This is a genomic window from Acinetobacter nosocomialis (assembly GCF_041021905.1).
Classification (GTDB): Bacteria; Pseudomonadota; Gammaproteobacteria; order Pseudomonadales; family Moraxellaceae; genus Acinetobacter; species Acinetobacter nosocomialis.
The window spans coordinates 57,672-173,014 of the sequence record NZ_CP157432.1 but is presented as its reverse complement, the minus strand read 5'-3'; the positions used below and the strand labels follow the sequence as shown (position 1 = coordinate 173,014).

The 115,343-nt window shown below is 38.9% G+C and carries 103 protein-coding genes, 2 tRNA genes and 3 pseudogenes (2 of these 108 cut by a window edge); 23 read left to right on the top strand and 85 right to left on the bottom strand.

Going from position 1 to position 115,343, the window contains the following annotated elements; translation table 11 throughout:
• On the top strand, window positions 1-420 hold the 3' portion of the coding sequence (gene znuB / locus ABLC00_RS00805; protein WP_006581277.1) for a zinc ABC transporter permease subunit ZnuB. It extends 390 nt beyond the left edge of the window; 420 of the gene's 810 nt are visible here — the last part of the coding sequence; its start codon lies off the left edge, out of view; the stop codon is at window positions 418-420.
• Window position 421: 1 nt separating this feature from the next.
• Here znuB and ABLC00_RS00800 read toward each other — a convergent pair whose 3' ends face one another.
• Window positions 422-1,048: a LysE family transporter gene (locus ABLC00_RS00800; protein WP_033846984.1), complete on the bottom strand. Its 627-nt coding sequence runs from the start codon at window positions 1,046-1,048 to the stop codon at window positions 422-424.
• Between the two features lie 158 nt (window positions 1,049-1,206).
• Here ABLC00_RS00800 and ABLC00_RS00795 point away from each other — a divergent pair, with 158 nt between their 5' ends.
• Window positions 1,207-2,127, top strand: a complete 921-nt coding sequence (locus tag ABLC00_RS00795; protein WP_006582305.1) for a Dyp-type peroxidase — start codon at window positions 1,207-1,209, stop codon at window positions 2,125-2,127.
• 45 nt (window positions 2,128-2,172) lie between these two features.
• Here the strand turns inward: ABLC00_RS00795 and ABLC00_RS00790 are convergent, their stop codons facing one another.
• Complete coding sequence (locus ABLC00_RS00790) at window positions 2,173-3,870, bottom strand: NAD-dependent malic enzyme (RefSeq protein ID WP_348941215.1); 1,698 nt, start codon at window positions 3,868-3,870, stop codon at window positions 2,173-2,175.
• Between the two features lie 495 nt (window positions 3,871-4,365).
• Between ABLC00_RS00790 and argS the strand changes: the two genes are divergently transcribed.
• Both argS and ABLC00_RS00780 read left to right on the top strand, forming a co-directional pair.
• Entirely contained in the window at window positions 4,366-6,156 is a 1,791-nt protein-coding gene (gene argS / locus ABLC00_RS00785; protein WP_002054250.1) for an arginine--tRNA ligase, read from the top strand.
• 151 nt (window positions 6,157-6,307) lie between these two features.
• Complete coding sequence (locus ABLC00_RS00780; RefSeq protein ID WP_004711056.1) at window positions 6,308-6,931, top strand: SPOR domain-containing protein; 624 nt, start codon at window positions 6,308-6,310, stop codon at window positions 6,929-6,931.
• A gap of 43 nt (window positions 6,932-6,974) precedes the next feature.
• On the opposite strand, the gene ABLC00_RS00775 is transcribed toward ABLC00_RS00780, so the two are convergent.
• From ABLC00_RS00775 to ABLC00_RS00750, 6 genes are all read right to left on the bottom strand, one after another.
• Window positions 6,975-7,643 carry a glutathione S-transferase family protein gene (locus ABLC00_RS00775; protein WP_033846982.1) on the bottom strand — a complete coding sequence of 223 codons (669 nt, stop codon included), beginning with the start codon at window positions 7,641-7,643 and terminating at the stop codon, window positions 6,975-6,977.
• A 113-nt stretch (window positions 7,644-7,756) separates the two neighbouring features.
• Window positions 7,757-8,164 carry an OsmC family protein gene (locus tag ABLC00_RS00770; protein ID WP_004711059.1) on the bottom strand — a complete coding sequence of 136 codons (408 nt, stop codon included), beginning with the start codon at window positions 8,162-8,164 and terminating at the stop codon, window positions 7,757-7,759.
• The gene (locus ABLC00_RS00765; RefSeq protein ID WP_006581272.1) at window positions 8,161-9,108 is read right to left on the bottom strand and encodes a pirin family protein; all 948 of its coding nucleotides are present in this window, start codon (window positions 9,106-9,108) and stop codon (window positions 8,161-8,163) included. The genes ABLC00_RS00770 and ABLC00_RS00765 overlap by 4 nt, the downstream gene beginning before the upstream one ends.
• Window positions 9,109-9,272: 164 nt before the next feature.
• Window positions 9,273-9,578: a DUF3861 domain-containing protein gene (locus ABLC00_RS00760; RefSeq protein WP_033846981.1), complete on the bottom strand. Its 306-nt coding sequence runs from the start codon at window positions 9,576-9,578 to the stop codon at window positions 9,273-9,275.
• A gap of 21 nt (window positions 9,579-9,599) precedes the next feature.
• Window positions 9,600-9,989, bottom strand: a complete 390-nt coding sequence (locus ABLC00_RS00755) for a Fur family transcriptional regulator (protein WP_004883923.1) — start codon at window positions 9,987-9,989, stop codon at window positions 9,600-9,602.
• Between the two features lie 13 nt (window positions 9,990-10,002).
• Window positions 10,003-10,530 (bottom strand): PadR family transcriptional regulator, encoded by a 528-nt coding sequence (locus ABLC00_RS00750; RefSeq protein ID WP_001249775.1) that lies wholly within the window; start codon window positions 10,528-10,530, stop codon window positions 10,003-10,005.
• Between the two features lie 272 nt (window positions 10,531-10,802).
• Between ABLC00_RS00750 and ABLC00_RS00745 the strand changes: the two genes are divergently transcribed.
• On the top strand, window positions 10,803-11,300 hold the full coding sequence (locus ABLC00_RS00745) for a GNAT family N-acetyltransferase (protein ID WP_000549856.1): 498 nt from the start codon (window positions 10,803-10,805) through the stop codon (window positions 11,298-11,300).
• 55 nt (window positions 11,301-11,355) lie between these two features.
• On the opposite strand, the gene guaA is transcribed toward ABLC00_RS00745, so the two are convergent.
• Window positions 11,356-12,924 (bottom strand): glutamine-hydrolyzing GMP synthase, encoded by a 1,569-nt coding sequence (gene guaA, locus ABLC00_RS00740; protein ID WP_002054280.1) that lies wholly within the window; start codon window positions 12,922-12,924, stop codon window positions 11,356-11,358.
• A 387-nt stretch (window positions 12,925-13,311) separates the two neighbouring features.
• Between guaA and ABLC00_RS00735 the strand changes: the two genes are divergently transcribed.
• Complete coding sequence (locus tag ABLC00_RS00735) at window positions 13,312-14,529, top strand: DUF445 domain-containing protein (protein ID WP_170318172.1); 1,218 nt, start codon at window positions 13,312-13,314, stop codon at window positions 14,527-14,529.
• Between the two features lie 58 nt (window positions 14,530-14,587).
• Here ABLC00_RS00735 and ABLC00_RS00730 read toward each other — a convergent pair whose 3' ends face one another.
• The gene (locus ABLC00_RS00730; protein ID WP_004711072.1) at window positions 14,588-15,025 is read right to left on the bottom strand and encodes a DoxX family protein; all 438 of its coding nucleotides are present in this window, start codon (window positions 15,023-15,025) and stop codon (window positions 14,588-14,590) included.
• A 194-nt stretch (window positions 15,026-15,219) separates the two neighbouring features.
• Here ABLC00_RS00730 and ABLC00_RS00725 point away from each other — a divergent pair, with 194 nt between their 5' ends.
• Window positions 15,220-15,861 carry a DedA family protein gene (locus ABLC00_RS00725; protein ID WP_033846979.1) on the top strand — a complete coding sequence of 214 codons (642 nt, stop codon included), beginning with the start codon at window positions 15,220-15,222 and terminating at the stop codon, window positions 15,859-15,861.
• A gap of 8 nt (window positions 15,862-15,869) precedes the next feature.
• Here ABLC00_RS00725 and ABLC00_RS00720 read toward each other — a convergent pair whose 3' ends face one another.
• The 5 genes from ABLC00_RS00720 to ABLC00_RS00700 form a co-directional block, all read right to left on the bottom strand.
• Window positions 15,870-16,460, bottom strand: coding sequence for a LysE family translocator (locus tag ABLC00_RS00720; RefSeq protein ID WP_004883927.1), 591 nt, complete (start codon window positions 16,458-16,460; stop codon window positions 15,870-15,872).
• A gap of 214 nt (window positions 16,461-16,674) precedes the next feature.
• Window positions 16,675-17,061, bottom strand: coding sequence for a hypothetical protein (locus tag ABLC00_RS00715; RefSeq protein WP_033846978.1), 387 nt, complete (start codon window positions 17,059-17,061; stop codon window positions 16,675-16,677).
• A gap of 10 nt (window positions 17,062-17,071) precedes the next feature.
• Window positions 17,072-17,914 (bottom strand): ParA family protein, encoded by an 843-nt coding sequence (locus ABLC00_RS00710; RefSeq protein WP_002054248.1) that lies wholly within the window; start codon window positions 17,912-17,914, stop codon window positions 17,072-17,074.
• 76 nt (window positions 17,915-17,990) lie between these two features.
• On the bottom strand, window positions 17,991-18,383 hold the full coding sequence (locus tag ABLC00_RS00705) for a SirB2 family protein (RefSeq protein ID WP_033846976.1): 393 nt from the start codon (window positions 18,381-18,383) through the stop codon (window positions 17,991-17,993).
• A gap of 11 nt (window positions 18,384-18,394) precedes the next feature.
• Window positions 18,395-18,703 carry a BolA family transcriptional regulator gene (locus tag ABLC00_RS00700; protein WP_000051228.1) on the bottom strand — a complete coding sequence of 103 codons (309 nt, stop codon included), beginning with the start codon at window positions 18,701-18,703 and terminating at the stop codon, window positions 18,395-18,397.
• A gap of 230 nt (window positions 18,704-18,933) precedes the next feature.
• Between ABLC00_RS00700 and ABLC00_RS00695 the strand changes: the two genes are divergently transcribed.
• Together ABLC00_RS00695 and ABLC00_RS00690 are read left to right on the top strand one after the other, a co-directional pair.
• A tRNA-Gly gene (locus tag ABLC00_RS00695) sits at window positions 18,934-19,009 on the top strand.
• A gap of 45 nt (window positions 19,010-19,054) precedes the next feature.
• A tRNA-Gly gene (locus tag ABLC00_RS00690) sits at window positions 19,055-19,130 on the top strand.
• Window positions 19,131-19,300: 170 nt separating this feature from the next.
• Here ABLC00_RS00690 and ABLC00_RS00685 read toward each other — a convergent pair.
• From ABLC00_RS00685 to abaR, 9 genes are all read right to left on the bottom strand, one after another.
• On the bottom strand, window positions 19,301-20,062 hold the full coding sequence (locus ABLC00_RS00685; RefSeq protein ID WP_033846975.1) for a 4'-phosphopantetheinyl transferase superfamily protein: 762 nt from the start codon (window positions 20,060-20,062) through the stop codon (window positions 19,301-19,303).
• Window positions 20,055-21,920 carry an alpha/beta fold hydrolase gene (locus ABLC00_RS00680; RefSeq protein WP_033846974.1) on the bottom strand — a complete coding sequence of 622 codons (1,866 nt, stop codon included), beginning with the start codon at window positions 21,918-21,920 and terminating at the stop codon, window positions 20,055-20,057. Before ABLC00_RS00680 ends, ABLC00_RS00685 begins: the two co-directional genes overlap by 8 nt.
• Before the next feature lie 52 nt (window positions 21,921-21,972).
• On the bottom strand, window positions 21,973-23,244 hold the full coding sequence (locus ABLC00_RS00675; RefSeq protein ID WP_033846973.1) for a hypothetical protein: 1,272 nt from the start codon (window positions 23,242-23,244) through the stop codon (window positions 21,973-21,975).
• Window positions 23,241-26,966: an outer membrane lipoprotein-sorting protein gene (locus ABLC00_RS00670; protein WP_044423418.1), complete on the bottom strand. Its 3,726-nt coding sequence runs from the start codon at window positions 26,964-26,966 to the stop codon at window positions 23,241-23,243. Before ABLC00_RS00670 ends, ABLC00_RS00675 begins: the two co-directional genes overlap by 4 nt.
• A 24-nt stretch (window positions 26,967-26,990) precedes the next feature.
• Window positions 26,991-30,950 (bottom strand): amino acid adenylation domain-containing protein, encoded by a 3,960-nt coding sequence (locus ABLC00_RS00665; RefSeq protein WP_348941217.1) that lies wholly within the window; start codon window positions 30,948-30,950, stop codon window positions 26,991-26,993.
• A complete protein-coding gene (locus ABLC00_RS00660; protein WP_002054205.1) occupies window positions 30,947-31,207 on the bottom strand; it encodes an acyl carrier protein in 261 nt (86 codons plus the stop codon). The genes ABLC00_RS00665 and ABLC00_RS00660 overlap by 4 nt, the downstream gene beginning before the upstream one ends.
• Window positions 31,204-32,979 (bottom strand): acyl-CoA dehydrogenase, encoded by a 1,776-nt coding sequence (locus tag ABLC00_RS00655; RefSeq protein ID WP_080775629.1) that lies wholly within the window; start codon window positions 32,977-32,979, stop codon window positions 31,204-31,206. Before ABLC00_RS00655 ends, ABLC00_RS00660 begins: the two co-directional genes overlap by 4 nt.
• 50 nt (window positions 32,980-33,029) lie before the next feature.
• A complete protein-coding gene (locus tag ABLC00_RS00650) occupies window positions 33,030-34,919 on the bottom strand; it encodes a fatty acyl-AMP ligase (RefSeq protein ID WP_042076770.1) in 1,890 nt (629 codons plus the stop codon).
• A 683-nt stretch (window positions 34,920-35,602) separates the two neighbouring features.
• Window positions 35,603-36,319, bottom strand: a complete 717-nt coding sequence (abaR, locus tag ABLC00_RS00645) for a LuxR family transcriptional regulator AbaR (protein ID WP_004711094.1) — start codon at window positions 36,317-36,319, stop codon at window positions 35,603-35,605.
• Window positions 36,320-37,137: 818 nt separating this feature from the next.
• On the opposite strand from abaR, the gene ABLC00_RS00640 reads away from it, so the two are divergent.
• Both ABLC00_RS00640 and abaI read left to right on the top strand, forming a co-directional pair.
• Window positions 37,138-37,554, top strand: a complete 417-nt coding sequence (locus tag ABLC00_RS00640) for a DUF4902 domain-containing protein (RefSeq protein WP_006581257.1) — start codon at window positions 37,138-37,140, stop codon at window positions 37,552-37,554.
• A gap of 63 nt (window positions 37,555-37,617) precedes the next feature.
• Window positions 37,618-38,184, top strand: a complete 567-nt coding sequence (abaI, locus tag ABLC00_RS00635) for an acyl-homoserine-lactone synthase AbaI (protein ID WP_080775625.1) — start codon at window positions 37,618-37,620, stop codon at window positions 38,182-38,184.
• Window positions 38,185-38,278: 94 nt separating this feature from the next.
• Here the strand turns inward: abaI and ABLC00_RS00630 are convergent, their stop codons facing one another.
• From ABLC00_RS00630 to ABLC00_RS00600, 7 genes are all read right to left on the bottom strand, one after another.
• Window positions 38,279-39,631 carry an MFS transporter gene (locus ABLC00_RS00630; protein ID WP_033846967.1) on the bottom strand — a complete coding sequence of 451 codons (1,353 nt, stop codon included), beginning with the start codon at window positions 39,629-39,631 and terminating at the stop codon, window positions 38,279-38,281.
• Window positions 39,632-39,750: 119 nt separating this feature from the next.
• Window positions 39,751-40,776: an enoyl-CoA hydratase/isomerase family protein gene (locus tag ABLC00_RS00625; RefSeq protein WP_033846966.1), complete on the bottom strand. Its 1,026-nt coding sequence runs from the start codon at window positions 40,774-40,776 to the stop codon at window positions 39,751-39,753.
• 12 nt (window positions 40,777-40,788) lie between these two features.
• Window positions 40,789-41,562: an enoyl-CoA hydratase gene (locus tag ABLC00_RS00620; RefSeq protein ID WP_022574362.1), complete on the bottom strand. Its 774-nt coding sequence runs from the start codon at window positions 41,560-41,562 to the stop codon at window positions 40,789-40,791.
• Window positions 41,563-41,583: 21 nt separating this feature from the next.
• Complete coding sequence (locus ABLC00_RS00615) at window positions 41,584-42,711, bottom strand: acyl-CoA dehydrogenase family protein (protein WP_031952106.1); 1,128 nt, start codon at window positions 42,709-42,711, stop codon at window positions 41,584-41,586.
• An 11-nt stretch (window positions 42,712-42,722) separates the two neighbouring features.
• Window positions 42,723-44,372 (bottom strand): AMP-binding protein, encoded by a 1,650-nt coding sequence (locus ABLC00_RS00610; protein ID WP_033846964.1) that lies wholly within the window; start codon window positions 44,370-44,372, stop codon window positions 42,723-42,725.
• Window positions 44,373-44,453: 81 nt separating this feature from the next.
• Complete coding sequence (gene mmsB, locus ABLC00_RS00605) at window positions 44,454-45,344, bottom strand: 3-hydroxyisobutyrate dehydrogenase (RefSeq protein WP_033846963.1); 891 nt, start codon at window positions 45,342-45,344, stop codon at window positions 44,454-44,456.
• Window positions 45,345-45,355: 11 nt separating this feature from the next.
• Complete coding sequence (locus ABLC00_RS00600) at window positions 45,356-46,873, bottom strand: CoA-acylating methylmalonate-semialdehyde dehydrogenase (protein WP_004883966.1); 1,518 nt, start codon at window positions 46,871-46,873, stop codon at window positions 45,356-45,358.
• A 165-nt stretch (window positions 46,874-47,038) separates the two neighbouring features.
• Here ABLC00_RS00600 and ABLC00_RS00595 point away from each other — a divergent pair, with 165 nt between their 5' ends.
• Complete coding sequence (locus ABLC00_RS00595) at window positions 47,039-47,920, top strand: LysR family transcriptional regulator (RefSeq protein WP_002050510.1); 882 nt, start codon at window positions 47,039-47,041, stop codon at window positions 47,918-47,920.
• A gap of 60 nt (window positions 47,921-47,980) precedes the next feature.
• Here ABLC00_RS00595 and ABLC00_RS00590 read toward each other — a convergent pair whose 3' ends face one another.
• From ABLC00_RS00590 to ABLC00_RS00570, 5 genes are all read right to left on the bottom strand, one after another.
• A complete protein-coding gene (locus ABLC00_RS00590; RefSeq protein ID WP_085946335.1) occupies window positions 47,981-49,405 on the bottom strand; it encodes an amino acid permease in 1,425 nt (474 codons plus the stop codon).
• A gap of 376 nt (window positions 49,406-49,781) precedes the next feature.
• Window positions 49,782-51,221 carry an amino acid permease gene (locus ABLC00_RS00585; protein ID WP_006582343.1) on the bottom strand — a complete coding sequence of 480 codons (1,440 nt, stop codon included), beginning with the start codon at window positions 51,219-51,221 and terminating at the stop codon, window positions 49,782-49,784.
• 162 nt (window positions 51,222-51,383) lie between these two features.
• Window positions 51,384-51,743, bottom strand: coding sequence for a RidA family protein (locus ABLC00_RS00580; protein WP_000071347.1), 360 nt, complete (start codon window positions 51,741-51,743; stop codon window positions 51,384-51,386).
• Between the two features lie 10 nt (window positions 51,744-51,753).
• A complete protein-coding gene (gene alr / locus ABLC00_RS00575; RefSeq protein ID WP_033846962.1) occupies window positions 51,754-52,857 on the bottom strand; it encodes an alanine racemase in 1,104 nt (367 codons plus the stop codon).
• A 21-nt stretch (window positions 52,858-52,878) separates the two neighbouring features.
• Window positions 52,879-54,144, bottom strand: a complete 1,266-nt coding sequence (locus ABLC00_RS00570; RefSeq protein ID WP_033846961.1) for a D-amino acid dehydrogenase — start codon at window positions 54,142-54,144, stop codon at window positions 52,879-52,881.
• A 136-nt stretch (window positions 54,145-54,280) separates the two neighbouring features.
• On the opposite strand from ABLC00_RS00570, the gene ABLC00_RS00565 reads away from it, so the two are divergent.
• Window positions 54,281-54,748, top strand: coding sequence for an Lrp/AsnC ligand binding domain-containing protein (locus ABLC00_RS00565; protein ID WP_001247568.1), 468 nt, complete (start codon window positions 54,281-54,283; stop codon window positions 54,746-54,748).
• Between the two features lie 40 nt (window positions 54,749-54,788).
• Here the strand turns inward: ABLC00_RS00565 and ABLC00_RS00560 are convergent, their stop codons facing one another.
• On the bottom strand, window positions 54,789-55,934 hold the full coding sequence (locus tag ABLC00_RS00560; RefSeq protein WP_033846960.1) for a DUF1624 domain-containing protein: 1,146 nt from the start codon (window positions 55,932-55,934) through the stop codon (window positions 54,789-54,791).
• Window positions 55,935-56,008: 74 nt separating this feature from the next.
• Between ABLC00_RS00560 and ABLC00_RS00555 the strand changes: the two genes are divergently transcribed.
• Window positions 56,009-58,099, top strand: a complete 2,091-nt coding sequence (locus tag ABLC00_RS00555) for a TonB-dependent siderophore receptor (protein WP_033846959.1) — start codon at window positions 56,009-56,011, stop codon at window positions 58,097-58,099.
• A 46-nt stretch (window positions 58,100-58,145) separates the two neighbouring features.
• Here ABLC00_RS00555 and ABLC00_RS00550 read toward each other — a convergent pair whose 3' ends face one another.
• The 7 genes from ABLC00_RS00550 to ABLC00_RS00520 all read right to left on the bottom strand — a co-directional run bounded on the left by ABLC00_RS00550 (window position 58,146) and on the right by ABLC00_RS00520 (window position 63,573).
• Window positions 58,146-58,526, bottom strand: coding sequence for a nuclear transport factor 2 family protein (locus ABLC00_RS00550; RefSeq protein ID WP_002050553.1), 381 nt, complete (start codon window positions 58,524-58,526; stop codon window positions 58,146-58,148).
• Window positions 58,527-58,550: 24 nt separating this feature from the next.
• Window positions 58,551-58,931 (bottom strand): ribonuclease E inhibitor RraB, encoded by a 381-nt coding sequence (locus ABLC00_RS00545; protein WP_002050544.1) that lies wholly within the window; start codon window positions 58,929-58,931, stop codon window positions 58,551-58,553.
• Window positions 58,932-59,042: 111 nt separating this feature from the next.
• A complete protein-coding gene (locus ABLC00_RS00540; RefSeq protein ID WP_002050564.1) occupies window positions 59,043-59,708 on the bottom strand; it encodes an RluA family pseudouridine synthase in 666 nt (221 codons plus the stop codon).
• 110 nt (window positions 59,709-59,818) lie between these two features.
• Window positions 59,819-60,520, bottom strand: a complete 702-nt coding sequence (locus ABLC00_RS00535) for a DUF1003 domain-containing protein (protein ID WP_033846958.1) — start codon at window positions 60,518-60,520, stop codon at window positions 59,819-59,821.
• 80 nt (window positions 60,521-60,600) lie between these two features.
• On the bottom strand, window positions 60,601-61,104 hold the full coding sequence (locus ABLC00_RS00530) for a DUF2867 domain-containing protein (protein ID WP_033846957.1): 504 nt from the start codon (window positions 61,102-61,104) through the stop codon (window positions 60,601-60,603).
• 487 nt (window positions 61,105-61,591) lie between these two features.
• Window positions 61,592-62,791, bottom strand: coding sequence for an MFS transporter (locus tag ABLC00_RS00525; RefSeq protein ID WP_033846956.1), 1,200 nt, complete (start codon window positions 62,789-62,791; stop codon window positions 61,592-61,594).
• 197 nt (window positions 62,792-62,988) lie between these two features.
• Complete coding sequence (locus ABLC00_RS00520; RefSeq protein WP_033846955.1) at window positions 62,989-63,573, bottom strand: TetR/AcrR family transcriptional regulator; 585 nt, start codon at window positions 63,571-63,573, stop codon at window positions 62,989-62,991.
• Between the two features lie 243 nt (window positions 63,574-63,816).
• Between ABLC00_RS00520 and ABLC00_RS00515 the strand changes: the two are divergent.
• Window positions 63,817-64,517, top strand: a pseudogene (locus tag ABLC00_RS00515) (SDR family NAD(P)-dependent oxidoreductase).
• An 85-nt stretch (window positions 64,518-64,602) separates the two neighbouring features.
• Here the strand turns inward: ABLC00_RS00515 and ABLC00_RS00510 are convergent.
• From ABLC00_RS00510 to ABLC00_RS00490, 5 genes and pseudogenes are all read right to left on the bottom strand, one after another.
• Window positions 64,603-65,061 (bottom strand): hypothetical protein, encoded by a 459-nt coding sequence (locus ABLC00_RS00510; RefSeq protein ID WP_348941246.1) that lies wholly within the window; start codon window positions 65,059-65,061, stop codon window positions 64,603-64,605.
• A 23-nt stretch (window positions 65,062-65,084) separates the two neighbouring features.
• Window positions 65,085-65,399 carry a hypothetical protein gene (locus ABLC00_RS00505; RefSeq protein ID WP_080775632.1) on the bottom strand — a complete coding sequence of 105 codons (315 nt, stop codon included), beginning with the start codon at window positions 65,397-65,399 and terminating at the stop codon, window positions 65,085-65,087.
• Window positions 65,400-65,454: 55 nt separating this feature from the next.
• Window positions 65,455-65,865 carry a hypothetical protein gene (locus tag ABLC00_RS00500; RefSeq protein WP_025467856.1) on the bottom strand — a complete coding sequence of 137 codons (411 nt, stop codon included), beginning with the start codon at window positions 65,863-65,865 and terminating at the stop codon, window positions 65,455-65,457.
• Between the two features lie 8 nt (window positions 65,866-65,873).
• Window positions 65,874-66,077: pseudogene (locus ABLC00_RS00495) on the bottom strand (hypothetical protein); the annotation flags it as partial.
• Between the two features lie 50 nt (window positions 66,078-66,127).
• Window positions 66,128-66,571 carry a hypothetical protein gene (locus ABLC00_RS00490; RefSeq protein WP_033846951.1) on the bottom strand — a complete coding sequence of 148 codons (444 nt, stop codon included), beginning with the start codon at window positions 66,569-66,571 and terminating at the stop codon, window positions 66,128-66,130.
• 42 nt (window positions 66,572-66,613) lie between these two features.
• Between ABLC00_RS00490 and ABLC00_RS00485 the strand changes: the two are divergent.
• Window positions 66,614-66,975, top strand: a pseudogene (locus ABLC00_RS00485) (short-chain dehydrogenase); the annotation flags it as partial.
• A gap of 20 nt (window positions 66,976-66,995) precedes the next feature.
• Here the strand turns inward: ABLC00_RS00485 and ABLC00_RS00480 are convergent.
• The 4 genes from ABLC00_RS00480 to ABLC00_RS00465 all read right to left on the bottom strand — a co-directional run bounded on the left by ABLC00_RS00480 (window position 66,996) and on the right by ABLC00_RS00465 (window position 73,477).
• The gene (locus ABLC00_RS00480) at window positions 66,996-67,883 is read right to left on the bottom strand and encodes a hypothetical protein (protein ID WP_033846950.1); all 888 of its coding nucleotides are present in this window, start codon (window positions 67,881-67,883) and stop codon (window positions 66,996-66,998) included.
• Window positions 67,884-67,908: 25 nt separating this feature from the next.
• On the bottom strand, window positions 67,909-69,003 hold the full coding sequence (locus ABLC00_RS00475; protein ID WP_033846949.1) for a DUF2515 family protein: 1,095 nt from the start codon (window positions 69,001-69,003) through the stop codon (window positions 67,909-67,911).
• 2 nt (window positions 69,004-69,005) lie between these two features.
• Window positions 69,006-71,813 carry a type VI secretion system Vgr family protein gene (locus ABLC00_RS00470; protein WP_033846948.1) on the bottom strand — a complete coding sequence of 936 codons (2,808 nt, stop codon included), beginning with the start codon at window positions 71,811-71,813 and terminating at the stop codon, window positions 69,006-69,008.
• A gap of 434 nt (window positions 71,814-72,247) precedes the next feature.
• Window positions 72,248-73,477, bottom strand: a complete 1,230-nt coding sequence (locus ABLC00_RS00465) for a beta-ketoacyl synthase N-terminal-like domain-containing protein (RefSeq protein WP_033847026.1) — start codon at window positions 73,475-73,477, stop codon at window positions 72,248-72,250.
• 681 nt (window positions 73,478-74,158) lie between these two features.
• Here ABLC00_RS00465 and ABLC00_RS00460 point away from each other — a divergent pair.
• A complete protein-coding gene (locus ABLC00_RS00460; RefSeq protein WP_033847025.1) occupies window positions 74,159-74,443 on the top strand; it encodes a hypothetical protein in 285 nt (94 codons plus the stop codon).
• Between the two features lie 365 nt (window positions 74,444-74,808).
• On the opposite strand, the gene ABLC00_RS00455 is transcribed toward ABLC00_RS00460, so the two are convergent.
• From ABLC00_RS00455 to ABLC00_RS00420, 8 genes are all read right to left on the bottom strand, one after another.
• On the bottom strand, window positions 74,809-75,318 hold the full coding sequence (locus tag ABLC00_RS00455; protein WP_033847024.1) for a GNAT family N-acetyltransferase: 510 nt from the start codon (window positions 75,316-75,318) through the stop codon (window positions 74,809-74,811).
• A 404-nt stretch (window positions 75,319-75,722) separates the two neighbouring features.
• Window positions 75,723-76,298: a DUF4126 domain-containing protein gene (locus ABLC00_RS00450; RefSeq protein WP_044423396.1), complete on the bottom strand. Its 576-nt coding sequence runs from the start codon at window positions 76,296-76,298 to the stop codon at window positions 75,723-75,725.
• A gap of 124 nt (window positions 76,299-76,422) precedes the next feature.
• Entirely contained in the window at window positions 76,423-76,557 is a 135-nt protein-coding gene (locus ABLC00_RS00445; RefSeq protein ID WP_001983336.1) for a zinc ribbon-containing protein, read from the bottom strand.
• A 336-nt stretch (window positions 76,558-76,893) separates the two neighbouring features.
• Window positions 76,894-77,718: a hypothetical protein gene (locus ABLC00_RS00440; RefSeq protein ID WP_044423468.1), complete on the bottom strand. Its 825-nt coding sequence runs from the start codon at window positions 77,716-77,718 to the stop codon at window positions 76,894-76,896.
• 80 nt (window positions 77,719-77,798) lie between these two features.
• Window positions 77,799-80,405, bottom strand: coding sequence for a Fe/S-dependent 2-methylisocitrate dehydratase AcnD (gene acnD, locus ABLC00_RS00435; protein ID WP_033847022.1), 2,607 nt, complete (start codon window positions 80,403-80,405; stop codon window positions 77,799-77,801).
• Entirely contained in the window at window positions 80,405-81,562 is a 1,158-nt protein-coding gene (gene prpC, locus ABLC00_RS00430; RefSeq protein ID WP_033847021.1) for a 2-methylcitrate synthase, read from the bottom strand. The genes acnD and prpC overlap by 1 nt, the downstream gene beginning before the upstream one ends.
• A 269-nt stretch (window positions 81,563-81,831) precedes the next feature.
• Window positions 81,832-82,716 (bottom strand): methylisocitrate lyase, encoded by an 885-nt coding sequence (gene prpB / locus ABLC00_RS00425; RefSeq protein ID WP_001118922.1) that lies wholly within the window; start codon window positions 82,714-82,716, stop codon window positions 81,832-81,834.
• Entirely contained in the window at window positions 82,709-83,419 is a 711-nt protein-coding gene (locus ABLC00_RS00420) for a GntR family transcriptional regulator (RefSeq protein ID WP_001153627.1), read from the bottom strand. The genes prpB and ABLC00_RS00420 overlap by 8 nt, the downstream gene beginning before the upstream one ends.
• A 45-nt stretch (window positions 83,420-83,464) precedes the next feature.
• On the opposite strand from ABLC00_RS00420, the gene ABLC00_RS00415 reads away from it, so the two are divergent.
• Together ABLC00_RS00415 and ABLC00_RS00410 are read left to right on the top strand one after the other, a co-directional pair.
• Window positions 83,465-83,599: a hypothetical protein gene (locus ABLC00_RS00415; protein ID WP_080775626.1), complete on the top strand. Its 135-nt coding sequence runs from the start codon at window positions 83,465-83,467 to the stop codon at window positions 83,597-83,599.
• 335 nt (window positions 83,600-83,934) lie between these two features.
• Window positions 83,935-85,149, top strand: coding sequence for an amino acid aminotransferase (locus tag ABLC00_RS00410; RefSeq protein WP_000486244.1), 1,215 nt, complete (start codon window positions 83,935-83,937; stop codon window positions 85,147-85,149).
• 49 nt (window positions 85,150-85,198) lie between these two features.
• On the opposite strand, the gene dld is transcribed toward ABLC00_RS00410, so the two are convergent.
• The 4 genes from dld to lldP form a co-directional block, all read right to left on the bottom strand.
• The gene (dld, locus tag ABLC00_RS00405) at window positions 85,199-86,905 is read right to left on the bottom strand and encodes a D-lactate dehydrogenase (RefSeq protein ID WP_033847020.1); all 1,707 of its coding nucleotides are present in this window, start codon (window positions 86,903-86,905) and stop codon (window positions 85,199-85,201) included.
• 292 nt (window positions 86,906-87,197) lie between these two features.
• Entirely contained in the window at window positions 87,198-88,343 is a 1,146-nt protein-coding gene (gene lldD, locus ABLC00_RS00400) for an FMN-dependent L-lactate dehydrogenase LldD (RefSeq protein WP_033847019.1), read from the bottom strand.
• Complete coding sequence (lldR, locus tag ABLC00_RS00395; RefSeq protein ID WP_233759360.1) at window positions 88,340-89,074, bottom strand: transcriptional regulator LldR; 735 nt, start codon at window positions 89,072-89,074, stop codon at window positions 88,340-88,342. Before lldR ends, lldD begins: the two co-directional genes overlap by 4 nt.
• Before the next feature lie 37 nt (window positions 89,075-89,111).
• On the bottom strand, window positions 89,112-90,779 hold the full coding sequence (lldP, locus tag ABLC00_RS00390; RefSeq protein ID WP_170318170.1) for an L-lactate permease: 1,668 nt from the start codon (window positions 90,777-90,779) through the stop codon (window positions 89,112-89,114).
• A 373-nt stretch (window positions 90,780-91,152) separates the two neighbouring features.
• On the opposite strand from lldP, the gene ABLC00_RS00385 reads away from it, so the two are divergent.
• Window positions 91,153-92,523: a phosphomannomutase/phosphoglucomutase gene (locus ABLC00_RS00385; RefSeq protein ID WP_033847017.1), complete on the top strand. Its 1,371-nt coding sequence runs from the start codon at window positions 91,153-91,155 to the stop codon at window positions 92,521-92,523.
• Between the two features lie 27 nt (window positions 92,524-92,550).
• Here the strand turns inward: ABLC00_RS00385 and ABLC00_RS00380 are convergent, their stop codons facing one another.
• The 20 genes from ABLC00_RS00380 to tviB all read right to left on the bottom strand — a co-directional run bounded on the left by ABLC00_RS00380 (window position 92,551) and on the right by tviB (window position 113,045).
• Window positions 92,551-94,392: an LTA synthase family protein gene (locus ABLC00_RS00380; RefSeq protein WP_033847016.1), complete on the bottom strand. Its 1,842-nt coding sequence runs from the start codon at window positions 94,390-94,392 to the stop codon at window positions 92,551-92,553.
• Between the two features lie 137 nt (window positions 94,393-94,529).
• A complete protein-coding gene (galE, locus tag ABLC00_RS00375) occupies window positions 94,530-95,549 on the bottom strand; it encodes a UDP-glucose 4-epimerase GalE (protein ID WP_033847015.1) in 1,020 nt (339 codons plus the stop codon).
• Window positions 95,542-97,212 carry a glucose-6-phosphate isomerase gene (gene pgi / locus ABLC00_RS00370; RefSeq protein WP_044423378.1) on the bottom strand — a complete coding sequence of 557 codons (1,671 nt, stop codon included), beginning with the start codon at window positions 97,210-97,212 and terminating at the stop codon, window positions 95,542-95,544. Before pgi ends, galE begins: the two co-directional genes overlap by 8 nt.
• Entirely contained in the window at window positions 97,209-98,471 is a 1,263-nt protein-coding gene (locus ABLC00_RS00365; protein WP_044423377.1) for a nucleotide sugar dehydrogenase, read from the bottom strand. The genes pgi and ABLC00_RS00365 overlap by 4 nt, the downstream gene beginning before the upstream one ends.
• Window positions 98,472-98,586: 115 nt before the next feature.
• Window positions 98,587-99,462 carry a UTP--glucose-1-phosphate uridylyltransferase GalU gene (gene galU / locus ABLC00_RS00360; protein ID WP_031952053.1) on the bottom strand — a complete coding sequence of 292 codons (876 nt, stop codon included), beginning with the start codon at window positions 99,460-99,462 and terminating at the stop codon, window positions 98,587-98,589.
• Between the two features lie 24 nt (window positions 99,463-99,486).
• On the bottom strand, window positions 99,487-100,107 hold the full coding sequence (locus ABLC00_RS00355) for a sugar transferase (protein WP_004735659.1): 621 nt from the start codon (window positions 100,105-100,107) through the stop codon (window positions 99,487-99,489).
• A 12-nt stretch (window positions 100,108-100,119) separates the two neighbouring features.
• Entirely contained in the window at window positions 100,120-100,947 is an 828-nt protein-coding gene (locus tag ABLC00_RS00350) for a glycosyltransferase (RefSeq protein ID WP_044423373.1), read from the bottom strand.
• A gap of 6 nt (window positions 100,948-100,953) precedes the next feature.
• Window positions 100,954-101,988, bottom strand: coding sequence for a glycosyltransferase family 4 protein (locus ABLC00_RS00345; RefSeq protein WP_044423372.1), 1,035 nt, complete (start codon window positions 101,986-101,988; stop codon window positions 100,954-100,956).
• A gap of 3 nt (window positions 101,989-101,991) precedes the next feature.
• On the bottom strand, window positions 101,992-102,933 hold the full coding sequence (locus ABLC00_RS00340; protein WP_044423370.1) for a glycosyltransferase family 2 protein: 942 nt from the start codon (window positions 102,931-102,933) through the stop codon (window positions 101,992-101,994).
• 38 nt (window positions 102,934-102,971) lie between these two features.
• Window positions 102,972-104,108 carry an O-antigen ligase family protein gene (locus ABLC00_RS00335; RefSeq protein ID WP_348941202.1) on the bottom strand — a complete coding sequence of 379 codons (1,137 nt, stop codon included), beginning with the start codon at window positions 104,106-104,108 and terminating at the stop codon, window positions 102,972-102,974.
• A gap of 26 nt (window positions 104,109-104,134) precedes the next feature.
• A complete protein-coding gene (locus ABLC00_RS00330) occupies window positions 104,135-105,229 on the bottom strand; it encodes a glycosyltransferase (protein WP_044423367.1) in 1,095 nt (364 codons plus the stop codon).
• Window positions 105,229-106,071 (bottom strand): glycosyltransferase, encoded by an 843-nt coding sequence (locus ABLC00_RS00325; protein WP_044423366.1) that lies wholly within the window; start codon window positions 106,069-106,071, stop codon window positions 105,229-105,231. Before ABLC00_RS00325 ends, ABLC00_RS00330 begins: the two co-directional genes overlap by 1 nt.
• Window positions 106,068-107,327: an O-antigen translocase gene (locus ABLC00_RS00320; protein ID WP_044423365.1), complete on the bottom strand. Its 1,260-nt coding sequence runs from the start codon at window positions 107,325-107,327 to the stop codon at window positions 106,068-106,070. Before ABLC00_RS00320 ends, ABLC00_RS00325 begins: the two co-directional genes overlap by 4 nt.
• A 1-nt stretch (window position 107,328) precedes the next feature.
• Complete coding sequence (locus tag ABLC00_RS00315) at window positions 107,329-108,444, bottom strand: DegT/DnrJ/EryC1/StrS aminotransferase family protein (protein ID WP_044423466.1); 1,116 nt, start codon at window positions 108,442-108,444, stop codon at window positions 107,329-107,331.
• Window positions 108,445-108,454: 10 nt separating this feature from the next.
• Window positions 108,455-108,862, bottom strand: a complete 408-nt coding sequence (locus ABLC00_RS00310; protein ID WP_044423364.1) for a MaoC family dehydratase — start codon at window positions 108,860-108,862, stop codon at window positions 108,455-108,457.
• Window positions 108,863-108,864: 2 nt separating this feature from the next.
• On the bottom strand, window positions 108,865-109,407 hold the full coding sequence (locus tag ABLC00_RS00305; protein WP_044423363.1) for a GNAT family N-acetyltransferase: 543 nt from the start codon (window positions 109,405-109,407) through the stop codon (window positions 108,865-108,867).
• Window positions 109,407-109,805, bottom strand: coding sequence for an FdtA/QdtA family cupin domain-containing protein (locus ABLC00_RS00300; RefSeq protein WP_348941205.1), 399 nt, complete (start codon window positions 109,803-109,805; stop codon window positions 109,407-109,409). The genes ABLC00_RS00305 and ABLC00_RS00300 overlap by 1 nt, the downstream gene beginning before the upstream one ends.
• A gap of 2 nt (window positions 109,806-109,807) precedes the next feature.
• A complete protein-coding gene (gene rfbA / locus ABLC00_RS00295; protein ID WP_044423361.1) occupies window positions 109,808-110,680 on the bottom strand; it encodes a glucose-1-phosphate thymidylyltransferase RfbA in 873 nt (290 codons plus the stop codon).
• A complete protein-coding gene (gene rfbB, locus ABLC00_RS00290; protein ID WP_044423360.1) occupies window positions 110,680-111,738 on the bottom strand; it encodes a dTDP-glucose 4,6-dehydratase in 1,059 nt (352 codons plus the stop codon). The genes rfbA and rfbB overlap by 1 nt, the downstream gene beginning before the upstream one ends.
• Before the next feature lie 29 nt (window positions 111,739-111,767).
• Complete coding sequence (gene tviB, locus ABLC00_RS00285) at window positions 111,768-113,045, bottom strand: Vi polysaccharide biosynthesis UDP-N-acetylglucosamine C-6 dehydrogenase TviB (RefSeq protein ID WP_044423359.1); 1,278 nt, start codon at window positions 113,043-113,045, stop codon at window positions 111,768-111,770.
• Between the two features lie 162 nt (window positions 113,046-113,207).
• On the opposite strand from tviB, the gene ABLC00_RS00280 reads away from it, so the two are divergent.
• The 3 genes in view from ABLC00_RS00280 to ABLC00_RS00270 are tightly spaced (at most 21 nt apart) and all read left to right on the top strand, a layout consistent with a single transcriptional unit that may run on beyond the window.
• Window positions 113,208-114,350: a polysaccharide biosynthesis/export family protein gene (locus tag ABLC00_RS00280; protein WP_170318169.1), complete on the top strand. Its 1,143-nt coding sequence runs from the start codon at window positions 113,208-113,210 to the stop codon at window positions 114,348-114,350.
• Window position 114,351: 1 nt separating this feature from the next.
• Window positions 114,352-114,780, top strand: a complete 429-nt coding sequence (locus ABLC00_RS00275) for a low molecular weight protein-tyrosine-phosphatase (protein WP_044423358.1) — start codon at window positions 114,352-114,354, stop codon at window positions 114,778-114,780.
• Window positions 114,781-114,801: 21 nt separating this feature from the next.
• Window positions 114,802-115,343, top strand: the start of a protein-coding gene (locus ABLC00_RS00270; RefSeq protein ID WP_044423357.1) for a polysaccharide biosynthesis tyrosine autokinase. Its footprint extends 1,654 nt past the window's final position; only the first 542 of its 2,196 coding nucleotides appear in the window; its start codon is at window positions 114,802-114,804; the stop codon falls past the right edge of the window.

Sequence of the window (115,343 nt, the reverse complement as noted above, 5' to 3'; positions counted from 1 at the left end):
GTTTTCACATTAATTATTGCTATATCACTGGCAATTCTTTATCGCTTTTGGCAACCTCAAATTCAAATTGCAATTGATCCGGACATTGCGATTAGTGAAGGTGTGAATGCGAAATGGCAGCGTCTTATCTTCATGTTACTGCTAGCCTTATTTACAGTATTAGCTTTACGTGCAGTTGGTTCACTTTTAATGGGAGCACTACTGGTTATTCCAGCATTGAGCGCCCGATTACTCGCTCACTCACCAAAGCAAATGGTTATTTGGGCTTTTGTTTTAGCTCAACTCGGTGTCAGTGTTGGCCTATGGTCAAGCGCAGCACTTAATATCTCGACTGGCCTCAGTATTGTTTTATGTATGGCTTTGAGTTTTGCTCTTATTTTTATGGTTCAAAAAATCAAAAATCAAACTCAAGCGGCCTAAATCAGGCTGCTTGATGGACCGTACTTAACAATAATGCTGCGCAACTAAACATGACAGCAAAACCACGGTTCAAATATTTTTGTTGCTTAGGAGAACGTAGTAATCTTAAAACTTTTGAAGCCAGCCCTGTATAACCAGCCATTACAATCAAATCAATCGTAACCATAGTGACTGCCATAATTAGATATTGTATCCATTGAGGTTTGTTTAAATCTAAGAACTGAGGCAAAACTGCCAATAAAAATACAATCGCTTTAGGGTTACTGATATTGACCACAAATCCATTTAACAGCAGAGCAGAAACAGTTTTATCCTTTTTTTCGTGTTGAATTTCTATGTCTTTTACTGGTGCAGTCCACTGCAAATAAGCTAAATACAGCAAATAAGCTACCCCAAACCACTTAACAGCCTGAAAAGCTAATGGGGTCGTCGCAAATAAAACACCTACACCTGCCGCCACAATCATGATTTGAATTAACAAGGCGATTTGCAAGCCAATTGCATTCCAGTAGCCATGTCTAAAGCCATAATTTAAGCCGCTCGACATAGAAGCAATAGCCCCTGCTCCCGGAGAAATACTAATGACCCAACAGGCCAACATATAAGCAAACCAAACTTGCAAAGACATAGCGAAAATAGACAATAAAAGTGGAATTATACCGTTTTATAAAACTATCGCGGCGATAATTCAAACAATAAAATCAATAAATAGACTACTAACAGCTCTTCGCATCAGGCACAATAATTAAAGCTCATACTAAATTATAATTGAGGAGAGATCTTCTAATGACTGCTCAATCTGTCATTTTGCCATTACCATCTGATCATGCCCGTTTTATTGTTCTTCGTTTAAAAGATCTAACAATTGCTGAATTAAAAGAACAACTCGAAGCTTTATTCGAAACACGTGACCGTCTCATTACTCAGCATTCAGACGCGCAAATTAAAACAGCAGTCGCTTTTGGTCCAGAACTTTGGAAACAGCTTTACAGTCAATCTCCTGCTGGCTTTAAACAACTTGAACCAGAAAATGGTGCATTCAACATGCCCGTCGTACCAGCTGATGTGCTTATCCACATTGCCAGTATGCGTTCTGATATTTGTTTTGCTTTAAGCCAAGCATTTTTTGAAGGTATTAAAGATAAAGTTGAGGTTCTGGATGAGCGTGTTTGTTTCCGTTACTTCGATGGTCGCGATATTACTGGCTTTATAGATGGCACTGAAAATCCTCAATTTCCAGACGACCGCGCAGAAACCGCTCTCCTCCCAGAAAGTGCTGGAGTATTTGCAGATGGTAGTTTCATCTTTGCGCAGCGCTATGCACACGACTTGGAAAAATGGAAAAAACTTAAAGTCGACGCACAAGAAAATGTCATGGGCCGTACCAAGCTTGAATCTATTGAATTAGATGATGATGTTAAACCGGAAAATGCCCATGTCGCTCGTACTGTCGTTGAAGATGATGAAGGCGAAGAAATGGAAATTTTACGTCACAGCTTACCTTACGGTGACGGTCGAGGTGATCAAGGCTTATTCTTCATTGCCTACACCAAAGACCTAAACATTATTGATGCCATGTTAAAGCGTATGTTTGGTACAAGTGGCGATGGCATTCATGACCGCTTACTGCACTTCGTGACACCACTAGACGGCGCATATTACTTTGCACCAAGTGAAGAGTTGCTAGAAGAAATTTTAGAGGCTTAAAAGATAAAAAGAGGAGCTTAAGCTCCTCTTTTTATATTCTCATTCTTAGAAAGGAATACGTTTATATTTACGGTATTCTGGTTTCCAGAACGATTGATCAATCTTCTGCTTAAGCAAATCATCACTAATGGTCACAGCCACACCATCTGCCATTGCAGCTTTTGCCACTTCAAATGCAATCACTTTAGACACTTGTTGAATTTCACCTAAAGGTGGCAATAAATCCGCTTGTGGATCTTTCAACAACGGTGAACAGTCTGCTAAAGCACTACTTGATGCCATAAGCATGTTTTCTGTAACACGTTTAGCACCTGATGCTACTACACCTAAACCAATACCAGGGAAAATGTATGAGTTATTGCACTGCGAAATATTGTAAAGCTTGCCGTGATGATTTACAGGTGCAAATGGGCTACCCGTTGCAATTAATGCTTTACCTTCAGTCCACTCCACAATATCAGCTGGTACAGCTTCCACACGTGAAGTCGGGTTAGATAACGGCATCACAATTGGTCGTTCACAATTGGCAGCCATGGTCTTAATAATTTCTTCGGTGAATAAACCTGGCTGACCAGAAACACCGATTAACACTGTAGGCTTGGCATTTTTAACAAAATCAAGTAACGAAATTACTTCTTCAATGTTGCCCCACTGATCTACTACTTCAGCTTTTTGAGCTAATTTACGTTGGAACTCTAATAAGTTCGGCTGGTTTTCAGTGATTAAACCAAAACGATCTACCATGTAAACACGAGCACGTGCTTCAGCATCGGTTAGACCTTCTGAAACCATTTGCGCAACGATTTGCTCTGCAATACCACAACCCGCTGAACCCGCACCTAAGAAAGCAATTTTCTGATCTTTTAATTGTTTACCTGCTGCACGGCTTGCAGCAATCAAACTACCAACAGAAACCGCTGCTGTTCCTTGAATATCATCATTGAAACAACAAATTTTATCGCGATATTTTTCTAATAATGGCATCGCATTTTTTTGTGCGAAATCTTCAAACTGGATGAGTGCTTTTGGCCAACGACGTTTTACAGCTTCAATCACCATATCTACAAATTCATAATACTCATCACCACTAATACGTGGTTGACGCCATCCCATGTAGATCGGGTCATTTAATAATTGAGGGTTATTCGTCCCTACATCGATTGTGATTGGCAATGTGTATGCAGGGCTAATACCACCACATGCGGTATAAAGCGAAAGTTTTCCAATTGGAATACCCATACCGCCAATGCCTTGGTCACCAAGACCTAAAATACGTTCACCATCCGTAATTACGATGACTTTAACGTTGTTTTTATTAACATTCTGCAAAATATCATCAATCACATCGCGATCTGGATATGAAATAAAAACACCACGATGACGGCGATAGATATCAGAGAAACGTTGACATGCCTCACCTACGGTTGGTGTGTAAATAATTGGCATCATCTCTTCAAGATGATTTTCAATTAAATGGTAGAACAGAGTTTCGTTGGTATCTTGGATATTACGTAAATAGATGTGCTTATTAATATCATCATTGAAAGCGCAATATTGCTGATAAGAGCGTTGGCTTTGCTCTTCGATAGTTTCAATAATATGTGGAAGTAACCCATGTAAGTTAAAGTTACTTCTTTCTTCTTGAGTGAAAGCGGACCCTTTATTCAAAAGGGGTAACTCTAAAAGTGTATAGCCTGCATAAGGGATATAAAGGGGATGTTTACTTGGGTGACCTGATATCATTGCCTATCTCATTTTCCAGCTTAGAACTCCGAAAAGTACAGTTCAGCACTCTCTAAAGCTCGTTGTATGCGTAAGCTTAAGACTATTTAATACAAAATAGGTATTTTAAACCGTGATATTGAAATTGAATACTATTTAGAAAAAACATACAACAAAATTAATATTAAAAATTAATTACTTACATTTTTCATCTTTTTTAAAATTATTCTTAATTAACTCTATATCTGACTTAAAATCTTATATTTTCTTACTAGCTTACATTTTCATAAAAAATACCAAGTGTTTTACTACCTTATAATTTAAAAAATATTGCCTACAAAGCCTGTATTTACGTATTTTCAGAATTGAATCACATTCATTTTTTAATATTTACAAAAAAAATAGTTATACGGAACTTCAAGAAAGAAATTAAATGAAAGCGTTAAATGCACTCCCCTAACTCATAGGAAATTTGCTATATTTGACGTTTTTCTGCGACATCTATTTTCGATTGATATGAATACGGCAATACAAGCAGCTCTCGACCATGCAGTGCAAACCCTTCAGCAAGAAGGTGTGCTTCCTTCGGATTGGAATAATTCAAGCAATTTAACGCGCACCAAAGACCGAAGCCATGGCGACTTTGCTTCTAATATTGCCATGATTGGCTCTAAAGCTGCTGGTATGAAACCACGCGATTTAGCTGAGAAAATTCTAGCAGCATTACCAGAAGTTGCAGACATCAGCAAAGCTGAAATCGCAGGTCCTGGTTTTATCAATTTCTTTTTAAATGCAGACCAACGTTTTGCGATTCTTGACCAAATTCAAGCTCAAAAAGAAAGCTTTGGTCGTAGCCAATCAAATGCAGCTAAAAAGATTCAAGTTGAATTTGTTTCAGCAAACCCGACATCTAGCCTACACGTAGGTCACGGTCGCGGTGCTGCTTATGGTATGACTGTTGCAAACTTACTTGAAGCAACAGGTGCTAAAGTTGATCGCGAATATTATGTAAATGATGCTGGCCGTCAAATGGATATTTTGGCGACTTCTACCTATTTACGTTATTTAGAATTATTGGGTCAAAATCTTGTATTCCCAAAAAATGCTTATCAAGGCGACTATGTTAAAGAGATCGCCCAAAGCATTATCGACAAAGATAACAATGCATATGTTCGTGATGTAGCAGACGTCTATAAAGATGTACCAGAAGATGTGCAATATGCTGAAGAGCTAGATAGCGAAGGCAACAAAGTCGTATTATCTGGCGACAAAGAAAAACACATTGATGGTCTTATTGCCAACTCACAACAATTATTAGGTGAAGGCTACCGTGTTTTCCATCAAGCAGCTCTTCATGCCATTTTAGATGACATTAAAGATGACCTTGCTGACTTCGGTGTAACCTTTAACCAATGGTTTAGCGAAGCGTCTCTTAGCGCAAAAATTGACGAAGCGTTGGAAACACTTGATCAACGTGGCTTCTTATATGAAAAAGATGGCAACATCTGGTTTAAATCGACTGAATTTGGCGATGAAAAAGACCGTGTTGTTAAACGTCGTAATGGTCAAACGACTTACTTTGCATCTGACATTGCATATCACTTAAATAAACTACAACGTGGTTATACTGACCTTGTTGATATTTGGGGTTCTGACCACCACGGTTATATCTCTCGCGTAAAAGCTGCGATTGATGCAATGGGTTATGACTCGAAAAAATTAACTGTTCTTTTAGTTCAGTTCGTAAGTTTATGGCGCGGTGGTGAGATGGTTCAAATGTCATCTCGTTCGGGTCAGTTCGTGACTTTACGCGACTTACGTAAAGAAGTTGGTAACGATGCTGCACGTTTTTATTATGTAATGCGTAAGAGCGAACAACACATTGACTTTGACCTTGACCTTGCTGTGTCACAAAGTAAAGATAATGCGGTGTATTATATTCAATATGCTCATGCACGTATTTGCCGCATGTTAGAAAAAGCAACAAGCACTGGCTTACAATTTGAAGTAAGTGCAGCTCGTTCACATGCTGCGCGCTTGTCACTTGATGCAGAAACTGAAATTCTTGCTAAACTAGCTGCATATCCAGACGTTGTATTACGTGCTGCTAATGCGTATGAACCACATCAAGTAGGTAACTACTTAAAAGAATTAGCTGCGCTATTCCACGGTTGGTACAATGAGCATAAAGTTCTAAGTGATGATGCTGAACTTACACAAGCACGCTTATTACTTTCAATCAACGTACAACAAGTACTGCGCAATGGCTTAGAATTACTCGGTGTTTCTGCACCTGAAGCCATGTAAGTTCATGTTGGGGTATTTGGCAAAGTCATATACCCCTTCGTGTTGCAAGAAATAACGCTTTGTAAGGTCTTCACCTATACAAAGCGATGTTTTAAAGTAAACGAGAACTAAACTCGAAATAAAACAAACAAAAGACAGAGGAATAATCCACGTGTTTGGCAAAACGCAACGCGGTGTATCTGAAAGACCTAATAAGCCTAAAAAGCCTTTAATTCCTAAATGGTTAGGGACACTTGTCGCTATTTTAGCGGTCTTATGTATCGCAGTAGTGCTCATGCTTTGGAAACCGTGGCAACCTGTTTCTTCAAAAAACCAGATTACTTCTGACCACTACAAAGAAGAAGAAACCAATAAAGATTACCGTTTTTACGATTTATTACCTCAACAGCAAGTTACCCCTATTCCGGAACAGGCTATTCCAGAAAGTAAAAACCAAGGTACTGCTATGATTGTTGAGGCACCTAGTACTGCTCAACCTGCTGCATCAGAATCTGTTGCTAATACTGATGACAATACTGACTCTACAGCTGCTGCACCTCAACAACCAAATTATATTTTACAAGTTCGTAGCTATGCTGACCCAGATCAAGCAGATGCTCGACGTGCAGAGATCATTTTAAATGGCTTATCAGCTGATGTAATTAAAAGCTCTGAAAATGGAAAGACTTGGTACCGTGTTATTTCTGGCCCATACGATACCCAAGAAGCTGCTCTTGCTGCTCAGCAAACCTTACAGCATAGCGGCATTGACTCTATCGTAATTAAACGCAAATAAAGATTAAGTAATAAAAAAGGAACAAGTATTTGTTCCTTTTCTTTTATATATCAGCACAATTTCTTTCGTTTGACCCCAAACCTTTCTGTCTTGCTTTTTGAAATGCTGGTCTTTGCTGAATCCGATGCAAAAATGCCTGAATATGCGGATATTTGCCTTGAAGACGGGACTGTAGAGCCTCTAATGGAAAGCTCATTTGAATATCGGCAAATGAAAAATCCCCTGCAAAATACTCATGCTCAGACAAGTAGTTTTCTAAAAAACTAATATGATCTTTCATACGTGGACGAACAAAATTTGCTTTAACCCCTTCTATAATTTTCTTTGCTACAGGTTGAATTAACCAAGGTACATGTTTATTCACGTTATTCATCACTAGAGTCATGACCAATAAGGGCATAAGTGACCCTTCGGCATAGTGCATCCAGTAAATATACTGCTGCAAATCCTGAGCTTGCTTAGGTTTAAACTGCTGATTTTGATCATAACGTTGCTGCAAATACTCTAAAATAACAGCTGATTCTGCAATAACTTGCTCATCGTCTGTCAAAATTGGCGCCTTGCCGAGCGGGTGGATACATTTCAAAGTTTCTGGTGCTGAATAGTTGGGAAGACGTTGATAATAATGAATATCATAATCTAAGCCTAACTCTTCTAAAGCCCATAAAATCCGAAACGATCGCGAACATTCCAGGTGGTGTACACTAATCATGATACTGCCTACTTTTATTTTTCTTTTTTACATAAAAAACAGCATGTGAACATGCTGTTTTATTCCATTTGTGGGATGGATATAAAATCATCCACCGCAACAAAATAGCATTTTTATGCTGTAACAAGCACAGTATGAATGTCTAAACTACGTAACAAAGTTTTAGTTACTGGCGTTTTACTACATACCGTTAAGATTTTTTGTTGAAGCTCTTCGTTCGGCAACTCTTTAAAAACAATACGACGCTCGATATGTTCTTCATGCTCACGATTGGTATGAAAATCAATTTCAACCGAAAACTCACCAAAGTCATAATCTTTATGCTTTGCATACATTCTTAAAGTAATGAGTGTACAAGCTGCCAGACTTCCAGTCAGCAAATCATAAGGTGCTGGACCTTGATCATGACCTTCTAACTTTTCTGGCTCATCACAAAAGTATTGATGGCGGCCACTGGTAATCTCACCCTTCCACTGTTCAGCAAGTGGCTTTGCTTTACTGCTCGCGATTACTGCTGTCATTTTGATGCTCTCATTTGATCTGGAAGAACTGGGGCTTCTAAACGTGCGCCAACATAATCGGGAATTTCGCCAAAACGTACATCATGATTAATCCACTGCTCACGCGCTTCTTTTAAATCATCCATAGTACGTGCTACAAAGTTCCACCATAATAAGATTGGAGTTTCAAAAGGTTCACCACCAATTAATAACACACGGTTCCCTTTCTTTACTTCAATCTCAATTTCACTTAAACCCGTATCTAATACCACCATATTGTCAGCAGTAAGTTCATGCCCATTCACATGAGCAACTCCATCTAATGCCATAAAACCATATTCAAACTCAGGATTTAATGGAATACGTGTTTTAGTATCACGAGTAGCAATTAAATCAACACCTATTAATGGTGTATGCACCACGACTGGAGAAGTCGTCTCTAAATATTTACCCACAAGTACAGTAAATTCTAGACCATCTTTTTCAACAACAGGCAACTCAGGATAATGTTCAAATTTCGGATCCATATTGCGCTTATGATCAGGTAAAGCAATCCAGAGCTGCGCAGCATGCATTTGGGTTTCAGTATCAGGTGCAACTTCTGTATGAGAGATACCATGACCGGCTGTCATTAAATTAACTTGTTTAGGACGAATTAATTGTTTTGAACCTAAGCTATCGGTATGCATCATGGTGCCTTCAATCATCCACGTGAAGGTTTGCAAACCAATATGCGGGTGCGGACCCACATCTAAACCATTACCTGCAGGAAATGTTACCGGGCCTGCATGATCCAGAAAACACCACGCCCCAATCATTCGCTTTTGTCGGCTAGGTAAAGCCCGCTTAATCACCGTCCCCTGTCCAATTTCAGCAGAGCGAATTGGAAATTCCTGAATGAATTGATTGGCAAATTTCTCGCAATCCTTTGAATCAGAAATATCGTAATCGTTATTATTGCTCATGATATTACTCTCTTTTACCTATGCTTTTGCAATGAGTTGTTATACTGATCTTAACAATACACTTATTATTCAATATAGTCTTTTAGTAATACACAGGGTCTTATGAATGAGACAATCGATTTTTAATTATAAAATAGAAAATAATTAAAGCTGCTTTAAGCAGCTTAAGATGATTGAGTTTTAACGAGCTGTTTTAGATTTTTCATAAATTGCCCGAACTGGGGAAAGAACTCTTGAAACAGTGGATGGTCCCGATTTTCCAACATGACTTCACTAAAAAGTTTTAGACCAACTCCAAAAGATTTCGTAGTTTGATCATCGAAAAATTCTGCGTTCTTTAACTTTTCAACAATCTCAAAAATGTCATCATGATTACCAGTATAGAACTCGAGCCTTTCCATATAGTTAGAAACTTCGCCTTTGGCATCTTTTAAATGTTGTACAGTAACGTGATATTGATGCTGTTTCATATATAAATTCTCTATTAAAAATTAATGGTTTTGGATAATTTCAATCTGCTTCAAGTCAACTTGAAATTGAGTAAATACAGATTGCAAACTCGCTAGAAATTGTTCTTGTTTCGCTTGTGTCAACTCTGCACAATAAATTTGTAGAAGTTGATTATTGGCTAACTCTGATAAATTAAATTTCGCTTCACCACGCTGAAATTGAGTATTTGAGATTAGGCCTGCTCCTTCCAAATCACTGACCACCCGATAAACTGTTGCCAAGCTCAACTTCTGTTTTTGGATATAGAGCTTTTGATAAATCTGTTTAACCGTTAAATCTTCCGCTTGCTCCTGAATTAAAGATAAAACAACAAGTCTTGGATGAGTGACTTTTAGGCCCGCTTCTTTGATTTTTTGCTGTAGCTCTAGCATGGCTTATCTCAACTTATAGACGCCCGATTGCAACCGCAGCCTGATCAATTTTTTCGGCAATTTGATAGATCTGCTCTTGCTTCAAGTCAGTAGTATTCAATTTCAAACGTAAGGCTGTTTTCAAATTTTCCATGGCGCGGTGAATTTCAATTAATTGATCATTACTGTGAATTTCACGTCTTAAGCGTAATTTTTCTAACAGCGCATTTAACTTATCTTTTTGTTCAGTTAAATAAGCCTCACCAAACTCCGTAATTTGATATTGCTTACGCTCTATATCTAACAAGTTAATTAGGTTCATTTCTTCCAGACTGGTTAAAGTCGGATAAATTGTTCCTGCACTTGGGGTATAGCCATCGCCTACCAAATCACTGATTTCTTTAATAATTTCATAACCATGCTTAGGACTTTGCTGAATAAGATGGAGGACTAAAAGTTTAATTCGTCCAGCTTCAAAAAGTCTTCCACGGCGTCCTGAACGGTGATGGCCGTGATGATGGTCATTATGTTCAGCATGATGATGTTCTGATTGTTGTCTCATCTTTGAAGGTTCTCTAATATGCTTAATTTATAATTATTAAGATATATCTTAATATATCTTTTATCAAGTATAAGTAATAATATACGATCTATTGTATTGATAGTTATCAAGATTAATTTTTAGCTAAAAGTTAAGCAATAAAAAAAGAGTGCCTAAGCATCTTACTAGCTAGTTTTCTGAGAAGAAGTTTAAGCTGACGAAAGAAAATAATATTTAGGATGAATTTCTTATAAAATGTAATATGTTAATTTTTCTTTTTAATCATAAATAATATGCACTTGTGTTATTTAAGCGATTTAACATTAGCAGATGCCTCTAATTTAGTTAGACTTTATACAAATGATACGACTAGAAAGTATTTAGGTGGACCCTTGGAAGTATCTCTAGCTCAAACGCGAGCACATACTGATATTAATACTCCAAGTAAATTACCTATTTGGGCAATTCGATCTTCTACTGATCATAATTTTCTAGGAATTATATCTCTGGATACTCATCATGACGGCTCAGATATCGAAGTATCATATGAATTGCTGCCGGAATATATGGGATATGGATATGCAACTCAAGCACTTGAATTTGTTTTAAATTATTCATTTAATGAATTAAATCTTAAGAAAGTAATAGCTGAGACTCAAACACAGAACAAAGCATCAATCAAATTACTAGAACGTGTTGGAATGGTTTTTGAGAAATCAGTAGAACGTTTTGGTTCAAATCAAAGTATTTTTTTTATTACTAATCATCAGTATATCGATAAACATAAATAATGCTTTTATCAATAGACATAAAAAAGGCAGGATTAAATCCTGCCTTTTCATTTGCTTATTCCCACTCAATCGTTGCTGGTGGTTTAGATGACACGTCGTATACCACACGTGATACATCTTTAATTTCATTCATAATACGCGTTGAGATTTTATCAACCAATTCGTATGGTAAATGTGCAAAACGAGCTGTCATAAAGTCAACTGTTTCAACTGCACGAAGTGCAATCACCCAAGCATAACGACGGCCATCACCTACTACACCAACTGACTTAACAGGTTGGAACACAGCAAACGCTTGAGCAGTTTTATCATACCAACCACTGTCACGAAGCTCTTGCATGAAGATGTCATCAGCAAGACGAAGAATATCTGCATATTCTTTTTTCACTTCACCCAAAATACGAACACCTAAACCTGGACCTGGGAATGGATGACGGTAGATCATGCTATGCGGTAAACCAAGTGTAGTACCTAATTTACGTACTTCATCTTTAAACAAGTCACGTAAAGGTTCAACCAATTCAAATGCTAAATCGTCTGGTAAACCACCCACATTGTGGTGAGATTTAATAACGTGTGCTTTACCTTGTTTGCTTGCAGCAGATTCAATTACGTCTGGGTAAATCGTACCTTGCGCCAAGAATTTCACGCCATCAAGTTTACGTGCTTCTTCAGCAAATACTTCGATAAATTCACGGCCAATGATCTTACGTTTTTTCTCTGGATCAACTTCACCAGCCAATGCATTTAAGAAACGTTGTTCAGCATCTGCACGAATTACACGGATACCCATGTTTTCGGCAAACATTTGCATCACTTGGTCACCTTCGTTTAAACGAAGTAAACCGTTATCAACAAATACACATGTTAACTGATCGCCAATTGCTTTGTGCAAAAGTGCAGCAACCACAGATGAGTCAACACCACCAGAAAGACCCAAAAGAACCTTTTCATTACCGATTTGTTCACGTAATTGTTCTACACGTAAATCGATAATGTGTTCAGGTGTCCAAAGGCCACCACATCCACAAATTTTATGAACGAAGTTTGCAAGTAACTCTTCACCTTTTGCCGTGTGCGTTACTTCTGGGTGGAATTGCACGCCATAGAAACGACGTGCTTCATCACTTACAGCAGCAACTGGACAACTTGGTGTGCTTGCAGTAATTGTAAAACCTTCTGGAATTTTGCTCACTTTGTCGCCGTGGCTCATCCAAACGTGTAACTGGTTTTCGCGGTCTTGTAAGTTGCCAATAAGTTGGTCACGTTTAACGATATCAACTTCGGCATAACCAAACTCATGTACAGTACCCGGCTCAACTTTACCGCCTAACTGTTCAGACATGGTTTGTAAACCATAGCAAATACCCAATACTGGAACACCTAATTCAAACACCACTTGCGGTGCTCGCGGGCTGCCCTCTTCATGCACACTCTCAGGTCCACCTGATAAAATGATACCGTTTGGCTTAAAAGCACGGATGTCTTCTTCAGACATATCAAAGGCATACATTTCAGAGTAAACACCAGCTTCACGTACACGACGTGCAATGAGCTGACTATATTGAGAGCCGAAATCCAGGATCAGGATACGATCTTCAGTAATTTGAGTATTGGTAGTCATGACAAACCACTAAATGGCAAAAGAATTAAGCGCGCCATTTTAACATTTTTCACGCTTCGGCGCACCGCAAATCATCATATATCTTATTTTTTTCATATCAGAATCATTTCTATATTGGGATTGATCAATATAAATTAAAATTTATTGATATTTATCAATATACTGTATACCCCTTAAAAACTTCATACACATTGATAAATTCATCACATTCTATGCAACATCGTCGTGAATTTGATGTTAAGATGACCCGATAAAACAGGCATTACCATGGAAAGGTAAATACCATTAGCGATATTTGTCTGTCCTTGAACAGTTATCCGTTTTTTTATGGCTTGTTGCCCCATATCAAAATCAATAGAAATCTAAGGAACAACAATGCTTCAAACTATGATTGCAGATTTCCAGCAACATTTTTGGTTGTATGTCTCTATTCCTTTCATGAGTGGTTTAATTGGCTATGTCACTAAAGTGATTGCCATTCAAATGATGTTCTCACCACTTGAATTTAAAGGTATTAAACCGTTTTTTGGCTGGCAAGGTATCGTGCCTCGTAAAGCTGAAAAAATGGCAACCATTGCTGTTGAACTCATGACAGCCAAGCTGATTAAACCCGAAGAAATTTTTGCGCGCCTTGACCCAAAGCGTATTGCCAAAGAAATTGAAAAACCATTAATGGCAGCAGCAGAAGATATTACGCGTGAAGTCGCGCAAGAGTATCAACCCGGTTTATGGGAAGGTATGCCTGAGTTTGCCCGCCAAAGACTGATCCGTAGAGTGCAATCAAAAGCACCGGAAATTGTCGAGCACATCATGAGTGAAGTGCAACGTGACGTAAATCGATATTTTGATATTAAGCATTTGGTGATTAGCAACTTGCTTAAAGATAAACGTCTACTCAACAATATTTTTAAGCGTGTAGGCAAACAAGAATTTAAATTCTTCAGTAACGTTGGTTTTGTATTCGGTTTTGGAATTGGTGTAATCCAAATGTTGTGCTGGATTATTACTCAAGGCAAATACCCTTGGATGCTACCGCTATTTGGTGGATTTGTAGGATTCTTTAGTGACTGGATTGCTCTACAAATGATGTTTAGACCGCTCTATCCGAAAAAGATATTGGGCTATACATGGCAAGGTCTATTTATTAAACGTCAAAATGAAGTAGCGGCTGACTACGCAGCCTTAATTTCCAAACAGCTTTTAACTTCACGTCATATGATGGAAGAGTTGTTTTCAGGTACTCACTCTGCACGTGTAATTGAGTTGGTTAACCGCCATGTTAAACAGGAAATTGACATGCAAGCAGGTGTAATTCGCCCACTTGTTGTATACGCGATTGGCGGCGAAAAATACCAGAATATGAAAACACAGGTTGCAGAACGTATTATGCAACAGCTGCCAGAGACCATGAAATATGTTGAGTCGTATGCAGAAGATGCGATGAATATTCGCAGTACTTTAATTGAACGTATGCAAAAATTAACACCATCCGAATTTGAAGGCATGTTACGTCCTGCGTTCAAAGAAGATGAGTGGGCACTCATTGCAGTAGGCGCCGTACTTGGTTTTGTTGTTGGGGAATTACAAATCCAGTTTATGCTCTAATTTTTAAATATAAAAAAACCGGATGAATTGCTCATCCGGTTTTATTTTGTCTTGAATATTATTTTTCAATTGCATGGTCTAAGCTAATACGTCCAGCGCCATGAAGCATCAAGAAGAACAAACCACCTGCCATTGCAAAGTTTTTCATAAAATGGATGCCATTATTATATTGCGCTGCTGCATCAGCACCACCTTGGTGAAACAAGAATGCAGTCAAGATACTAAAGATTCCTAGACCAAAAGCTGCAAAACGCGCTTGGAAACCAAATAACAAAGCTAAACCACCACCGAACTCAACCAAAATGACTAATGGTAGAATTCCACCTGGAACACCCATAGCTTCCATATAACCTACTGTTGCTGCATAACCGGTAATTTTCCCCCAACCAGCAACAAGAAAGATGTAAGCGATAAGAAGACGAGCAACAAGGCTAATGAAACTATCCGCGCCTGGTTGCGTTACGATATTTTTGACCACCACATTTGGATTAAACATACAGCCACCTTTATTTAAATGCTTATTTGTTGATGAACTCATTCTAGGTTTGGGACATTGATAATTAAATACTCAAAATCCATATATATCGTTGCACAAATAGGATGATCAATTTGTATATTTTTGATGTTTTATACTGACTTTCGATAGGCTCACTGCTACGATTTGAGCACGGTTTACCACTTAGTCATCTCATGGAACTTCTTGATTTTATTCTACACGTTGACCAGCATCTCGCCGAATTTATTACAAATTACGGAGTCTGGATTTATGGCATTTTATTTTTAATTATTTTTGTCGAAACCGGTCTAGTGGTCATGCCGTTCTTACCGGGAGATAGTTTATTGTTTGCAGCAGGTGCTTTAGCGGCATCTACGGGTAAGATGGATCCATGGTTACTGGGTGCTCTACTTTTTATTGCAGCAGTTTTAGGCGACACTGTGAACTATCATATTGGTCGTTTTATCGGTCCACGTGTGTTTGAAATGAATTCCCGACTCATTAACAAACAGCATTTAACCAAAACTCAAGAATTCTTTGCCCGTCATGGTGGCAAAACAATTATTTTTGCTCGTTTTATTCCATTTGCCCGCACCTTCGCCCCTTTTGTTGCCGGTGCTGGTAGTATGAATTATAAGTTTTTCCTGACATACAACCTAATTGGAGCATTCTGTTGGGTGGCTTCTTTTGTAACGTTAGGGTATTTATTTGGAAATATGCCAGTTGTGAAAGATAACTTTACCCATCTTATTTTCGGCATCATTATTATTAGTGTTTTACCAGGTATTATTGGATTTATCCGCGAAAAATTAAAGAACCGTAAAGCTAACGTTTAAGGGTTCCTTTAGAAGAAACGAAATACCACCGGAAGCATACACAAAATAAGTAACATGGCCGATCCTTTATATAAATGATCGGCTTTTATTTTTTGCATTGAACCCGTTAATAAAGCACGTCCAAAAATCATCCAGAAACTCGCAGCAGGAATAAGGGTCAAAGTAAAAGCAGCAAAGACCATAAGAAAATTTTCGGGCGAATTCCATGTTTCAGCTGGGAAAATACCAGCTGCAAACAGTAAGGACTTAGGATTCTTTAAAGTTGAGAAGAATAGTTGACGTGGGCGAATATTGCGATGGTTCTGGCTAAACTGTTGTAAATGTGTGGTTTTCCATAAACGGAATGCCATCCAGAATACATATAACACACTCGTAATATGCAAAATGAGTAGCAGCGCTGGCCAGACTGGAGCTGCTAAATGAATAAACACGGCCCAAAAGCTGATGCCATAGGCATAGCCTAACCATTGCATTGGAATAAGCCAGAATGTTTTAGATAAACCTTGTGAGTGAGCTGCGGTTGCAAGTAATGCATTTGTCGGACCAGGGATAAGCAAAACAGCCAACATTGCTAATACAAAAAACCAGCTTTCAATCATAAAGTTTCCACATTGATAAAGATGCGGCAACCTTAAACGAAATAGGCAAAATATAGCAAGTTTAGTGAGTATATTGACTAGAAAAAATACAGCCACTTTAAAGTTATATTTTAAAAAAGCTTTTGATTTATATTGATTTTATTATGAAACATTTTGCTAAACTTTATTCATCACAATATGCTTTGATTAGCATATTGTGATTCAAAATTGACTATTATTTCACCTTTTTACGAACAATAATTGGACAATTCTTAAACTGAGCAGCCTGAACAATTGCCTCTTGTTGACCCATTACACGTGAAAGTTCAGTGTTCTTGGTTGAAGAAGATTGCCCCATGTTGACAGAGATGGATGGACCGAATCCCCAACCGCCTCGTCCCCAGCCGCCACCCAGTCCAACGCCAACGCCCATACCTGTACTTTTTGGAGTCTGTACACCATTGTCGATATATTGTTGAATACGGTTATATTCACTTTGCAGTTGTTGGCAACTCAAAGATTGATACTGTGTCGGAGACACATAAGTCGGTTTTACCGTCGTGGCACAAGCGCCCAATAGTAAAGTGGCTGCTGCCAAAGGCACAAGATATAAGCCTTTCATCATTTTTCTCTTATCGTTTTGGTTCAATTTCGCTGAACAATGCCTCATAAGATTGAGTCAATTTATGTTCTGGCGCCAAGTGAGCCAAAGGTAAATTTTTCTGATGTGATTCTTTCATTAAAATTGATGGTGGTAACATGCTATTAAGTACAGGTAAACCTTCATCTTTTAACTGTTGAACCACTTCCCGCGGTAGTTTTGCTTGGGACTGGAACTGATTCACCACAATTCCCTCAATTTCCAAGCGGTCATTATGATCATCTTGCGTTTCGAGAACATTTTCAATCAATGTTTGTAACGCACGTTTTGAAAATACATCACAGTCGAAAGGAATCAGAACTTTATCTGCAGCAATTAAAGCAGACAAGGTAAAAAAATTAAAAGCTGGTGGTGTATCAATATAAATGCGGTCATATCGTCCAATTAAGCTTTGAATTGAATCACGTAATTTATAAATTTTATGTTTGCTTTCAAGTGCATGTTCAAGAGCACCGAGCGTAGGGCTAGCCGGAAGCACATCTAGTTTTGCAAAAGATGTTGAGTGTACAAAACTGTCGAGATCTTTATTACGAGGGGCTTTTAAAATTGAGCCTATAGCATTACCAATTAGACCTTTTTGTTGATTATTCCCCAGCACATCTTCAAAGAAGTTTTCAATATTTGGTTCTAAAACTGCTTTATCAGCAGCGTATGTTGCCTCTTCACCTAAAAGGTATTGGCTAGAGTTGGCTTGAGGATCAAGGTCGATCACCAAGGTCCTTAAGCCATGTTTGGCACTAATTGCAGCCAAATTTACAGTAATACTTGATTTCCCTACACCGCCTTTTTGGTTAAACACCACACGAGTTAACATGTTTCCCTCTACATATTTTTTTACTGTATGCAGTTTAACCTAGAGCTTAAGCAAAAAGGCAAAGAATGTAGAACAATTAAGCAAAAACCGGTTTCACGATGACCAAAATAATAATGGCAACAAATGCGATTGCACTAATAACCAAACCCGCACGGCGCTGGGCTAATAAAATAGTGTCATCCTTTTTAAAGGCTTTCATTAATGATGATAAGAGCACTAAAAATAAGATAATTTTAGCGTAAAACCACGGCTGGACCTGAAAGTTCTTCATTACCAGTAAAATCGCACCAGTAATAAAAACGACTGTAAAAGATAGATGCTGTAAAGCAACTAACGCTTTACGCCCTGCTGGGTTAAGTTGTTGACCTTGTACACCAATAAACAGTGTAGAAGCGCGTAATACAAAAACCATAAGTGCGGCTGCTACCGCAGTCATATGAATAATTTTAGTGAGTAAATGTGCGTCCATAAACTAAGCCCTTAGCTCTTAGGTGCATGTGCACATTCTGGACTCGCTGGCGCTTGACCTTGCCACTCACTTGGTAAATAAGCGTGAATTGCTAAAGCATGGATTTGTCCCGGATTCATTAAATCAGAAGCCAAGGCATAAACTTTTTGATGACGTTGAACCAAACGCAAGCCGTTAAACTCTTCACTCACCACAATCACTTTAAAATGTGATTCTTTACCTGGAAAATATCCACCGTGGCCAGCAGACTCATTAATGACTTCTAAATGGCTAGGTGCAAGGGTTTGTAACCGTTCAATCAACTGTTGTTCAAGGCTCATAGCTTTTCCTTTTACGATTATTCGTATATTTAGACCTAGTATACCCTGTCTACACACAAACAAAAGTTGCTCTTGTACGCTTTGACTTCAAACAAAATGTCTATTTATTCGGCAACTTATCAATAAAAACGGCTCTAAATACTCATTTCTGTTTTTATTTTATGCAATCAGCATAATTATTTGCATAAAGTTGTTGACCCTTGTTTTGCTTAATGTATTATAAGCGGCACGCGGGAATAGCTCAGTTGGTAGAGCATAACCTTGCCAAGGTTGGGGTCGCGAGTTCGAGTCTCGTTTCCCGCTCCAAATTGGTTTTTTTTGAGAAAGTTTTAGTAAAAACTGCTCATATATGCGGGAATAGCTCAGTTGGTAGAGCATAACCTTGCCAAGGTTGGGGTCGCGAGTTCGAGTCTCGTTTCCCGCTCCAAATTTAAAAAGCCCTAGTCAAAAGACTGGGGCTTTTTTCTTTTTATCGATCCTTATTTTTTACTTTATCAATTCACAGCATAACTTACTGAGAAGAACCTGGTTCAAGTCCAACGAAAGTCTTTCTAGCTTCTACCCGATTCACCTTTTTAAATTGCCAGTTACATCCATTTAATTATATTTACAAGGTGTCGGCTTCATTGGATGCATAGATATACACGGCAATAATTGGAAACAGTCCATATTAAAGCGTTCTATATGGTGGCTCTGCTGTAAACATATGGAAAAGATAAAATTGCAGTCATAGATATAACTTTGAAAATAATAATGTTCTGTTTTTTGAGCATTATGAGTTGCATCAAAAAACTTTATATGTTCAGAAAAGATACGGAAATTCAGCTTCTTTAAATGGCTACTCATTCCTTGACCAGTACATTTAATATAGGCTTCTTTCAAGGTCCATATTTGAAAAAACCGCTGATATACGCTGAATGGGTCAATCGGTTCATTTTCCTGAATCCACTCTATTTCACTTAGGTCTAAAACGCTATCAACCCGCTTCCATTGGAACTCTCGATTCACTCGTTCAACATCAATACCGATTTCCCCTTCTTCAGTCACAGCAAGGACAATAACGTCCGCTGAATGACTAAGATTAAAATAAATCGTCTTACTACCTTGTATAAAAGGTTTGCCGTTCGGTTGTAATTGAATATTGACTTGATGGGCTGAAATACCCAGCTTATCTGCTAGAACAGACTTCGTTAAGACACGAGAAATTAAGAAAAGACGCGCTGCCTGAGGAAGATATTGATCATATCTCAACTTTTCTGCGGCATTGAGAAAGCTGAGATAATGACTCAATATGAGATGGTTATCTGGTACCCGTGAAACTGGGCAAATATAAACCTGCACTTGAGGTATATCAGACATCACTAAGTTGTGCTGTAGTACTGATATACTTTGTCAGAACTGGTGTGAGGTAATCATAAACCGCTTCTACATGGGTAATGTGTGGATTATGACCTGCGCCAGCAATGATATGTACAGGAATATCAGGACTTATTGGGGTAACAATTGGATTTTTCTCTCCAATAATAATCTCGACTTTAGATCGAAGCTCATTGAGCAGAGTAGTTTGAGCGGCTCGTTGCTGTGGCAAATTAACGAGATGCATATACTCGCTAATATGCTTAGATACTGGTACACGGCATAATGAATCCATCGCATAGCCCACTGACGGATTTTTTTGTCCATCTGGATGCAGATCTTTAGCAATGATATCTTTCGGCACAAAACGGAAAATTAAATTAGAGATGGCCTGTATTTGGAATATTTTAGCAGCCCGCGCCTGTACAAAATAAGGTGATATCAGGATAAGGCGAGCAACTTTATCTGGATATTTCTTTGCAAGATTCAATGCAAAAAGACACCCTAACGAGTGAGCAATCACAACACTATTTGGTGCTAAAAGCTTTGAAGCAACATCAATAAATTGATGGTTGTTATCTTCCATTATCTCATAACTACCCGAACGCCCAAGTCCCGGTAGATCCATCATAGCGACCTGATCATATGTAATTCTATTGATGATTGGAGACCAGCATGCGCTATCAAATGGGATTCCATGTAAAAATAATGCAGAAGCTTTTTCTGAACCAAGCGACTGTTTAATATAGGTTTCTGTCCAATATCGACTCTGATAGCTGAAACGACTCGGTGTAGCTACTTGCATATGACCAAAACGTGTGAGTACCAGACGATCAATCCAGTGAGAGAAATAAGGAGTAGTATTGATTAGATCAGCAATCCCCATCTTCGTTGCCATCATCTCTGTTTCAGCGACTTGATAGTTTTCATTAGAAATGAAAGCAAGTTGCTCTTTGGAGCTATCAAGCAATACTTCAGGTAATTTCTCGAGTAGAATTTTAGGGAGTTGCAAATGTGGTGTACTCACTCCTAAATACTCGGCAGCCAGATGGATCAGGTGATGAAATTTCGGCGTCGCAGGATCGAGCAGCATATACTCCTGAGCAATGGTTTCAGGATAAAACATGGTGCGGATTAGGAAGCTTACAATATATTGCATATTACAAAGTGGTAAGAATGTGTCACGGCCACCAGGCAGTGCCATCAGTCGTCCCTGATATAACTTACCAATCATTTCGGCAATACCAATATATTGCATATCGCCATAACGATAAAAACCATCAATAACTGTAGCAGGATGTATTGCAGTCCATGGCACATTTAAACGCTTACAAGCCTCAATGAAAGCTTGATGACCTAAAAGTTTCGAAGCCTCATAACCGCCGTATTTACGATATAAATCATCAGGTGAACCTTTCGGTGGAGAAACCATGCGATATCCACCAATCCAGATGAATCGCTCAAGCTGTTTTAATGTTGCCGCCCACTCAATCAAGGCAAGGCCTGATTTTACATTGGTAAGTTGAGCATCAGCTTTACTAATTCCCCAATTAAATGATGCAGCCAGATGATAAATAACATGGATCTTCGTTTGAGTATCCGCTAATAGAGAGTCCAGCTTAAAATCACGGCTTAAATCATATTCAACAAAAGAAATAGAGGGATCAATCAGCCCTTCTGTTGCAATGAAATCTAATAGTTTTTCTTTCTTGGTTGGAGCATTACGCAGTGCAGCGATTACTTGATGACCTTCACGTAAAAGTTCAACAATTAATCTGCTTCCAATAAAACCAGCTGCACCTGTTACTAATATAGTTTTCCGTGAAAAATTATCTTTTTTTGCTTTATTTAAATTATCCATAAATCACCTTATTAGGGATTGCGAGCTCCAGTATTACTTGAAGCGGATTATCTTAAAAATTATATCGAATCTGGGCATATACCAGACTGTTATCTCTAAATTGTCCAAACACAGTATCATTTCTGCCCCAGAAGCGATCGCCACCTGCATTCAGCTGCCAGTGATCATTGAGGTTGTAATTAATACGTACTCTTAGTAACTCATTCGGTTTGGGCGCAAAATAGAACCCTGTTACTTCTAACTTTAAATTGTCATTCAGCAGGTTAAGTGCATAGCGCAGCATAGCTCCATACTGATTTTGCTGATATTGATCACTAATTGTTTGCTGATAACGGTAAACTTCTCTCAATAATGGATCTGTCAAGCTATCGGCAGACCTTACGTCCTCTGTATGTTTGTACACACCCATTAAGCTTAGCGTAGTATTTTTTAATGACCATTCGGGTCCCATGACCACGGTTAAATTATTTTTCTTATGCGTAAGATCTTCGCTGCCATCCGAGTCAGTCTTTGTATATGCAGCTTCACCACGCCACACGATATCGTTACGGTTATAACTGAAATCAATCCCATAGACAGACATAGGATTATTTTTCAATTGTAACGTTGCTCCTGTTGGAGATAACGACTGCAATGACAGATCAGGCATGTGATCTAAACCTGAAAAATACGATGCACCTACATCTAGACCATCTACGGAATAATCCCAACGCACTGCAAACGCAGGACGGCTCTTACGGTCTATGTCATACTGAACACCAGCAATCTGACGCAATGGAATCACATCTGAACGGCTACGCGGATACCATAATGCCGTCCATTTATTAGTTCCAGATTCAGGAATATACGTCAATTTGAGTGCGTCATTTCCAAGACGTTGATCTGTCTCATCTGGCACTAGACGCGTATAGTCACGAGGCGAGAGATTATCCGTCGGGTTAATCCCATCAGCTCTCCCCCAGACCACAATCTGGCGACCAAAGTCGAAATAAAACGTTTGATCCCAGTTATAAGATGCATACAACTCACGTAAGTTGCGATTCACCTTACTCACCTGATCCGGATTTACAGTATGGTCCGTTTCGTCTCCAATATTTATATCGTAATGGATCTTAAACGCTGGGTTAAACTTAAGCGTACCATTGGACCAGAAACTTGCTTGTCCAATATTTTTTAACGAACTTAAATCACGATCTGATGACCACACATCGAGTCTGGCCGAGTTCTGGCTTACAAAACTAATTTCGCTGTCATCTGCATAAGCATGTTGCAGTAGCATAAAGCTACTACAGCATGCAAATACCCAATAGGCACCTTGCGTCATTTTTCAAGGCTCTGCGGTGAGAAAAGCTTATCGGATAAAGTTTTTTCTGCGGCAAAATCATTGACGATAACTTGCGTCATATGTTGAGTTTGCAAGTTTTTCGCCATAGATTTCATGGCCTGCCATCTTGGTTTCACTTTGCCGTAAGGACGGATATCGGTGAACTCAATGTGCTTTAACGGCTTACCTGCGGTATCCCAAATGTCGATGGTTGCTGTAACAAAGTTGTCTTTGAGTATGCACATGCGACGTTTGCTATAACCAAAGTCACTCTTCACCGTATTATTGATTGGCGTTGCTTCAATCATGTAGCAATCTTTACCATTAAATTTGCCATCTGCCAGTTTCGTGTACTTCCAGTCACTGAGCTTATAGCCAAGTACATCACCATAACTAAAATCGGTACCAATAAAAGCATCGCCCTTATTCGCTGATGCTAGTCGACGTACTTTTTTCAATGCAGGCAAATAGACAAACATGCTATCACTGCCTTTTGCATTTTCAATCAACAGTGTAGTAGTGCCTTGGACATCCGCTGGCGAGATGAACTCAGTCAAACGCATATTGTTCTGAGTATTTCCAGCAAGCTTAGTCATATTTTTAGTCATACGTACACGTTGCTCACCATTTTTAGACGTCAGAATAAATTTGGCGCTAGCAGTTGAAGACAAGAACTTAGAGGCATCATCACTACGATTAACAATGTCTTGAGCCTCATCTGCATGTGATGTTTTAGGTAGTGAAAAAGTAAGTGCCGTACCCAACAAAAGGCTTGTCACGACAGTTTGTGCAACAGGAATGCTCTTCTTATTTGAAGAAAAGATAAAACGTGGTTTTAGCATCAAAATCATTGTAGGTACCATAATTAAGGTTGCAAATACACTGAAAAGCATCGCAATCACAATAAACAGCGCTAGCCATTGATGTACGTGGAAGCCCTGTGATAAGGACAGTACACCATAACCACCAGCAACCGCAGTCGCGACGAAAAGAGAAGCCTTACCAGCTGTACTTAAGGTTTTACGAACAGCATCTTTGATATCTCCGCCTTCTTCACGCAAGATTTCACGCAAGCGATAGAGGAAGTAGATGGCGTAATCCGCACCGATACCAACAGCCATGGCCGAGATGAGAGAGTTTGGAATATTGAGGGGAATATTGAGCCAACCCATTACCCCAAAGATCGCAAGAATTGAGAATAAAAGGGGTGTCAGAACGATCAGCCCAGCTGAAAGTGAGCGGAAGACCAAAGCTGATATAAAGAAGACGGCAAATGAAATTTGTAGAATATTCATGAGTTTGCCGTGGACCATTGTTTCAGTTAAAGCAATAGTCTGAGTCACGTCACCACCAAAACTTACTACAGCTTTATCACCGAATTGACCTGCCATATAAGTTTTTAACGATTCAAGGATTTCTGTAATGCGATGATTACTACCTGTTTTCATAAGAATCGTAATCTTGGCATAGCGCTGAGTGGTATCAATGTAAGAATCAAAATCTGTCGGCTCACCAGACATTGAATACAACAGTAAATACTGAGCAACAACATCTTTGGTTGCAGGAACCTGAAATGCCTGTGGCTGATCGGCATTCATGGCCTGATTCATTCGTTTGATATAGTCCACAATAGAGATTGTTTTACCGACCTCTGGAATTGAATTCGCGAACTTTTCTGTATTATCAATTGCTTTGAGAATTTCAGGGTTTTCGATACCATCACGAACTTTAGTATCGACCATAATGTAAAGGCTATTTGTTCCACCAAGAGACTGATTCAAAAATCTGTCGTCTTGCTGCATTGGCAGGTCACGCGAGAAGAAATTTCGACTATCGTTATCTACTACAATACGGCTGGTGCCGATAGCAAGTAAGACACCTACTACCGCAATCGCAGTCATTAACATCATTCGCGGACGAACTGACAAAATAGCATCACCAATACGGTTTGGAATCCAATCCCATATCGGTAGACCTTTACGTTTGACCTTCGTAGCAGAAGGTGGTGGCAACATCGAGCGCAGTGCCGGAATAAAAGTCATCTCAATCACGAGTGTACTAATGATCCCGATCCCAGTAAAAATACCGAATGAACGAATAGTCGGAATATTGAAAGTTAACAGGGAGAAGAACCCAGCCGCTGCAATTCCGCCAGCCAATATCATAACAGGACCAACACGGACCAGAGATTGAACAACAGCTTCACTATTGGCAGCTTTAGGCTCCATCCCTTGAGCAAGCAAACGGTCAAAGTCTTCGTAGTACCGCTTTAACAACTGTACGGCATGACCTGCTGCGATGGCCAAAATCAAAATTGGTGTAGGCGAGTTAAAAATATCCATCGGCTGTTTAAATAGGCCCATCATGCCCATACCCCATGCCACAGACAGCAAAGCTGTAACGAGTGGCAAGATCAACCCCTGCTTACTGCGAAATGCTTCAAAGTGCAATAAACCTATCACCAACACAGCAATTGGGAACAAGATATTGATACGCTTAGAATAATCTTCAGCTTTATCGAGATAGACGGGATTGCCACCAACACTGATGGTCATATCTTTAGATTGTTCGCTCTCTACAATTTTGTTGATTGGAGCCATCATCTTCTGGAAGCCTTCCGGGCTTTCCTCAAGCTCAAGCAAAATTGCAGCAGTTCTTTGATCTTTAGATACGACTGAATTCATATAGGTCGGGTTCATTGCCAACATTTTTTTCAAATGATCGATATCGTCCTGAGTTACAGAACTGGTTGGCAATAATTTCTTGGCATCAAACCCTTCCGAATTAGCCATGATCCCTTTGGCTTGGCGTGCAGCCAGACTCATCATCGTAGAACGAACTACGCCAGGTGCATTGTCAACTTCTTCGGTAATATGTTTAACTTTTTCTAATACTTGCGGCTGATAAATATCACCTTGTTTCGGTGTAATGCCGATCACGACCATATACTTGGAACCGAATTTCTTTTCGATCAGTTTGGTCGAGGTGATATAAGGATGCCCATTAGGTGCAAGTGCGCCCGGATCAATAATAATTTTTACGCCCGATGCGAGATATGCCAAGACAATCGTTAAGAGCATGACTACGGTCAGCACAATACGGCGATGGCTGAGAATCCAACGCGCATATTTTTCCATCACTGGATGAGTCTTTTGAAGTGGTGTTTCGATCTCGTGTGATTTTTTATCGGCCTCTTGTGCTGGCTCTTCAATCTCTTGTGATGGCTTCTCGATCTCTTGCGACGGTTCTTCGATCTCCTGTGCTTGCTGACTCACTGCCTCATAGGTTCCACCCTTTTTGGCCAGTGCTTGGAGATTAATAAGATCTTTCTTGAACTGGGCAAGAACCATCTTTTTTAGCAGTGCATCGGGAAAGACACCAAAAAAGCCGCCTGGTTCAGCCACAAAAAGCCACTCAATCCATGTACCTTCTGGATGCGGTTTAAAGTGGTAAGTACCCGTATAAAGAAAAGGTCCTTCTAGCACTTGAAAGGCATATAATTCGTTAGGTACCAGATGAGTAATTTCACCTTTAAAGGCCAACTCACGACCCGCAAAGGTCAAACCGATTTCATACCTACTGCCCACACGCGGAGTATTATCTAGTAGCTCAGAATGCTTACATGACAATTGCCAGCTTACATCATGACCCGGGTTGGCGAGATATTTAAAGACCTTATCAATATCGCCTGGTATGAGGAAAGCATGTTCTATGGTCACCATAGTGGTTCTACCTTCTTATATTTTTTATGCAGGAACTGGATACATCTGATCAATTGTCTGGGCCACAGCCGCCACATTCTCAGCGAACATAATCGATGAATGGTCACCAGGCAGATCCACTTGTGTAAGCGTATCTTTGATCAGTTGATCCCAACCGAGGCTTTCCCCGAAATCTTCCATCTCATCTTTAGCCTTGACCAAGAGGATCGGAAAATCTTCAGGTTCTGGGAAATAGGTCTGGAGTGCGACGCCATTAGCCAAATAAGTGTCAAAGTAAAGTCGAAAATCTGATGGATTAGCATCCAAAGGTATAACATTGATAGCTTTAGCTTCTTTAAGCACATGATCAAACATGTGATCTGAACTTAATTCGCGCAAGTATTGCGCTGGGATCATCAGCTTTTTCCCATATGGGACAGCTAAATCACGAGCAAACCAAGACAAGAGCATGGCATCATCAGCATCTTCAGGTACATTTTCTGGAATTGGAGCACGAGTATCGATCATGACAATCCCTGTGACCTGCTGCCCCATTTGACGCAACTGACGACTGATCTCGTATGCAATCGCACCACCAAAGCACCATCCACCGAGGAAATAAGGCCCCTCAGGCTGCATCTTCTGCATTTCAGCAATATAGAGTGTCGCCATTTCTTCAATGGCTACTTCAGCGGCATCTGCTTCAATCAATCCTGGAGACTGAATAGCACGTAAAGTACGATTCGGATTGAGATGACGCGAAAGCTCCATATAACAGAAAGTACTACCACCAATCGGATGGAACAGCCACAACGGTTGTTCATAGGTTCCACGACGTAATTCGATTACGATGGAAGGTTTGATTTCTTTATTTTCACGGATGATCTCGCCTAAACTTTCTACAGTGGAGTACTGTGCTAGTAAGGCAACTGATAATTCGGTACCAAATACCTTCTTGAGATGATTGACAAGCTTCACCGCAAGTAATGAATGCCCGCCTAACTCAAAGAAATCATCATGTATACCCACTCGCTTAACTGACAAAATCTGCTCAAAGGTAGTACATAGCTCGATTTCGATCGAATCTCGTGGTGCAACATAATCATTGCTCTGCTCAAACACTGGCTCAGGGAACGCCTTACGATCTATTTTGTTACTACCCGTCATTGGAAATTCATCCAAACGGATAAACGTACTTGGCACCATATAAGCTGGGAGATGGATTTGCAGGGTCTTTTTCAAACCTGCCATATCAATCTCAGACCCTGTCACATAGGCCACCAGTTTCTGATCGTTGTCGGCAGTGGTCTTAACCAATACTACGGCATCTGTAATACCATCGATCTGTTTGAGAACATTCTCAATTTCACCCAGTTCAATACGGAATCCACGGATCTTGACTTGGAAGTCCAGACGTCCGTGATGGGTCAAACGCCCATCCATACGCAAACAGACTTTATCTCCAGTACGATAAAGTCGACCAGCATTTGGTAGAGATGGTAAGGTTCTGAATTGTGCATCTGTCAAATCAGGTCGTTGCCAGTAATCAATTGCTAGACCATCACCTCCAATCCAGAGCTCTCCCATAACACCGCGTGGGACCAACCGCTGTTGTTCATCAAGAACATAGAGCTGGGTGTTCGCCATTGGCTGGCCTAAATCAATCAATTTTGCATCGGTAATGTGGGCTGCACTCGACCATACCGTAGTTTCGGTCGGGCCATAGATATTCCAGAGACAACTTACTTTGCCCAAAAGTTTTTCTGCAAGTATAGGATCGAGTGCCTCGCCGCCACTAATTGCAGTCATACCCGGAATACCGTTCCAGTCGCTATCTAAAAGCATTTTCCAAGAGGCTGGTGTTGCCTGCATAATATTGATCGACTTCGCCTGCATATAGTCCACCAGCAAGTTACCATCTAGCGATACCTCACGTGGGCAGACGTGTACCACACCGCCGTACATCAACGGAATCAATAGCTCAACAACCGAAATATCAAAGGCATAAGTTGTAATCGCCAATAACTGCATATCTGGCGTTGCTTGCAGCCTATCATTCACAGACAGCAAGAAATTAGCCATTGAAGGATGCCCAATACGCACGCCTTTAGGCTTCCCTGTCGAACCTGAGGTGTACATCACATAAGCGGTATCACCAAAGGCAAGTGTCTCACGCACTTGCTCAAGGGGTACAACACCAGCTTGATTAATATCTAAATGAGGCACAGAAACATTAAGAGCATCCATTAACTCAGCTTGAGTCAAGATGACTTTAGGTTCAGCGTCTTCTACGATGTTATGCAGACGTTCTCTTGGGAAACTAGGATCTAATGGTACATATGCTGCTCCTGCCGCCCAAATTCCGAGGATTGCAGCAGGCAATAGCGTAGTACGGTCTAACATCAGACCTACACGATCACCATTGGTAATATTGTGTGCACGCAAATATTCAGCGATACCAGCGATATGCTGACCTAACTCATGATAGCTGACAGCATGATCTCTGCAGGTCGTAGCATAGTTATCACCACGCTCGTCAATCTGCTTCAGAATCATTGCCAATAAATCATGCTTAGAATAGTCCGTAACCTGACCATGTAGATAGCCTAGCTGGATGTTATTCGCATAACTAGGAGCAATATCTAACTCAATGAGCTTACGCTCAGGATGGGTCACCATCTCCGATAGTATGATTTGCAGCAGTTGCACCATATTCTCGGCAGACTCTGCAGAGAATATTTCGGAATTGTATTTCAGTACACCAACCAGTTCACCCTGATATTCACCCCCCATTTCCAGCATAATGTCTAATTGACCTTCTTGCTGGCGAACTGGAAAGCTTCCTAAAGTCAGGTCTTGACCAACTAATGTAGCTGGATTCTGGATTGGTAAGAGTAGTTCCTTAAACTCATCCATGCCGCCTAGACGTTCCCAGAACATTCCCACCTGAGCCAATGGGTTAATACTGCCATCGCGCTTTGGTGAGACAGCCTCAACTACTCTGGAAAAGGCAACTTTTTGATGTTTTAGGCTTTGTTTTAATTGTTCTTGGACCTGTTGCGTAAATTGGCGTAAGGTTTGATCAGCATCAATGTCTACATGAAGAGCTATTGTATTGACAAATTGCCCAAGCGCATTACGCAAAGAACGCTCAAGCCTACCTGCTACTGCTGTGGCAATAACTAGATTATTTTCATTTGATAGTTTGTTAAGTAGGATATAAAAGCCAGATAGTACAAGACCAAACAAAGTGATCTCATAATCTTTCGCCAAGCTCACAAGCCCAGATGATACTGACTCAGGCACACGGAAAATCACCGAGCTACCTTTATGTTGCTGCACAGCTGGACGTGGGTAATCAAGCGGAATACTATGCACATGTGGTGCGTGCTGTAACGCATTTTTCCAGAAAAGTAGGCTTTCATCAGCATCGTCGGTCGCATTGTTCTTCTGCTTATCCGCATACTGTGCGAACTCGATTCCGTCTACTGCATTTGACTCTGTAATTAGTCCAAAGCGCTTGCAGACATCACGCAGCAACAGACCAATTGACCAGAAATCCATTAAGGCATGATGAATCACAACTGCGACCACATAATGATTCTGACCACGTTCATAACAATGAATACGCCACAATGGTGGTTGAGTCAGATCAAATGGCTGCTTGGTATCTTGTTCAACCAATTGCGTCAAATCAGAAGCTTCAACATGTCGAGCATCAGTGAAAATAATATTAGGATACACGCGATCCCAGATAAGTTGCTCAATCCCCTGTTCATTGGCAGGCATGCTTACACGCAATAGCGGGTAATCATCCATCACCGCTTCCAAAATCTCCATCGGTTTGTTGCCTAATGGTTGATTGACCTTTACATCAAAGGCCACCACCATATTGTAGGCACTGCAAGTTGGCTCAAAACGTTGGATATACCAAATACCAAGCTGCTCTGCAGAAATCGCGTGACGTGACAGAATTTTTGGCTCTAGGTGTGCAATGTTATTCATGAAGCAACCCCCTGTTGCAACTCAGAAACAAGATATTCGGCCAATGTATTAATTGTTGGGTAATCCCACAGTAATGTCGGCTCAAGCTCCAGTTTTGTCAGATCTTCTAAATCCCCAGAGACAGACAAAGCAACGATCGAATCAAGACCATAACTAGTAAATTTTTGCTCTGGATCAATCGTCTCAGGCTCTACACGCATTTCTTTGGCTACTAGTGTACGAATGATCGCGCTCCAGTAAGCTTTATCCTTATTCATGGGGTAATCTCCTCTTTAACTGGTTTGGCATCGCGCGGTGCCAATGCAAAATCGATAACAGATAACATATGGTTAGTTGAAATTCGGTCTAGCAAATCTGCCAATGTGCTTTCACGTACTGATGCCATAGGAGGAGATGTCTCTCCTTCAGCGGTATTTAAGAAAATGATCAGCCATGCACCATCCTGCAAAGCAGGCCTTAAACCATGACGGTTAAAAACCCAGAAACCCAGCACAGCAATGCGGGCAAACAGCTCGGCGTAACCACGGGCAAGGCTAAAGCGCAGCGTTTCAAATTCGTTGCTTTGCTCAGAGTTTGAAAAGTAATCCTGAATTTTTTGATCCAATGAGCTCTGTTCAACAAGCAACTGGTTTGCTCGCTCACGTAGTGTAGAAAGCGTTTGGGCAGACAATTCTGCTGTGACATCGGTATTGTTGAGCATTTCGATGATTGTCCCGAGCGACTCCATTACCAAGTCACCATCTCGGTTAAAAATCTCAAGCTCACGAAAATCAATAGCCCCTGTCTCTACCTGCAAGTCATACAACTGGCGATAGCGTGCTTTAGCTTCGGCTTGATTGAGTTGATCGGCTTTTTTACTACGACCTTTATTGGCAGACTTGAGCTGAAAACTCAGGCTGTCTAGACAGACGGTACTGCTACCATCAAATACACTAACAATCAGATGGTCTCTGAATGCTTTTTGGTACATTCCATCAGCATATGCATTTCTTAAGAAAAAACGTGAGCCAAGCACTGAAGAAGTGATCTTGGCAAGTGACTCCACATACTCAGGTACTACGACCTTGACGATTGGTGACCATGTACTGAATTGATTGATACAAACATGTAATCCACGCGCACCAACGAGTGATAACACCTCAGCCGCTAAAAGATAAGCATAGGCGGTGGCGAGTTGCTCACGCACTAGCGGAATGTTTATCACTTTTTTGTTATATAACTCGCGCTCAATAGCAAATTCGGTCGCGATACGTAGCATCGTGTCACCCGCTCCGAGCGAGAAACTACTGCAATATGCACGTGTTACCTGTAGCGTCTTGAGACCAAGCTCCAAGCCCTGGCCTTCTTCACCGATTAGAGCGTCTTTGTGAATTTCAGCATTATTAAAACCAATACCGCTAATATCTAGACCACGCATACCCACTGTTGGCAGACGGTTCAGGCTATACGTTCCTTTCGAAGCCATTTGACGCTTATCGAGCCAGAATGCACTCAAACTACGCGGTCCACGATCATTCGATGTTTTAGCAATCAGACTTAAAGAGTCACCTAAAGTGGCGCGATTGATCGACCATTTTTCGCCATTTAAGACATATTTGCTTTCAGCAGATTGTGCAGTCACTTCACTAGATAACAGGTCAGCGCCATGTGCTTTTTCACTATAGGCTAGTGCTGGCGCAGCACCACTTAAAATTCGGTTAGCGATGTTTTGACATTGATTCGCATTACCACCGATCCATACGATCACAGACCAAGCATTCGTACTATAGGTCGAATTGATGGTTAGATCGCGTCGTGCTAACACACGATGCAGATATAACAACTCTTCACCAATTTCCATGCGCCCCCCAAGTTCTGAAGGTACATAGAAACGGTTCATGCCCACCGCATTCAGAAAATCAACAGCACGCTGAGGATACTGTTCCTTTTCATCACGCTCGATGGCAGCGGACCAAGAAAAATCATTGTTGGTATCATGTACGGAGCCTAAAATTTGCTCCAGACGAGCAGCAGATTGAAACTGCCGCAAATTGGAAGTAAGTGACATGAATTTTCACTCAAATGATTAAAGGGTAAGGGTTAAAACAAAGCACTTTTCAGACGATTAAAAATCAGCGTGCGTACTTCACGTTCCTTGATCATTGAGTTGAGTAGATTGGAGCTATAACGAATCAACTGCCCCCGCTGCTCACGATCACGGATGACGTCTAAGCCGTTCTTGATATAATTTCGAGCAATCACCGTTCTACGGTTTGGATGGGTCAAACAGACCAGCTGACCTCGCTCGATCTGTTCTTTAATTTTTCTTCTTCTAATTTTGCCGCTAGTCGTTTTATTTATTCGGCCTTGATGCAATAAATAGACCCCTTCTACAGGCAAGCCAATATCAGCTGCCACTTGTTCTTTAACCTGAGTCCTGATGTTTTCAAAATTAAGAGTCTTGTTTAATGACTTCTTCTTGATCTCAAGTACAACCGTAACACCCTCAGAATCAGCAAAATTTACTGCTGCAACACAGCCTTTACGAACAGCAGGATGTGCCATTTCAACAGAGCATTCGATATCTTGTGGGTAATAGTTTTTGCCACGGATAATAATTACATCCTTAAGACGGCCAGTTACATACAGGTCTCCATCTTTGATAAAGCCCATATCACCCGTTCTTAAGTAATATTCTTTACTTGGCTGACCTGCTTCATCAAGGATCGTTGCTTCAAAGGTTTCCTGATTGATCTCAGGCTTCTGCCAGTAGCCTGCTGTGACACTCTCTCCTGCTAGCCAGATTTCACCAACTTCATGAGCTGCTACTTCTTTATGGGTATGCGGATTAACTATGCGGCAATCAATGTGCGCCGAGATCTTGCCACAGCTCACCACTTGCACCGCGGTCTGATCCTGACTGGTTTGTACCAAGTGGGCATTCAACTTATCACGATCAAGAGAAATTGCATTGAGAGGGCCAGTCACACCACTGACTAAGAGCGTCACTTCCGCCAAGCCATAGCATGGCAAGAAAGTATCTAGTTTCAGTTTGGACTGAGTATTGAACTTCTCCATGAAACGCTGCATGACATGCGCTTTGATTGGTTCCGCACCGTTAAATAGTACACGTACGCGGCTCAGATCAAGCGTTACTGCGTCTTCATCTGAAATACGATGCAAGCACAACTCATACGCAAAGTTTGGACCACCACTGATCGTGACGCCTTTTTCACTAATAAATTGTAGCCATTTAAGCGGCTTACGTATGAAGTCCAGAGGCGACATTACATAACAAGTTAGCCCCACATACACGCTCTGCAAAACCGAGCCGATCAATCCCATATCATGATAAACAGGCAACCATGTAAGGCCGATATCATCAGGTTGTGTACAAAAAGCTTCCGTAATCATGGCTTCATTTGCCATAATATTTTTGTGGGTAACAATTACACCTTTAGGCCAACCGGTCGATCCTGAAGTGTATTGAAGGAAACAAACATCATCTGCATCAATATAAGGAAAATCCTTTTCCACCAAGTCTCGCTGAAATTCCGTATCAACAGCATGTAGTATTAAACTTTCATTTTGAGCTTTTAATGTAATTAGGCCAGATAACTCAAGAATCTTTTTTGTTGTGAGCACGATTTTTGGCTCACAGTCATTCATAATATTCAAAATATTAGAAAAACCATTGCGATTAAACGGCAGGCTAACTGGTACTGCGATAATTTTAGCTTTCAGACAAGCAAAGAACGATACGATAAAGTCTAGCCCCGGTTCGAACAGCAAGACTGCACGATCACCACTGTCTACAAGGTTCATTAATATCTGAGCTTGGTGTTGAACTCGCTTATTCAGATCTGCATACGTTAGAGATTGAATCCCACCAGATTGGCGTCCCAAATACTCAAAAGCAGTCTTACCCCCATTTAGGTTCGCGTGGGATTCCAAAGTTGCAATGATATTATCCGTACACATTACAGCCATAACTTACTCCGATTAATTATAATTAACCCTTAAAACCTGCTGATTCAGAAATTAATTTCTAGTTGGGGGTTTTAATAAAAATGAATATACTTTTTCTTTAAAATATAAATTCACATTATATTTTATGCACAAGTGTCCTTTATTACACCTGTAAGGGTTTACAGGTTAGATGTTACTTATTGAAAAATAAGAAGCTAAAATATTTTTAAAAATTATTTTTTATTCAGTTATATAGTTTAAGAACTTTTAAATAATTAAAAAAGCGACCATTCTTTGATCTACTTTTAGATACTCTTAAGTAAAATTTTTTAATCTTCAGATCATTACTCAGTTTTTCTTCTGCTGCGTTTGTTTTAATTTTTTTAGTTTCTATATGAGATATAATTTATAGTTCTTTTAAAGATAAATTATCAAATAATATCAACTCTCGTATAATTTTACTTTTAAGATTAAATTATTAATACCGCCTACTTAATTTTATTTCAGATAATTAAAATTTAATTTATATATTATTATAATAAACTATAAATAATTTTATTTAAAAAATAATAAACTTATTCCTTACTTTAAATTCATAGATTAACTTTTTAAAATAAAAACTTAAGATACACATTATAAAAATATTTAAACAAATATCATATAATTATTTATTTTATAATACTCTATATTCTTTATATATCTTTTTACAAAAGTCCCAGCATTACTGCTCGAATAGCTGCTGAAATTTTATTATTTACATTTAATTTTTGCATCGAGTTACAAAGATGAAAATTTACAGTTCTTTCAGTAACCCCAATAATCTGAGCAATCTCTGCTGAGGTTTTACCCTCTGCTGTCCAACGTAAAGCTTCTTTTTCTCGGTTCGTTAAATAAAGGTTGAACTGAGAGAACTCTACATCATTGACAATTTTAGCAATGCTGGAATGCACTGTTTGGGTCAACCAATACATATTTGTATATTGTGCTTTTTGCTCTTTTTCTGATAATTGATCGGTGGATCTTGCTAGTGTTAACATCCCTCTCGTCCCAATAAAATCACGACTTGACTGAGCCCAACCGACATTTAAACCATAAGAACGCGCCTCTTCCCAGAAATCTTTTTCTTCTTGTGTTTTTGCATTTTGACTCGACCAGACAAGAGGTTGAAGTGATACCATACAATGCTGCACAGTAGGGTCTACCTTCACGTAACGTTGTTCTATATAGCGCTTTTGCCATGCCTGAGGATAATTATTCAACATAATTGTTTTTGGTTCAGCAATAGACAGCGGTGACTGCATACCATAAGCACAATAATCAAATCCAAGCTTTGACGCTGTCGATTTGACTACTTCAAACAATTCATCTTCATTTTTTACGACCAAAAATGCTGATAATAAATCCTCTTGCCAACTTTCCATTTGCTCTCATTAGGCTCCATTCAGAAATTATTTTTTGTTCAGTTATCTCTTGTGAATCCAAATAATTAAATTGAAGCGTAGGGCTATTTTTTTACCTTTATTTCAATAGAACTCTACAAAAATCTAAAAGATTATGAGGCTGTTAAAATATTTCCATTACTTCATCTTCTTTTATTACTTTCTCAATTGCAGATTTTGAACTCATCATCCAATTAACAACACTTTTAAGCCCAAATGGTTGTAAATTATTCAGATAAACTAAATTTCTGAAAGCCTTTAAGGTTGTTATATTCAATATACAGATTATGCTTGAAAAAATTAAATTTTACAGGATGCATTTTATTCCAAAAAATATAGTTTTTAAAATAAAAAAACAATGCTCATTATTTAATCTTGAAATTATATTTTATTAATTTAATTAAATAATACATTTCAACAATGATCCAAGCAATATAATTTTACCAATCATTATATATTCAAACTAAAAAAACAAATAATTATTTAGCAAATCAAATAATTACATGGTAGCTTATTTTAGTTAAAACTATTGTTTTGATAACAAGTATAAAAGCCACTTAAAAAAGCTAAAAAAAGTAAGTCAATTGAGCATTGTCAAAAGCATTTTTTATATTATAACTACAAGATAATCATTTTTTACTTTAGCCAACCTTAATACTTGAGTAATCTTCCAATAAGAATAGCTTAACGATATAGGGCATCAAATTATATTTAACCTGTTAAACATAACAGTATTTAATTGGCAATAATTTATGGTATTTATCAAAAGATTTCTATTTCAGGGTACTTGAACAGGTAGCATGGCCAACATTACCCCTCATTTTTCAATTTCGACAGATGGTTTTATTCGTATGAATGAGAACCAACTCATGAATTACCCTTTTCAACACGTTGTATCTATCGTTGAATCAACCCAAATTGAAAAATCTCAAATTGTTTATTATGGTTTTACTGAATGGGCGACATTAAAAACTCCTGCTTTAAGTACAGGATGGGACTGGGAATTCGTTGAACAAAACGGTTTTGTTACTTTAAAACGAACTGGTCTGCCTAGAAGCAATATTATGATTGTTGATATATCTGGTACAGATATTGGATTTGATAGCACTGAAACATTAATCAAAAGGAAGATAGATACTTTGTTCTGGGAACAGTTCATTTATGCTCAAATCAATACAAGCTTAATCAAGTCTAAAGTAAGTCTGAATTTCTCTTAGAAACCTGTAAATTTTTACAGTTACCGCCTTTCCAGCTGTTCAGTAAAGTCACATCAAAAATAAGTGGAAGCACTTGTAGTGAATATTATTGCTGGATTTCAAAACAATTTTTCAGAAGGCTTATATAGCAAATTTAAAAGTTACCGTTATAAGGTATTTGTTGAGCATTTAGGATGGGAGTTAAACTGCCCACATAATGAAGAACTCGATCAATTTGATAAAGTCGATACAGCTTATGTGGTCGCTCAAGATAGAGACTCTAATATTATTGGCTGTGCCAGATTACTACCTACGACTCAACCGTATTTACTTGGTGAAATATTTCCTCAATTAATGAATGGAATACCTCTCCCGTGTTCCCCAGAAATTTGGGAATTATCAAGATTTTCAGCCGTAGATTTTTCAAATCCGCCTACAACAGCAAGTCAAGCAGTGTCATCGCCAGTTTCTATTGCAATTCTGCAAGAAGCGATTAACTTTGCAAGAGCACAAGGGGCCAAACAACTTATTACGACTTCTCCTCTGGGTGTAGAGCGTTTATTACGTGCTGCTGGTTTTCGTGCCCATCGTGCAGGCCCACCAATGACGATTGATGGCTATTCTATGTTTGCCTGTTTAATTGATGTGTAATGGTTTAAAGGTTAACTCTTGTCTCTCGGCCATGAGTTAACCTGGTTTTTTATAATCAAGAAATACGCTTATTGCGAAGAATAAATAACGCGTATCAATCAATCTTGGTTTTTAAATTTAAGTTTGTTTTTTTATAATAAGTTTCATCCGTTTTAGGGTTTCCATCACGCGGCATAAATGAGGTCGATATAATTGCAACGACAGCCATACTTCCAATATAAAGCATAATTAAATATGGGTTACCTTGCCCAATACTGAGCAGCTTGGTGGCAATCATAGGGGCTAAACCACCACCCAAAACACCTGCCAACTGTACTGAAATAGAGATGCCGCTATAACGAATTTCAGCAGGAAATTGACGCGCAAAAAGCTGAGCTTGTGGCGCATACATAATTGGAAACACCACACCAATCGCCAGCACAATTGCTGTCCAGACCAGTACCGGATCTTTGGTATTGAGCATGCTAAAAAATGGATAAGAATAAAGTGCTAATACGCATAAGCCAAACATAAACATATTGCGTTGACCGACTTTATCGGACAAATGTCCGCATAACGGCGTCATAAATAAAATCACGGCTGCACCACAAATGGTGGCAAATAAAATATCTTGGCGGGGAATACCAAGTTGTGCAGTGGTATAAGCCAAAGTAAATGTTGACGCAATATAAAACCATGCATTTTCAGCAGCTCTCGCCAAAATAATGGTGATAAGTTGTTTTGGATGGTTTTTAAAAACCTGAAAGGCAGGAACTTTGACTTCTTCAGACTGCTGTTTTACTTTTTCAAAATCTGGTGACTCAGGCACTTTTACACGAATATACCAGCCCACTGCCAGTAAAATAATGCTGGCAAGAAATGGTAAACGCCAGCCCCAGCTAAACAGTGCTTGCTCAGGTAATAACGACACCAGTCCTAGTGCGATTGAGGCGAGCATTAAGCCACCACCTGTACTCGCCTGTGGCAAACTTCCCCAAAACCCTTTACCACCTTCGGGTGCATGTTCAACGGCCATAAGCACGGCACCGCCCCATTCACCCCCCATGGCCATACCTTGAATAAATCGTAAGATCACCAAGCCAATTGCAGCCCAATATCCAATTGATTCATAAGTTGGTAAGAGGCCAATCAGTACGGTTGGAATTCCCATGAGCATCAGCGTTAACAACAACATTGACTTACGACCGATCTTGTCACCGAAATGACCAAAGAGCAAGCCACCTAAAGGCCGCCCAATAAACCCAACAGCATAAGTTGCAAATGCTGCAAGCACACCTGTAAGTGGGTCCAGATTTGGGAAAAATAGCTTGTTAAAAATGAGGGCTGCTGCTGCGCCATAAACAAAAAAGTCATACCACTCAATCGTGGTGCCAACCATGCTAGAGATGCCTGCTAATCGATGTGACGACTTTTTAGGATGTGAACCGTTTCCATGTATTGTTTGCATCGTAATGTCCTTTTTAGATTTTCTTGTTTTGTCTTTTTATGCTTATGATCTGTCCTGACCATAAGCATGTTCAGGTCTCGCTTGATCTCCTTAAGCTTTTTGTGTGTTTTTAAAATGGGTTAGCTTAGTTTTTCTAAAATTTGCTCTAACTCCGGATTACGTTCTTGCCAACGTGGTTGTTTATCTTTATCGACAATCAGTGCACGAACGCCCTCAATAAAGTCACCATGCTCAAACCAGATATCCTGTAAATCACGCTCAAGCTGCATACACTGCTGTAGTGAAAGTCCACGGCCTAAATGTTGCAGTTTCAAGCTAGTTTGTTTGGCAATAAATGAACGCTGCTGCAAAATACTAAGCATCTTACTCGCCCAAGTCTTTAAGCTTTCATCCTGTTCATTTTCAAGGCTTTGTTCGATTTCATCTAAATGCTGATATCCGAAATGTTTACGGATGCCTTCGGCAAGTTGTTTAAGCTCACTTTCGGCAGGCCGAGTAATAAATCGGGTAATGATGCGTTCAATTCCCTCTTTGCTTAAGCTTGGCGCTTCAACGAGAGCCTCTTGTAAAGCTTGTAACTGCTCGCTTGGCACATGGTAGTCAATTAAATCGAGATAGAGCGCATCGCTACTACTAATCTGCTCACCCGTAATTGCCATATAAACGCCAATATCATCAAGCCGAGACAGGAAATGAGTTGCACCAACGTCTGGGAAAAAACCAATCGCTGTTTCAGGCATGGCAAATCTGGACTTTTCACTGCTTACCACAATGTGACACGCCTGAGCCAAGCCAAAACCACCGCCTAATACGTAGCCATCAAGCACAACAATGATTGGCTTTTCATATTCGCGCAGTGTATTGAGCATTTTATATTCGGCACTAAAGTAGCCTTTGTAATCGGCTGTGCCATTTTTATAACTGTCGTAGAGATAGCGAATATCGCCACCTGCACAGAAGGCTTTTGGGCTATTTGATTTGATTAAGATCGCCTGAACAGCAGCATCATTTCGCCACAGTTCCAATTGGGCGCCAATTCCTTCAATCATATCTAGCGACAATGCATTAAGATGAGTCACACGGTCTAAGGTAATCACGCCGAGCTTACCTTGTCGCTCAATCATTAAGTGATTTTCTGTATTCATTTTATTGATCTCTTACTGATTTTTAAAATTTGCCTGCCGTTTTTCAACAAAGGCCTGCATGCCTTCTTTTTGGTCCGCAGTTGCAAAAATGGAGTGGAACATGCGGCGTTCAAAACGTAAACCTTCGGTGAGGTTCACCTCAAAAGCTCGGTTAATGGTTTCTTTGAGCATCATGTTTGCAGTTAAAGACCGCGTTGCGATTTTTTCAGCGGCTTGCAAGGTTTGTTCAAGTAATTCTTCTTTACTAAACACACGTGCAACCAAACCGCTTTGCTCTGCCTCTACTGCGCCCATTTGACGAGCGGTAAGGCACATTTCCATTGCCTTAGCTTTACCAATGGCATGGGTTAAACGCTGTGTCCCACCAATACCCGGAATTACCCCTAAAGTGACTTCGGGTAAACCAAACTTGGCGTTGTCAGCACAATAAATAAAGTCACACATAAGCGCCAGCTCACAGCCACCACCCAATGCATAGCCACTCACCGCAGCAATTAAAGGTTTACGGCGCTGTGCAATACGGTCTGCAAGATGAAAAAAGTCATCTAAATAAATATCGGGGAAAGCCAAATCGGCCATTTCTTTAATGTCGGCCCCTGCGGCAAAAGCTTTTTCTGAGCCTGCCAATACGATGCAACCAATTTCGCGGTCTTTTTCGAGTTGATCTAATGCCTGATTAATTTCACTAATTAATTCGCTATTTAAGGCATTCAGCGCTTGAGGGCGATTTAATGTAATCAATCCAACCCCATTACGCTTTTCTAATAAAATACTTTGCCACTGCATTATTTATTCCTTGTTTTGGTTTTATAGACTACGTGCGATGACTAAACGTTGGATATCACTTGTGCCTTCGTAAATTTGACAAATACGCGCATCACGATAAATACGCTCAATTGGGAAGTCTCTGAGATAGCCATAGCCACCAAACACTTGTAGGGCACTTGAGCACACACGCTCAGTCATTTCTGAAGCAAATAACTTAGCCATTGAGGCTTCGTTGAGACACGGTTGGCCTGCTTCTTTTAAACGCGCAGCGTAGTGAACGAGTTGTCTCGCTGCTTCAATTTCGGTTGCCATACTGGCAAGGCGAAATGCGATGGTTTGATGCTCAAAAATTGGTTTTCCAAAAGTAATACGCTCTTTGGCATAACGAGTTGCTTCTTCGAGTGCCGCACGTGCTAGACCGACTGCTTGTGCAGCAATACCAATACGCCCACCTTCTAAATTGGCAAGTGCGATTTTTAAACCTTCGCCTTCTTTACCTAGCATGAGACTTTTATGGATGCGTACATCTGTCAGCGCAATTTGGCAGGTATCTGAAGCATGCAGACCGAGTTTTTCTTCTACACGAATCACTTCATAACCCGGTGTTTCGCGTGGAACTAAAAAGGCACTAATGCCCTTTTTACCTGCGCTCGGGTCGGTCACTGCAAACACGATAATGACACCGGCATTATTACCCGAGGTAATAAATTGCTTGGCACCATTTAAAATGTAATCGTCACCATCTTTCACTGCACGGGTTTTGATGGCTGCTGCATCTGAGCCAGTATGTGGTTCGGTTAAAGCAAAAGCACCGATCATTTCACCTTGCGCCAGAGGCTTTAAAAAGCGCTCTTTTTGCTCGTCGGTCCCAAATTTTAAAATAGGTACACAACCAACCGAGTTATGAACACTCATGATGGTCGAGGTTGCACCATCTGCTGCCGCAACTTCCTCGAGTGCCAGTACATAGGCTAAGTTACCCGTGTCTGAACCGCCCCATTGCTCTGAAACAAGCATTCCCATAAAACCGAGTTGTCCCATTTGAGTCAGAGTTTCTTTTGGGAAAGTCCCGTCTCGGTCCCAATCGCTGGCATTAGGCTTGATTTGTTCTTGGGCGAAACTTTTCGCCATATCACGAATGAGTAATTGTTCTTCGGTAAATTGCATTATTATTTCCTTTACCCTGCTTTAGCTTGTTGTTTAGCAATTTCTTGATTACGCAATAAAAAGCGCTGAATTTTGCCACTTGGAGTTTTAGGTAATTCACTCACAAATTCAACTAATCTTGGGTAAGCATGTGCAGAAAGTCGTCTTTTCACAAACTGGCTGAGTTCTTCAGCAAGTGCATCTGAAGGTTGTACGCCCGCAGCTAAAATTACAAAAGCCTTAACGACTTCAGTACGATCTGGATCAGGCACGCCTATTACTGCGGCTTCAATCACAGCATCATGTTCAAGCAGTGCGCTTTCTACATCAAAGGGCCCAATACGATAGCCTGATGTGGTGATTACATCATCGCTACGGCCGACAAAACTCATACTGCCATCGGCATGAAGTTCGGCAGTATCACCCGTCAAGTAGTAATGACTGACGAAAGGTGATTTACGGCTTTCTTTATAGCCACCAAACCACATCATTGGAGACTGGCTAATGTCGACTGCTAAAATTCCCGGTGTGTCTGGCGGAAGTTCTTCACCTTGTTCATTAACAATCGCAACACGATAGCCCGGACTTGGGAAACCTGCTGAGCCAGCATGAATTTCATGTTTTAAACCATGATGATTACACACCACCATGCCGACTTCGGTTTGTCCGTAATGGTCATAAATTGGAGCGTCTAAGACTTGTTTAAACCAGCGAATCACTTCCGGATTAAGCGGTTCACCTGCACTACTCACCACGCGAAATTGGCCTTTTAATGGTGCCATTTGTACCGGATCTGCTGCCATCATCATACGGTAAGCTGTTGGTGCACCTGCCAAGTTGTTAACTTTATAATCTTTCACAATTTGGCATAGGCTATCTGTACTGAAACCACCTTCATAAAACAAAGTGGCATGGCCTAAAAATAACGGTCCAGTAATCGCATAGTACAGGCCATACGCCCAACCTGGGTCGGCAATATTCCAAAACGAGTCCTCTTCGGTTAAACCAATGGCATCTTGCATATATCGCCCAAAGGCAATGAGTGCTTTTAATGGCACTTCCAAGGGTTTAGCAGGCCCTGTTGTGCCTGAAGTAAACATGAGCAAGAAAGGATCTTGAATGTTACGCATGACTAGATCACATTGATCGGACTGCTGTTTCACTTCATTCCAAAAATTAAAATCCCCTGCTTTAAGCGCAGTACCTTGAGCATCGGCCACCGTCATAATTGCAGGACACTTTTCAATTTCGTCGAGCTTGCTACGGTTACCCATATCGGTCACCACCAACTTGCTTTGTGCAAGCTGAATACGGTGCTCAATCGCTTTTGGGCCAAAGGCAGTAAATAAAGGCTGGTACACAGCACCAATTCGCCAAGCCGCCAAAATGGTTACAATCAGTTCAGGTGTTCTTGGCAATAAGCCTGAAATACGGTCGCCTGCTTTTACACCTTGAGCTTTTAAAAAGTTAGCAAATTGACTCGACCATTCTTTTAGCTCACGGAAGGTATATTGCTCTTTGCGACCGTCTTTTCCTTGCCAGTACAGCGCGATTTTGTCGCCATCTGCATGTCGATCACAGCATTCATAACAAGCGTTCAGTGCATCGATTGAACCTGACAACATCTGTTTAGCAGTGCTTTCCAAATCGAAAGCCTGTACAGCATTTTGATAATCCATCATATCTTTTCCCTCAGTCCGGATTTGTTGTTATTCACGACAGGGTTTGATTTATTGGTTTAAAGCCATCCTTTGGCTTTACCGTTATGCCTCTTGTGGTAGGTATTGCTGAATAATGCTCGAAAAATCGAGATTGGCATTACCACGCATGCACATTTGCTGATAAAGCTGTTGCACCATACCACCTAATACAACAGGCTGTTTGACTTGGCCTGCGGCTTCTACAGCGAGTCCTAAATCTTTTAGCATCAACTGAGTCGCAAAGCCGTCTTGATAGCCTCGAGATGCTGGCGCATTTTCATTAATATGCGGCCATGGGTTACATACATCCGAACTCCAGCAACGACCGCTTGAGGTGTTAATGACGCCTGCCAATGCTTGTGGGTCGATGCCTAACTTCACACCAAGCGCCATACCTTCGGCTACTGCAGCCATTGAAATACCTAAAATCAGGTTATTGCAAATTTTGGCAATTTGGCCTGCACCGACATCACCACAATGAACAATATTTTTGCCCATATGGCTGAGCACAGGTTTTACTTCGTTAAAGGTTTGTTCATCGGCACCCACCATAAAGGTTAAGGTTCCTGCTTGAGCACCAATGGTTCCACCAGAAACTGGTGCATCACAAATTTTAATATTTTTGCTATGTGCAACAGCAGCAATGTCTTTAATAGTTTGCGGGTCAATAGTGCTGCTATCAATGCATAAGCTACCTGGTTTTAGCACTTCCAAGACACCATTTTCACCCAAGTAAACCTCTTTAACATGCTTCGCCGCAGGCAACATGGTAATGACCACATCTGCTTGTTTAGCTGCATTCTGGGGGCTGTCGCAGACTATGCCACCTGCCTCGGCGAAGTGCTGGATCGCGACTTCACTGAGGTCGTAACCATAAACTTTGAGTCCGGCTTTTAATAGGTTTTGGGCCATTCTGCCGCCCATATTGCCTAGACCGATAAAGGCGATATTCATCCGTGATCCCCTTAACGTAAACTAATGGTTGTATTTACACCGCCAACTTCATGGCTATCTTCAAACCAGCGACTGGTAATGGTTTTAGTTTGGGTATAGAACTGGACAGCCTGTTTGCCGTATGGCCCCAAGTCGCCAAGTTTTGATCCTCTTGAGCCGGTAAAACTAAAGAACGGCACAGGTACAGGAATTGGAATGTTGATACCGACTTGGCCGATATCAATCAAGTTTTGGAAAGTACGTGCAATAGCACCGCTTTGTGTGAATAAACCTACACCGTTACCAAATGGGTTGGCATTGATAAGAGCAATTGCTTCATCGAGTGTATCGACACAAATAATTGAAAGTACTGGGCCAAAGATTTCTTCTTTATAAATACGCATGTCGGTGTTTACGCCACTAAAAATCGTGGCACCCACAAAGTTACCTGACTCATAACCTTGTACTTGAACATTGCGACCATCGAGTAGTAACTCTGCACCTTGTTCAACACCGCTATTAATCAAGTCAATTACACGCGCTTTGGCACGTTTTGAAATGACTGGGCCAATGTCAGTATTTGGTTCATGACCTGCATTTACTTTTAGAGTTTTCGCTTTTTCAACTAACTCTTGAATCCACTGTTTACTGTCGCCAACCATCACTGCAACCGACAATGCCATACAACGTTGCCCAGCAGCACCAAACGCTGCGCCCACTAAGGCATTTAGCGTTTGTTCTTTATTGGCATCTGGCATAACAACCACATGGTTTTTTGCGCCCATCATGGCTTGCACACGTTTACCATGTTGCCCTGCAAGGTTATAAACATGTGTTCCAACCGCAGTTGAACCTACAAATGAAATCGCTTTAATGTCTTTATGGGTACACAAACGGTCAACCACTTCTTTGCCACCATGCACAACGTTCAGCACACCTGCTGGAATACCAGCTTGAATCGCAAGTTCAACCAACATCATGGTTGATAACGGATCTTGTTCTGATGGTTTTAAAACGAAGGTATTGCCGCACACGATTGCCATTGGGAACATCCAAAGTGGAATCATGGCAGGAAAATTAAACGGCGTAATACCCGCACAAACACCCAAAGGTTGTTGCAAGGTATATGTATCTACACCACGTGCTACACCTTCGACGTACTCGCCCATTTGTAAAGTACCAACTGAACAGGCATGTTCAACCACTTCTAGACCACGTTGAATATCGCCTTCAGCATCTGCCAAGGTTTTACCTTGTTCAGCCGTCAATACTTGTGCAATTTCTTTCATGTTGGCACGAATCAAGTCTTGTAGCTTGAGCATGATGCGCATACGTGCCTGAATTGGGGTTTGGCGCCAAGAAGTAAAAGCATCTTGTGCAGCTTGAATAGCAGCGTCGACTTCTTCAACCGTTGCAAAAGGCACGCGGCCAATCACTTCCTGAGTTGCAGGGTTAATAATGTCTTGCCATTCTTGGGTTTTAGATTCGATAAACTGTCCGTTAATAAGTAATTTAGCGGTGTCCAATTCGATTTTCTGGATTGTGTTCATAACCTCTCCGTAGGTCATATTTTTATTGTGTTCAGTTATTAGAAAATACTTTTCTACGTATTTTCTTTATTCAGGTTTTATTTGAGACTAACAAAGAAATCTTTGACCACCAACGCAAATTCATGCACGATTGTTGTGCAAATATGCACAGGGACAATAACAAAAATGAAAGTGGATTGGGATCATCTACAGTTTTTTCTGGTTTTAGCACGCACTAAAACTCTAACCAATGCTGCACGTATTATTGGTGTTGAACATAGTACGGTAGCTAGACGGATTCAGGCCCTAGAACTTGCTCTGGGTACGACGCTATTTAAGCGTGAAGCAACGGGCTATGAGTTAACTCTCGAAGGCATGGCACTTGTCCCTCGAGTTGAGCAAATGGAACAAGCTTTCTTACAAATTGAAAAACCGCATCAACCTTTACAAGGACGTGTGCGAATTGGCACACCTGAGGGCTTTGGAACCGCATTTTTAGCCCGCTTACTAGCTGAGTTCTCTATTCAGTATCCACTGCTTACTATTGACCTAATACCCGTACCAAAAATGATTAAGCTCTCACACCGTGAAGCAGATATTGTGGTATCCATTGAACGCCCAACCTCGGGGCCTTATATCATTACGCGCTTGTCTGATTATTGTTTAAAAATTTATGGCAGCCAGAGCTATCTAGCACAAAATCCACCGATTCGTGGTTTAGAAGATTTAACTCAGCATCGCTTTGTAAATTATATTGATGATCTGGTGTATAGCCCGGAGCTGTATTGTCTAGAACGTTTACCTTTAAAACTGAATGCTAACTTTCGCAGTAGCAGTATTTTGGCCCAACAAATTGCAGTGAGTGCTGGCGCAGGGCTTGCAATTTTGCCGAAGTTTTTAGCAGATGACAAACCTGAGCTCGAAGAGGTATTAGAGCAACAAGTTCGTTTTACCCATACCTTCTGGATGCTGACCTTCGTCGATTTACAGCATGAACCTCGCATTAAACTGGTCTGGGACTATTTGCGTAAACAAGCTGATAAATATCAACATTTGCTAGTCGATTAATCTTTTAATAAAAAAGCCAATCAATGATGATTGGCTTTTTGGTAAATCGAGAAAGGATAATTAAAAGATTTCTCGGCCTAATTTTTTCATGCGCGGCTTATAGAATGCATAGTAAGTCACACCTAAAACCACCACCCATACTGGACTGACGTAGAGCGCTTTTAATGTATCTGGCTCTAATGCCAAAATCACTAAAGTAAACAAGAAAAAGGCAATAACTGCATACGCCATTAATACGCCGCCCGGCATTTTAAAGGTTGATGCAGCGTGAAGTTCAGGACGAGTTTTACGATAACGTAAATAGCACGCCATGATCAAAATCCACACGCTAATGAACAAGATTACACAGAGTGAACTTGCCAGAGTAAATGCTTCCATTGTGTTTGGAACAAAGTACTGAAGCACTGCCCCACCCATAATGAAAATACATGAGAAGATTAAACCATTTGAAGGTACGGCACGTTTTGATAAACGTCCTAATATACCCGGCGCTTGACCATCTTTTGATAAACCGAACAACATACGGCTTGTTGAAAACACGCCACTGTTCATTGAAGACATGACCGACGACAGCACAACCAAGTTCATAATAATTGCAGAAATAGGAATACCTGCATTTAAGAACAACTCAACAAATGGGCTTTTATCGGCACGAATATGATCCCAAGGTGTTACAGACATCACCACAAAAAGTGCTAACACATAAAACAGGATAATACGTACCGGAATCGCGTTAATTGCTTTTGGTAGGTTCTTTTCTGGATCTTTCGTTTCAGCAGCAGTTGTACCAATCAGCTCAACACCAATAAAGGCAAATACGGCGATCTGGAAACCTGCCAAAAACCCGCTTACACCTTTTGGAAATATACCACCATGTGACCAGACGTTACTGATGCTTACCACGTCACCATGAGGAGCTTGGAAGTGGGTTAAAATCATGTAGCCGCCCACACCAATCAAACCGATAATGGCTAAAATCTTAATAAGCGCAAACCAGAACTCAACCTCACCAAACAACTTCACTGTAAGAAGGTTAAGGCTTAAGACGAATAGTACACAGCCCGCACTAATCATCGCTTGTTGCATGGGTGAAAAACTGGCGCCTTCGGGTAACCAGAAACTTAAATAGTTAATAACCGCAGAAAGATCGGCAATACCGACCAGTACCCAGCCTAACCAATAGGTCCAACCTATATAGTAGCCAGCCCACGGACCAATCAAGTCATACGCCATGTCGACAAATGACTTGTAATGTAAATTAGCAAGTAGTAATTCACCCAATGCGCGCATAAGGAAGAAGAACATTCCACCAATTAACATGTAGATTACAAGAATTGAAGGACCTGCGAGAGAGATGGTTTTGCCCGAGCCCATAAATAGACCGGTACCAATTGCGCCGCCAATTGCAATGAGCTGTAAGTGGCGATTACTTAATTTCCGTTGTAAATGATCAGGGGAGCCTGCCTCATCTGAATGATGAACCATTGTCATATTAGAAGTCCTTTTTATATTTTGCTTAATTTAAATCAGCAACCTATAGGGAGAAAACGAACCGTATATCGTGGGTTGCTGAGTCTATACCTCAGGACAAGATGTTCAAGTATATTTTTTCCTTAATTGATCTATCTTTTGTCCCTATTTTTTAAGTTGCATTATTTATGTACTGCCTTCACGGCAATTTTAATTATCCAATCTCGATTCACCAGATTAGCCGGAGTTTAGCATGTGATAATGCTAGATGTCGCTTTACTCCCCCCCTCAAAACTGTGCTATTGATTCAAAAATAAACAATATTATTCCGATAAAAAAACTGATGAAAATAAAAAAAGCCAATCATGATTGATTGGCTTTTTAATAAAACTTAATGATCGTTAACGAGTTCACGTCCTAGCTTTTTCATGCGTGGTTTATACAACACATGATAGGTAACACCTAAAATAACTAACCATACCGGACTGACATATAAAGCTTTCAAAGTATCTGGCTCTAATGCCAAGATGACTAAAGTAAAAAGCATAAATGCCAAAACAACATAACTCATCCAAATGCCGCCCGGCATTTTGAATGTAGATTTTTCATGTAATTCAGGACGTAATTTACGATAGCGTAAATAGCACACCATAATGAGACTCCACACACTAATGAATAGAATCACACAAAGTGAACTTGCCAACGTAAATGCCTCCATGGTGTTTGGAACAAAGTACTGAAGCACTGCCCCGCCCATAATGAAAGTACAAGAGAAAATCAAACCATTTGAAGGGACTGCACGTTTTGATAAACGGCCAAATGCTCCCGGCGCCTGACCATCTTTTGATAAACCGAACAGCATACGGCTGGTTGAAAACACACCGCTGTTCATTGAAGACATGACCGAAGACAGCACTACCAAGTTCATGATAATCGCAGAAACCGGAATACCCGCATTTAAGAATAACTCAACAAACGGGCTTTTATCTGCACGAATGTGATCCCACGGTGTTACCGACATCACAATAAATAACGCCAATACATAGAACAAAATAATACGTACCGGAATCGCGTTAATTGCTTTCGGTAAGTTCTTCTGCGGGTCTTTGGTTTCAGCAGCTGTTGTACCAACCAACTCAACCCCGACAAACGCAAAAACGGCAATCTGGAATCCTGCCAAGAAACCTTCTGTACCTTTCGGGAATAAACCGCCATGTGACCAGACATTACTAATGCTGGCAACAGCGCCTTGCGGAGCTTGGAAATGGCTGAAAATCATGTAGCCACCCACACCGATCAGGCCAATAATTGCCAGAATCTTAATAAGGGCAAACCAGAATTCAATTTCACCAAATAGTCGTACTGTAAGGAGGTTAAGTCCCATCACAAACAATACACAGCCTGCACTAATCATGGCCTGCTGTATTGGAGAGAAGCTTGCACCATCGGGTAGCCAGAAGCTCAAATAGTTAATGACTGCTGAAAGGTCCGCAATACCGACCAGCACCCAACCTAACCAATAGGTCCAACCCAAATAGTAACCAGCCCAAGGACCAATCAGGTCATGAGCCATATCAACAAAAGATTTGTAATGCAGATTTGCAAGGAGCAACTCACCCATTGCACGCATTAAGAAAAAGAACATGCCTCCAATAATCATATAAATAAAGAGAATTGAAGGACCTGCGAGGGAGATGGTTTTACCTGAGCCCATAAATAGGCCAGTTCCAATTGCACCGCCAATTGCAATCAGTTGTAAATGACGGTTAGACAGTTTTCGTTGCAGATGATCGGGAGAATTTTCCGTATCTGAATGACGAGCCGTTGTCATATTAAAATTCCTTTTTGAATTCCTTTGTTAAGATCAGCAACCTATGGCGAAAATTGAACCGTATGCCATAGGTCACTGAATCTGTTCACCAAAAAACGACTGGTTAAACCGTATCTATCTTCCTTCTGTTAGATACATCATCGTTTTTGGAGTAAAGCCGAATTACTTTTGTGCTGCCGTCACGGCAATTTCAATGAGCCAATCCGGATTGACCAAATCGGCCTGAATTGTGGCACGCGATGGAGCAACACACCCTTTTAACCAGTCAACCCAAATTGCATTTACGGTTGAAAAGTCAGAAAGATTTTTCAAATAGAGCTGCGCAGAAAGTAAGCGAGATTTATCGGTATTGGCTAATGCCAAAAGTTCATCAATCGTGGCAAGAATTTCACGAGTTTGGCCTGCCACGTCTTGCTCGGTATTTTTAGGCACCTGACCTGACAGATAAACCACTTTGTTAAAAACAGTCACGGCGCTCATGACTTCGTTGGTGTTGATCTTTTGTATATCTGAATTAGACATTCGGATTTCCTTATACCTGATTAATAAATTGAACACGGGCGGTGACGGCACACATCAGTTCATAACCCACCGTACCGGATGAAACAGCGACATCATCAATAGGTAGAACGACGCCTGTACTTGATTGCCCCCAGAGCACCACTTCACTACCGACTTTGGCACTCTCAATACCCGTTAAATCGACTGCCAACATATCCATACTGACGCGGCCAACTGTACGCGTGCGTACTGAGTCCACTAAAACTGGAGTACCTGTTGGCGAAATACGTTGATAACCATCGGCATAGCCGCAAGCCACAATCCCAATCGTCATGGGTTGCTCTGCGACAAAGTTTGAACCATAACCTACGCTTTCATTCGGTTCTAAATGCTGAACGGAAATAATTTCACTGCGTAAGCTCATGGTCGGTTGTAAGCCCCAATCTGCAATACTATGGCTCGGGTAATCTGGCGAGCTACCATAGAGCATGATGCCACTGCGGGCATAATCTGATTTGAGCTGGTCTTGATAGCGCAAAATTGCCGCACTATTACTTACCGATCTTTCACCCGGTAAATCCTTCACAATTTCTTCAAAGGCAGTAATTTGATAATCAATACCTTGCTGACCAAAACGATCGGCATCTGCATCTGAAAAATGCGTCATGTGCGTAATCTTGGACACATTTGCCAAGTTATTTAAACGTTCCCAAGCTTGAACATAGTTTTGTGGTTTAAAACCAAGACGGTTCATACCACTGTTCATTTTCAAGAAAACATCAAATTGAGCTGGATAAGGATGCTTTTCTACCCACTCTATTTGCACTTCACTATGAACGGTGAAACTGAGTTGATACTGCACACAATCAAATAAATCTTGAGGAGAGAAAACTCCTTCGAGCAATAAAATTGGACCTGTCCAACCTAGAGCACGAATTCGTTTTGCTTCATCAAGATCAAGTAAGGCAAAGCCATCTGCTGCTTTAAATGCTTCATAAACACGTTCAATTCCGTGTCCGTAAGCATTGGCTTTTACAACGGCAAAGACCTTACTGTTTGGCATAGCCTTGCGCACCACCGCCAAGTTATTTTGTAAAGCTTGACGGTGGATGACTGCGGTAATAGGACGAGGCATGATTTACTTTCCTAACGTCCGTTAAGCTGCGTGCGCGTGAGAATAACGTTGAATTGAAAGGCCATCGGTACTGATATCAGTCTTATGATTCAATACGATGTCACTGATTAATTTTCCTGAACCACACGCCATGGTCCAACCTAAAGTACCGTGACCTGTATTCAAGAACAGATTTTTAAAGCGAGTCGCACCAATAATTGGAGTACTGTCTGGTGTCATTGGACGTAAACCTGTCCAGAAAGACGCCTGTGCCATATCGCCGCCCGGGAACAGGTCTTGAGTCACCATTTGCAAGGTTGCACGGCGGTCTTCGTTTAGACCCAAATTGAAACCGCTTAACTCTGCCATTCCACCTACACGGATACGTTGGTCAAAACGAGTAATCGCGATTTTGTAGGTTTCATCCAGCACTGTAGATTGCGGAGCAAAAGCAGGATCAACAATAGGAATCGTCAACGAGTAACCTTTTACAGGATATACAGGTAACTGTAGATCAAGCGGTTTCAAGAAATCACGTGAATAGCTACCAAACGCTAGAACATAACGATCTGCTGTTAAAACTTTACCATTAACTTGAACGCCCTTAATTTGATCGCCTTCAACAATCAATTTTTCTACGTTCTGTTTAAACTGGAAATTAACGCCCAACTCTTTAGCAATTTGAGCTAAAGCATTGGTAAATAAATAGCAGTCGCCTGTTTCATCATTTGGTAAGTGTAAACCACCCACGAGTTTATCTTGTGCATTTGCCAAAGCAGGCTCTACACGACCGAGTTCATTAGCATTTAATAACTCGTAGCTTACGCCGCATTCTTCAAGCACGCTAATGTCGCGTTGAACCGCTTCCATTTGTGCTTCTTTACGGAATAGCTGCAAAGTACCTTTAGCGCGGTTTTCGTAGTGAATACCCGTGTCTTTTCTGAGTTCACGTAAGCAGTCACGGCTGTATTCAGCCACACGCATCATACGTTCTTTGTTCACAGCATAACTTTGTGGATTACAGTTTTTCAGCATTTGCGCCATCCACTGTAATTGCCACATGCTGCCATCTAAATTAATCGCAAGCGGTGCATGGTGTTGGAACATCCATTTCACAGCTTTAAAAGGAATTCCTGGTGCTGCCCAAGGGGTCGAATACCCAGGCGAAATTTGACCTGCATTACCAAAACTTGTTTCTTCAGCAGGACCTGACTGGCGATCGAGAACAGTAACCTCAGCTCCTTGTCGAGCCAGATAATAGGCACTTGCCACTCCAATAACGCCGCTACCTAGTACAATTACGCGCATTTCCATTCCCTCACGCACACCAGTTTATTTCACTAGTATATTTCTGCTTAAATAGTTTATTTCACTGTTTTTCAGGCTATAATCTAGGTAAATTTATGTTTTTCTCGCGAGAATTTTAAAAAAAGAGGAAATATCTATGCGCCCCTTAGATCGTATAGATCGCATGATTCTGGATATTTTGCAGCGTGAAGGACGAATTGCGATTAGTGAATTGGCATCGAGAGTCAACCTCTCTACCACCCCCTGTTCAGAGCGAGTAAAACGCCTTGAGCGCGATGGCATTATCATGGGTTATTACGCACGGCTAAACCCAGCCTACGTAGACCGTAACCTGCTGGTCTTTTTAGAAATCAAGTTATCTGCCAAATCTGGCGATGTATTCGACCAAGTGGCCAGAGACCTCGTTGAGATTCCTGAAGTGCTTGAATGCCACCTCATTTCAGGCGAATTTGACTACCTTGTAAAAGCGCGTTTAAAAGAAATGAGTGCATACCGCCGTTTATTGGGAGATCTATTAAAGAAACTCCCCGCTTCGGCATCATCACACAGTTATGTGGTCATGGAAGAAGTGAAAGAAACTTTATATTTAGATGTAAGTAAGTAAAGCGAGGATTATTGAACTCGCTTTACTTACCTTTTGAAAATTAGAAATATTTTAAAATCGAAATATGCTTGTTTTGATGTTTAAATTTCGAGAACCATTTCACCGCTGGATAGAGTGCAAAAGACAACACAATCGTGATTAGCCACAGCATCCATACATGGCTGACCGACAAATAACTCCCATAGTTAGCTCCCCACATACTTAGCGCAAACACATACATCAGTTTCAGCACATATAAATGCAGTAAATAAAAGAACATCGGCACCGAGCCAAATACAACCAATGGTTTTAAAAATGAGTATTGCTGCATACGTTCAAAAGCAGTCAGTACAATTAATCCGATCCCAACATTTAGCAAAATAAACAATAAAGACGGCGGATACTTTGTGAGGTTAAAAAAGCTCATGAGGCTTAGTTGTAATGACTCAAAATGCTGCCACGGCTGGTCACCATAGACGTTGATCAAACGTAGTAAAACAAACAACCCAATACTTGCGAAACCTAGACTAAGTAAAGCGAGGCCTCTTTGTTTTGCTGTATATTTTGAACTAAACAACTGGCCTAATACATAGCCCAATAAAATTACCCCAATCCAAGGTAAAACCGGATAGCTTGTACGAAGCTTAATGCCCGCAAACTCAAGCCAGCCACGTTCGTGTAAAACGAACCATATATTTTGTAGAATGCCTTGTGAGAAGTGCACAGAATCTAATAAGTTGTGCCCAAAAATAATGACTAACGCTACACCAGCAAGGACTGGCAAAGGCAAACTTACACAACAAGCTAGCACCACCATGCTAATACCAATCGCCCAAATCACCTGTAAATAAATGACTTCGGGTGGAAAAGTCGCTGTCCATGCAAAGTTCACAAGGGTAAGCTCTAATACAATTAAAAATAAGCCGCGTTTTAATAGAAAGGCACGCGTTTGTTGTAAGTCCTGTTTTTTTGATTGAAATAAAAATGCAGAAATACCGGTTAAAAGTACAAAAACCGGAGCACAAATATGGGCCAATAAACGACTGCCAAATAATGCTGGTTCTGTTACTGTTACGTCCATTGGATCGGTAACCTGTTTATGTAAATAGAAAGTTTCTCTTACATGGTCGAGCAACATAATGAGGATAACCAAACCACGCAATGCATCAATCGACTGTAAACGTTCAATATTTTTTTCTATAGGCATAGCGATAATCAATAAAATAATGTAACGTTATACTATTACATTATAGTTCTTTTGTCTTTTATGGCTGATTATTTATGCAACACAAATTAGGATTGTTGTCTTCGTTGGGTCTATCATTTATATCGACATTCACTTGGGCAGAAGAAACGTCAACGGTACTTGAGACCATACGCGTTCAGGCTGAAAGTACCCAAGAAGGTGTGAGCCAAAATAGCTCGGCGACTAAATTTTCTCACGATGTTTTAGATGTCCCTTTTAACCGTGCTTATGTTTCAAAACAAATGATGGAACAACAAGACGTTCAACGGATTGATGACGCATTAAGCTTGGTGAGTGGGGTTTTTCATCAAAACAGTTTTGGTGGCGGCTTTTGGGAAAACTACTCTTTCCGTGGTTTTAGTACCGACCCCAATTTAGGTGCATCCATGATTCGAAACGGCTTGAGTGTCAACCGAGGGATTAGCGCTCCCAAAGATGTCGTAAATATTGAATCTTTAGAGTTTTTAAAAGGGCCTATGGCGGCTTTATATGGTCGCGGCGAAACAGGTGGTTTGCTTAACCTCAACAGTAAAAAACCACAGTGGGAAAGCGAAAGTGAAGTTAACCTACGTGCCAATACCCAAGAACAATATCGAATTAGCCTGGAACACACGGCGCCTATAAACGATGAACTGGCCTATCGTGTAGCAGTGGCTCATGAAGATAATCAAAGCTTTCGTGATCATGTCAGCAGTGAACGCTGGTTCTTTTCACCACAGCTCACATGGAAAATTTCAGACCAAACGCAACTCGACTTTGACAGTGAATTTACAGAGCATAAAGGAACCTTTGACCGTGGTGTAAGCACAGTCAATCACCAGTTTGTGATGGACCCGAAAACCTTTACAGGTGAACCTGACGATGGCGATTTGAAAATAAAAGATTACTTTTACCAATTACGTCTGAGTCACGAATTTAACCCTGACTGGAAGCTAAATAGTGCGGTTAGCTATAAAGACGCTAAAATGGTCGGCTTTGCAACCGAACCTCGTCGTATACAAGCCGATGGACGTACTTTAGAGCGTCAACGTCGCTATCGTGATTATACAAGCGAAGATGTGCTGGCTCAGACAGAGTTACTTGGCAAGCTTGATACGTCTTGGGCTCGCCATGAAATTTTACTTTCAACCGAACTTGGTCAACTCGACTACAAACAAAACCAGCTTCGTCGTAATCACAGCACAAGCTCACCAAACACAATTGATATTTACCAACCTGAATATGGCAAATATTTACCAAACCTAGCACCATTTACCAATACAAAAGAACAGCAGCGTTACTTTGCGCTTAATGTACAAGATCAGATCTTTTTTAATGACCAGTGGAGTGTGCTATTTGGCAACCGTTTTGATCAGGTCGAACAAGACTTTAAAAATCACCTGACTCAGACTGAAAGCAACCAGACGCTTCACCAAAATAGTCCGCGTTTCGGAATAAATTTTAAAGCCTCTGACCAATGGGCGTTTTATACCAACTATGGTCGCTCATTTGCCATGAATAGTGGTATGAACCGAAATGGTCAGACTTTTGCTCCTGAAAAAGGCGAAAGCTACGAGGTCGGCACCAAATATAAAGTGAATGACCAAAGTGTGATTAGTCTCGCTCTGTTTAAAATGAAAAAACGAAATGTACTCACAACTGACCCAATAGACAGTAACTTTCAAACCGCAGCAGGCGAAGTGAGTAGTAAAGGAGTTGAATTTGACTTAAATAGCCAAATCACTGACCGCTGGTTCGTCAATGCCAACTATAGCTATACCGATGCTCAAATTGAAAAAGATCAAGACTTGGCAAAAGGTGCACGTCTAAGTAATGTTCCAAAACACCAAGGTGCTGTAAGTACCAATTATGAGTTTCTACAAGACGGCTCAACAAAAGCAGGTGTAGGTGCCAACCTTACCTATGTGGGTGAACGCAGTGGACATAACCTTGATAATGGCTTTAATTTACCAAGCTATACCCTCGTAAACTTAAATGCTTACTATGCTCCATCTGACCGCTTACGCTATCAACTGAACGTAAACAACCTATTTGATAAAACCTACTATGTCTCAAGCTATAGCGATTTATGGGTTCAGCCGGGTGAACCATTGAATGCTTCAATTTCGGCACAGTGGAAGTTTTAATTTATCTATAAAATAAAAAAGCCCGAATTATTTTCGGGCTTTTTTATTAGAACATGCCATTTTCATTTACAAGCTGTTCGGGCTGTATTTGCCCGATATCCCAAAGCTCCGCAATTTTTCCATTTTCAAAACGGCAAATATGAACCACAGCCAAAATGGTGGCTTTGTCATTCATTTGCATTTCAAGTTTCGAATGCACGGCGACCAAAGTCCCATCTTCAATGACATGTTGAACATTAAAGACTTTATTGGGATTTTCAGCCGCGCTTTCACGCATCCCTTCCTTCAAAGAAGTCGCATCACCCGCATAATAAGGATTGTGATGCTTGAAATTAGGCGCAGTGTAATTGCTATAGGCTTCATCGACTTCGCCTGCTGCGGCAAGTTCTAGAAACCGTACCGCAATTTGTTTCTGAGATAAGCTCATGATTATCTCCTACTATTTTAGACCTTACTGTAACAGGTCATCTTCCTCACTCTCTTCTTCGAAGACATAGGCCATGCAGCCCCAACCATCATATTCACCCTGAAATTTTTCAGCGATGCTGGCAAACCATTGTTCCAAGTCAACAATATCTGAATACTCAGGTTCCATATTCACAAAGATGGTAATTACCCATTCATTCGGCTCAACAGAGTCATCTTGAAAAAGAGAAACTTTTTGTTCTTGGTAAAGTAAATAAAGTGCACATTGCTCTGCATTTTTTTGATCATGAAAAGCAATTGAAAATTCAATTTCATGCAGCTCTGTTAAGTCATCCCCATCTTCAACCATTTGCCAAAGTACATTGCCGTTATCGTCATCGGGAAATTGTTCGTAGTCGCGATTCATTAGATTGTCCTTGTTGTTGCTCTAATTTGTATTATTCGACATCAAGAATAACCGACTTTTATTGCAGTTTGGATATGTATTCAGTTGCGAATTGCATCAAATTTTAATTTTTTAAAAAGGCACTTGCGACTCAATCACTACATCGGTTCCTTTCAATGGATGTTGAAAAGCCAAATACGCAGCATGTAAGGCCATACGGCTTAAATGAAAACGTTTAGGTTCAGGGTGATACAACTTGTCTCCCATAATCGGATGGCCAATATGCATCATGTGCACACGTAGCTGATGTGAACGCCCTGTGACTGGTTCAAGTAACACCCGAGTTTGATCTGTTTTTTCATCATAAACGAGCGGTTGAAACAAGGTTTTGGCATGTTTGCCTAATTCAAAATGTACAATTTGTCTTGGGCGATTTTCCCAGTCGGTAATGAGTGGAACTTCAACACTGCCCTCTTGCTTTACTTGACCTTGCACCAAAGCAATATAATGCTTTTTGACTGTTCTGGCCTGAAACATTTTACTTACCGCGACTTCTGCATCACGGTGCTTGGCAAACATAAGTAGGCCCGACGTTGCCATATCTAAACGATGCGTCACTTTAGCCAAAGGGAACTTTTCCAGCACCCTTAAATAAGCACTGTCATGATGCTCAGGTAACCGGCCCATGACCGACAACAAACCCGCAGGTTTATCAACCACAATCAAATCGTCATCTTCAAATAAAATTGAAAGCGGATCTTGTGGTGGAGCATAAACAAAGTTGTCGTTTAAAGGCATAGTCGTAGAAACAGCAATGGAGCATGGCGGCAAATCATAAAGAAATTTCAGACCTACCGCAAAACAATCTATAAGCTATCAACATGTTCCACGTGAAACTCGAAAAATCTTTATCGCTTTTTATTCATTTCCGCTAAAAGATCGAGCTGAATTTCTTGAATATGTGCAAGCCTTTCCCACTGATGCGATAAAAGATGATCCATTTTTTCATGTAAATGGCGAATCTCAAGCTCGGCTTTTAAATTAATTTGATAGTCATGTTGAGAGCGCAAACGGTCTTTGGCTTCTTGACGATTTTGACTCATCATAATAATAGGTGCCTGAATTGCCGCTAAACATGACAACACTAAATTCAGCAAAATAAAAGGATAAGGGTCAACGGGGCGGACCACCATCACCACCGTATTTAAGACAATCCACCCCGTTAAAAATAAAGCAAAACAAATGAGAAAAGCCCAGCTACCACCAAATGACGCGATTTTATCTGCCAGTTTTTCTCCAAACGTCCAGTTTTGATCAAAATCTGACTCTGTATTTCGGCTAATTAGCTCATGGCGTTGCATACTGCCAATTACTTCATTTTCTAAATTAGAGAGTTCGCCCTTTTCCGAGCGTAATAATGATTGCACGTATTTAATTCGATAATCTGCCAGATCGGCTCGACAAATAAAGCTTGAGTAATTCCAATCTGGATGATCTTGGATAATTTCATCGCTAATCACATTTCGAATGACTTCACCCGAAACCAGATCTTTTAACGGGAAATTCTTTCCGCATACGGCACATTGGCGACACTGGTTTTTATTCTCCATCTTATTCAGCTCGCAATTATAATAATAAGGATATTATATAAATGATTTCAGGCGACAACATCGTAAATAAAAATAATGCTTTAACCCAATATTTGTAAAGTTGCTGGCACTATTTTTCGATGTGCAGGAATCACCGGAACCATGTAGAGTCTTCCAAGCCAATTTTTAACATGCACCACTGTGGTTACCGTCAATACTTGAGTCTTTTCATTCTTATAAATAGATAAAGTCACATTTAAATGCTTGTCATCATCTCCAATCACTAATTCATTTTCGGTACGTTGCCGTAAGGTGAAAATTCCAATTCGGTCGCCTGCGACATATTCATTTTCTTTTTTATTCGAATCAATTTGCTTAAAACTTCCTAAGTCTTTAAGCCCAATCTTTGAAGTAATTTTATTACGCACATTCATGCTCCACTCTACCCACTCTGGAGTGTGATGGAACAGTTTAATAAGTTGCCCAAATACATTCAGGTCTGGCTGACCCAGCACAATACTCCACGAGTCGTGGAAGTAGGCATTGTTCAATTGAGATGAGATTTGACTGTCGCTAGGTAAAGCAGAAAGATAAGGCTTATTCATAGATTATATTCTTGTAAAGTATCGTTTTTATTATAGAGAATTTTTTAGGGTGTCAAGGGAAAACATCTATGGTTTACTTCAACAATCATAACTTTGTAAGTTATAACCTTGTGCCTATAAACTTTTGATCTATAGCGTCCTAAGCCGAATCGAGACCTTTTGGGTGAGTACACACTAACGTTATACGTTTTGGTGCATGCTACTCTTTTCGATCCCTATCACACCCTTGAGATATAGTTTAGCCAGCACCCTGCGGGATTGTTTTTCTAAGAAAAGCGAATTTTTAATATTTTTGGGAATTTTTACGCCATTAGGCAAATTTAAAAGAATTTATTCCCATTTACCTATAATTAGTTATATTTAAATTCCACTTTAATTGTATTTTTCGGTTTATTTTACCAAAGCATTAACTGTTTTGAGCAATTAGGCATCAGACTATAAAAAGTAAATTACCCTTCATTTTTTTGTCATGAAGGGCAAAAGTCTTTTATGAAGAGATAAAACCATGTTTACGGGCTTGGTAAACGGTACATAATGCGATCAAGGCAAAAACTAGCATAAACCATGGAAAAGAAGCTGCCCCAAAACTTTCAAGCAGTCCTCCGCCAATCATTCCACCGAATGCAATAGCAAGGTTAAATACCGTGACCAACATAGACTGCGCTACATCTGCTTCGTGACCCGCAGAATTTGCCAAGGCTGTTTGTAATAGTGTTGGAGCCCCACCAAAAGTAACTCCCCATAACACAACACCCGCCAGTACGACAAAACTTGAAGAGCTATAAACACCCAAGAGCACTGTTGCGATAGCAAAGATCAATAAACTTAAAAGCGTTATTTTTCTTAATGAACGATCGATAAACATGCCTGTAATGAGAATGCCGACAATTGAAGAAATGCCGAATATAAACAGGATATTCTCAACTTTGTATGTGTGCCCTGTCGAGGCCAGAAATGATGAAATATAAGTATAGAGAATGCTATGTGCCAATATCCAAAGGAAGACGACTGTTAAAACAGCTCTAATGCCCGGTATTAAAAGAACTTTTAAAATGGGTAACCTTTTCTGTGCTGACTGCCCTGCAAAATCAGGAATGCTAAACCGAATCCAGACAAATAAAATTAATGCCAATAAAGACATGATCCAGAAGACACCCCGCCACTCAAATAACGCTCCCAACCATGCACCCAAAGGAACTCCAATTGATAAAGCAATGGGTTGCCCAACCCCGGCAATTGCTAAAGCTCGTCCTTGGTAGGACGCAGGGACCATACGTCTTACATAACCCGCTAAAAGTCCCCATATAACACCCGCAGCCATACCTGCAATAAAACGAGCAATCAAAGTCAGCATATAGTCATTTGATAAGGCAGTAATCGCGTTAAATACAAGTAACCCTGCAATAGCACTGAGTAATAAGGGTCTCCGATTCCAACTACGGGTAAGACTAATTAGCGGTATTGCCGCTAAAACAGAACCTAAGGCATACACTGCTATAAGCTGTCCTGCATACGCTTCTGAAATATGTAAGCCTTGACTGATTTGGGGCAAAAGCCCTGCTGGCATGGTTTCTGTCATAATGGTCAGAAAGCCTGCAACTGTAAAAGCCAACAGTTTCCAAATTGGTAATTGAGTAGAGAATTCATCAGTTAACTGATGAGATGTTTCATTACTCTTAGTATTCATAAAGCTTTACTCTCAAATTCTTTTACAGCGTACTTACTCTGCTCTTTCTTGCTATAAGCTTGTTTTATCAGGTTAGGATGGGAAGACATTTGTTCTCCATGTGAACTAAAATCATTATTTTGGAATGATCATTCCAATTTAAGTTAAATAAAAACCTTAACTATTCAGCTCAACCATAGTTAAGGTTTAAATGAGTTTTATAAAACGTTTAAAGCAACCTCAACCACATCCATTAAACATTGCTTTCTTTGTTCAAGTGGGCTGCCTTTCCCTAAAACACGTAAACCTTGCATAGTGTTTAGAAAGAAACTTGCTAGCGCACGCGGGTTTTGGGTAGAAGCGATTTCACCAGATTGTTGAGCTTTAATTAATAAACTCTCTAAAGCATGTTGAAGTTTCTGTAGGTTACTTGCAACGAATTGAGAGACATCTTCATCATGTCCAGCCAGTTCCAAACAAGCATTTGCAACAAAACAGCCTTTGTGTTGTGAATCATTCAGCTCATCTTCAACCACATTTATCAGTAATTGCCGAATCAGTGCTTTTGGTGAGCCTGAACTAGACAATAGTTCCACATTGTTAAGTGTGATTAAAAGCTCATAGCGCTGTAACGCTTTTTGATAAAGACCCTGTTTGTTTTGAAAGGTACTGTAAAGGCTACTTCTAGATAGCCCCGTACCATCAACCAAGTCTTGAACTGAAGTTGCAGCATAACCACGACGCCAAAAAACCTGCATTGCAGCATCAGCAATTTCATCGGTTTCAAATTCTTTGGTTCGCATAAAACTTACTTAACAGGAACGATCGTTCCAATTAATCTATGATAGGAAGATAGAGAAGTCAAACTAAAAAATTATTTCTATAGCAAACGGTTCTTCAATTCAGAAATCACTACCCTAGGTTTTTCATATTTTTGTCTTGTTCTTTCTGCATTATTTTTAGATTTAATTTTTTCGCTTGAATACATTATAAAAACATATTATAAACTATTTCTAACCAAATAATTGGTTTTTTGGAACTTTATAATGAACAACAATATTATAATTTTTGGTTATGGAACAGGTATTTCCAAAGCCGTAGCACATAAGTTTGGTAAAGAAGGCTATAAAATCGGTTTAGTGGCACGTAATGCTGAAAAACTCGAAAAAGCCATTTTAGAACTTAAAGCACAAGGTATTGAAGCTTACGCTTTTACATGTGATTTAGCGGTTCTTGAAGATATACCAAACCTAATTAAACGCATTAAAGATCAATTAGGAGAGATTAAAAATATTCATTGGAATGCTTTCCATGATATTGAAGGCAATATCTTAAAAACCCCTCCACTAGAGCTTACTAAAAGCTTTCATATTCGTGTTTCGAGCTATATTGCGACGGTACAAGCTTGCTTAGGTGATTTAGAGAAGAACCGCGGTAGCATTTTATCGACAAACGGAATTTTTGCTTTCGATGCAGTTGGCATCGACTTGGTTGCCAAAGAATATTCATCGCTAGCAACTACTGCTGCCGCTCAATACAAAGCCACCAACTTGCTTGCTCATAGTCTTGCTGACTCAAATGTTTATGTGAGCCAAGTGATTGTAAACGGTTTCGTAGATGGAACCCCAGAAGCGAAGGAAAAACTTACGCGGTACATCCAGAAACAGTTGCAGATCAGTTCTGGTACTTACACCAGCATAAACAAGAAACCGTTTCTCTTTGTGGAGAAGCCATTCAAGCTGCTTAAACTATTTCTGATGAGAGAAGAAGTGTAATCAATTAGGCTTCTTCTCGTTTTTAAATTGATGTCTGTATGCATCCGAATTCTTTAATTATTTCTCATAGTCTGAAGGATCAATTTTGTATGTTTTAAAGAGAATAGAACGTACAGAATCTTTTATTTCTTCATCATGCTTAATAATTAAATAAATATCTTTTTTAGTCAGAGGAACTTCTTTTAGTAAATCTGGTAAGTCTGCTGACCTTATAGCACTGACTTCACTAGGTTGTTTCAAAATATTCGGAACTTGTTTTTCAAACTTAAAATCTACACCTTGTAAGTTAAAATAGACCATAACTCTTCTATTTAAAGAATCACTATCATCATATAGAACTGTGCCTGCTGGAAGAATTGTATATGATGAATAGTTATCGAAATTTGATGCTATTCGTAGAGGTTTCTCTAGAACATGAATTTCTGGTGTCTTTGTACGGTTCCAGAAGTAATAATTTAATAAAGACTGTATGATAAAAAGTAAAATTAGTACGGTAATTAATAAATTCTTTTTCATATCTACTTCTTTAAAAATATCTTTTATTCTTTAACTACGAATTCATAGGTCTTAGTTAACTTGTCATCGCCTCTTCCATAAAAATATGCATTAATTAAAATTTTGTATCTTCCTTTATATTTGGGAATACCTTCTATTTTTATATGATTGTATCCATCTATATCATCTACTGGAGTAATTTGAATTCCCTGATTTTCTGGAATATTAGAAGTTAATTCAAAATGTTGTTCCGAGACTTTACCACCTGTGATTTTCAATTGCTGATTATATGCCTTACCTACATAGGCTACTGGAAGCCTTTCCGGCTCAATTGTATATTCGTGACCACACCCTGTCATAACCCACAATGGCACACCCAAAGTTACTAATTTAAGCTTCAGATTTTTAAACAAGTTATTTTTCTTCCCATACGATTGGAAATTTTTCTGATTTAGAGACATTACCAATCATTGCAGAGAAAATGGCTTGGCATTCTAAATTAATTTTTTTAACTGAACTGATATCTATAGGTTCACAGCTTCTATTATCATTATTTGAGCAGAATTCTACAGATACATCAATTTTGTTATTTTCAATCTTATCTATATAAGCATCCAACATTTGGTTGTTATTAGCAGTATTTTTGCAAACTATTTTTTTCGATGATGATTCTTTTACTTTATCCAAAACTTCATTGTTCTTAAAATTAATAGAAAAATTTAACTTTTCATTACTTTTCCTAGTATGTTCTATTGTGAAATTTGAAATTTTTTCACTACATCCACTTAAAAAAATTAGCCCTAATAGGTAAAGAAATTTTTTCATTTAAAACTCTATTGAAAATTGGATTTTCTTACAGCTTCTTTTGATATCAGAATATTATCTACCATAACTTTACTGCTTTGTAATAAGCCACCAAAAACTACTCTACAAGACATATTGCTAGTTAACAATTTTTCTAACTGGTTTTTATCGATACATACATTCATTGATTCATCTTCGCAAACTTTGAAGTATCCAGATGAAGTATATTTTCCTGTACATCCATAAAGGCTGAGCACAATTAAAAAATATTTATACATCCATTTTATTCAAAATTAGCATTCGTCAACTTTGCTTTATTTGATTGATAAGCATCATTTGAGTAATTTTTTCTTAATTCAATTCTGCATTCAGTATCAATTTTTGCTTTTTTAATATCGACTGAACAATCATCATTTTTACATATTTCGACATGTACCATATATTTATATAATTGATTATTAATTTCTTCTGAATCTAAGTCTACCCCACCTCTTACCATAAGCTGATTTTCCAAACAATTTAGCTTAGAAATAGGAAATACATTTTTTTCAGAAATTTCTTTTAAAGAAGAAGAGCTTGTAACAAAACCTTGGTATATTTTTTCTCCACTATACATAGATTGGAAATATTTAAATTTTCCAAAATTAATATCGGTAGATTGAGAATTTATGTTTTTAGAAGTACAACCAAATAATAAAAATATCCATATACATGATAAAAATTTCATTTTACTTGAACCTTTTTTAATTCGGCTTGCAATATTTGCTCTGGTGATTTAGAAAAGAATTATGGCAGTATTTTATCGACAAACGGGATTTTTGCTTTCGATGCAATTGGCATCGACTTTGTTACCAAAGAATATTCATCCTTAGCAACTACCGCTGCTGCTCAATACAAAACCACTAACTTACTGGCTCATAGTCTTGCTGACTCAAATGTTTATGTGGGCTAAGGATTGTAAATGGTTTTGCAGATGAACCACCTGAAGCTAAAGATAAAACTTATACGATCCATCCAGAAACGGTTGCGGAGCAGTTCTGGTACTTACATCAACATAAACAAGAAACTGTTTCTCTTTGTGGAGAGCCATTCAAACTGCTTAAATTATTTTTTATGAGAGAAGAAGCGTAATCAATTACACTTCTTACAGTTTATTTTACATAAGGCCAAATGTCTGGGTCTATATAGTTCTCATCTATATGATAACCCTCTTTTTTCATATTATTTTCTTCAGTTTTACGGGCTTTTTTATTATTAGCAACTTCAGTTTCAAATGCTTGCTTTAACTGCTCTGAATTCATCTTATCTGAATCAGAGATAGCATTTCGCCCTGCATATTTAAAGTTTTCAAAGCTGTACCTCACCATATACTGTTCTTTTTTATCATCTTTATAGGTCCGTCGAAGACTAATACCCAGCTCCACATCCCCATTATACAAATTAAATACCAACCTATTTGTTTTCGAAAGCACATCCTGCCATTCTTTAAAACTTAAGATATAAGTTGGATCTATAACCTCTCCCATAGTCTCAGTCATATGCTTTAGATTATCTTGTTTATCAATTCGAGCACTAAAAGGTAAAAAATACTGCTTCCATTGTTTGTCATTAATCTGATGTACTAATTTAGTATAAGCAGTATAAGCCTCTTGGCTCGTAGTATATTCATTTGGATGCAAGCTAGCATTAATGTCCATGATTTGAATACCATCATTGCTTCGTCGAGCTACTTGTGTACCTAGCACACTGATTACATTTTCAATTTCTAAATTACTCTTTTCACTAAATACACGCACTCGACCTAGTTTTGGTGGAGTCCAATCTAATGATAAAAAATTCATCCCTGCAGGTTGACGATCAACTGGTGTAGTACTATTTTTACTAAAATCTTGCATGCCTTGTTCACCAAAATGAAGGGCTATTACATCTTGATTTTGGTTCATTGACTTATTTCCTTGGGTAGTATTATTTGCGGGCTTACAAGAGATTAAAAAGATGCATGTAATAATGCAGATAAATAAATATAAATAGTTTTTCATAATAGGTTTCCAGCTTTGTCTAGCATCATACCTTCCCTTCATTACTACTTGAATGTATTTTAAAATCGGCTTTACTATTTCCCCATTTAGAAATAGTTTTCAATTCTTGTTGTAAAAATGGCCTACCTTTTTCATCAAGCATTAAACGGTGATATTTTTCAGCTGCTTTACCAATCCATTTCATACGACTATCATAATCTTCAGCAATCGTACCCTTGAGAGGAGCAATGTAAACGTCCTCTTTTAATTCTACTAATTGATCAGCTTTACTACCTGTATAATTACCAAACCAATTCTTTTTTACCGCGTCTACACTATAATCACTTGATAGAACAAGTGTGGCATCTGGCATACCTATAAACCAACGTTGCATCCACGCACCAAATTTAACTGAGCAATTTTCCCAAACAACGACTTGAAGAATATTATGTTGTTCCTGTACCGCAATAGCCATCAAATGATCGAATAGATTTTGACTCGCTTTTCTATATTTACTTTTCTCATCACCTCCATTCAAAAAAGCTTTCTCAATGGCAGGTAATAAAGTAAAAGCATCATTAATTTCTTTCGTCACCTTTAAATTTTTAATACTAGGTAAACACGATGACCATGGCAAATTCATTAATGCTGGCTTAACAAATTTGAAAGTACTAGTATCTCGCGTACCTTTACAACTCTTAAAAGATTCTGAAGATGCACTCCAAGCTAAATGCCAAGGAGCAATATCCATAAACAACCACAAATTGCCACGAGCAAAAAGATTTATAGCCTCTTGTACACCGACATTATAGCCAAGCAGACTCCCCCAATGCTTAAATATAGTTGCAACTGTTTTTGAGGCAAAAGCTCCTAAGCCCATCCAATAATATCGCCCCAAAAGGTTCTTATTTCCACCGAGCTCTATTTCTAAAAATATTTTGGCATATACGGAGGCAATTCTTCTTGCTCTTGCCTCATATCCTGGCTCAAGTTTATAGCTATTCGCTTTTTGTAAGTTAGATAATCTCTTGATGGCTTCTTGCTGATATATTTCCCAAAATGTCAAACAGTCACAGTGAGCATCCTTACAACTATGTTCACTTATGTTCGTTTTACTGTTCCAATCTAAACTGTTAGACATTTTTATTTACTTCCTTGCGCTGGATCTACCCAAACTTCGGTCTCATCTACTGTTTCTAAATCCAACCATAATAAATCGAGCTTAAGTTCCTGTTCTTTGGGACTATGTATTTCTTTGGTTTGACCTTTCTTATCTGAGTTAGCAAAAATTTCTTTACCTTCAGAAGATATCTTGTAATCAATAAATGAAAGTGGCTCACCTGAAGGTAATAGCATCTTGAACTTTTCATTATAGGCTTCGTAAGCGGGTAACCCTTGAAGGTTCATACCTACCTCAGCTCCCCCCATAAATTTATGCTGCCCAGACTTCACCTCAAATTTGCCGCCTGTAGTCATAAAAATCCCCGAACCGGTAATTCTGACTTGAGAGCCGCCTGCGGTGAGCACAATTTCCTTGGATGCGGTCGCTTCGATTTTGTCTTCAGTCGAAATAACCTGAACAGCTTTACGGGCAATTAAATCTGCTCCATCGCCTTGCGCTTGTATCTCGACTTTACCTTTGCCTGCATAGAGTCTTGCCCCTTCTTGCGCTGCAAAAAGGCTAATTTTATTTTGGGCGTGTGCGATCAGGTTCTTTTGAGTAGATAGGTTAATACTGTCGCCCGCAGTTTGGTTGAGCTGCCCATCTGCACTTAAGTGAATGTCTTCATTACTCGCGACCGCAATACTATTTGGGCTTGCCAGTAGCATGATCGCATCTTTGAAAGTTTTGGCTTTTGCGTTGTCTTGCTGTTCAAGTTTTTCAATAAACGACTTTAGGTTTTCTAAATGTTCTAAGGGGTCAGTTTGCTGATTTTTAGCAACTTCACTGAGTGCCTTGGCATTATTGAGGCCACCTTCAATTTGTTGTTTGGCCTCAGCTGCGTCTAGGTGTACACCTTGGGCTTGGTCTTGTTTATGGGTACTAATAAGTAAGCCACTGCCTGCACGTACCGCGCCCCACTGGTCAGTTCTGAGTTCAAAGCCTTCTCCACGACCGTCGCTTTCCGCCTTGTCTTTTGGATGGCTTAAGTTACCGAGATTTAATTGGCTAGCTGCATGGCTGCTTTGTAACTGAGCACTGATTTGACCTGTGGTGTCATCAAAACGGAGTTGGTTAAAGCCTTTACCGTCGACTTCTTCAGAGCGAATACCACTGAGCTTTTTGGTATCAGGTAATTGGCCTTTCTGGTCGAATTGGGTTGGGTGGCGTTCGGCCTCATGAATACGTCCCACCACAAACGGGCGGTCAATGTTGCCGTCAAAGAAGTCGATTACCACAATCTCACCAACACGTGGCAAGAAGCGTGCTCCATAGCCTGCACCCGCCCATGGGGTCAGCACATCCACCCAAGCCGAATCGGTGTCATTGTCGTTACTACCGGCTCCACCATCATGGCTATGGTCATCAGCTCGGGTAAACAGGAATCGGACTTTAATACGCCCCCACTGGTCAACATGAATGCTTTCACCCTCTAGCCCCACAACTTTAGCGCGCTGCGGGTAAGCTACCGGTCGGTGTTCTAGCGGGTTATATTCAGGTACAGCTTTAACGTTGCGTCGAACGACATTGAGTTCAGCAAAGTGGCGCTGCTCAGGATTTTGCGTGTCGAGTTCAGTTGCCTTGAGTTTGTCTTGTGGTAATAGGTGTTCAAGTTGCTGTTGTAATTCTTTCGGTAAATTATTCTGGTTGTAGTAGTGCTTGCTTAAGATTAAAAACTCTTTATCAGCACTGTCATGCTGGTCGAGTTCAGGGTGTTCATTGAGTTCAAACCAGTAACCCACCTGCGCATCACGGATGTTACCTGCAACGGTAAACTGTTTAGAACTCAGGTGATGGTAAGCGTTAATGTGTTGGTTAAGCTGTTCAATTTGACTGTTGCCTGAAGCAGTGGCTTGGTCTTCGCCTTTTAAGTCCTGCATCCAAGCAGGGCTAACATGCCATGCATCTTCAAGGTTCAGGCTAGCATTGTCATAGTGTTCGCTGTGCTTTTGTGTGCCTTGTACGCTGCCACTACCTTCTTCTTGTTGTAATGCATCGGCTTGCCAGCGTTGGATATGAACCGAGGTTGGTTGTAAACGACGCTCAGCTTTGACTTGGGTAATGGTATCAAACTGTTCTGTGGCACTGCTGCGTTGGTAACGTAGGCTACGGCGTTCAAGAATTTTATAATTTTGATTTTCATCAATTAAACGTAGCACTTGTGGCTGAATAGAAGCATTCGGGTCCGCGACTAAAAGCTGTGACTCATCGACCAGCCAATTAATGCCTTCACTACGCCACAAACGGGTTAAAAAGTCATAATCGCTTTCGTTAGACTGCATCACAAATGGACGCACATCGTAGTCCTTAGTTAAGCCAGATGTGTCGAGCGTTAAGCTTGAGGCAAACAGCGGACTTTTACCTTGCCATTCTTTAAACAAAATTTCGCTAATATCGCGCACACTTTTATTCATAAACACGCGGCTATTGCGGCGTTTATGCCAGAGTGCAGTTGGGTCTTTTAAAGTTAAATTATAAATAGTGAGTGAGCCGTCACTTTGGCCTTGGCTGGCTTCGGTAATAATACCTGTCGTTCTAAAAAATTGGCCCATGTCAGTGACCTGATCGATAGCAACCTGACAGCCAATAAATTGTTTTAATGCAATATGCGCATTTGTAGACAGACACAATAATTCAGCAACGCTACCCTGATTAAGCGTATGTTCGCCCTCAATACGTTGTAAGAAGACTTGCTGATTTAAAGACTGATTTGAGAATTGGATATGTACAGCACGATTTTGTGAAACAAGGCCTAAACGTTCCAATATACTCGACACACTCATCTGCATTTTTATTATCAATCAAACTTATATTTAGGCCCTATTTTAATTAAAAAAAGACTAATCTGTCTATCTATACTCATTTTCAAATGTAACTAGTCAAAATATGCATTTTTACGTTAATTTTTTATTCAATAGGTATGTCAAAAGTAAACTTCGATCATTTTAATGCATTTTAAATTATTTATAGATACTTAAATGATATAGCTAAGCAAGAGATAATTAATTCCCAGCACAACTTAGTGGAAACGTATTTAAGCTAAAAATATTCATAAAAACCAATAAATTGCATGTTTTTATAAATTTTAAAGTAAAGCTCTTATCTATATTTTTCTTTTTGGGTGAATGTCATTCATCAACTAATTAATTCCCACCACTTATAAAACCCTATATATGACCTATTTTATTCTTTTTCTCACGCCCATATATATTTCGAGTTTAAACTACCCTTCCCATTTTCTAAAAATCAGACAGGTATTTACCCCACCAAAACCAAAGCTATTACTCATCACTGTTTTGAGTTCGGTTTCTCGGCTCGTTTGAACAATATTGAACTTTTTAGCTTCTTCGCGCAGTTCGGTAATATTAATACTCGGCGCAATAAAGTTATTTTGCAGCATTAAAATAGAATAAATCGCTTCGTGTACGCCTGCTGCCCCCAAACTATGCCCAGTCATCGACTTGGTCGAACTGAGTGGCGGGACTTTTTCGCCACCAAAAGCTCGCTCTATGGCCAATAGTTCGGGAATGTCGCCTGCCGGCGTTGAAGTGCCATGCGTGTTGATATAGTCGATGGTTTCACAGCCGTTTTGTTTAGCTTCTGCGAGTGCCAGTTTAATGCAACGTGTCGCGCCTTCACCGCTCGGGGCCACCATATCGACACCATCACTAGTGGCAGCGTACCCAACCACTTCTGCCAAAATTTTTGCTCCACGTTTTTGGGCATGGCTTAAAGACTCCAAAACTACCATGCCACCGCCGCCGGCGATTACAAAGCCGTCATTATCTACTGAATATGGGCGTGAAGCGGTTTCTGGTGCATCGTTATATTTAGAGCATAAGGCGCCCATCGCATCGAATATTGCCGTTTGCGACCAATGGTCTTCTTCGCCGCCACCCGCCAGCATGAGGTCTTGTTTACCAGCCGCAATAAGGTGATATGCATAACCAATTGCGTCGGCTGAAGTGGCGCAGGCACTCGCAACCGATTGAGATACACCTTTTAAGTTAAAGGCACGCGATAGGTTAGCGCTAATGGTACTGGTGAGGTAGCGTGGTGCTAAATCGGGCGATACTTCGCTTGCGCCTTTTTCTTTTAAGGTATGCAACATGTCAATGATGGACGCTGTTGAGGTGCCACCTGTTCCGCCAATCACGCCATACTTTGAGTTGTTGGCAATATCATTTACATCAAGATCGGCATGTTGTAGCGCATCGAGTGCCGAGTTGTAGGCATACATCGCGCAAACGCCCATGTGTTTTTTTAATTCTGGATTGATATTTTCAAAATGCATTTCGGCAGTGGCGCTCACATGACTTCGAAAGTTTAGTTTTGCATAGACATCGTTATAGCGAATGCCTGAGCGGCCTGCTTTTAAGGACTCGGTTACTGTTTCTAATGTATTTCCAATACAAGAATTAATTCCCATACCTGTGATGACAACTCGTTCCATTCTTATCTCTATAAAAACGACAAAAATAGATCTTAACAATCAAGTTCTTTTTTGGAACTGGCAAAATATTTCTATATCTATTATTTTTTCTCATCAAATATAAATAAAAAGTTAATAATAATATTTTTATTTTAAAATAATATTTAGTTTTATTATTAAATCAAAAATATTTTAAATATTAAATTGACGTATTTAAAATCACCGATTATTATCTCGTTGCTGGCCTACATTGCCAGACGGTTTTGACAGACCGTAAGCTCATAGCGGATTGTAGTTCTACTATAATTCGTTAGACCCTTGCGTCCCCCTTTCTTTGCGGTAGGACGGGAGGGGGACGCCCCGTGCGTGCTGGGTCTATGAGCTCCAGTCTGTCAACCCCCTTTCGTTCTACCACCCTAATTAATTCGCGGTAATCTGGTGGTAGAACTCCATTTTTTAAGGAGTTGGCCATGACATTTTTTAATCTTATTTTCTCTGTTTTTTAACTATTTTATTTATTTAAAATTTGGATTTTTACGCCTTATTTTTTTAAATTTATAAACTAATTTTATTTTAAAATTTTAATTATTTTATTTTCCTGTATTCATAGGAGGATTAACTTTTATTTAAAAAATTATTTTAATTTCCCAAGCAAATATATTTTTTATTTTAGTTATACGTATAAATACTCATGAGAATAATATGAAAATTTATAAACCCTTTTTGGCTTTAAGTTTCATAGTCGGTAGCTTAGGTGTTGCAGGTTGCAGCCTTCATGCTCAACAGGAGTTTGAAAAAATTTGCCTGTCAGGTGGGCATAGCGAGGCCAGTTGTGAGTGTATTTACCAGCAACTTGAAAAAGCTTATTCCCCGAAAATGATGCAGCGCCTAGAACATGTCAGTTTGCAAAGTCCTGTTCTCCCACAGGACTTTGCCCCTAATTTTTTCAGCGTCATGCAGCGTTGTGACAAAAGTAGTCTGGGCTAAGCGTTGGCTTAGCTCTTTATCTCTGTGTCGCAATGGTGTTGTACTTTAAATCAGCGCAAAAAATTAAAGTCTGTTGTGGCACAGAGGCTTAAAGATGAATTCAAAATAAGATAAATAAAAGGCGTTCTTGTACGTTTTATCCTACAAACTTTTAGGGTTTTTGCGGATTGGCGGCACCCTTCTTTTTTCCTAATATGAACTCATACAGGAACAGGATGTTCCGGAACATAAAACAACAATAATAGGTTCATGCATCAGGATCGTGAGATACGACAGGAGTCATATCTAGTACCCAAATACGAAAAAGCCCAACATGATGTTGGGCTTTTTTTATTACTGTTTAAAAATGCTCTGAAAGAAAATTTTCATATTGTTTTATTCACTATATATCTTTGAACTACTTGTTCAAGTGTAATTTCGGAATGAAGACGACCCTTGTTTGCTTCAATAAGTTTTGCAGAAGCAAAATTAGATTTATAACAATGTATATGTAACTCAGTTAGGCCCAGCTTCCATGCCTCCTGAATTGTAAGCTCCAACAATTTTGAACCAAAATTTTGTTTACGTTTAGAAGGACGAATACCTAACCCAATATGTCCACCACAATATTGAATCTGTTCATTGAGCTTAGGTCTTAAGTTAGATACACCAATAATTTCACTGCCCTCTACCAACCAATACGTAATGTTGGCAACATGGCCTTCATGTAAAGATTTCCCTTTTTCATAGTCACTCAGTTTGTTCAAAAACGCATCAAAATTTCTATGATCAAAATCCATTGTCAAAGGGTAACGTTCTTCGTCAGCTAATTCATTAATGTAGCTGTTATAGCTATCTTTAAATCTTAAATGAGGTTTTACCAACATAACGGTCATTTATTACTCCCAAAAAGTTGTTCTTTTTATAAGCAGCATTTAAAAATAACATAATGTTATCAATAACAACTCTTTTTCTTCTCTTAGCCCTAAAGGATTACTCTTAAAATAGGCTCTACCTATCTGCTTGAATGCCTCTACTACAACTCATTTCCCAAGCATTCACTCATGTAAGATTTTTCTTACAAACTTTTAAGGATTTTGCGGATTGGCGACTTACAACTTTTTTTCTAATATGAAGTCATACAGGAACAGGATGTTCCAGAACACAAAACAACAATAATACGTTCAAGCACCAGGAGCGTGAGATACGACAGGAGTCATATCTAATCACCAAATACAAGAAAGCCCGACAGGATGTCGGGCTTTTTTTATGCTTATTAAAAATTGATATTTGCATATACTTATAGCGGGGTATGCGCCTGTTCTTGCTTTTTATGGCGAATCCAACGCACCACCCAAATAACTGCAATCAGCACCACTATTGCCACAAGTGCAGGCACCAGCATTGCTGAAACCGAAAGTAAGATTGCGCCAATCCACTCACCTGTTGCAACGACAAAGTTACCCAAGCCACCTGTGGTTGCAGTTGAAACACCACGTGCAGCAACTGTACTCATTTGCACCACACCTGCCGTACCACCACCGACAATAATGGCTGCTGCCCAACTGGCAAACTGAGACATTTCTCCACTACTCACCGCCATTGTCGCTAATGTACCCGCAATCATAGCCGCAGGGGTTGCGACTGTGTCTAAGGCATTATCGACCCACGGAATATAGTAAGCCGCAACTTCACACACCGTTGCCACACTTAAAGCCAAACACACCGATGGCAGAGCTAACCATTCAAAGCCTTTCGATGGCTCAAACCAGCCCATCATGGTGGCAATGCTCATGACCAGTAGCGGCACAAACACGCGAAAACCGCAGGCAGCACTCAGGCCCACACCAATACATAAACCCAATATCGTTTCCATAACGGTTTCCTTCTTCATGCCCATCACGGGTCTTGTTATGTAAGTCTTATTTTTAAATTAACAAAAAAGCCCCATCGGGTGACAGGGCTTTTTGTTAAATGCGAACGCAAATATTATTTCATTCTTAACGTTTAAATTGTGTGCAGTAGCATTTGGTGCAAGGTGGTAAAGGGTCGGTATTAATTTCTAAAAACACTCTATGACCGCACTGAGCACAGAAATAGAAGCCTGTTCCGGGTTTTTCGCCAGCTGTTACCATGATTACATTCCTATAATCGTATATATATTAAACAGGAATATAACCCACTTAAAGTGAATGTCAATTGTCCATTTCGCCCGATGATGATGGCATAAATGCAAAAAATGTTATTTGTACGATTTATCTTACACAGATTTAGGGATTTAGCGGATTGGCTGTCCTCTGCTTTTTTTCTATGATGAGTTCATAGAGGAACAGGATGTTCCGGAACATAAAACAACAATAATAGGTTCATGCATCAGGATCGTGAGATACGACAGGAGTCATATCTAGCAACCAAATACGAAAAAGCCCGACAGGATGTCGGGCTTTTTTTTGATAAATAATATTCTATTTTTAAATTCTTATATTTATTTCATCTAAATCTAAATTTGGATTTATTTCTCTTACAATTCTTTTAATACATAATTCTAGTTCATCTGTATCAAACTCAGCAATAAACATTGCCTTTAAAAAATAATAGTATATTTTATCTTCTGGATTTAGAAAGTATTGGCAAATCCCCTTATTCGAATCATAGAAATAAATATTAAAACGTCCATTATTAATATCTCCCACAAATGTATAGTCGAATCTTATACTTTTAATACCCCCCTGTGAGGTATGTCTAGTACGATGAATATCAGAAATCTCTATTCCACATGAATAGACCTCTTTAGCTTTTAAATTATTTATTAATAATTCTGCAACTTCACAAGCCCTTAGAACATCTTCTTTTTGCGGATTATTAAACTCATGTTCTACTTTATTTCTTAAACTTCTTACTTCTTTTACTAATATAATTGGAGAAAGTCCTAAAGCACAAAACAAACGGAATGATAATGGTTTAATATTTTTGCTTTCGTCATCTAAAACTTCTTCACAAAAATCTAGTGCAACCTTTGGTAATTTTTTTATATTTATATTAAAATTTTTTAATATATTTTCAATTAAACAATCTATTGCTCTTTTAGCATTAGACAATGCATTAATTAAACCTCTTTTATCTTTTTTCATAAGATCACTTTTTGCAAAATACAAATAATCTTCTGGTTTAAGATCAAAATAGTTTATGAAGTTTATATTCTCACTATAATCAACTATTAAATTTTTATAATCTAAAGAAACTGTATCAAATAATTCTTTAGCTGTACTGATTCTCACTGTTTTTATATCGTTCATACTCATATAACATTTATAAAAAAACCCCACTTTACAGTAGGGAGTTTTTTCAAAAATATCAACAATGTTTAACTAAAGTATCAAGCCACTTGGCCTTCTAAAAAGTCTTGCGCAAAACGCTGTAATACACCGCCCGCTTCATATACAGAAACTTCTTCTTCTGTATCTAAACGGCAAGTCACAGGCACTTCAACAATCTCTTCTTTACCATCCGCTGTGGCACGTTCAATCACTAAAGTTAAAGTCGAACGCGGCGCAATATTACCAATCACGCTATAAAGCTCTGTACCATCTAGTTTTAAAGTCTTGCGGTTTACACCCGGTTTAAACTCAAGCGGTAACACGCCCATACCCACCAAGTTGGTACGGTGAATACGCTCAAAACCTTCTGCTACAATTGCTTCAACACCTGCAAGGCGTACACCTTTTGCAGCCCAGTCACGGCTTGAACCCTGACCATAGTCAGCACCCGCAATAATGATTAGCGGTTGCTTACGGTTCATGTAGGTTTCAATCGCTTCCCACATACGCATGACTTCGCCTTCTGGCTCTACACGCGCCTTTGAACCTTGCTTAATGGTACCGTCTGAACGGCGAACCATTTCGTTATAGAGTTTCGGGTTGGCAAATGTTGCACGTTGTGCAGTCAAGTGGTCACCACGGTGCGTTGCATATGAGTTGAAGTCTTCTTCTGGTACGCCCATTTTGTGAAGATATTCACCCGCAGCCGAGTCCATCAAAATCGCGTTTGAAGGCGACAAGTGGTCGGTAGTAATGTTGTCACCCAAAATCGCAAGCGGACGCATGTTCGCCAAAGTACGTGGTGCAGCCAACGCCCCTTCCCAGTAAGGCGGACGGCGGATGTAAGTACTTTGTGGACGCCAGTCGTAAAGCGGGCTCTTCGCTTGCTCAACTTCGCCCAAGTCAAACATTGGAATGTAGACTTTACGGAACTGTTCAGGTTTCACGGCTTCTTTAACTAAGGCATCAATTTCAGCGTCAGATGGCCAGATGTCTTTGAGGTAAATCGGGTTACCTTCTTTGTCATGACCTAACGCATCTTTTTCGATGTCAAAACGAATTGTGCCCGCAATTGCATATGCCACAACAAGCGGTGGAGATGCCAAGAATGCTTGTTTTGCATATGGATGGATACGGCCATCGAAGTTACGGTTACCAGACAGTACTGCAGTTGCGTACAGGTCACGGTCAATAATTTCTTGCTGAATAGCTGGATCTAACGCACCCGACATACCATTACACGTCGTACAAGCGTAAGCCACAATACCAAAACCAAGTTGCTCTAAGTCTTTTAGAACACCTGCTTCTTCAAGGTAAAGTGCAGCCGCTTTTGAACCCGGTGCAAATGAGGTTTTCACCCACGGTTTACGTGTTAGGCCAAGTTCATTTGCTTTACGTGCCAACAAACCTGCCGCCACGGTGTTACGTGGATTAGAAGTATTGGTACATGAAGTAATTGCAGCAATAATGATTGCACCATCTGGCATTAAGCCATCAGAACGGTTTTCAACAACACCTGCGATGCCTTTTTCTTTTAGGTCGCTCGTTGAAACACGTGCATGCGGGTTTGATGGACCAGCAATGTTACGTGTTACTGTCGATAGATCAAAACGTAGTACACGTGGGTACTCTGCTTTAGTCATTTCAGATGCCCAAAGGCCGATTTCTTTTGCGTACTGTTCAACCAATGCCACTTGAGCATCTTCACGGCCTGTTAGGCGTAAGTAGTCGATTGTGTTTTGGTCAATGTAGAACATCGCAGCCGTAGCGCCATATTCTGGTGTCATATTCGAAATGGTTGCACGGTCGCCCACAGACATACTGTCAGCGCCTTCACCAAAGAACTCAAGGTAAGCACCCACTACACGTTCTTTACGCAAGAACTCTGTTAGAGCAAGTACGATATCTGTTGCAGTAATGCCTGCCTGACGTTGGCCAACCAACTCAACACCAATGATGTCTGGCAGACGCATCCAAGATGCACGGCCTAACATTACGTTTTCAGCTTCTAAACCACCCACACCTACAGAGATTACACCCAAAGCGTCGGTATGTGGGGTATGTGAGTCTGTACCGACGCATGTGTCTGGGAATGCTACGCCATCACGCGCCTGAATGACCGGAGACATTTTCTCTAGGTTAATCTGGTGCATAATGCCGTTCCCAGCAGGGATCACATCGACATTTTTAAATGCGGTTTTAGTCCACTCAATAAAGTGGAAACGGTCTTCGTTACGACGGTCTTCAACAGCACGGTTTTTTGCAAAAGCGTCTGGGTCAGCACCACCGTATTCCACTGCTAAAGAGTGGTCAACAATAAGCTGTGTTGGTACAACTGGATTGACTTTAGATGGGTCACCGCCCTTCTCAGCAATCGCATCACGCAAACCTGCAAGGTCAACCAATGCAGTTTGACCCAAGATGTCATGACACACCACGCGTGCAGGATACCAAGGAAAGTCTAAGTCCTGACGGCGTTCAATCAACTGCGTTAAATAAGCAGTTAAGTTCTCGGCATCGGCACGGCGTACCAATTGCTCTGCAAGTACTTTAGAGGTGTAAGGCAGTTTTTCGTATGCGCCTGGCTGAATATCTTCAACGGCTTGACGCACGTCGTAATATTCAAGCTGGGTACCTGCCAGCGGCTTACGGTATTTTGTGTTCATTAACCACGCTCCGCCAATGGTTTGAATTTGAGGTTTTCAGGGCCTGTGTAGTTCGCGCTTGGACGAATGATTTTGCCGTCTTGACGTTGTTCAATCACGTGCGCAGACCAACCTGCTGTACGTGCAATTACGAACAATGGTGTGAACATTGCAGTTGGAACACCCATTAAGTGATAGCTCACCGCACTGAACCAGTCGAGGTTCGGGAACATGTTTTTCACTTCTTTCATCACTGCTTCTAAACGCTCAGCGATAAGGTACATTTTGGTGTTCTCTTGTGCTTGCGCTAAGTCATGCGCCACTTTCTTGATTACTTCGTTACGTGGGTCAGAAACTGTATATACAGGGTGACCAAATCCGATCACGACTTCTTTATTTTCAACACGTTTACGGATATCCGCTTCTGCTTCGTCTGGATTGTCATAACGTTGTTGAATCACGAATGCAACTTCGTTGGCACCGCCATGTTTAGGTCCACGAAGTGCACCAATACCACCTGTAATTGCCGAGTACATGTCAGAACCTGTACCTGCAACCACACGTGAGGTAAATGTTGATGCGTTAAACTCATGCTCAGCATACAAAATAAGTGATGTATGCATCGCTTGAATCCATTCTTCACATGGTTTTTCGCCATGAAGTAAATGTAAGAAATGCGCTGCAATTGAGTCGTCATCTGTTTCAACTTCAATACGACGGCCGTTGTTGCTGAAGTGGTACCAATAAAGCAGCATTGAGCCTAAGCTTGCCATTAATTTGTCAGCAATGTCTTTTGCGCCCGCTTCGTTGTGGTCTTCGTGTTCTGGCGTTAAGCAACCTAGTACTGAAACACCTGTACGCATCACATCCATTGGGTGTGCAGACGGTGGTAATTGCTCAAGTGCTGTTTTCAGTGCTGCCGGTAAGCCACGAAGCGCTTTTAATTTTGCTTTATATGCTTTGAGTTCAGCTTTGTTTGGTAATTTGCCATGTACGAGCAAGTGAGCAACTTCTTCAAACTGGCTACCCGCTGCAAGGTCAAGAATGTCATAGCCACGATAGTGCAAGTCGTTACCGCTACGTCCTACGGTACAAAGTGCTGTGTTGCCTGCAACTTGTCCGCTAAGTGCAACTGATTTTTTTGGTTTGAAGCCTGTTGTTGTTTCATTTGAGCTCATAAGATTGTCCTTTCCTATCTATCTGAATTTATTTATTAAGCACGACGGAGTCGTACCATTTTCACTTCTTATTTCAGGATTAACCTTCGGTTCGACCTACTTTTGTTTTGGCAAAAGTAGGCAAAACCATTGTCATCTGCAAAACTCGTCCACAACCATCAAATATCCTATCTATCGCAGAACCAATTTTAAAAAATGTAGTCCTGTCTCAAACAGTTGCAGATGACGCCTCCGAGTATCAGATTCCAATTAATCAACTTTTTAATTTATTACTTCTTTTTAGCAAATGCGTTGTCTAAGTAGTCTTCAAACGCGTAGTAATTAATGCGTTCATATAACTCTTTACGCGTTTGCATAATATCAACCACGTTCTTTTGTGTACCTTCTTTACGCAAGGTTTCATACACAGTTTCGGCTGCCTTGTTCATGGCACGGAAAGCAGAAAGTGGATAAAGCGCAAGGCTTACATCGGCAGATGCCAACTCTTCAGTGGTAAACAGTGGTGTAGAACCAAACTCGGTAATGTTTGCCAAAATTGGTACGCCTGTCTTCTGAGCAAATTGCTTGTACATATCAAGCTCGGTAATGGCTTCAGGGAACAACATGTCTGCACCAGCTTCAATGTAGGCACCCGCACGGTCAATTGCCGCTTGTAAGCCTTCAACCGCTAACGCATCAGTACGCGCCATAATCACGAAGCTGTCATCACCACGCGCATCAACCGCTGCTTTAATACGGTCAACCATTTCTTCTTGAGTCACAATGGCTTTGTTCGGACGGTGACCACAACGTTTTGCACCCACTTGGTCTTCAATGTGCATTGCCGCAGCACCAAACTTGATGAGTGCTTTTGTAGTACGGGCAATGTTAAATGCAGAAGCACCAAAGCCTGTGTCCGCATCGACCAATAATGGAAGATCACATACATCGGTAATACGACGTACATCTGTCAACACATCATCAAGGTTACTAATTCCCAAATCAGGTAAGCCTAAAGAACCAGCTGCTACACCACCACCTGATAAGTAAATCGCTTTATAACCTGCACGTTTTGCCAAAAGTGCATGATTGGCATTGATGGTTCCAACCACTTGTAATGGCTTTTCTTGGGCTACGGCATCGCGAAATAGCTGACCTGCGGATTGTTTAGCCATTGTTATGTTCTCCTTGTGCTTGTAGCAGTGTTTGCTCAATAATTTTGTAAGAAGCATTGATATGTCGATGCATGAGCAGCTCGGCAAGTTCACCATCGCCTTCTGCAATTGCATCTAAAATACGGATATGTTCGTCCCAAGCTTTGCTCGGTCGATCAGGTGTGTTTGAAAACTGAATTCGGTACATACGGATGAGGTGATAAAGCTCATCACATAGCATTTTTTCTAGGGTTTTATTGCCACTACTTTTGATAATGCAGTAGTGAAAATCGTCCTGCCCTTCTTGCAAGTAATATCCTTTACCAGCTTTAAAGTTTTCATCTTCAGCATGCATACGCAAGACATCACGTAGCGCCAAAATTTGCTTTTTATCAATATGCTGTGCGGCAAGTTTGCAAGCCAAACCTTCTAAAGATGCACGAATCTGGTAAAGCTCTTTGAATTGTTGCAGTGAGAGCGAAACCACGCGCGCGCCCACATGAGCAGTGCGCTCAACCAAACGCTGCCCTTCAAGGCGATGAATCGCTTCACGCAAAGGCCCACGGCTAATGCCGTAAGTGCGCGCCAATTCAGGTTCAGAAATTTTGCTACCTGCCGGAATTTGACCCAAAACAATTGCCGTCTGTATTTGTTTAAATACATTCTCGGTCAGTGTTCTTCCCTGACTTTGTAGTGGCTCTGGTGCGAAGGTCAAATCTTGCATATTGTCGACAATTTTTAATCAATTATGAGTTTTATAGCGGGATGAATGAAAAAAATCAAGGTAATTGTTGACACTTTACAGAACGCATCAGGTCAATTTTTATCGCTAGTCCTGTTACCTCACCTTATATTTATAGCATTCCACCACTTGCCAATTAATATTTATAAAACAGTTAGTTAATATTAATTTACCTATAAATTTATGGCACTTTTTTAGTTGCTTTTCGGCCTCTAATCTTTTGTTTCAAACTTTAGTCTACAACCAATGTATTACAGCAAGATTGTAGACAATCTGCTTGAATGAAAGCATGAGTTAGAAATTAGTTTCTATTTACCGTAATTTCTTTTAAATCTTTTTATCATTTTCAGCCAGAAAATATCGATATTAGTGAAATTATCAGGTGCTTCACGGTAGCTTTATTGATACATTATTGAGCATCGACATAGTTGTGGCGTATTTTTCGAGACAGAAAAAACCCAGCACTATGCATATTGTTGAATGAAAGGACTTTTTTGATGTTTCAACATATCCCCCCATACGCAGGCGATCCAATTCTCTCTTTAATGGAACAGTTCAATGCTGATACTCGTTCTGAAAAAGTAAACTTGAGTATTGGTCTTTATTATAACGAAGACAGCATTGTTCCTCAGTTAGAGACCATTATCGAGGCGCAAAAGCGTATTGAGCCTAAGAACGGTAAAACCAAACTTTATTTGCCAATGGAAGGCTTCAAACCTTACCGTGAAGCAATTCAAGCACTTTTATTTGGTGCAAACAGCCCAGCAGTTAAAGCTGGCCGTGCTGTAACTATCCAAACACTTGGTGGTTCAGGTGCATTAAAAGTTGGTGCGGATTTCTTAAAAACTTATTTCCCAAATTCAGACGTTTGGGTGAGCCAACCAACTTGGGACAACCACGTTGCGATTTTCAATGGCGCTGGCATTAAGACTCATTTCTACCCATATTTCGATGCAGAAACGCGCGGTGTAGATTTTGACGGTATGCTTTCTACACTTAAAACTTTGCCTGAGCAAAGCATTGTGTTGTTGCACCCATGCTGCCATAACCCAACGGGTGCTGACTTAAACCCAGCGCAATGGGACCAAGTAATTGCAGTATTAAAAGATCGTAACCTTATTCCATTCCTAGACATCGCTTACCAAGGTTTTGGTGACGGTATGGAAGAAGATGCGTATGCAATCCGTGCTTTAGACCAAGCAGGTCTAAACTTCATTGTGAGCAACTCGTTCTCTAAAATCTTCTCTTTATATGGCGAGCGCGTTGGCGGCTTAACTTTCGTATGTGACGATGCAGAAGCTGCTCAATGTACATTCGGTCAGTTAAAAGCGACTGTACGCCGTATTTACTCTAGCCCTCCTACAACAGGTGCTTGGTTAGTTGATGAAGTGTTAAATGACGCTGAACTTAACCAACAATGGCAAGGCGAAGTCAAAGAGATGCGTGAGCGTATTATTAAAATGCGTAGCATCTTGAAAGATGAACTTACTAAAGCTTTACCAGACCGTGACTTTAGCTACCTTGTAAACCAAAAAGGTATGTTCAGCTACACAGGTCTAACTGCTGAGCAAGTGGATATCTTGCGTGAAGAATATGCAATCTACTTAGTACGTAGTGGCCGTATTTGTGTAGCAGGCTTAAACATGAAAAATGTTTATACTGTTGCTAAAGCGATGTCTGAAGTGCTTGCTAAATCAGTAGAAGCAGCATAAAGCATTTATTAAAAAAAGGCGCTTCGGCGCCTTTTTTTATGTCTCGATATTAAGGTTTGATTTTACCCCAATATTTCAGTTTTGAGGTATGTCCAATCCCCACATTAAAGCTGTTAGTTGGGTCGAGTTTTTGATAGAAATTGGCCAATGCAGGTTTGGCAATGTAGAGATGCCCAACATTATGCTCTGCTGGATACTCAGCACGGCGTGCATCGAGTAATTTCCACATTTGATGTTCCATTTCTAACGGGTCATTGCCCTTTTTAAGAATATAGTCCTGATGGAACACATGACAAAAGAAATGCCCATAATAGAGTTTATGGATGATTTTATTTTCCATCTCGGCTGGTAGTTGCTCTACCCATTCGCGATCATTACGGCGTAGAGCGATATCAAGCGCCACAATATCTTCAACTTCACTACGGTGTGTATCACGATAACGAATTGCCGCCCCCGCAATCGCAAAACGGTGCAAGAACGCCTTTCGTCCTTCCTCTTCACTACATACGAAATAGTGACCAGACTGATGCACTGCAAAATATTCTTTTAAAAACTGCTCGGTCTGTGCTTTTGAATTATTTTCGACACGTAAAACTAGATGGTGCTCATAACGATCTCGATATTCGGTCATACGCTTCGGCAAATGACTCGGTAAAAAGAAGGTTATCGCCTGTAAAATCTGGTCTGTTAAGCCTTTAATTTTAAATTTTTCTAAAAAGCCATCGACTTTATCTTTCATCGCAAAAGCTTTAGGAACATTGGCTGTACCAAACTTTTCAATAAATAAGAATGTGTCTTTTCCGTATTTTTCACCAATCAAGTAAGCATCACGGTGAATATATTCACCTGCAATTGGCAAGCTTGGCAGTGAGGTCAGTAAGTAACGACGAATAGCAGTTAAATCATCGGCATCATTACTACCAATATAAAAAACACAGCTCTCTACTTTTTCATAGGTATCAAGGCGTACAGCAAACACACAGACTTTACCTGCCGAACCCGAAGCCTCAAACAAACGTGACGGGTCTGCATTAAAACGAGCAGGCGTATCTTCATCGACCTGAGTCACATCATGCGCATAGCGATGATCCGATGCCTGTTTTTCACTGTCATCTAAAATATCTACAGCTTGGTACTGCTGCTTCTCTAAACGCGTCAAAATCTCTTCGGGAGTCGTACCTAAATTTACGCCTAAATGGTTCACCAGTTCTAATTGACCAGTGGCATTCACCTGAGCATATAACGCCAGTTCAGTATACGCGGGTCCACGGCGTACCAGTGCACCACCAGAGTTATTACACACCCCACCCAGTACTGAAGCCCCAATACACGATGAACCAATGACCGAATGCGGTTCTCGATTATAGCCTTTTAAAATTTGCTCTAAATTATCTAAGGTTGCACCCGGTAAACAAATGACTTGCTTGCCGTCATGGATGACTTGAATACCCTTTACTCGGCGTGTACTCATGACTAAAACAGGACGGTCATAGTCATCGCCATAAGGCGTTGAACCACCAGTGAGTCCTGTATTTGCTGCCTGCATAATGACAATACAATCTGCCTCAATTGCCGCCTGCAAAACCTGCCATTGCTCTAGCAAGGTTCCTGGCACCACTACAGCAAGCACTTTCCCCTCACCAAAACGACGACCTTGACGATACTGACGCGTGCTTTGGTCATCGGTCAAAACATAAGAACGCCCTACAATATTTTGTAAACGTTCGATCACTGCTTGAGGAGAAAGTGTTTGCATGATGGTTTCCTTTTGGTCATCCATTTATCAAATTAGACCAACACGACGGGATCTTACCGTTTGTAATTTATAATTTAATTAGCTCATTCTCTAATTCGAACCAGCCCTATATTTACTATCGTGGTTGGCGGCAGGGATGCCGCCGTTTCGATGCAGTAGCAAGGACGTACCGTCATCGAAACTAAAGTTTTTGGTTACTTTTTTAAAAAAGTAACGTCAATTAGCTACTTATATTGAACTTTTCTCGATAAGACTCCGTCGTGCCAATATCATCAAAGTTAATACGGAAACGTTAGAGCTTCATCGCCTGTACTAAACAATCCGCATTAATATCCGAAATCGACTTAGCACCCGTGAGCGTCATCGCAACACGCATTTCCTTATCAATCAAATCAAGTAAGTTCGACACACCTTGTCCACCTGCTGCTGCCAAGGCATAAACAAACGCACGGCCAAGTAAAACCGTATCGGCACCGAGCGCCAACATACGCACCACATCTAAACCATTACGAATGCCTGAGTCAGCCAAAATCGCCAAATCACCTTTAACTGCGTCGGCAATTGCAGGTAATGCACGAGCAGATGACATCACGCCATCTAACTGACGACCGCCGTGATTTGATACCACAATGCCATCTGCACCAAAACGCACAGCATCTTTGGCATCTTCAGGATCTAAAATACCTTTAATCACCATTGGGCCATCCCAAAACTCACGAATCCACTCAAGGTCTTTCCATGAAATGGATGGGTCAAAGTTCGAGCCTAACCAACCAATATAATCTTCAAGCCCAGTCGGCTTACCTAAATATTTAGATATATTTCCCAAGTCGTGCGGACGCCCCATTAAACCGACATTCCATGTCCAGTGCGGATGAAATACTGATTGCATATAACGGCGCATCGCAGCATTTGGCCCACTCATACCCGAATGGGCATCACGATAACGTGCACCCGGCACAGGCATATCTACGGTAAACACCAGTGTTGAACAACCCGCCGCTTTTGCACGTTCCAAAGCATTACGCATAAAACCGCGGTCACGTAACACATAAAGCTGGAACCACATCGGACGGTTAATTGCAGGTGCAACTTCCTCAATCGGGCAAACAGAAACCGTTGAAAGCGTAAATGGAATACCTTTTTTATCGGCTGCCATTGCGGCTTGTACTTCACCACGGCGTGCATACATACCTGTTAAACCCACAGGCGCCAAGGCAACTGGCATCGATAGCGTTTCATTAAACAGTTTTGTCTCTAAACTCAACGCGGACATGTCATTCAGCACACGCTGACGCAATGCAATTTCTGACAAATCTTGTACGTTACGCTTTAAGGTATATTCCGAATACGCTCCACCATCGATGTAATGAAATAAAAATGGAGGTAAGCGACGTTGTGCCGCAGCACGGTAATCATTGCCAGAAGAAATAATCATTTTGAATCAACTCTATTTAAACGATTTGCACGTTTCTGGCGAGCTTCGTCTTCATCCAGAGAACGTACATGGTTAATCACAAATTCAATATGACCGCAGACAGCTTGGCGTGCGGCCTCGGGATCTTTACGATCAATAGCATCCATCACCTGAAAATGCTGCTCGCTCAGCAAGTCACCATTTACGGGGTCGTTATAAACTTTTTTACGCCCTAACAAGACGTTGTATTGCAGTAAATCAAACAGGCTTCGCATCATTTGAATCAGCACCACATTGTGAGAGGCTTCAGCAATTGCTAAGTGAAATTCTGCATCTGCCACCGCGGCCTGTGCCGAGTCACCTGCATTTTGATGGCGGCTAATTTCATTAAAATAATGATGAATTTTGGCTCGATCTTCAGGCGTTGAACGTAATGCGGCATACCATGCCGTGCCACCTTCAAGTAATAACCGCGCCTCTTGCACATCAAAACGGTATAACGGATCTTCTTCAATCAAGTTACTAATTGGGTTCACAATCAGTTGCTGTGGCCACTGTTCAGGTAACTGCTGAATATAAGTCCCATCGCCACGGCGGCTAATCAGTACACCTTGACTATTGAGCTGTTGAATGGCTTCACGCAAAGACGGACGAGAAACTCCTAAGCTAGTTGCAAGCTGGCGTTCGGCAGGCAAGCGGTCACCTTTTTTCATGTGACGCTCTTCAATTAATGCCTGCAATTTCATGACCACTTGATCGGAGATTCTCATCGCGTTTCCTTCACTGGAGTTATGGAATCATCCACGGAACCAGATAAGCCTGAACCGTAATAATGATGCCAACAAAGACAGTGAATATGATGCTATGTTTTACCGTGAAACGGAACAAGTCAGATTCTTTTCCAACTAAGCCTACTGCTGCACACGCAATCGCAATCGACTGTGGAGAAATCATCTTACCTGTTACGCCACCACTGGTATTTGCAGCCACAAGCAATACTTCTGGAATACCAATTTGCTGTGCTGTAGTTGCCTGTAATGCCGAGAACAAAGCATTTGAAGAAGTGTCTGAACCCGTAAGGAACACACCAAGCCAACCCAAAAATGGCGAGAAGAAAGTAAACGCATGACCCGTATGCGATAGAGCCAAAGCCAAAGTTGCAGATAAACCTGAATAGTTCGCAATAAAAGCAAATGCCAACACCATACCAATCGAGTAAATCGGTGTTTTCAACTCATTGAGTGTTTCACCGAAGGTTGTTACTGCCTCACTTGCTTTCATTTTTAAGAAAATAGCAGTGATAATTGCAGCAATAAAAATTGCAGTACCTGTTGCAGAGAACCAGTCAAACTTATAAATCGCTTCGTATGGTTTCATCTCTGCCACAATTGGCGGCATTTTTTCGACCAATTTATGCAAATACGGCACTTCAAGCTTAAAAATCCAGTGTTCAAGAGCCCCATCTTTTGCAAATAATGCTTTAAATGGCTTAATACTCCAGATCGTGACCATGACTGTTAAAATAGCAAATGGAGACCATGCCTTTGCAATTTTCCCAATGCTATAACGTTGAACTGTTGTAGGTTGCTGAGTCAAAGTCTGACCCGCTTCAGGTTCAAAACGGAAAATATGTTTTGGTTTCCACACACGGAATAACAAAGTCAGGCTGACCAAAGACGCAATTGCAGCAGTAATATCTGGTAACTCAGGGCCAATAAAGTTAGAGGTGAGATACTGGGCAATCGCAAACGAACCACCACCGACCAACACTGCAGGCCAAGTTTCCTTAACACCACGCCAGCCATCCATAATCGCCATAATCCAGAACAGCACAATTAGCGTTAAAAATGGCAACTGACGCCCCACCATCTGGCTAATTTCCATAGTGTCTACACCCGACACCTGCCCAGCCACAATAATTGGAATACCCATTGCACCGAACGCAACTGGTGCTGTATTTACGATCAAACATAAACCAGCAGCATAAAGTGGTTTAAAGCCTAAACCGACAAGTAGTGCAGCGGTAATTGCAACAGGAGCACCAAAGCCCGCCGCCCCCTCAAGGAAAGTACCAAATGCAAAACCAACCAGTAACATTTGCAGACGTTGGTCTTCAGTAATCGACAAAATACTTGAACGGATAACTTCAAACTGGCCTGTTTTTACCGAAATCTTGTATAGAAACACTGCCCCGATAATGATCCACGAAATTGGCCATAGACCATAGAAGAAACCGTAAATAATAGATGCAAAGGCCATTTGACCCGGCATTTGATAAAAAAACAGCGCAATCAATAATGCAATAATGACTGTGCCCGTACCCGCGATACTGCCTTTTAAACGAAAAACAGCCAATGCCAAAAAGAAGAAAATAATCGGGATTAACGCAACCGCACTGGACAGCCAAATATTATTTAAAGGGTCATAAAGTTGTTGCCACATATTGAGCATTGTCATCTCCTTGAAATGCCGGGGCGAATTTTTTTACCTTAAATTTTTAAACATTCAACACAATTGGTATTACCAATTAAAATTTAAGTGCAAATGTTATTCCTTAAACCGCAGATCGCATCATAAACACAGATATTGGCAAGATCAACAATTAAATAATCACCATAATTGGTATGACCAATAGTATTAAGTAAAATCAAGTAATTTCTAATTTATAAATTTATTTATTAGACTAAAGTCGTAAAAATACTTTCTTATAAACTTAAATATGAACTACAGAAATGGAATGAAAAATTTGAATATAAAACTATAAACATACCTGTTTCATGATCTATGTATAATGTGCACACAACTCAAACCACATGTATTGAATTGAATAATGACTACTTTAACGTGTTTTAAAGCTTATGATATCCGAGGCAAACTCGGCACCGAATTGAATGAAGAAATCGCCTATAAAATTGGCCGCGCTTACGGACAAATCTATAAACCAAAGACTGTGGTTGTAGGATGTGATATTCGTCTAAGCAGTGAAGCCTTAAAACAAGCGACCATCCGCGGGTTAAATGATGCGGGTGTGAACGTTCTTGATTTGGGTATGACGGGGACTGAAGAAGTTTATTTCGCTGCTTTCCATCTAGATGTACAAGGTGGTATAGAAGTTACTGCCAGTCATAACCCAATGGACTATAACGGTATGAAATTGGTTCGCGAAAATGCTCGTCCAATTAGTGCCGATACTGGTTTAAAAGAAATTCAGGCTTTAGCAGAAACTAATAACTTTGAAGAAGTTAGCCAAAAAGGTACAACGCAAAGCTATAACATTTTGCCTGAGTTCGTTGATCACTTAATTACTTATATTGAACCTGCAAAAATCCGTCCATTAAAGTTAGTGGTAAACGCGGGTAATGGTGCAGCTGGTCATGTGATTGATGCCATTGAAGAAAAATTTAAAGCGCTTAATGTACCAGTTGAATTTATTAAAATTCATCATGAAGCAGATGGTACTTTCCCAAATGGCATCCCCAACCCAATTTTAATTGAAAACCGTGACAGTACCCGAAATGCTGTTCTTGAGCATAAAGCAGATATGGGTATTGCATGGGACGGCGACTTTGACCGCTGTTTCTTGTTCGATGAAAAAGGTCAGTTTATTGAAGGCTACTATATTGTGGGTCTATTGGCTCAAGCTTTCTTGATTAAACAATCAGGCGAAAAAATTGTGCATGACCCACGTTTAGTGTGGAACACGTTTGATATCGTAGATGAATACAAAGGTGTTGCTGTACAGTCAAAATCTGGTCACGCGTTCATTAAAGACGTTATGCGTGAACACAATGCCGTATATGGCGGGGAAATGAGTGCTCATCACTATTTCCGTGACTTTGCTTACTGTGACAGCGGTATGATTCCGTGGTTACTTACGGTTGCCCTGCTTTCTGAAACTGGGCAATCACTTTCAACCCTCGTTGAAAATATGATTGCCAAGTTTCCTTGTAGTGGTGAAATCAACTTTAAAGTAACTGATACACAAATCACTATTCAAAAGATTTTTGATTTCTATGCTGCTCAAAATCCGGAAATTGACCGTACCGATGGTGTAAGCCTCGACTTTGGTGCGTGGCGTTTTAATGTCCGTGCTTCAAACACCGAGCCTTTGTTACGTCTTAATATTGAAAGCCGTGCAGACCGCCAAGCTCAGCCAATGCAACATTATGTAGATGAATTGACTGGATTAATTCAGTCTTAATAGAGTTCATCTCAAAGAGATGGAACATTATTGTTCCATCTCTTTTTGGTTATTCTGCATAATTTTATAAGTATGATTATGTCCATCTAATACATCCTTATTTAGATTCTCATAACCTTTTAACAGCGCTTTCTTATCAAAATTACACGTTGGATTTTCATTGATAAATTTTTGGTGAATGGCACTATAACAACTCGAAACATCATCAACAAATTGATAGTAATCAGATAAAGGTAACCCTGCTAGCTTTAATAGTTTTGGAGCAACGAAACTTGCGGCAATATAAGGTTGCTTCAAAGGCTTCTTATCTAATTTATAATTGCTCCATACCACAAACGGTGTCTGATAATTTTTTAAATTAGTTCGCTCAGAATCATCTTTAAAAAATCCATAACTCTCATAAACTTCTTGTAGATTCGGCAAATGATCGCCAAAAGCAATTAAAATTGTTGGTCGATCTACTGTCTTTAAATATTCAGCGAGCTCTTTTAACTTTTGGTTAGCACGCGCAGTTCCAGCAGTATAAGTACTTAACTTTTGCTTTTCAGTCTCAGACAGCTCTTTGTTAAATTTATAATTTTGCTTACCAAAACGATCATCGTTATACATAGGATGATTTTCAACAGTAATCGCATAAATAAACTTTGGCTGTTGCTCGTTCTCTTCTAAAGTAGACTTAATCGAATCAAAAATAAGATCATCTGTGGCCCATCCACCTAAATTAAAGACTGTAGACCGATCTTTTTGGGCAATCATATTTTCAAGTGATATAAATTTATCAAACCCCAATGCTGGATATACCTTATTGCGATTATAGTAATAACCATAGTTATTATGCATTGCAATTGTTTGATAACCAATTGTATTTAAATAATAAGGTAATGCATAAATTGGCTTTTTCAGCTTAGAAACATATAACAACTCATTTGGGAAAAAAGTTGTATTGAGGCTCGTAAGAACTTCAAATTCAACATTCGCAGTACCTCCTCCAAAAGAAGGAGACAGTAAATTAGAGACCTGATTTTGATGAACAAAAGATAGTAAGTCTTTTGGTAAATCACTATCTAAATGATGAGAATCCCAAAAAGATTCTTCCATCACGATAACAATGTTCGGATATTCCTTCTCATTGTCTTCTAAAGATTGAACCAAATGATGTTCCTGCAAAATCTGCTGTATCTCTTGCTCAGATACTTTACGGTTAGGTAATAAAACACTGGTTACATTATCCAATACCTTAGATACGTAAAAAGTCACAAACCCGTAATCTTGAATTTTTCGATAGTCGCCGATCCAGTCATTTCTCGTATTTGGAAATTCTTGTAAGCTGGCACAAATCATAGGTTTATTTTCTGAAAAACACGCTCCTGTGGGATTTTTAATAAAATTTAAGTAAATTAAGCCACTTGCAAGCAATGCAAAAATAATAATATTAGGAACATAGGCGTGAAAAGTAGCTTTACTTTCTTTACGTATAGCGATAAGCAGTACAATAAGAAAGAAAATAATCAGCATAAAAAAGATGAGCTGTAAGTGCCAAGGAGTCGCTTTCATAGCCTCAGGAAGTAAAAAAATATCTTCAGGGCTTAAATTACTAAATAGATATTGTTGCTTCTTCTTATTAATAAAATTTAAAAATATAACGAATAATTGGCTTAAAAAAAGAGCCGTATACTTACGACCAACTACAATAAAAAATAGTTGAATTACGGCATAGTTAAATAGAATTGAAAAAATAGCTTTTTCTGAAATCAAATAGTTATAAAACTTATGCCAAGTCAGGTTCATATCCCATGCAACATATACACCGATACAGGTGGATAAAAAGGCAATAAAGATAAACAACAATTGCTGACGGAGAAAAACCATGATGACAAAAAGAGACTAACAGGATTGTGGCGAATACTAGCATGAAAGTAGTCACTACAACTGTAGCCTCTTTTTAGAAAAGAGCTTTATCTCAATTCAAGAAAGCTAGGTAATTGATATTTAGAAAAATTAAATAATCAATTTTTATAACCCGTTGGATTCTGCTTTTGCCAATTCCAGCTATCCTTAAGCATATCTTCTAAACCGTATTGAGGTTTCCACCCCAACTCAGCAATAGCACGGGCATTATCTGCAAAAGAAGTCGCTACATCACCAGCTCTACGCGGTGCAAATTCAAAAGCAATAGCTACGCCATTGACCTGTTCAAAGGTATTTTTAACCTGTAATACTGATGAGCCATTACCCGTTCCAATATTCCATGCACGGCAACCTGTTGCTTGTAATCGATTATTTAGAGCACATAGATGTGCATTGGCTAAGTCAACGACATGAATATAATCACGCACCCCCGTACCATCTACTGTGTCATAGTCATTACCATAAATAGATAATTTTTCACGGCGGCCAACAGCAACCTGTGTAACGTAAGGCATTAAATTATTTGGAATACCTTGTGGATCTTCGCCAATACGTCCACTTTTATGTGCTCCTACCGGGTTAAAATAACGAAGTAAAGCAATCGACCATTTAGAATTAGAAACAGACAATTTTTGTAATAATTGCTCAACAATCAATTTGGTATAACCATAATTATTACTTGGCATACCTGTTGGCATTTCTTCATTTAAAGGTGACGTATTCACTTCATCATATACTGTTGCAGATGAGCTAAACACAAGTGTATAAACACCTGCTTTCTCCATTGACTTAACCAGTTGGATACTACCTGTAATATTATTGTCGAAATAAATAAGGGGTTTTTCCTGGCTTTCACCAACTGCTTTTAAACCTGCGAAATGGATCACTGCATCGATTGTATAATTTTCAAATACACTATCAAGTTCATCTGCATTCCGAATATCTCCCTCTACAAAAGTTAAACTTTTTTGGGTGAGTTCTTGAACTCTATTTAAAGACTCTTCTGAACTATTTGAAAGGTTGTCATAAACAATAACTTCATGGCCAGCATTCAAAAGCTCTACACAGGTATGTGAACCAATATAGCCAGCACCGCCAGTCACCAGAATTTTAGCCATCTATTTTTCCTAATAAAATTTTAATTAATCCACGCGTTGAAGCATCGAGTGTTGAAAGATCGTTTTGAACACCATTTAAAATCGGGAGTAACTGATCAGCAATCTGCTTACCTTTTTCCACTCCCCACTGATCAAAGGGATTAATGTTCCAGATTACAGACTGAACAAATACTTTATGCTCATATAAAGCAATCAACATTCCTAAACTATAAGGATTAAGCTCTTTTAAAAGTAATGTTGAACTTGGCTGGTTTCCTTCATATTGCTTATAAATAGGTAAACTCTCCAGTTCTTTTGTATCTAGAGCTTCGTTACCAAAAGCCAATAAACGTGATTGTGCTAAACAGTTTGAAAGCGCAAGATGATGTTGCTCAACTAATGCTTCAGCATTTTCTACATAAGTAAAATGATCTGCATTGTAACGTTGTATAGGGGCAATAAAATCACAACTTACTGCCTGAGTTCCTTGATGGAGTAACTGATAAAAGGCATGTTGAGCATTTGGCCCAACTTCACCCCATACAATTGGGCAAGTATCTAATTCAACTTTTTGTCCACCACGTTGTACCGATTTACCATTAGACTCCATTTCGAGCTGTTGCAAATAAGCTGCAAAATATTTCAAACGGCCATCATAAGGTAATACAGCATGGGTCTGAATATTTAAAAAGTTATTATTCCAGACGCCTAATAATGCCATAAGCACAGGTATGTTCTGCTCAAAACTTGTATTTTGGAAATGCTCATCAACAGCATGGGCACCAGCTAAAAGCTGTTGGAAACCTTCAACCCCAACTGACAATGCGATAGGCAACCCAATGCACGACCAAAGAGAATAACGTCCACCAACCCAATCCCAAAGTAATAATTGATTTTCAGGAGCAATCCCCCACTCTGACATTTTGTTAGCTTTTGTAGAAACACCAATAAAATGGCTTTTTACCACCCGTTCGTGTTTCCCTAACGCTTTCTCAAGCCACTGTCGAACAGTTTGTGCATTGGATAAAGTATCAATAGTACCAAACGACTTCGACGAAATAATAAATAAAGTCGTTTCAGGACGTAGTTGATGCAGGAGGTCCGATAACTGACTACCATCCATAGTCGATACGAAATGTACATTGAGTGGTTTAGCTGTTTTTACTTTAAAATCACACAATGCATGGGTCACCATTTGTGGCCCTAAATCAGATCCCCCTACCCCAATATTAACAACATCCTGAATGACTTCACCTGTAGCACCACGATATTGTCCAGCATGTATTTTCTCAACCAACGCATACATACGCTGCAATTGGCTATGAACCTTTTCAGTTAATTCTGGAAATTTAGAATATTCTAAGGGTAAACGTAAAGCCCAATGCATTGCAGCACGCTGTTCGGTACAGTTGACTTTATCTTGAGAAAATAATCGTTCAATCCAGTGAGTCAATTGTTTAGTTTTTGCTAAAGCTACCAATTGCTCTAGAACATTCTTAGTTACGCGGTGTTTACTATAATCAAAGACCAGTTGATCGAACTTTACAGAATATTGCTGAAATCGATCAGGCTCTGATGCAAATAATTCTTTTATATGTAAATTTGAATTTTTCTCAACCAAAGAATGAAGCTGCGCAATAGGCGAAACTAACTCTTTGGGGAACTTCTCGATAGATTTACTCATAATCGACCTACTCCTTCATAAGCAAAACCTTTAGATTTCACATATGCTGGATCATAAATATTACGCCCATCCAAAATAAGAGGATGCTGCATCAATTGTTGTAACTGTTTAAAGTCAGGGCTCCAATACTGCTTCCATGCTGTAACTAAGCACAGTGCATGCACTCCTTCCGCTGCTTCATATTGATCAGCGCATAAAATCAGGTCTTCTCGGCTGCCATATAAAGCCGCAATTTCATCAAGAGCTTGCGGATCATGTAACCGTACTTTTACACCTTGGGCCCATAAAGCAGCCAATAAGATATGAATAGGTGAGTTATGTGTACTTGGAGTGTTCTCTTTAAATGAAGCTCCCCAAATTGCAACAGTTTTTCCACTCAAGTCACAATGATAATAGTTCCATAATTTACGGAATAAAATTTCTTTTTGTTGTTCATTAATCGCCCATACTTGTTCTAGAAGACGGCTTTTCGCACCTGTTTCAGAAACCGTACTGGAGAGTGTTAAAATATCATGTGAAAAATTTTCTCCACCAAATCCAACACCTGCAGATAAATAAGCTGCGCCAATACGTGTATCTGCAGCAATGCCATGCTTTACATTAGCAATATCAATACCTAACTTTTCCGCAACTAGAGCAAGATCATTCATATAACTAATTCTAGTCGCTAACATGCCTGAAATGCTGAGCTTGGTAAATTCAGCATCTAAAATCGGCATAAATAGATATTGATAACTAAAACGGAAAAATGGACGTAATAACTCTTGCATTATGTCTTGAGCATAGCTTGATTCAACACCAACAATGACATGTTTTACATTGAGTACACTGTTAATCGCATTACCCTCCTGAATCACGTCAGGGAAATAGACCCACTCGTCTTTAGGTAAATGTTGCTTTAATTTTTCTGTACCATGTAAACCAAAAGTTGAGCCATTAACCATTAACCTTGGATGAACAATTGGACGTTCACTTAACTTCTCAACAGTTTTTAAGGCAAGGTCTATTTGTGTAGGGCTAAAACAGAATAAATAAACTTCAATATCTAAAGGAATTTGAGAAAAAGGACTTTCTATTAAAAAACCTGCCTTTCTTTGTTTATTTAAATAATAATTAACTTCTTGATCTTGATATGAAAGTACAGATATATTTTCTTCACAGGTGACACTTGTACACCAATAGATCTGATTACCATATTCAGCTAGTAACGCTGCCATTACACCGGCGTGCAAGGTGGTTCCAAATACCGCGATTTTCATTGTATACCTGATTTTAATATTCTATAGAATTCTCTTCCCATTATGGGAAGAGAATATATTGAACAGCTCACATATTCATTGTTTTTTACAAACACTTAAGTTGAGCTACAAAATTTTATAATTTAAGTTCTTGAATCAACTGTTTAAAATCATTTCCTAATTTAGGATGTTCAACACCATAGTGTAGAACAGCTTTTAAATAACCAAGCTTACTACCACAGTCAAAGGTTTGACCTTGCATACGATAAGCTTCAACTACATCAGTCTGTTGCAGCATCGCAATTGCATCTGTTAGTTGAATTTCATTACCCGCACCTTTTGGTGTATTTTCGAGTAGTTCCATAATTCTTGCAGGTAAAACGTAGCGACCAACAACAGATAAATTAGACGGTGCAGAACCTACAGCAGGTTTTTCAACAATACCTTGCATAGCAATGCTTTCGCCTTCATTTGGGCTCTGTGCAACATCAACAATACCATATTGATCTACCAAGTGATCAGGCACAGCTTCTACCATTATCTGTGCCGCGTTACTTTCATCATAACGAGAAATCATACGCGATAAATCATTCTGCCCCGAACTATCTTTCACCAATACATCTGGTAATAGCACAGCAAAATCATCTTGTCCTACTACACTTTTCGCACATAAAACAGCATGCCCTAAGCCTAGAGGTTGAGGTTGTCGTACACTCACAACACTCACATGAGAAGGAACAATTTGCGTAATCTCTGCAAGTAAATCCAATTTCTTCTTTTCATTTAATATTGTTTCTAATTCAAAGTTTCGATCAAAATAATTTTCAATCGAAGCTTTTGAAGAGTGAGTCACTAAAATAATCTGCTCAATTCCTGCTTCCACCGCTTCACGCACTACATATTCAATAGCTGGGCGATCAACAACGGTAACCATTTCCTTTGGAATTGACTTACTTGCAGGTAAAAAACGCGTTCCTAAACCGGCTACTGGTAAAACTGCTTTTTTGATCATAAGAAATATTTCAAGATATAAAATTTACTTTACAGATGAGTCGACATTTTCTTGGACGTCATTACCTTTAAATAAAGATGGTCCTACATGTCCTGGTGCATTAATACCTTCGCGTCTTAACATCACTTTGACTGTTTTAAACATGATTTTAAAATCAACCCAAACACTATGATTGTCTACATACCAAACGTCACATTTAAACCGTTCTTCATAATCCAGTTCATTACGTCCACTGACCTGAGCTAAACCAGTCATTCCAGGACGTACTTCTAAGCGACGTGCTTGTTCTGGTGAATATAAAGCGACAAAGTCTTTTAACATTGGACGAGGACCCACCACACTCATATCACCTTTTAAAACATTAATAAGCTGTGGCATTTCATCTAAGCTAGTAGAACGCAACTTCTGCCCAAATGGAGTAATACGAGCCTCATCCGGCAATGGATTCCCCTGCGCATCAAAGGCATCCTTCATCGAACGGAACTTAATCATTTTAAATAATTTTCCGTCCTTCCCAGGTCTTTCTTGATAAAAGAATATGGGTGAACCTAAATTTTTACGGACCTTATAAGCAACTATCAGAAATATTGGCGACAGTACGGTTAGAGCTATTAAAGAAATGACTATGTCTACTAAACGTTTCATATTTTCATTCACTCATTTTTTAATATCTTTACGAAGAAAGGTATTATAAATTTTACCTAGCATATTTGCTGGCAACAGTCTAAACGCAGACCGTATCAGAAACAGCATATTAGCATATACAGGATTTTGTAACTTTAGTTGTTTTTTTAAATCTAGTAACTGTTTTTCACTTTTAATATATTGGAAACCTTTTCGTCGTGCGTGCATACCATTACCAACACGAGCATATAGAAGGACGTCAGGTAAGTTCGCAACTTTATAATTATTCCCAATTACACGTAACCATAAGTTGTAGTCTTCCATAAATAAATGATGCTGATAACCTCCGAGAGATAAAATAACATCACGCTTGTACACGACGGTCATATGGTTAAAGGGACAACGTTTTTGTGCAAATTTTTTAATCTCGTCATGTGTTAAAGGCACAGACTTGATTACATCGGCATCAGCAATATCTTGATTAAATTCAACTACTTGAGAACTAAACAAAACAACATCGGGGTTTTGTTTTATGAAAGCAAGTTGTTTTTCAAATCGATCAGATGTACAAATATCATCAGTATCCATACGAAAAACCCAATCAGCACTACACTGTTTTAGCCCTTCATTTAATGCCTTACCAAGCCCTACGTTTTGCGGTAAAGCAACTACTTTTAGTTTTTCACCGATTTTAACTTGCCACTCCTGTACAGAAGTTGTGAGTTGCTGACCAATAGGCCCATCTAAAACTAAAACTATTTCACTTGGCTTCAAGCTCTGATTATCCCAAATGCTTTCAAAACACTTTTCTAGATATTCAGGTTTTTCTTTATGATATAGAGATAATAGAACCGAAAACATACAATTTTAACCTTCCAAAACCTTTTCAATCCAAACTTTTAAGATCTGTTCAGGCTGATATTTTTTAGCATTGATCAATGAATTTTGTGAGAATTGCGCCAACATATCTGGAGAGGAAGCAAGTTGTAAAATCGCATTCGCCAATGCCTCAATATTTTGGTTCTCAACCAATAAGCCATTTTTATGATTTTGAATAACATCACTTGGTCCAAAAGGACAATCATAAGAAACAATAGGTAACCCGAAACTCTGCGCCTCTACTAAAACCATAGGTAAACCTTCATACTTAGACGACATTACAAAAAAGTCTGATTGTCTATATACCTCTTGCACATTTGATGTACTGCCTTTCAAAATAACGCGCTGTAGAGAGTTCTCCTCAATATAATCTTGTAGCATTTTTTTATGTTCACCTTCACCATAAATATTAAGGTGCCACTCTGGTATCATTTGATATATTTTTTTCCAAGCTTTCAATAAATGAAGATAATTTTTCTGATCGGTTAAACGACCTATGGTTACAATTTGTTTACTACTCAGCGGAGATTCTGAGATAATAGGAAAAGGTGAAAAATTGGGAATAACAATAACTTTAGAATGAAATTTATCAAATTGTTCTTTATCTTTTTGGGTTAAAGTAACAACCTGATCAACCCACTTGTAAAAGAATTTACTTAAGATTTGAACTTTTTTAGGTCGACTAACAAAAGAGACATGCTCTAAGGTAACCAATTTTTTGATTTTAGGTAAAAGAGCACATAATAAAGATAACTTACCCATATTATGTACAATCACCATATCATAAGAATGAAAAGAAAGATGTACCTTTAATTTTTTATAAAATTCAAAGAAATTACCCGAAAATGCCACTACATTTACATTATCAGAAACTGGATAAGCTGTATTACTTTTAATTGATTCTCTATTTAAGAGAGTAATATCATAATTAGCCATGAGTGATAATTTATTTGCCAGTTCAATGGCAACACGTTCAGTTCCAGATTTGTTCTTTAATGAATTAATTACAAAAAGAATTTTCATAGCTTAGCCTATCGTAATTATTTTAAAAACCAATCGCTTTAAAAGATATTGCAATTGAAATCTGGATTTCATGACACATAAACATATAAAAAATAACATTTTCAAAAACTTTTTATCAGCTTTTGCCATAAATGCAGATTTTAAAAAAATATTTGACTGATCAAAATCTGCTTTATATTTAGAATATTTTTCTAAATATTGTGAAACATTCAATTCACTAAAATCGTCTTTTCCAGTTTTCAATCTCATCTCATATAGATCAAGTACATAATTTGACATCAATCTCTGGTTAAAACCTATTGTAGAGGTAGTATTCCCTTCACGAATACGAACTGAATATTCATAACTATTTAGATTAGTAAAGAGTAAACCTAGTGAATGCATTCTTAATAAAAAATCATAGTCTTCAGCACCAGGAATTTCTCTATATCCTTTAAGTTTGGTATAAACCTCTCGCTTAGCTAACCAAATATGTAGAACTGGCGAGGTATACTTTATTGTTTTATTAATAATATTATCATTGATTGGCATTTCTTGCTTACCAATTATTCTATTATTAGGGTCTATAGTATTAACATGACAACCAACTAAATAATATTGAGGATTTTTTAACAAAAATTCTAACTGTTTTTCTAGTCTTTCTGGCGTACTTATGTCATCGCCATCCATTCTTGCAATAAATTCTCCTTTCGCCTGTTCTAATGCGAAATTTAAAGTTTTTACTATTTTTGAGTTTTTATCATTTTTATAAAGTCTAATTCTTGGATCAATAATAGCTAATTCAGCAACTATATTATATGTATTATCAGTAGAGCAGTCATCAACTACTATTATTTCAATATTTTTATATGTTTGATTACAAATTGAAAGGACTGCTTCTTTAACAAAAGCCTCAACATTGTAAACTGGAATAAGAATACTTATCAAAGGTTTTGATACTAACATTTAAATTGTCCTATCTATGTTTGAGCTTCTAAATACAATTAATATTTAAACTTTTGTTTAAGATATCTTGTTTCAATGTACATACAAGCTATTAATACAAATAAAAATGGTACATAAGCTGAAAACAAAGAGAATCCCGCGACTAACAAAGGAATATAAATATAAGCAACATCCTTTCCTATTTTATAATATGAATAACATAAAAAAAATATAAACATTATAGTACCTAATACTCCAAACTCATAAAGCAATGTAATAAATATATTATGAGCAAAAATACCATCAGAATAATATAAAAAGTTATTTAAGCCGATTCCAAACAATTTATTTATTACCGGAATAGAATTATAATTATCAATAGCAACAGAAATTAAATAAAATTTACTATTGAAACTTCCATCAACATCTACATAACTAACACCAGATGTATATTTACCAATTAGCTCAGATGCGATATAAAAATAACCTATCAAAAATAGAATAAAAAACGGAGTTTTATATTTATTTCCAGATTTAACAAATAAGTAGGTAACTATAAATGAAACCAAGCTTGCTCTTGAAAATGTAAGAATTAATAAAACAAATAAAAAAGAAAAACGCATTTTCCCAATATTAAAAATCTTTTTTTCTTTCAAGAAAACAGCAAACATTAAAAAGAATAAAATAATAAATGAAACAAAATTTGAATCGAAATACAATAAACTCCACTTATAGTCATAAAATGAACCTGTATGACTCGAATTAACTACTCTTAAAAAAAACTCAAGAATCATAAAAACAATTAAAAGATTAAAAATAAATCTATAAATATAAACTCGACGATTAATCCCAATATTCATGCCCGTTGCAACTGTTTGGGCGCCCATAAGGATACAATACAAGTAAAGAATAGTAGACAAATAATTTATCTTTGAATCAATATTAGAAAAATAATAACTACCAATCGCAAAAAACATACATGAAATTAAGAAATAGCAATAAAAACCTAATTGAAATTTATCGATAACTGACTTAAAAAATAAAAAAGAAAACAGTATTAAAGGAAAACCTAAGCAATAAACTGGGTTTACAGGCAAGGAATTTACACTAAAAAAAGAACAAAATAATATTAATAAGAAGCATAATGAACTACTAAACCCCTTCATTTTACTTTCAGGATGTTTTTTATACATCATAAAAATATACCTCATTCTCTAGAGCCCTACAATTCATTGTAAATTCTCCACCAATTTTGGCACATAGCTTCATTTGAGAAATACATTTCCAACCTTTTAAAACAACTTTCTTTAATTTGATTTAATATTAAAGGATCTAATTTCAAAATGTTATTAATAACTAAAGAAAGTTCTTCGGGACAATTGGGTTTCGCTAAAAATTCATAATTTTCTGGTAACATTTCTCTTACACCACCACAATCTGTTGATACAACAAGACAGTTTGATGAAATAGCCTCAAGAATAACAGTTGGTAAACCCTCTGTATTACTTGAAAGAACTAGCATATCAAATGCAGAATAATATTCATTTGCATTGGACAAAGCACCGAGAAAAGAAACTTTATCATTTAAGTGCTTTTCAGATACCAATCTTTCTAAATTCACGCGTTCCGGCCCATCACCAATAATAATTAATTTAAAATCAATTAAATGAATCCGCGATATTGCCTCAATCAAATTCGTGACATTCTTTTCTGCAGATAATCGACCAACATATCCAATGACTTTAATTTTCTCATCAATATTGAGATTTTTTCTAATTTTATTTCTAACACTTTGAGAAAAATAATATTTCTCAGTATCAATACCATTATAAATAGGTTTTATTTTCTCTCTTTTTACTATATGTGAATTAATATAGCTCTCACAACTAGCTACACTTACATTTGTAACCAGTTCAGCTTGAGGGTTGAGTATTCTAAAAAAATTCATTCTTTTATAGAATTTTAATGTAGAGTTATATGTACCATGCTCGCTATTAATAAGTTTATAATTTTTTTTATAAAATAGGCTCAGAAAATCTACAAACAAATGTGGATATAAGGTATGACTATGAACGATATCTGGTTCATACTCTTTTATGATATTCTTCAACAAAAGTAATCCTTTTAAAATATCACTAATAGAAGAAATATTTAAATGGATGACATCTATATCATTTATATTTATTTCATTTTTAGGAAATAATGTAACTATACGAATTTCTGCTTTAAACTTTTCTTTTAAGTTCCTAACCAAATTACTTACAACGCTGGTTACTCCACCAAAAGATAGATCAGGCACTATAATTAAAATCTTCATTACTTACTCACTACAGATACAATAAAGAATTTAAATAGAGTATTGAACGCTTTAATATAATCTTTCTTATTTTTAAAATAATTAAATTCTTGCTTATATATGATTTTTAAAGCCTCTTTATAAAAAATATTATCTTTATATTCTGCTATAATTTTTTTCATTTCATTACCCATAATTTCCATATTTTTCGAAAAATTATTTTCATGAAATCGATAAGAACAAAAAACTTCTTTCATATAAACTATATCAAATTCTTTTTTTGCCATTTTTAGTAACATGTACCAGTCTTCAATTTTATAATCTGTGTTGTATCCCCCAATATCCTTAATCAACTTTAATCTAGCCATTTGTGTAGAAGCAGGAAGATCATGCTTATTTAAAATTATTTCTTTAAAAGTATATGTTTTATCAGGGTGAACTCTTATATCTACAATTTCATTTTTATCATTTATTAATTCTACCCCACCAAAAACTGCTGCAACTTGCTGATTTTCACGCAAAAAATGTACCTGCTTTTCTGTCTTTTTTTCTTTCATTAAATCATCTGAGGCGATAGCAGAAAAATATTCGCCTCGACACCACTCTAATGCTTCATTGAGTGTTGATGTTAAACCTTTATTCGACCTATATCTAAATTCAAAATGAGTAAAGCGTTCTTTACACTTCTCTAACATTTCATTTATTTTTAAAACAGAGTTATCTTTCGAGCCATCATCAATAATAATCAACTCTATATTTTCATAGCTTTGATCTATTACACTTTGTATACAATGCTGTACGAAATTTTCATGGTTATAACAAGGTATGACAACTGATACTAAAGGTTGTTCTTGATTACTCATATCGTACCCTTTTCTTTTAAACTTTTAAAAACACAAATACTCATTATAAGCCAGTAAACTCCATAGTTAATCAGATGAGCAATGGATACCCCTTCAAAACCAAAAATTTGCGTACATATATAAGTTAATAATATTGAGGTAATTGCAAATATCACTTCAGTGGTTATAAATAATCTTGTCATAGCTTTACTTAACATTAAATAGGCAAGTATCCAGCTACCAATTTTTAGAGAGTCACCTATCATTTGCCAAAGAAACAAATCTCGCATAGGTAAAAATGTTTTGGTAAATAAAATCGCTATAATCCAGTCTCTAAGAATATACACAGTTAGACCACCTAAGGCAGCTAATGGAAATATAAACTTATAACCATTGTAAACTTCTGCCTTTATCTCCTTAATTTCAGATAGCTCAGAAAGTCGAGGTAAATAATATACCCCTAAGGTTGTTGTGACTAACATAAGATATGCTGCACTTAAACGGATCATGGCTTCCCAATATCCTGCATAAGTTAGACCATATTCATAGGTTAAATAACTTCGAATAGCCATTTGAGAAAGCGGAACACATATTGCACTGACCAACGCCATTAAAGCAAAAGCAGCAAAATTTTTGGCTACGGTTTTATCTATTTTTCCAAATAAATATGAGAGTCTAAACCAATTAGCTTTATAACATAATAACAGGGTTACCAAAAAAGCTAATGATTGATAAATTGAAAGCGCAACTAAAGCCCCATATAAATTATATTTTATTGCTAAAAGGCTTGTGACAGCTAAAGAAAAAATACTGCCTACAATATTTGCAATAACCAATCTTAAAACTTCTTTTTTCCCATTTAAAATGGCTAAAAAAAGTGCATTAAAAGTAAAAAATGTCAGAAATACAGCAAACCAAACAAAAACTGTTTGATAAATATCCGTATGAAAAATATAAATTGAAAGTTGCTTTTGAAAAATTAGAATAATTAATGAAAAAATTAAGCTAAAAAGTAAGACAATACTTCCCGCTGTTTTCCATATATTTCGTTGTTTGGTTTCATCTTCATAATACTCTGCAGTATATTTAATAACTGCAGTATTGATTGCACTACCGGCAAAGGTTGTCACCATTTGTATAAAATTTTGGAACTGGCCAATAGCAGCATAACCAGCTGGACCAACATAAAGAGCTAAAATCTTGTTTAAAATAAACATTGTGGCTGTTTTAATTAAAACAGCCACTCCATTTAGTACACTTGTTTTAAGTAAATTCATTTTAAACTTTAAAATTATTACAGATCTGAATTACTTTCTCAGCCTCTTCCAAGCTTAAAGTTGGTCCTATGGGTAAACTCATTACTTCTGCATGGATCTGCTCAGATACTGGATAACTTAAATCATTCCATTCTTTATAAGCCTGTTGCTTGTGAGGTGGGATAGGATAATGAATTAAAGTTTGCACACCTTGTTCAGCCAAATACTTTTGTAAAGCTTCACGATGCTCAGTACGAATCACAAACAAGTGCCAAACATGTTGCTTATACTCTTCAGCATTTTTCTGAACTAAGGGTAATTTGATTAAAGGGTTTACTATATGCTGCAAATACAATTGCGCAATTTTACGGCGATGAGCTATTTCATGATCTAAATATTTTAATTTAATATCTAGCATGGCAGCTTGAATTTCATCAAGACGACTATTTACACCAGGCACTAAATTTTTATATTTCTCATGAGAACCATAATTACGAAGAGCATGTAACATTTGTGCAAGCTCTTCATTGTTAGTGGTTATAGCACCGGCATCCCCTAAAGCACCTAAATTTTTACCAGGATAGAAACTGAAACCAGAAGCATCTCCCCAGTTACCAGCTTTTATTCCATTAATTTCAGCGCTATGTGATTGAGCTGAATCTTCTAAAACAAGTAAATTATATTTATTTGCAATTGCCCTGATTGCAGGCATTTCTGCCAATTGCCCATATAGATGAACAGGTAAAATTACTTTCGTTTTTGAAGTAATTGCAGCCTCAATCTTGCTTGGATCGATATTATAAGTATTAATATCCGGTTCAACTAAAACTGGAGTTAGGTTATTTGCAGTGATTGATAAAATACTTGCAATGTATGTATTTGATGGGACGATTACTTCATCACCATCATTTACTCTCCCTAACTCTTTCCATGCTCGAAGCGTAAGAATCAAGGCATCTAAACCATTTGCAACTCCAATTGCAAATTTTACTCCACAATATTCCGCAAAGTTTTTTTCAAATTGAGCTAGCTCATTTCCGCCTATGTACCAGCCAGAGTCTATGACACGAGTACAAGCCTCAATGAGTTTTGCACGATATTGACTATTTATATTTTTTAAATCTAAGAAAGGAATCATCATATTATCTTCAATCTGGTATATATAACTCTGCTGTACCTACAATACACTCAACATCTTTGGAAATTGCTGAAGTTTTAAAAATTACTCGTTTTTTCTCTTTAATAACCTCACTAATTTCCACTTTAAAGCGAACTGGCTCATTTAAATAAACGGGCTTTAAAAATTTATTTTCAGACTTCAAATAAATACAACCAGCTCCTGGTAAATTATTTGCAAAAATTGTAGAAAAAATACTTGAAACTAAAGCACCATGTACTATGCGTGCTCCAAAAATTGTTTCTTTAGCATAATTTTCATCTAAGTGAACAGGATTTATATCACCTGAAAGCCTCGCAAACGAGTCTACATCTTCATCTGAAAAGCTTTTAGTAAGCTCCGCTGTCATTCCTACCTTATAATCAGAAATTAATAACATTTCTATTTTCCTAAAAATCTTGCGTATTGTATTTTATTTTCTTTATACTTACTTTTAGGGAATATATAGTATATATTTTCATCATCTTCACTAATCTTTTGTGCTCCCATTTTCAAATGAAATGAATGGACTTTATCATTACCTTTCATAACTTCAAAATGACTTTGTTCAAACCCTAAAGTTGAAAAACCAGCCTCATAAACTAATAAAGCACTTTCTACTGCAGCATATTTAGTTTTATGTTCATTTAAGATCCAACTCCCCCAACAGAAAGATTTAGGATTTTCATGGAAATCATATAAACGAACTGTTCCTATTGGTGACTGGTCATCCGATCTGAAAATTATAAAATAATATTCCTCACCATTATTCTCTCTATTTTTATAATTTCTAATCCATTCTGCTTGTGATTTTATATCACCAGTTGATTTTGAGATATATGTATTTAATTTATCATTATTTCTTAATGTACAAATAAACTCTGCATCATTTTCCTCTACAAGTCTTAAATATGTTGTATTTGCTTTTAAATTAAAATTTACCATTAGACTGCTCCCTCTAAAAAATTTTCATAATTACGTATGTAATCACTTTCATCATAGTAATCATTCGCTATTACTAGCAGAATACAATCATTAGAAAAATCATGCATTTCATGCCATACCATAGGAGGAATTAGTAGACCTTTATTAGGTTGCGAAACAATAACTTCCTGCTTTTCTAAACCATTATCCATTAACATTTTAAATTTACCTTTTATACAAAATGCTATTTGGTATAGGTTTTTATGTGCATGAAAACCACGAGGAGTATCAGTTTTCACATCAAAAATGTAATAAATTCGCTTGAATTCAAATGGGATATTTTTATTTGACTCTAGTACAACCAATGAACCACGGTGATCACCCAAATTTGGCAATTCAACCCATTCAATTAAACTCATTGTTACTCATCCAATAAAGAAATTAAATATTGACCATAATCATTTTTATTCATACTTTGGCCAATTTCTAGCACTTGAGCTTTTGTCAACCAACCATTATGAAAAGCTATTTCTTCCAGACAAGCCACTTTATAACCTTGACGTTTTTCAATCGTTTCAACAAACTGAGCTGCCTCAAGCAAGCTTGCATGTGTTCCTGTATCTAACCAAGCAAACCCGCGTCCAAGTAATTCAACATTGAGATCACCACGGTCTAGATACATCTGGTTCACTGTCGTAATCTCAAGTTCACCACGGTTTGAAGGTTTTACTTGTTTTGCAATTTTCACTACATCATTATCATAAAAATAAAGTCCGGTTACCGCAAAATTCGATTTTGGATGTTTCGGTTTTTCTTCTAATGAAACTGCTCTTTTTTGCTCGTCAAACTCAACGACACCAAAACGTTCAGGATCTTTGACTTGATAACCAAATACTGTTGCACCCTTTTGACGGGCCACAGCTTGACGTAACATCGGTGTAAAACCTTGACCATAGAAAATATTGTCGCCAAGTACTAAACAAACATTACTTTCACCAATAAACTCTTCACCAATAATAAATGCTTGAGCTAAACCATCCGGACTTGGTTGAATCGCATAACTTAATTCAACACCGAACTGTGAACCATCACCCAACAATCGCTTAAAGCCATCTATATCGTCTGGTGTACTGATAATAAGAACTTCACGAATACCAGCCAACATCAAAACAGACAATGGATAGTAAACCATTGGCTTATCGTAAATTGGTAACAATTGTTTTGAAACGCCTTTTGTGATCGGATACAAACGTGTCCCAGAACCACCTGCTAAAATTATACCTTTTGTACTCATTATACACTTACACCTAATCTTTCTCTTTGGTAACTACCATCTTGTACTCGGCGGCACCACTCTAAATTATTTAAATACCACTCAACAGTCTTTCTAATACCTGTTTCAAATGTTTCCTCAGGCTTCCAGCCTAAATCTTTTGCAATTTTTGAGGCATCAATTGCATAACGTAAATCATGTCCTGGACGATCTTTTACGAAAGTGATTAATGTCTCATAAGGTTGACGATTATTTTGTGGTTTTAATTCATCTAAAATTTTACAAATTGTTTTCACAACTTCTATATTTTGTTTTTCATTATGACCACCGATATTATAGGTTTCTCCAACTTTACCTTCAGTCACAACTTTATATAAAGCTTTGGCATGATCTTCTACATACAACCAATCACGGATCTGATCACCTTTACCATAAATCGGTAAAGCCTTACCATCCAGCGCATTTAAGATCACCAATGGAATGAGCTTTTCTGGAAAGTGGTATGGACCATAATTGTTTGAACAATTCGTTACTACAGCTGGTAAACCATATGTTCTATGCCAAGCACGTACTAAATGATCAGAACTTGCTTTACTTGCTGAATAAGGTGAACTTGGCGCATAAGATGTCGTTTCAGTGAATAGATCTGTTGTATCTTCTAAATCACCATAAACCTCATCTGTTGAAATATGATGAAATTTAAAAGAGGCTTTCTTTTCTTCATTTAATTGTAGCCAATACTTACGTGCAACCTCTAATAATGTATAAGTTCCCACAATATTTGTTGTAATAAACTCAGCGGGACCATCAATAGAACGATCTACATGTGACTCGGCCGCTAGATGCATCACAGCATCTGGTTGGAAAATTTTAAAAGTTTCTGTTAACTGCTCACTATTACAAATATCAACTTGTGCAAATTGATATCGTGGATCCATATCAATTTCAGACAATGATTCTAAATTGCCTGCATATGTTAATTTATCTATATTTAATACTTCATCTTGAGTATTTTTTATAATATTTCTAATGACAGCAGAACCAATAAAACCTGCACCACCAGTGACTAAAATTTTCATAAAATTCCTATGCTAATAACTAGTAATTTTTACAGTCGAATATCACTTTGTTCTTTATCCAAAACATATTTTAAGTCATATAAAACATGTTTCTCTTTACCTAGTGCAATGAGCTCCTGACTCGACATTGTTTTAAACTGATCATGGGCAACAGCAATAACTATTGCATCATAATGATCTTGCTTTAATTCCGTAACCGGAGCTAAGCCATACTCGCCTTCAACTTCGGCACTATCCACCCAAGGATCGTAAATATCAAGATCTAAATCGTATTCCTTTAGTGCTTTCACCATATCTACAATTTTGGTGTTCCGGATATCTGGGCAGTTTTCTTTAAAACTCAAACCTAAAATTAATATACGAGCACCTACTACTTGTATGCGCTGCTTTACCATTTCTTTGATCAATTGGGTTGCAACATATTCACCCATACGATCATTTAAACGACGAGCTGCTAAAATAATTTCTGGATGTAAACCAATTGACTCTGCTTTATGCGTTAAATAATACGGATCAACACCAATACAATGACCACCAACTAAACCAGGTCTAAAGTTTAAAAAATTCCATTTTGTACCTGCTGCCTTGAGCACATCTTCGGTATCAATACCCATTTTATTAAAAATCAGAGCCAACTCATTGATTAATGCAATATTTACATCTCTTTGTGTATTTTCAATGACTTTAGCAGCCTCAGCAACTTTTATACTCGGGGCCTTATGTGTGCCCGCCTCAATAATTAAGTTATATACTTGATCAACATACTCAGTGACCTCTGGAGTCGAACCTGAGGTAATTTTTAAAATATTAGTGACACGTCGTTGTTTATCACCAGGATTAATACGTTCCGGACTATAACCAACAAAGAAATCTTTATTAAATATTAACCCTGAATATTTTTCTAATTCAGGTATACATACCTCTTCTGTCGCACCAGGATAAACTGTTGACTCATAAACAACGATATCGCCTTTTTTTAGAACTTTAGCAATGCTTTGGGATGCTTTTATAAGCGGAGTCAGGTCTGGTTGTTTAAAGTCATCGATTGGTGTAGGTACAGTAACTATAAAGAAATTTGAATTTTTTAAATCATTGATATCTGCAGTGTAGGAGAGATGCTCTACTTGTTTTAGCTCATCTGATGTGACTTCTAATGTATGGTCATAGCCACCTTGTAACTCTCGTATCCGTTGCGGGTTTATATCAAAGCCTATTGTAGGTTTATGTTTACCAAATTCAACCGCTAAAGGCAGCCCAACATACCCTAAGCCGATAATTGATATTTTTAATTGTTCGTGTTGAAACATATATAAAACCTAACCATTTAGATCTAAATGGACAAACATCATGGATACGACCTACTACGATAATATAGCAGACTTTAAAAAAAAATTTCTTGAAATATACAATCTGCGCTTAGCAAATAAAGTATGATTTGGGTTAATTATAGACTACAATCCAATATCTTCATGCAAAGTATCATTGGATTACAAACAATAAAGGGTTTGAATGTGAAGCATCAGAGCACATTATTATTTTTAACCATTTCACTTTCGTTTACAGGATGTGCAGTCACCTCAGGCTTACAAACTTACGACTTACCCGAACAAGGGAGCTTTAAAACAGCTCAAGGAGCAGAAGTTTCTGTTGTCCAACTCACCCAAAACAATATTCCAAAGATTAGTTCTGAGTCTTTGCGTCCGCAAGGAAATATAAGCGCCTTATTTAATAGTCCCTTTTATCAATATCGCTTAAGTCCTGGGGATGTTTTATCTATTCAACTTTGGGCATATCCTGAAATTACTCCCCCTATTCAAGGGGCTTCAAGTGATATTAAAGCATTTGGTTATCCAATTGATTCTTCTGGAAATGTTCAATTGCCACTTGTAGGCCAAGTACATATTGCTGGAAAAACACTTGCTGAGACTAATAAATATTTACGTAATCAATTTGCTAAATATTTAAAAACACCTGATGTTGTAGTTCGAGTCTTGTCTTATCAGGCAAAACGCTACTTTGTTAATGGTCAGGTTATGAAAAGTGGTCAATATACCTTAGATGATCAACCTATCAGTATTTATACAGCCCTCAGTATGGCTGGGGGTGTAAATCAAGAATCTGGTGACAATACTGATATTCAGCTTATTCGTAATGGCGAAGTTTATAACTTAAATGTTGTTGCCCTTGAGAAACAAGGCTATTCACTTCACAAATTATTGGTTCAACCCAATGATACGATCTATGTAAATACCAAACAAAATCAAAAACTCTATGTTATGGGTGAGTCTAATAAAAGCTCAGCTATTCCATTAAGGGATCAGGGTATGACACTAAGTGATGTATTAGGTGAAAGTGAAGGTGTTAACCCATACTCTGCAAGTGCTGCGCGTATTTATGTGATGCGTACTGATTTACATACAAGAAAATCAACAATTTATCAGCTCAATTTGAGTAGTATTGGTAACCTTGCATTATCTAATCAATTTCAAATGCAAAAAAATGATATTGTTTATATCGATGCAACTGGTTTAACACGCTGGCAGCGTATCATGAACCAGATTGTACCGTTCTCAAGTGCACTTTATACCTTTGATCAATTGGGTAAAAACTAGCATGCAGTTACAAAACATCTTAGTGGTCTGTGTTGGTAATATTTGCCGCAGCCCAATGGCAGAGTACTTTTTAAAGGCCCAGCATCCTACATTAAATATCTCATCTGCTGGTATTTCAGCCCTAGTAGGTCATAATGCAGATGACAAAGCTATTCATTGTATGGATCAGTTGAATATTGATATGAGACCACACGTGGCTCGTCAGCTCAGCGCTGAATTGATCAAACAAAATGATTTGATTTTGGTAATGAGCAATAATCAGCAAAAGCATATTGAACAAACTTGGCCATTTGCTAAGGGTAAAATTTTTAGGCTTGGCCATTGGCAAGGGCAAAATATACCTGACCCCTATCAGCATGACCAAGCTTTTTTTGATCAGACTTGCCGCAACATTCAAAGCTATGTGCAAGATTGGCGTACTCAATTATAAATCTCTATTAGTTGTAAATTTATGAATCAAAACTCTAAAACTAACGAAGATAGCATCGATTTAAAAGAGTTATTCTTTTCATTGATTGCACAGTGGAAAATCATAGCATGCTGCGTGGTCTTAAGTTTAATTTGTGCTTTGCTATATTTACGGATAACGCCAGATACTTATTCTGTAGATGCAATGGTACAAGTTGAAGAAAGTAAAGGTGCTGCCTCTGCCGCTTTACTTGGAGACTTATCGAAAGTAACAGGTGGCTTAGGACAAAAATCTCCTGCAGATGCAGAAATTGAAATTTTGAAATCTCGTATGGTTTTGGGGCAAGTAATTCACAACCTCAATCTTGATCTTAAGATTAAAGATAATCTATCTGGCTTGACGAATAAGCTAATTACTGATGATAAAAGTAAAATTGAATATCTTCATGATGCTGTAATTTATTCTAAAAAAAATAATAGATTAACCATTAAACAATTCAACATACCAGTATATTATTTAGATAAACCTTTAAAATTAGAGTTTAAAGATACAAATCAATTTAATCTAATTCATAAAGATCAAGT

Bases quoted from the DNA above. Each gene is read 5' to 3' on its own strand.
- ABLC00_RS00380 (WP_033847016.1), bottom strand. From the start codon at position 94,392: ATGGTTTTTCTCCGTCAGCAATTGTTGTTTATCTTTATTGCCTTTTTA.
- ABLC00_RS00680 (WP_033846974.1), bottom strand. From the start codon at position 21,920: ATGGATAATTTAAATAAAGCAAAAAAAGATAATTTTTCACGGAAAACT.
- ABLC00_RS00530 (WP_033846957.1), bottom strand. From the start codon at position 61,104: ATGAATAAGCCTTATCTTTCTGCTTTACCTAGCGACAGTCAAATCTCA.
- ABLC00_RS00275 (WP_044423358.1), top strand. From the start codon at position 114,352: ATGCAGTTACAAAACATCTTAGTGGTCTGTGTTGGTAATATTTGCCGC.
- ABLC00_RS00670 (WP_044423418.1), bottom strand. From the start codon at position 26,966: ATGGTGACCATAGAACATGCTTTCCTCATACCAGGCGATATTGATAAG.
- ABLC00_RS00580 (WP_000071347.1), bottom strand. From the start codon at position 51,743: ATGTCTAATTCAGATATACAAAAGATCAACACCAACGAAGTCATGAGC.
- ABLC00_RS00330 (WP_044423367.1), bottom strand. From the start codon at position 105,229: ATGAAGATTTTAATTATAGTGCCTGATCTATCTTTTGGTGGAGTAACC.
- ABLC00_RS00550 (WP_002050553.1), bottom strand. From the start codon at position 58,526: ATGAGCTTATCTCAGAAACAAATTGCGGTACGGTTTCTAGAACTTGCC.
- ABLC00_RS00455 (WP_033847024.1), bottom strand. From the start codon at position 75,318: ATGACCGTTATGTTGGTAAAACCTCATTTAAGATTTAAAGATAGCTAT.
- ABLC00_RS00525 (WP_033846956.1), bottom strand. From the start codon at position 62,791: ATGAATACTAAGAGTAATGAAACATCTCATCAGTTAACTGATGAATTC.
- lldD (WP_033847019.1), bottom strand. From the start codon at position 88,343: ATGATTATTTCTTCTGGCAATGATTACCGTGCTGCGGCACAACGTCGC.
- ABLC00_RS00650 (WP_042076770.1), bottom strand. From the start codon at position 34,919: ATGGCTGTAATGTGTACGGATAATATCATTGCAACTTTGGAATCCCAC.
- ABLC00_RS00450 (WP_044423396.1), bottom strand. From the start codon at position 76,298: ATGGAAACGATATTGGGTTTATGTATTGGTGTGGGCCTGAGTGCTGCC.
- ABLC00_RS00460 (WP_033847025.1), top strand. From the start codon at position 74,159: ATGAAAATTTATAAACCCTTTTTGGCTTTAAGTTTCATAGTCGGTAGC.
- ABLC00_RS00765 (WP_006581272.1), bottom strand. From the start codon at position 9,108: ATGAGCAATAATAACGATTACGATATTTCTGATTCAAAGGATTGCGAG.
- ABLC00_RS00470 (WP_033846948.1), bottom strand. From the start codon at position 71,813: ATGCAGATGAGTGTGTCGAGTATATTGGAACGTTTAGGCCTTGTTTCA.
- ABLC00_RS00700 (WP_000051228.1), bottom strand. From the start codon at position 18,703: ATGAGCCTTGAACAACAGTTGATTGAACGGTTACAAACCCTTGCACCT.
- ABLC00_RS00320 (WP_044423365.1), bottom strand. From the start codon at position 107,327: ATGAATTTACTTAAAACAAGTGTACTAAATGGAGTGGCTGTTTTAATT.
- ABLC00_RS00620 (WP_022574362.1), bottom strand. From the start codon at position 41,562: ATGCAGTGGCAAAGTATTTTATTAGAAAAGCGTAATGGGGTTGGATTG.
- pgi (WP_044423378.1), bottom strand. From the start codon at position 97,212: ATGAGTAAATCTATCGAGAAGTTCCCCAAAGAGTTAGTTTCGCCTATT.
- ABLC00_RS00585 (WP_006582343.1), bottom strand. From the start codon at position 51,221: ATGACAACGGCTCGTCATTCAGATACGGAAAATTCTCCCGATCATCTG.
- ABLC00_RS00760 (WP_033846981.1), bottom strand. From the start codon at position 9,578: ATGAAACAGCATCAATATCACGTTACTGTACAACATTTAAAAGATGCC.
- ABLC00_RS00715 (WP_033846978.1), bottom strand. From the start codon at position 17,061: ATGAAAGGCTTATATCTTGTGCCTTTGGCAGCAGCCACTTTACTATTG.
- ABLC00_RS00595 (WP_002050510.1), top strand. From the start codon at position 47,039: ATGAAAGTGGATTGGGATCATCTACAGTTTTTTCTGGTTTTAGCACGC.
- ABLC00_RS00440 (WP_044423468.1), bottom strand. From the start codon at position 77,718: ATGAACGATATAAAAACAGTGAGAATCAGTACAGCTAAAGAATTATTT.
- prpB (WP_001118922.1), bottom strand. From the start codon at position 82,716: ATGGCTAAACAATCCGCAGGTCAGCTATTTCGCGATGCCGTAGCCCAA.
- alr (WP_033846962.1), bottom strand. From the start codon at position 52,857: ATGCCTCGTCCTATTACCGCAGTCATCCACCGTCAAGCTTTACAAAAT.
- ABLC00_RS00520 (WP_033846955.1), bottom strand. From the start codon at position 63,573: ATGCGAACCAAAGAATTTGAAACCGATGAAATTGCTGATGCTGCAATG.
- abaR (WP_004711094.1), bottom strand. From the start codon at position 36,319: ATGGAAAGTTGGCAAGAGGATTTATTATCAGCATTTTTGGTCGTAAAA.
- lldP (WP_170318170.1), bottom strand. From the start codon at position 90,779: ATGACAATGCTCAATATGTGGCAACAACTTTATGACCCTTTAAATAAT.
- ABLC00_RS00705 (WP_033846976.1), bottom strand. From the start codon at position 18,383: ATGGACGCACATTTACTCACTAAAATTATTCATATGACTGCGGTAGCA.
- dld (WP_033847020.1), bottom strand. From the start codon at position 86,905: ATGCAAACACTTTCTCCTCAAGCAGTGATCGAACGTTTACAAAATATT.
- ABLC00_RS00325 (WP_044423366.1), bottom strand. From the start codon at position 106,071: ATGAGTAATCAAGAACAACCTTTAGTATCAGTTGTCATACCTTGTTAT.
- ABLC00_RS00300 (WP_348941205.1), bottom strand. From the start codon at position 109,805: ATGAGTTTAATTGAATGGGTTGAATTGCCAAATTTGGGTGATCACCGT.
- ABLC00_RS00660 (WP_002054205.1), bottom strand. From the start codon at position 31,207: ATGAATAAGGATAAAGCTTACTGGAGCGCGATCATTCGTACACTAGTA.
- guaA (WP_002054280.1), bottom strand. From the start codon at position 12,924: ATGACTACCAATACTCAAATTACTGAAGATCGTATCCTGATCCTGGAT.
- ABLC00_RS00540 (WP_002050564.1), bottom strand. From the start codon at position 59,708: ATGCCTTTAAACGACAACTTTGTTTATGCTCCACCACAAGATCCGCTT.
- ABLC00_RS00600 (WP_004883966.1), bottom strand. From the start codon at position 46,873: ATGAACACAATCCAGAAAATCGAATTGGACACCGCTAAATTACTTATT.
- ABLC00_RS00350 (WP_044423373.1), bottom strand. From the start codon at position 100,947: ATGTTTTCGGTTCTATTATCTCTATATCATAAAGAAAAACCTGAATAT.
- ABLC00_RS00730 (WP_004711072.1), bottom strand. From the start codon at position 15,025: ATGTTTAATCCAAATGTGGTGGTCAAAAATATCGTAACGCAACCAGGC.
- ABLC00_RS00710 (WP_002054248.1), bottom strand. From the start codon at position 17,914: ATGTTAACTCGTGTGGTGTTTAACCAAAAAGGCGGTGTAGGGAAATCA.
- ABLC00_RS00355 (WP_004735659.1), bottom strand. From the start codon at position 100,107: ATGAAACGTTTAGTAGACATAGTCATTTCTTTAATAGCTCTAACCGTA.
- ABLC00_RS00305 (WP_044423363.1), bottom strand. From the start codon at position 109,407: ATGGTAAATTTTAATTTAAAAGCAAATACAACATATTTAAGACTTGTA.
- prpC (WP_033847021.1), bottom strand. From the start codon at position 81,562: ATGAGCTCAAATGAAACAACAACAGGCTTCAAACCAAAAAAATCAGTT.
- ABLC00_RS00385 (WP_033847017.1), top strand. From the start codon at position 91,153: ATGACTACTTTAACGTGTTTTAAAGCTTATGATATCCGAGGCAAACTC.
- ABLC00_RS00590 (WP_085946335.1), bottom strand. From the start codon at position 49,405: ATGGTTCATCATTCAGATGAGGCAGGCTCCCCTGATCATTTACAACGG.
- ABLC00_RS00735 (WP_170318172.1), top strand. From the start codon at position 13,312: ATGATTGCAGATTTCCAGCAACATTTTTGGTTGTATGTCTCTATTCCT.
- ABLC00_RS00720 (WP_004883927.1), bottom strand. From the start codon at position 16,460: ATGATTGAAAGCTGGTTTTTTGTATTAGCAATGTTGGCTGTTTTGCTT.
- ABLC00_RS00490 (WP_033846951.1), bottom strand. From the start codon at position 66,571: ATGAAATTTTTATCATGTATATGGATATTTTTATTATTTGGTTGTACT.
- ABLC00_RS00800 (WP_033846984.1), bottom strand. From the start codon at position 1,048: ATGTCTTTGCAAGTTTGGTTTGCTTATATGTTGGCCTGTTGGGTCATT.
- ABLC00_RS00365 (WP_044423377.1), bottom strand. From the start codon at position 98,471: ATGAAAATCGCGGTATTTGGAACCACCTTGCACGCCGGTGTAATGGCA.
- ABLC00_RS00725 (WP_033846979.1), top strand. From the start codon at position 15,220: ATGGAACTTCTTGATTTTATTCTACACGTTGACCAGCATCTCGCCGAA.
- galE (WP_033847015.1), bottom strand. From the start codon at position 95,549: ATGGCTAAAATTCTGGTGACTGGCGGTGCTGGCTATATTGGTTCACAT.
- ABLC00_RS00500 (WP_025467856.1), bottom strand. From the start codon at position 65,865: ATGAAAAAATTTCTTTACCTATTAGGGCTAATTTTTTTAAGTGGATGT.
- acnD (WP_033847022.1), bottom strand. From the start codon at position 80,405: ATGAACACAAAATACCGTAAGCCGCTGGCAGGTACCCAGCTTGAATAT.
- ABLC00_RS00415 (WP_080775626.1), top strand. From the start codon at position 83,465: ATGAAAAAAATCAAGGTAATTGTTGACACTTTACAGAACGCATCAGGT.
- ABLC00_RS00770 (WP_004711059.1), bottom strand. From the start codon at position 8,164: ATGACAGCAGTAATCGCGAGCAGTAAAGCAAAGCCACTTGCTGAACAG.
- ABLC00_RS00555 (WP_033846959.1), top strand. From the start codon at position 56,009: ATGCAACACAAATTAGGATTGTTGTCTTCGTTGGGTCTATCATTTATA.
- ABLC00_RS00795 (WP_006582305.1), top strand. From the start codon at position 1,207: ATGACTGCTCAATCTGTCATTTTGCCATTACCATCTGATCATGCCCGT.
- ABLC00_RS00560 (WP_033846960.1), bottom strand. From the start codon at position 55,934: ATGCCTATAGAAAAAAATATTGAACGTTTACAGTCGATTGATGCATTG.
- ABLC00_RS00510 (WP_348941246.1), bottom strand. From the start codon at position 65,061: ATGAAAAAGAATTTATTAATTACCGTACTAATTTTACTTTTTATCATA.
- ABLC00_RS00750 (WP_001249775.1), bottom strand. From the start codon at position 10,530: ATGAGACAACAATCAGAACATCATCATGCTGAACATAATGACCATCAT.
- ABLC00_RS00790 (WP_348941215.1), bottom strand. From the start codon at position 3,870: ATGATATCAGGTCACCCAAGTAAACATCCCCTTTATATCCCTTATGCA.
- ABLC00_RS00310 (WP_044423364.1), bottom strand. From the start codon at position 108,862: ATGTTATTAATTTCTGATTATAAGGTAGGAATGACAGCGGAGCTTACT.
- ABLC00_RS00410 (WP_000486244.1), top strand. From the start codon at position 83,935: ATGTTTCAACATATCCCCCCATACGCAGGCGATCCAATTCTCTCTTTA.
- ABLC00_RS00685 (WP_033846975.1), bottom strand. From the start codon at position 20,062: ATGTCTGATATACCTCAAGTGCAGGTTTATATTTGCCCAGTTTCACGG.
- rfbB (WP_044423360.1), bottom strand. From the start codon at position 111,738: ATGAAAATTTTAGTCACTGGTGGTGCAGGTTTTATTGGTTCTGCTGTC.
- mmsB (WP_033846963.1), bottom strand. From the start codon at position 45,344: ATGAATATCGCCTTTATCGGTCTAGGCAATATGGGCGGCAGAATGGCC.
- galU (WP_031952053.1), bottom strand. From the start codon at position 99,462: ATGATCAAAAAAGCAGTTTTACCAGTAGCCGGTTTAGGAACGCGTTTT.
- ABLC00_RS00480 (WP_033846950.1), bottom strand. From the start codon at position 67,883: ATGAAAAACTATTTATATTTATTTATCTGCATTATTACATGCATCTTT.
- ABLC00_RS00570 (WP_033846961.1), bottom strand. From the start codon at position 54,144: ATGCGCGTAATTGTACTAGGTAGCGGCGTTATTGGAGTGGCAAGTGCC.
- rfbA (WP_044423361.1), bottom strand. From the start codon at position 110,680: ATGAGTACAAAAGGTATAATTTTAGCAGGTGGTTCTGGGACACGTTTG.
- ABLC00_RS00665 (WP_348941217.1), bottom strand. From the start codon at position 30,950: ATGAATAACATTGCACACCTAGAGCCAAAAATTCTGTCACGTCACGCG.
- ABLC00_RS00445 (WP_001983336.1), bottom strand. From the start codon at position 76,557: ATGGTAACAGCTGGCGAAAAACCCGGAACAGGCTTCTATTTCTGTGCT.
- ABLC00_RS00545 (WP_002050544.1), bottom strand. From the start codon at position 58,931: ATGAATCGCGACTACGAACAATTTCCCGATGACGATAACGGCAATGTA.
- tviB (WP_044423359.1), bottom strand. From the start codon at position 113,045: ATGTTTCAACACGAACAATTAAAAATATCAATTATCGGCTTAGGGTAT.
- ABLC00_RS00340 (WP_044423370.1), bottom strand. From the start codon at position 102,933: ATGTTAGTATCAAAACCTTTGATAAGTATTCTTATTCCAGTTTACAAT.
- ABLC00_RS00610 (WP_033846964.1), bottom strand. From the start codon at position 44,372: ATGATGGATTATCAAAATGCTGTACAGGCTTTCGATTTGGAAAGCACT.
- ABLC00_RS00745 (WP_000549856.1), top strand. From the start codon at position 10,803: ATGCACTTGTGTTATTTAAGCGATTTAACATTAGCAGATGCCTCTAAT.
- ABLC00_RS00345 (WP_044423372.1), bottom strand. From the start codon at position 101,988: ATGAAAATTCTTTTTGTAATTAATTCATTAAAGAACAAATCTGGAACT.
- ABLC00_RS00675 (WP_033846973.1), bottom strand. From the start codon at position 23,244: ATGACGCAAGGTGCCTATTGGGTATTTGCATGCTGTAGTAGCTTTATG.
- ABLC00_RS00280 (WP_170318169.1), top strand. From the start codon at position 113,208: ATGCAAAGTATCATTGGATTACAAACAATAAAGGGTTTGAATGTGAAG.
- ABLC00_RS00630 (WP_033846967.1), bottom strand. From the start codon at position 39,631: ATGCAAACAATACATGGAAACGGTTCACATCCTAAAAAGTCGTCACAT.
- ABLC00_RS00335 (WP_348941202.1), bottom strand. From the start codon at position 104,108: ATGATGTATAAAAAACATCCTGAAAGTAAAATGAAGGGGTTTAGTAGT.
- ABLC00_RS00420 (WP_001153627.1), bottom strand. From the start codon at position 83,419: ATGCAAGATTTGACCTTCGCACCAGAGCCACTACAAAGTCAGGGAAGA.
- ABLC00_RS00465 (WP_033847026.1), bottom strand. From the start codon at position 73,477: ATGGAACGAGTTGTCATCACAGGTATGGGAATTAATTCTTGTATTGGA.
- ABLC00_RS00615 (WP_031952106.1), bottom strand. From the start codon at position 42,711: ATGCAATTTACCGAAGAACAATTACTCATTCGTGATATGGCGAAAAGT.
- ABLC00_RS00775 (WP_033846982.1), bottom strand. From the start codon at position 7,643: ATGATTAGTGTACACCACCTGGAATGTTCGCGATCGTTTCGGATTTTA.
- ABLC00_RS00315 (WP_044423466.1), bottom strand. From the start codon at position 108,444: ATGATTCCTTTCTTAGATTTAAAAAATATAAATAGTCAATATCGTGCA.
- ABLC00_RS00565 (WP_001247568.1), top strand. From the start codon at position 54,281: ATGCGCCCCTTAGATCGTATAGATCGCATGATTCTGGATATTTTGCAG.
- ABLC00_RS00535 (WP_033846958.1), bottom strand. From the start codon at position 60,520: ATGGAGAATAAAAACCAGTGTCGCCAATGTGCCGTATGCGGAAAGAAT.
- ABLC00_RS00625 (WP_033846966.1), bottom strand. From the start codon at position 40,776: ATGAATACAGAAAATCACTTAATGATTGAGCGACAAGGTAAGCTCGGC.
- ABLC00_RS00640 (WP_006581257.1), top strand. From the start codon at position 37,138: ATGGCCAACATTACCCCTCATTTTTCAATTTCGACAGATGGTTTTATT.
- ABLC00_RS00755 (WP_004883923.1), bottom strand. From the start codon at position 9,989: ATGCTAGAGCTACAGCAAAAAATCAAAGAAGCGGGCCTAAAAGTCACT.
- ABLC00_RS00475 (WP_033846949.1), bottom strand. From the start codon at position 69,003: ATGTCTAACAGTTTAGATTGGAACAGTAAAACGAACATAAGTGAACAT.
- ABLC00_RS00505 (WP_080775632.1), bottom strand. From the start codon at position 65,399: ATGACAGGGTGTGGTCACGAATATACAATTGAGCCGGAAAGGCTTCCA.
- argS (WP_002054250.1), top strand. From the start codon at position 4,366: ATGAATACGGCAATACAAGCAGCTCTCGACCATGCAGTGCAAACCCTT.